The following is a 110,867-nucleotide window of genomic DNA, read 5'->3' as shown; positions in this document are numbered from 1 at the left end:
GCAGCCGCCTGCTGGCGCTGCTGGGCGATGGCGCTGGCGAATATGACTGCGTTCCGATGCAGGGCTCCGGCAGCTTCGCGGTGGAGGCAATGCTGGCCTCCTTTGTGCCGCGGGACGGCAAGGCGCTGGTGCTTGCCAATGGCGCCTACGGGCTGCGCTCGGCGCAGACGCTGCAATACCTGGGCCGCGACTATCAGCTGCTGGACAAGGGCGACTACCTGCCGCCGCGCGGTGATGAGGTGGCGCAGATACTGGCGGAAGATCCGTCAATCACCCATGTGGTGGCAATCCACTGCGAGACCTCCTCCGGCATTCTGAACCCGGTGGAGGAGATTTCCGAGGCTGTTTACGCCGCGGGCCGCAAATTGCTGATCGACTCGATGTCGGCCTTTGGCGCGATTGAACTGCAGCCGTCGCAGATCCGCTATGAGGCGATGGTCTCCTCTGCCAACAAATGCATCGAAGGGGTGCCGGGCTTTGGCTTTGTCATTGCCCGCAAAGAGGAACTTGAGGCGGCCAAGGGCAACAGCCATTCGCTGTCCCTGGATGTGCATGCGCAATGGGCGCATATGGAAAAGACCGGCCAGTGGCGGTTCACCCCGCCGACCCATGTGGTTGCGGCCTTCCTGGAAGCGCTCAAGGCGCATGAGGCTGAAGGCGGCGTCGCGGGGCGCGGCGGCCGCTACACCCGAAACCGCGATGTAATGGTTGCCGGAATGCGCGAGCTGGGGTTCGAGACCCTGCTGCAGAACCGCTGGCTGTCGCCCATCATCGTCACATTCTTTTGCCCTGCGGATGCGAATTTCGTCTTCGGCCGCTTCTACGATCTGATGAAGGAGAAGGGCTTTATCATCTATCCGGGCAAGCTGACCGTTGTGGACAGTTTCCGCGTCGGCTGCATCGGGCAGATGGATGAAAACGTGATGCGGCAGGTTGTGACTGCCGCCAAGGAAACGCTTGCCGAAATGGGCGTCGCCAGCGCGGCCCCGCCCGCCGCGGCGCTGGAAGAACGCGCCAAACTGGCCGCCTGAGACATAGAGGACTTTAAGATATGACCATTCAATCCCCCGTCGTGGCAAACGGCCGCGCCTATGATGTGCCCAAGACCTGCGCGATTGCCATTTGCCTGGACGGCTGCGAGCCGGAGTATCTGGACAAGGCAATTGCCGACGGTCTGATGCCCACGCTCAAGCGGATGCGCGCGGAAGGCACCGACCGGCTGGCGCATTCGGTGGTGCCGAGCTTCACCAACCCCAACAACCTTTCGATTGCGACCGGCCGCCCGCCGGTGGTGCACGGGATCTGCGGAAACTACCTGATCGACCCGGACACCGGCGAAGAAGTGATGATGAACGACGTGCGCTTCCTGCGGGCGCCGACGGTGTTCAAGGCCTTTTATGACGCCGGCGCGCGGGTGGCCGTGGTTACCGCCAAGGACAAGCTGCGGGCGCTGCTTGGCGCAGGCCTGGAGTTCGGCGACGACCGCGCCAAGTGCTTCTCGGCTGAAAAATCCGACACCTCTACCGCGGCTGAGCATGGCCAGGAGAAAGCCAGCGCGTGGCTCGGCATGGCGCAGCCTGAAGTCTATTCGGCAGAGCTGAGCGAGTTTGTCTTTGCCGCCGGTGTGAAGCTGTTGAAGGAATGGGCGCCGGATGTGATGTATCTGACCACCACCGACTATGTGCAGCACAAGTACAGCCCTGACCAGGCGGAGGCCAAGGCCTTCTATGAGATGTTCGACAAGTACCTGACAGAGCTGGACGCGCTGGGCGCCGCCATCGTGGTGACCGCCGACCACGGCATGAAACCCAAGCATCACGCCGACGGTTCCCCCAGCGTGATCTATGTGCAGGACCTGATGGATGAATGGCTGGGTGAGGGCCAGGCGCGGGTGATCCTGCCGATCACCGATCCCTATGTGGTACACCACGGCGCGCTCGGTTCCTTTGCCACCTGCTATCTGCCTGAAGGCGCGAACCGTTCGGAAATTATGGAACGGCTGGCCGGTTATGACGCGATCACCGATGTGCTGACCCGCGAGGAGGCGGTGGCCCGGTTCGAACTGCCCGCCGACCGGATTGGCGATATCATCCTGGTTTCGGGCGAGAATATTTGCATCGGCACGTCTGAGCACCGTCATGATCTGGCGGCGCTTAAAGAGCCGCTGCGCAGCCATGGCGGGCTGACCGAACAGGAGGTACCCTTCATCTGCAACCGCGTCCTGCCGCTGCCCGAGCGCCCGGTGCTGCGCAACTTTGATGCGTTTTTCTATGCCGCGCAGGCGGCGGCGCTGTAACCATGAAGGATCAGGCGATGAGCGATATCGAAATCCGAAACGAGGGCATGCGGATCGGGGGCGAGGTGGTCTTTACCGAGGAAACCGTGCCGGTTCTCTACCCCTATACCAACGAGGTGGTGGGCCATGTGCCGGCGGGGCAGGCTGAGCACGCCCGCAAGGCGTTTGAGATTGCCGCGAACTACACGCCCAAGCTGACCCGCTATGAGCGCAGCCAGATCCTGCAGCGGGCAGGGGAGCTGATCGGGGAAAAGCGCGAGTGGCTGGCCAAATGGCTGACGCTGGAGCTGGGCATCTGCCATCAGCATGCGATCTATGAGACCAAGCGTGCGCAGGACGTCTATCAGTTTGCCGCTGCCGAAGCGCTGAAGGACGATGGCGAGATCTTCTCCTGCGATCTGACCCACAACGGCAAGGCGCGCAAGATCTTCACCAAGCGCGAACCGGTGAAGGCAATCTCGGCGATCACCCCGTTCAACCACCCTTTGAACATGGTCAGCCACAAGATCGCGCCTGCGATTGCCACTAACAACTGCATGGTTTGCAAGCCGACGGAACTGACGCCGCTGACCTGCATCGCGCTGGCTGATATCCTGTACGAAGCAGGCCTGCCGCCGGAGATGTTTCAGGTGGTCACGGGCTGGCCCAAGGACATTGGTGACGAGATGATCACCAATGAAAACATCGACATCATCACCTTCACCGGCGGCGTGCCAGTGGGCAAGATGATTGCCGAAAAGGGCGTCTACAAGCGCCAGGCGCTGGAGTTGGGCGGCAACGACCCGCTGATTGTCTGCAACGACCTGAGCGATGCCGATCTCGAGAAAGCCGCAACCATTGCCGTGGCGGGCGCCACCGGCAACTCCGGCCAGCGCTGCACCGCGATCAAGCGCATCCTGGTACAGGAAAGCGTTGCCGACCGCTTTGTGCCGCTGGTGCTGGAGAAGGCGCAGAAGATCAAGTTCGGCGACCCCCAGGACCCGGAAACCGAACTGGGGTGCGTCATCCACGACAAGGCAGCGGAGCTGTTCGAGAAACGCGTCTACATGGCCGAGGCCGAGGGCGCGGAGATCCTCTACCACCCTGGCCGCCAGGGGGCGCTGCTGCCGCCCATCGTGGTCGACAAGGTGCCGCACAACAGCGAGTTGGTGATGGAAGAGACCTTTGGCCCCATCGTGCCCATCGTCCGGGTGCCGGATGACGACGCTGAGGTGATGCGGATCTCCAACTCCACCGAGTTCGGGCTGTCGTCGGGTGTCTGCACCAATGATCTGAACCGGGCGATTGCTTATATCAACGGTCTGGACGTGGGCACCTGCAACATCTGGGAGCAGCCCGGCTACCGGATCGAGATGTCCCCTTTCGGCGGCATCAAGGATTCCGGCAACGGGGTCAAGGAAGGCGTTATTGAGGCGATGAAATTCTTCACCAACGTGAAGACCTACTCACTCCCCTGGCCGGAATAACACCGGCCCGCCGGGGCTGGCTCCACCTGGCCCCGGCCTTTTTAGCTTTCTCTTTTGACCCCCTGCACAGAGGCACCACATGCTCGTCCATACGGAAGGTGAATCCAACACGTCCGAGGCCCGCAAGGCCTGGCTGAAAACATCCATCGGCCCCAATTCCGCACCGCTGCTGGAGCGGGATGCGGATGCCTTCCTGCACCAGAGCCTATCCAGCCCCTGCGTCAGCACCATCGCCAAGGCCGAGGGTATCTGGATCGAGGACATGGACGGCCGCCGCTACATGGATTTCCACGGCAACTCTGTGCACCATCTGGGCTATGGCCACCCCAAGCTGGTCGCCGCGATCAAGCAGCAGCTGGACGACCTGCCCTTTGCACCGCGCCGCTTCACCAATGAACCCGCAGTGGAATTGGCGGAGAAACTGACGGCAATCACCCCTGGCGATCTTGGCAAGACCCTGTTCACGACCGGCGGATCCGACGCCAACGAGGTGGCGCTGAAAATCGCCCGCGCCGCCACCGGCCGGTTCAAGACTCTCAGCTTCTGGGATGCGTTCCATGGCGCGGGGTTTGGCGCCGCCTCGGTCGGGGGAGAGGCCACCTTCCGCAGCCATATCGCAGGCCCCTTGCTGCCGGGAACGGAGCATGTGGCACCGTTCAGCCCGTCGAACTGCGCCTACGGCCACAAGTCGCTGGAGGCCAGCGCCGAGGCCTGCGCGCGGATGATCGACTATGTGCTGGGCCGCGACGGCGACTATTGCGCCTTCATCGCCGAAGCGATGCGTGCGGTCCCGAATGTGCCGCCGCAGGGGTTCTGGAAATCGGTTCGCGAGATCTGCGACAAGCACGGGGTGCTGCTGATCCTGGATGAGATCCCCACCGGACTGGGTAAGACCGGGCAGATGTTCTCTTTCCAGCACGACGGGATCGTGCCGGACATCGTGACGCTCGGCAAATCGCTGGGCGGCGGTATCCTGCCCATCGCCGCCTGCGTGGCGCGGCGCGAACTGGATGTCTGCGGCGATTTTGCCATCGGTCATTACACGCATGAGAAAAACCCGGTCACTGCCCGCGCCGCCCTGACGACGCTGCAGATCCTTGAGGAGGAGGGGCTGGTGGAACGCTCCGCCGAGCTGGGCCGCCACGCGCTGGAGCGGTTACGCGATGCGCTGGGCCAGGTGTCTATCGTCGGTGACATCCGAGGCCGCGGGCTGATGTTCGGGGTAGAGATCGTCGAGGACCGCCAGACCATGGCGCCCGGCATCGCCAAGGCAGAACAGATCTACTACGCCTGTCTTGAGGCTGGGCTCAGCTACAAGATCAGCCAGGGCAGCGTGCTGACTCTGTCGCCGCCGCTTACCATCTCCCGCGAGGATCTGGATCGGGCGCTTGATATCGTTATAGCAGCGGTGAAGGCGTCAGACTGACGCCTCGTTAGTCAGCGCATGACAAAGCCCCGGCTGTCGCCGGGGCTTTTCTTTTTCTCAGCCCGGCAACCGGCTCCGGCTGTCGGGGCAGCGGGAATTAATACATCCCTGACGTGTGTTTCTGGCCTTTCGGGCTGATGCGCCGATCTTCCGGCCGCCGGTAGGGTCAATGCAGGCCGGTGCCAATCGGTGCCGCAGCCACATGAACCGCCGGCCTGCCGGCGTCTATCTGATGGGAGACTGAAATGACTGCATATCTGAAAACGATGCTGTCCAAGCTGCGCGGCGACGAACGCGGAGTGACACTGGTGGAATACGGCATTGCCATCGCGCTGGCAGTGGCTCTGGGCACTGCTGCCTTGGACAACCTGGCGGATGACGTCGGCGACTCGATGGATGCGGCCGGGGCCTGCATGCCGAACTCGGACGGATCCGCACCGACTTGCTAACTTGTTGCTTTGGCTTCCCGATCCCGATCGGGGAGCCTGGCGGATGCGGGGCTTCGGGGGGAATGCCCCGCATCCGCCAGAAAACTGCCGCTGGCGTTTACCGGCGGCAAGCACGGCAGGAAGCAGAAGCCTGCGGCCACATTTTCCGACGAACAGCCGGGGCCGCCCTTCTGCTGCGCCAGCCAGCGACGAAAGGAAACTTGGCATGAATATTTCATCACTTCTCAGCATGATTTCCGGACTGGCCCTGGCGGGCGGCTCTGCCTATGTGGCCAAGGATTACATTGACGGGCAGGCCGTGACCGGCGGTCCCGAAGGGCCAGCGCTGGTCGAAGTTGTGGTCGCCTCTCAGGATATCGCTTTCGGGACGGCATTGACCGCGCAATCCCTGACCACCATTGCCTGGCCGGCTGAAGCCAGGCCCGCAGGCACCTTCACCAGTTTTGACGCCTTGCTTCCGGATACCGGAAAACCGCCGCGCCGCGCCCGCCGCGCGATTGCGCAAGGAGAGCTGATCCGGGCGTCCAGGGTCTCTAATTTCGGTGAAAAGGTGACGATCGTGCAGACGCTCAGCCCGGATCACCGTGCGATGGCCATCAAGGTCAGCGCGGAAACCGCAGTAGGCGGTTTCGTGACGCCGGGCGACAGCGTTGATGTGCTGCTGACCCAGGGCAGGGGAGCGGATCTGAAGACCGTGACCATCCTGCAGAACGCCCGGGTTATCGGGGTGGACCAGGATGCCAACCAGGAAACTGATAAGCCGGGTGTCGCCCGCACGGTGACGGTTGAGGTGACTCCGGACGAGGGCCAGCGCCTGGCATTGGCCCAGCGGGCGGGCACACTGAGCCTCACTTTGCGCAACCAGGACGCGGCCGCCGAGGAAGTGCCGTTGGACTCGATCAGCCTGAATGACGTGCTGCGCAACCTTCAGCCGCAGCCGCAGGAGCCGGCCGCAGAGCCTGCGCGCAGGACCGTCCTGATACGCCGCGGCACCGAAGTGTCGGAAACTGAACTCCGCTGATCAAAACCGGGAGCTTTGCCTGACCATGCGCCTGAATATCCGCATCAGACAGTTTGCACAGGATGAGCACGGCACCATGCTGGTCATCTGGGGGCTGACCTTTGTGGTGCTGCTTGGGATTGCGGCGATGTCGTTCGACCTGGGCCGCACCGGTATCACCCGCAGCGAGCTGCAGGCCTACACTGACAACGTGGCACTGGCTGCAGCAGGCGAGCTGGACGGTAAGGATGATGCCATCACCCGCGCCCGGGCCGCGGCCGCCAATCTGATCAGCGACCGCAAGACATTCGGCACCGGCGGCAGTGTGCTGAGCGGCGATACCGACTACACGCTCACCTTCTATTCGGAACTGCCGGACGATGACACCGCGGCCTTGACCGCTGTCACCACCGACCCGGCAGAGGCGGTCTATGTCCGTGCCGTGGCTACGCCCAGTACAGTGGCGGCCACTTATGGCGCCGCTTTTGCGGCACTGACCGGAAACGCCCGCCCGAATGACCAGGCGCGCGCCGCGTCCGTGGCCGGTTTCACCCAATATGCCTGTGATATAACCCCGCTGATGTTCTGCATCCCGCCGGGGTTTTCGGCGGACGCCAGCGTTGGCGATATGATCCTGCTGCGCTCCGGCGGCAGCGGCTCCGCTTGGGGTCCGGGGGATTTCGGCTTTCTCGATCCGGCCAAGGTTCTGGTCGATGACGAGGGGCCCTGCGCCGGTCTCAATGGCGCGCAGCTGGACGCCTGCCTGCTGGGGGCCGAAGGCAGTATCACTCAGTGTTTCAATCAGCGCGGCGTCGACATTGAGCCGGGCCAGAAGGTCGGCATCCGCGATGCCATCTTCAATGTGCGCTTTGATATCTACAAGGCGATCATGAACGGCAAGCGCAACGACCCCGATTATCCGCCCGCGCCCAATGTCATCAAGGGCATCGTGCCCAGCAGCGGCGGCAAAGGTAAAGGCGGCGGCAGCTGCATCGGCAATAACGAGGACCCGTCGCCCGATACCGTTGGACTGCCGCGCGACGGATGTTTTGCCTCCGGCGGCTGCACACGATTTGGCGACGGCAACTGGTCGGCCGGACGGACGGATTATGTCGGCACTAACTATGGCGGGGTTGACCCGCACCCCGGTGCCACCACCCGCTATGAGTATTACCTGGAAGAGATTGATGCCGCTGGCGGTCCCGGAGGCGCAGGCAGCATCCTGTCCGGTCTGGCCGAGACCGGCCGCCCGGTGTGTTCACCAAATCAAAGCTCCAATCCGCAGCGCCGGGTGGTGATTGCGGCGGGAATCGACTGCTCCGCAAACCCGATCAACGGCGCAACTTCTGACGTGCCGGTGCAGGAATTCGTGAAGATCTTCCTGACTGAGCCGGTGGGGGACGACGGCGCCTCGCCGCCGACCCTGGATATCTGGGGCGAGGTTGTGGGCAGCGCAGGCGGCGGCGCCGGGGGCACCGGCGACGTCGGCATCTTCCGCGACGTTGTTCAACTGTACAGGTGACCGGGATGGCTGACAGAACACATGCCGCAGGCGGCTGGGCCGCCTTTCGCAAGGGGGAAGAAGGCGCGGTGCTGGTGGAATTCGCACTGATGCTGCCGGTGATGCTGCTGGTTTTTGCGGTGATCATCGAGGGCGGGCGGATGATGTGGTCTTACCAGGCAGCAATCTCCGGCGTGCGGGATGCAGCCCGTTACCTGGCGCGGGTGGCGCCGCAGAACATCTGCTCCGCCGGCGGCACTGTGGACGCGCACCAGCCGCAACTGCTGGCGATCGTGCGCGAAAGCATTTCGGGTGATGCGCTGTTTCCGGCCAGCCTTGCGGTGACCTCTGTCACCCCCGGCCTGACCTGCCAGGCAGGCAGTTACCGGATATCGCCTGCGCCGGTTGTGACGGTGCGGGCCAGCTTGACCATGACCTTTCCTTTTGCGGGTGTCTTTGAACTGAACGGCGGCAGCCGTGCCACCATCAATACGGTCATCACCGACCAGAGCCGGGTGTTCGGAACATGACGGCGCTGTTGAAAGCATATGCAGCCCTGCGCCGGTTCCGCCGGGATCAGGAGGGCGCAGCACTGGTTGAACTGGGCGTGGCCATCCCGCTGTTCCTGCTGTTGTTCATGGGCATCATCGACTTCGGCCGCATGGCGTTTCACTATGCGGTCGCAGAACGGGCAATGAATGTGGCCGCCCGGGTGGCCGCGGTGCGGCCGCCGGCCTGCGCCGGGGTGCCGGAGTTCCACCGGCGCGACCCGTCGGCGACCGGCACGCCGCCGGAGTTCGGCACTTCCTGCCGGGCGGGGGCAGACATCTGCCTCAATGCGGGAACGGTGACCTGCGCGGGCAGTGCAGCCAATGCCACGGCAAATGAAATCTGGAGCCTGGTGCGCGGCGCCATGCCGCCGGATGCCACCATTGCCGCGCTTTCATTCAGCTACAGCTACGACGGCAGCCTCGGCTTTCTGGGCGGACCCTATGTGCCCGTGGTCACGGTGGAGCTGCAGAACCAGACATTCCAATTCGTGTCACCGCTGGGGCGGCTGGCGGCGCTGGCCGGTGCGGCGGGGGGATCCGGCCTTGGTGCTGCGGTGCCGTTCCCGCCGATGAGCGTCTCGTTGCCGGGCGAGGACCTGGCACTGGGCCAGAGCGGCTGAAGCGATAGAGAAAGGAGAGGCCGATGCAGGCTGAAACACAATCCATCGTGGTCATCTCAAAGGATCCGGCTGTCTGTGCCCTGGTGGCCAGCGTGGCGCAGTTCCAGCCCGGAACCGGGGTGAAGAAATGCGCGTCTGCGCTCAGCGAAATCAACGGCACCGCGCTGCAGCTGGCCAAGGATAACGACCTGATCATCTTTCGCGCCGGGGCGGAAGCGGCCACTGATGCCGCAGCGGTGAAGGAGATGCTGCGTCACACCGGCGGCACGGCGCGGATCTTGGCCCTGGCGGATACCAGCATGCCGTTTGCAGATCTGCGGCTGCTGACAGAGGCCGGGGTACAGGATGTCCTGCCGGAAACCGCTTCTGCCGATGAGATGTCCGCCGCGATCCGTAAGTGCCTGAAAGCTGAGGAACCGCAGCCCTTAGCCGGCGTCAGCACCCGCGGCAGCCGCGAGGGAATGGTGGTTGCGGTCAGCCAGTCCTGCGGCGGCGCGGGAGCTACGACGCTGGCAGTGAACCTGGCGGACTGCCTGACCCGGCGCCGCGGCCTGAGGCGGCAGGAGGCGGAGTTCAAGGTTGCCCTCCTGGACCTGGATCTGCAGTTCGGTGCCGTCGGCAGCTTCCTCGACCTGCCGCCGAACCGCTGCCTGTACGAACTGGCAAGCGAGGGGTTCGTTCCCGACGATGTCTTTGCCGAGCAATCGATGAGCGAGGCGGCCCTCGGCCTGTGGGTGCTGGCTGCCCCGGCGGAGATCGCCCCGCTTCATGCGCTGAAGCCGGAACAGGTGCAGGCGCTGGTTGCGCATCTGCGCCAGCAGTTCGATTTCGTGGTGATCGGCCTGCCGCGGGCGTTGGCGGAGTGGCTGACGCCGGTTCTGGAAGCCAGCGAGCGGCTGCTGATGGTGACTGGCAGTTCAGTGCCTGCCATCACCCAGGCGCGGCGGCTTCTGGATTTCTACGCCGAGGCCAGCATGAGCCTGCAGACCGACATCGTGATCAGCCGCGAACGCAAGCCGATTGTCGCTGCGAGCCATCACAAGGAAGCCTCCAAGCTGCTGCAAAAGCCGTTCAAATACTGGCTGCCCAACGATCCCTCGGCAGCTTCTGCGGCGGTTGACCGGGGGGTGCCGCTATCGGCAGCGGCGGGGCGTTCCAGCCTTGCCAAGGCGATCCGGCGGCTGTCCCGGGACTTGATCGAAACAAGAAAGGCCCGTGCCGCCGCGGCGCAGCCTCAGCACGGAAAGGCGGTTTGATATGTTCAGGAATTTTGGCAAGCGAACAGAAGATGCCGCCCCGGACACGGTGGTGCCGCTGTGGCCGGAGGCGGGCGCGCAGCCGCCTGCAGCAGAGGCGGACACCAGCGGGGAAATCCGCAAGCTGGCGGCCTTTCTGGAGCTGAAAAGCCGGATGCACGAGGCGGTGATCGACCGGCTGAACCTGGCAGTGATCGATAAGGTCGAGCCGGAGGAGCTGCGCCGCGAGGTGGCGGCGCTGGTGAGCGATGTGCTGGCCGAGGAGAATAATCCGCTGCGCGCCGATGAATTCCGCCGCCTGGTGGATGAGCTGATCGACGAGGTGCTGGGGCTTGGCCCGTTGGAGCCCCTGCTGGCGGATCCCGGCATCAATGACATTCTGGTCAATGGCCATCAGACGGTCTTTGTTGAACGCAGCGGTGTGCTGGAGCAGACCGGCGTGCGGTTCCGGGACGAAAAACACTTGTTACGGATTATCGACAAGGTGGTCTCGCGCGTCGGGCGCCGGGTGGATGAGAGCAACCCCTGGGTGGATGCGCGGCTGGAGGATGGCAGCCGGGTCAATGCTATCATCCGGCCCTGTGCCATCGACGGTCCTTCGCTGTCGATCCGCAAGTTCGCCCGCGACCCGCTGACGATGGAGAAACTGGTGGCCGGTAACGCGCTGAATGGTCGCGCGGCGGCCTTTCTGCAGGCGCTGGTTGAGGCGCGCGTCAACATCCTGATCTCCGGCGGCACCGGTTCCGGCAAGACCACGATGCTGAATGCGATTTCCGCTGGTATCGACCCGCGCTCGCGGATTGTCACCATTGAGGACGCGGCGGAGCTGCAGCTTCAGCAGGCCCATGTGGTGCGGCTCGAAACCCGCCCGCCCAACCCGTCGGGCGGCGGTGCTGTCAGCCAGCGCGATCTTGTGCGCAACGCCCTGCGGATGCGGCCCGACCGGATCATCGTTGGCGAGGTGCGCGGCGCCGAGACCTTCGACATGCTGCAGGCGATGAACACCGGCCACGACGGTTCGATGACCACGGTGCACGCCAATTCCGCCCGCGACGCGCTGGGCCGGATTGAGCAGATGGTCTCGATGATGGGAATGGAGCTGCCGCTGGCGGCAATCCGGGCGCAGATCGCCTCGGGCCTGCAGATCATCGTGCAGCTGGCCCGCCTGTCGGACGGGCAGCGCAGGGTTATCAGCATCTCCGAGCTCACTGGCCTGGAGGGTGAAGTGATCACCATGCAGGACATCTTTGTGTTCCGCCGGATGGGGAAGACCGCCGATGGCGGCATCGCAGGCGAGTTCATCCCGACCGGCATCCGGCCGCAGTGCGCAGCCCTGCTGGAAGCTGCGGGTGTGGGCTTTGACGGCAATATGTTCCAGCCGGAGGGCGCCTGATGCTGAAGGATCTCATGAACGAAATGCACAGCTGGAACGGCCAACTGGGGGGCTACGCGGTCTATTGCGGCATTGCAGTCGGCCTGCTGCTGCTTATGTCCGGGCTGCGCCAGGTGCTGGGCCGCAAGGGCCGTTCGGCGGCCACCCGCAGCCGCCGCATGCGGATGATCGCGCAGGGGCGCAATGGCACTGAACGTCTCGCCATCCTCAAGCCGACGCAGCAGCGGACCGGCTGGCAGCGCATTCCCGTTGCAGGGGAACTGCCGCAGATCCTGCGCCAGGCGGATGTGCCGCTGAGTCCGGGCCTGTTCTGGCTTGGCTGCTGCGTGCTGACGGTGCTTATGTCGGTGGCGGCGGCGGGATATGCGGGATTGCGTCAGGGAATTGTGATCGGGGTCATTGGCGGTTTTGGCGTGCCGTTTGCGCTGCTGCTCAGCCAGCAGCGCAAGAAAATGGATAAGCTGATGCACCAGTTGCCGGACGCGCTGGAGATGCTGGCACGCGGTCTCAAAGTGGGCCATCCGCTGAACAACTCGATCGGCATCGCTGCCCGCGAAATGCCGGACCCGGCAGGCACCGAGCTGGGCATCATCTATGACCAGGTGACCTATGGTGACGATTTGCCGGATGCGGTGCAGGAATTCGCGGACCGGACCGGGCTGGAAGACGCTCAGTACCTGGCCGCCAGCATCAGCATCCAGCACGGCACCGGCAGCGACCTGTCGGTGATGCTGGAAACCCTGTCGCGGGTCATTCGCGGCCGGATTGCCCTGCGCCGCAAGGTGCATGCGCTGGCCTCCGAGGGGCGGCTGACCGCCTGGATGCTGTCGGCGCTGCCGCTGGTGATTTTTGCCACCGTTTCGGTGCTGACGCCGGACTATTACGCGGGCGTGGCGGAAGATCCGCTGTTCCGGCCGATGATGGGGGGAATTGCCGTGCTGACTGTGCTGAACGCGCTGATGCTGCGCAAACTTGTCAACTTCAGGATCTGACCGGGGAGATCTGCCATGGATACGTTCGTAACAGGATTCTTGACGCAAACCGGGCTGGCCCCCGGCGCATTGGCTGCCGCCGCTGTGGCTGCGGCGGTGCTGCTGCTCTATTTCGGTGCTGCCGCCAGCCTGGCCCGGAAATCGCCCGCTGCGGCGCGGCTGTCGTCACTGGGCGAAACCCGCCGCCGCCAGTCCCGCGATCTGGCATTGCTGAAGGCGCCTGCTGACCAGCCTGGCGGGCTGATGAAAGCCTTTGTTCCTGCCAGCCTGACGGAACGCTCAGAACTGGAGAATAAGCTCTCACAGGCCGGGTTCTCGCAAGCCGGTGCGCTGCGCACTTTCACTCTGATCCGGGTATTGCTGGGGCTGGCGCTGCCGGGTGTGCTGTTGCTGGTCATCGCCGCCGTTAAGACACCGGGCCTGCTGCCGCCCAATCCGGTCACCGCGCAGGTGGCGGGGTGGACCAACATTCAGGTGTTTCAGGTGCTGAGCGGGCTGGTGGGGGCGGGTTTCTTCGGCCCGGTTTACGTGCTGAACGCCCGCGCTGCTGCCCGCCGCCGCCGGATTGAGGACGCTTTTCCCAACGCGCTGGACCTGATGCGCATTTCGGTGGATTCCGGGCTGGGCTTCGACGCCGCCATGACCCGGGTCGGCAACGAGCTGGCCCAGGTTTCGCCGGATCTGGCTTTTGAGCTGCTCAGCGTGCAGCGGCAGATCCAGGCGGGCCGTGCGCGGCAGGATGCGCTGCTCGATATGGCCGGGCGCACCGGTGTCGAGACGGTCCGGTCGTTTGCCAATGTGGCCCTGCAGTCAATGCAGTTCGGCACCAGCATGGCGTCGGCGCTGGCCACATATTCCGAAGATCTGCGCAACCAGCGGGAAATGCGTGCGCAGGAAATGGCCAGCAAGCTGCCGGTCAAGATGTCGGCGGTTTTGGCCTCCCTGATGCTGCCTGCGCTGATCATGATCACCATTGGCCCGGTCGTAATCCGTTATGTCCGTTTCATTGCAAACTGATTCGAAATCAGCTTGGACAATTGCTGTTTTTGGCTGCAATTGGTTCAGTAAAACACGTTCAAAAGACTGAATGAATCGCCTCTAAATTGTAAATTTGCGCAGCTGCCCGCAATTTTCGTCAAATTCTTGACGCAATTGAGTGAACCGGCCAGCATGAGGGGACACAATAGGGAGTTGATTGGTGCGGGCGCTTGCTAAGTTACTAAAAGCGCTATGTTAAAAGTTAATATTGCTGTGGGGGACGCGCGTTATGGGGACCAATGCGCTTTTTGACACCCACACCATTCGGGCTGCTGAGGCCGGAATGATAGCGCCAATTGCGCGCTGGTGTGAGTGTTTGCACGGCTGTGCGCCTTTCAGGGACGCGTTGAGCGGACTGGCGGCGGCCATGAAGGGGGAAGCAGCTGCAATTTGCAGGGTATCGACCGGCCAGGGCCGGGCTTCCGGATCAGTTTTCTTTGACAGGGCTGCGGGCGGCGGAAACGGATTGCCATTGGAGCGCTCCTTTGCCCGCTCGGTTCTGGGTAGTTATCTGGACAAGGCCAAACCAGGCGCGATCTGGTATAAATCCATGAGTGATGAAGCGGCGGATCCGGCTCTGGACCGGTTCCATACGTCCCGCAAGCTGGTGGAGCTGGCGGTGATCCCGCTGTCGTCCGGCAAGCAGCACACCGATTTCCTGGAGATTCATTTCTCAACCCGGCCCGGTGCGGTGCAGCAGGCGCTGCTGAACATCATTTCCGGCACTTTGGTGCGGACATGGACCAACCGATCGCCAGGGCTCTACGCCGAGGCTTGCCTGACAGAGCGGCGCGCGGCCCGCGGAGCCGGTGTCCAGGCGCATCTGTTGAGCATGGACAACCCGGCGCAGCTGAGCCGCGCCGAGTACCGCGTTTGTGTTCTGTTGAGCAAAGGGCAGACAGCCAAGCGGGTGCAAACGGACCTTGGGATCTCGAAATCGACGCTGCGCACACATCTGCGCAACATCTACGCCAAGACGCAGACCGGCAACATGAGCGAGCTGGTTTACCGGCTGGTTTCGGTCGATAGCTTCTCAGGGCAGGTGCCGCGGCGCAATTCGGCCGCATGACGGGAGGGGTAGATCTCCTGCCGCTGGCTGCGGCCACGCCGGTTCTGGTTCTGGCCGCCGCTGGGGATCTGCGGCACCTTCGGATACCCAACCGGCTGATGCTGGGATTGGCTGCGGTTTTTCTGCTGTCCGCGCCGCTGCTGCCGCTGGCGGAAACCGGGTTGCGCCTGCTAGCAGCCAGCATCGTTTTTGTCCTGTGCTTTGCGTTGTTCTGCGGGCGGGCGTTGGCGGGGGGGGACGTCAAGATGATGGCGCTGGCGATACTGTTTGTGCCGTCCTCCGCGCTGGTGGTCTTTGGGTGGAGCTTCAGCGCCGCAATGCTCACCGTGCCCCTTGCATTGACTGTGCTGGGCCGGATTGAGGCCGCTGCCGCTTGGCGGTATTGGGCCTCGCTTCAGACGCCAGGGAAAATGCCGATGGGGGCGGCCATTTCCCTGGCGCTGATGCTTTTGCTGGTTGTTCAGGCCGCCAAGGTGTGACCCCGCAGAAAGAAAAGAAACCTCAGCGGGCAGGCGGAAACACCGCCGTCCGCTTGACCGTTCCATAAACAAAACTAGTGTCGATGGAGGCAATGCCGCCAACCGGGTGGATGCGGGTGCGGATAAATTCCTCATAGGCCTCCAGATCCGGCACCAGCACCCGTAGCTGGTAATCCATCGCTCCGGTCAGGACGTGGCACTCCAGCACCTCATCGATCAGCTGCATCTTGCGTTCGAAATTCTTCACGTCCGCCTCGCCGTGCCGCTCCAGCTTGATGCGGACAAAGACGGTGATCGGCAACCCATAGGATTTGGCATCCACCACCGCGCTGTAGCCCTGGATCACTCCCTGCGACTCCAAATTACGCACCCTCCGCAGACAGGGGGAGGGGGAGAGGTTCACCGCTTCCGCCAGATCCTGGTTGGTCATCCGCCCGTCGCGCTGCAGGGCGCGGATGATCTGGCGGTCCTTGCTGTCCATTTTGCACTCCTGATTGGCAGAATCTGCCAATATCAATACCTGCCTAGACATATTTCGCAATCCATTACCGGTGAAACAGGCGGATGATGCTTGTAACAACAGACAGGAGCATCCCATGAAAACCTCCGGCGGCTTTGCCACCCGTGCCATCCACCACGCCTATGACCCGCAGGAAAACGAAGGTGCGCTGACGCCGCCGCTGCACCTGACTTCGACCTTCACCTTTGAGACCGCAGAGGCCGGCGGCGAGATGTTCGCGGGCGAGCGGCAGGGCCATATCTACAGCCGGATTTCCAACCCGACCTGCGACCTGCTAGAGCAACGGATCGCCACGCTGGAAGGCGCCGAGGCGGGCCTGGCGCTCAGCAGCGGCATGGGCGCCATCACCGCAGTGTTGTGGACGCTTCTCAGCCCCGGTGACGAGGTGATCGTGGACAAGACGCTTTATGGTTGCACCTTCGCCTTCATGCGCCACGGTCTGGAGAAATGGGGCGTCACCATCACCCATGTGGACATGACCGACATGGAGAACCTGCGGGCGGCCGTGTCGGACAAGACCCGCGTGGTGTATTTCGAGACCCCGGCCAACCCGAACATGCGGCTGGTGGACATTGCTGCGGCATCTGAAATCGCCCATGCCGCAGGCGCGCAGGTGGTGGTCGACAACACCTATGCCACCCCCTACCTGACCCGCCCGATTGAGCTGGGCGCCGACATCGTGCTGCATTCCGCCACCAAATACCTGGGCGGCCACGGCGATGTGGTGGCAGGCCTGGTCGTGGGCACCGCAGAACAGATTGGTGAAATCCGCCTGGTCGGCATGAAGGACATGACCGGCGCAGTGATGGCGCCCTTCAACGCCATGCTGATCCTGCGCGGCCTCAAGACCCTGGCGCTGCGGATGGACCGCCACTGTGCTTCTGCCGTCACCGTGGCGGATTATCTGGCCGCCCACCCGGCAGTGAAATCGGTTTCCTTCCCGGGGCACGAGAGCTTTGCCCAGGCTGATGTCGCCAAGCGTCAGATGGTGCAGCCCGGCGCCATGATCGCCTTTGAGGTCGAGGGCGGCCTGCAGGGCGGTATCGCCTTCATGAACGGTTTGCAGATGATCCAGCGGGCGGTGTCGCTGGGTGATGCGGAAACCCTGATCCAGCACCCTGCCTCGATGACCCATTCGACCTACACCCCGGAAGAACGCGCTGAGCATGGCATCAGCGACGGGCTGATCCGCCTGTCGGTGGGGCTGGAGGATGTGGCCGACATCCTGGCCGACCTGGAACAGGCCTTGCCCGCCCCCGTGCAGCACGCCGCCGAATAAGGAGAGAGCTATGCGCCCCGATCTGACCCACTTGAAGACCATCGAACAGCGGCTGTTGTGGCTGTCGCATTGGATGATTCACAACGCGAACCACATCCGCCCCAAGGCGGACGGGATCAAGATCGGGGGGCATCAGGCCTCGTCGGCCTCCATGGTGTCGATCATGACGGCGCTGTATTTTTCTGCATTGAAGCCCGGCGACCGGGTGGCGGTGAAACCGCATGCCTCGCCCGTCTTCCACGCGATGCAGTACCTGATGGGCAACCAGACGCGCGAGAAGATGGAGAATTTCCGCGGCTTCGGCGGGGTGCAAAGCTATCCCAGCCGCACCAAGGACGTGGATGACGTGGATTTCTCCACCGGCTCGGTTGGCCTGGGCGTCGGAATCACCGCGCTGGCCTCGATGGTGCAGGATTTCATCACTGCCAAGGACTGGGGCAAGGACGCTTGCACCGGCCGCATGGTGGCGCTGGCGGGTGACGCTGAGCTGGACGAGGGCAACATCTACGAGGTGCTGCAGGAGGGCTGGAAAAACGATCTGCGCAACACCTGGTGGATCATCGACTACAACCGCCAGTCTTTGGACGGCATCGTCCGCGAAGGCCTGTTCGAGCGGATCGAGAAGATCTTTGACGCCTTCGGCTGGGACGTGGTGCGGGTGAAATACGGCGCCTTGCAGCGGGCTGCCTTCGAGGAGCCGGGCGGCGAAGCCCTGCGCGGCTGGATAGACGCCTGCCCGAACCAGCAGTATTCCGCGCTCACCTATATGGGCGGCGCGGTCTGGCGGCAGCACCTGATGGATGATCTGGGCGATCAGGGCGATGTCAGCGCGCTGATTGAGAAGCGCAGCGATGATGAGCTGGCTCAGCTGATGGAAAACCTCGGCGGCAACTGCGTCGAGACAATGGCGGACACTTTCGCATCCATCGACCACGACCGCCCGGTCTGCTTCCTGGCCTATACGGTCAAGGGCTGGGGTACGCCGATTGCCGGCCACAAGGACAACCACGGCGGCCTGATGACCAAGGCGCAGATGGCAGAATGGCAGGCCCATATGGGCGTCGCCGCAGGGGAGGAGTGGGAGCCCTTCGCCACCGTTTCCAACCCCGCCGCGCTGCAAGGCTTTCTGCGTCAGGTGCCGTTCTTTGCCGAAGGGCCGCGCCGCCATTTCGACGTGCCGCTGCCGGTGCCCGCGATTGCCATCGACACCTCCCGCGAAATCTCCACCCAGATGGCCTTTAGCAAGATCCTTGATGATCTGTCCAAGGGGGACAGCAAACTGGCGGCACGGATCCTGACCACCTCGCCCGATGTGACTGGCACTACCGGGCTGGGGCCGTGGGTCAACCGGCGCAAGCTGTTTGCCCGCGAGGTGCAAAAGGATGCCTTTATCGAGCACCGCATCCCGTCGACGGCGAAATGGAACTTTGCCCCCGAAGGCCAGCATCTGGAGCTGGGCATTGCGGAGATGAACCTGTTCCTGCTCTTGGGCGCTGCGGGCCTGTCGCATTCGCTGTTCGGCAAGCGGGTGATCCCCATCGGCACCGTCTACGACCCCTTTGTCTGCCGCGGCCTCGATGCGCTGAACTATGCCTGCTATCAGGATGCGCGCTTCATGATCGTCGGCACCCCCTCTGGCGTCACTCTGGCGCCCGAAGGCGGCGCGCATCAATCAATCGGCACGCCGCTCATCGGCATGTCGCAGGACGGGCTGGCTGCGTTTGAGCCTGCTTTTGCCGATGAACTGGCGGTGATCATGGAATGGGCCTTTGACTACCTGCAGCGCGACGGCGAGGGCGACCCGGATGAGCGCACCTGGCTGCGCGATGAGACCGGCGGCTCGGTCTATCTGCGCCTCACCACCAGCCCGATGGAGCAGCCCGGCAAGCGCGCCGATGAGGACTTCCGCCAGGGTGCTATCGACGGCGGCTATTGGCTACGCAAGCCGGGGCCGAATTGCGATGTGGTGATCGCCTACCAAGGGGCGGTCGCGCCCGAGGCGATCAAGGCCGCGGGCATCATCGGCGAAAGCCGCCGCGACGTGGGCGTGCTGGCCGTCACCTCTGCCGACCGGCTGAACGCGGGCTGGACTGCGGCGCAGCGGGCGCGCTCGCGCGGCAATGCCGCCGCCAGGTCCCATATCGAAACGCTGATGGGCGGCCTGCCGCCGCACTGCAAGGTGATCACCGTGATCGATGGCCACCCGGCGACGCTGGCCTGGCTGGGCGGGGTTGCGGGCCACCAGACCGTGCCCCTTGGCGTCGAGCATTTCGGCCAGACCGGCAACATCGGTGATCTCTACCGCCACCACGGGCTGGATGCTGCCGCTATCGTGGCCAAGGTGAACGGCCTGACCGCCGGCAAACGGGTCAGCAATGCGGTGACAGCCGGCTGATCCCCGCCGGAGCATCGCGGGCAACGTTGATTTCAGGGGCGGCCGCGCGGACACCCTTCCTGAGTCACTCCGCCACGCAATCCGCGAAGTAATGGGTCAGCCCATCAGGGCCGGTCTCCTGCACCAGCCCGTGAATGTCGGTTTCAAACCCCGGGCATTCCCGTCCGAAGGCGCGGTTGAACTTCAGGTATTCCACGATCTTCTTGTTGAACACCTCGCCCGGGATCAGCAGCGGAATACCAGGCGGGTAGGGGGTCACCAGGCTGGTGGTGATGCGCCCCTCCAGATCATCAATCGGCACCCGCTGGGTAGTACGCCGGGCGATATGGCTGAAGGCATCGCTCGGCTTCATCGCCGGGGTCAGGTCGCTCAGGTACATCTCTGTCGACAGCCGCGCCACGTTGTTCTTGGAATACAGCGCATGCACATGCTGGCACAGGTCGCGCAGGCCCATCTGCTCATACCGCGGCTGGCTGGCGCTAAACTCCGGCATCGCGCGCGGCACGGCCAGGTTTCGGGCAAAGTCGTCCTTGAACTGCTGAAGCGCGCTCAGCAGTGAATTCCAGCGGCCCTTGGTGATGCCGATGGTGAACATGATGAAGAAGGAATAGAGCCCGGTCTTCTCTACCACCACGCCATGTTCGGCCAGGTATTTGGTCACGATCGAGGCCGGGATGCCCCAGTCCTCAAACCGGCCGTCCAGATTGAGGCCGGGTGTGATGATGGTGGCCTTGATCGGATCCAGCATGTTGAACCCCGGCGCCATGTCGCCAAAGCCGTGCCAGCTGTCCTCGCCGCCCGCCTGCACGCCGTCGGCATCGGTTTTCCTCAGCACCCAATCGTTGGTGCTGCCGATGCCGTCCTCGGACAGATCTTCCGGCCCCCAGACCTGGAACCACCAGTCATCGGCGCCGTATTCCTCATCGACTTTGCGCATGGCGCGGCGGAAATCCAGCGCTTCCATAATGCTTTCTTCGACCAGCGCCGTGCCGCCCGGCGGCTCCATCATCGCCGCCGCCACATCGCAGCTGGCGATGATCGAATACTGCGGGCTGGTAGAGGTGTGCATCAGGTAGGCCTCGTTGAACAGATGCCGGTCCAGCTTGGTCTCCTCGCTGTCCTGCACCAGCACATGGCTTGCCTGGCTGATGCCCGCCAGCAGCTTGTGGATCGACTGGGTGGCATAGGTCACCGAATGCTTGGTGCGCGCCCGCTTGCGGCCCATCGCGTGATAGCTGCCGTAGAATGGGTGAAACGCCGCATGCGGCAGCCAGGCCTCGTCGAAATGCAGGTTTTCGGTATAGCCATCCAACTGCCCTTTGATCACCTCGGTGTTATAGAGCACCCCGTCATAGGTCGATTGGGTCAGCGTCAGGATCCGCGGCTTCACTGTATCGGCGTCCACGTCCTTCAGCAGCGGGTTGGCGCGGATCTTGTCCTTTATGCTGTCAATCTCGAACTCTGAATGCGGGATCGGGCCGATGATGCCCCAGTGGTTTCGGGTCGGCTTCAGGAACACCGGGATGGCGCCGGTCATGATGATCGAATGCAGGATCGACTTGTGGCAGTTGCGGTCAACCACCACCACGTCGCCTGGTGCCACCGTGTGATGCCAGACCATTTTGTTGGAGGTCGAGGTGCCATTGGTCACGAAATAGCAGTGATCGGCGTTGAAGATCCGCGCGGCATTGCGCTCTGACGCTCCGATCGCGCCGTTGTGGTCCAGCAGCTGCCCTAACTCCTCCACCGCGTTGCAGACATCTGCGCGCAGCATGTTTTCGCCGTAGAACTGGTGGTACATCTGCCCGACCGGGCTTTTCAGGAAGGCCACGCCGCCGGAATGCCCCGGGCAGTGCCAGGAGTAGGAGCCGTCCTCGGCGTAATCCAAGAGCTTCCTGAAAAACGGCGGCTGGATGCTCTCCAGATAGCCCTTTGCCTCGCGGATGATGTGGCGGGCGACAAATTCCGGCGTGTCCTCAAACATATGGATGAAGCCATGCAGCTCGCGCAGGATGTCGTTGGGCAGGTGGCGGCTGGTCTTGGTTTCGCCGTAGATATAGATCGGCACGTCGGCGTTCTTCCAGCGCACTTCCTCGATAAACGTGCGCAGCGCCACCACTGCCGGATCCAGATCGGGGCCGGGAGTGAACTCCTCGTCGTCAATCGATAGCACAAAGGCGCTGGCGCGGGACTGCTGCTGCGCATATTGCGACAGGTCGCCGTAGCCGGTGACGCCTTGCACCTCAAAACCTTCGTCCTCGATGGCCTGCGCCAAGGCGCGGATGCCGGAGCCTGAGGAGTTCTCTGAACGGAAATCTTCGTCAATGATGACAATGGGAAAGCGGAATTTCATGCTGTTCTCCTGGGAGCATGCCTGATTTGACGATACAGGCTGCCTGCGATGATGCAACGCCCGCGCAAGGGCGCAGATCGCGTTACGTCCGTCCGAAGCTGCCGCCAAGAGGGCATGTGCAGAATTCGCTGGCTTTCGGCGGACATATAGTTGACACTGTCAATTATCATGACTCAGCATCGCTTTCACCTGCACCAATCCCTTGGCTACCAGATCACCATGCTGGCGCGTGTGATCGAACGCCGTTTTGAACAGCGTATTGCCGAACACGGCCTGACTCGCGTGACTTGGTGCGTGCTGCTGGCTGCAGGGGAGGAGGGGCTTGCGACCCCCTCGGAGATCGCTGACTTCATCGGTATCGACCGCACCGCCACATCCCGCGCTTTGCGGCAGATGGAGGCCAGCGGGCTGATCACCCGCGGCAGCGGTGAGGGCGACGGGCGCTCGATCCGTGTGACGCTGACCGCAGCAGGCCAGTCGGCGTTGCAGGCGGTGCTGCCCATCGCGCAGGAGAATGCTGCGTATTTTGAGGCCAAACTGACTGCGGGAGAACTGGAGGCGCTGCGTCAGTCCGCCGCCAGGCTGCTGCAGGACGAGCCGCGCATCGTAGCCAAGCTGTAACCCAAAGGGGCCATCCATGGGCAAACTGTTTTCCTACCGCAACCGGCCTGTGCATCTGGGGCCGTACCCGATGGAGATCCTTGCACGGCAGGCGGCCCCTGAGGGGCTGAACGCGCTACCGCCGCTGGCGCAGGTCAGCTTCCGGCGCCCCGATGCACCGCTCTCCATCGTCAACGCCATGCGCGACTACCAGGCGATGCTGGACGCCACCCGCGAGGGGCTGGTGAAAAGGGAACGCGCTGAAATCCCTGTCGACCCGCAGGAGCGCACGGATCATCTGAAGGCCTTCGGCTACTTCTGCGACGCTTCTCTGGCAGGTGCCTGCGCGGTACCCTCTGACGCCTGGCTGGACGCGCCGCTGGTGAACCCGGATGTTGCATCGCTGGCTGAGACGCTGCGCAGCAAGCAGACCAATACCTTTGCCTCCGGCATCGACGTGGTGATGGCGAACCTGCGCGAGGCGATGCAGGCCCCGCCCGCGGACTGCCGGCATCACACGCACGCTCTGGTCTTTATTTACGAGTTCCCCCGTGATCCCGAGGCTGAGGAAGATGGCGCCGATTGGCTGGCGGATGCTCAGGACCAGCGCGCCTGCCTGCGCGCGGCGGAAACCGTGGTGACACTTGCCAACTACATCCGCCTGCTGGGGTGGGAGGCGCGCGCGCATACCGGTGCCGCCAGTGATGTGCATCTGGGCCAGCTGGCGGTGCAGGCGGGGCTTGCCACCTGCGAGGATGGCGTGCTGACAAACCCGTTCCTTGGCAATCGCTTCGGCATCGCCGCCGTCACCACCACCCTGGAACTGGCCGCCGATCTGCCGCTGGTGCCGGGGCAGGCGCCGGGCCTTAAACACCGGCTGGGCCTTGGTAGCCACGCCAAAAGCGCTGCCAGCCGCGACCCCTATGCCAAGCGCCGCTTCATGGACGGCCCGCACCCGTTTGAAACGCTCAAGCGCGTGGCAGATCCAACGACCTATATCGACGAGGCAAACGTCGCCCGCGTGCCCAAGCGCACCGACATGTTCGCCCGTGCGCTGTTCGGCGACATGGGCAAGGGCCCGCAAGAGGCTGCCAAGAATGGCAACTACGTCCGCAAGTCTTCTTCAGCCTTTGCCTTCCGCTCGTCGCTGGCGGCCTTTGTCCTGCTGCAGGACGGGCAGGCCGCGCCGCAGATCGACCCTTCCGCTGCGGACGCCGCCCGCAATGCTGCCAGCATCAAGGCCGCCGCCTATTTCCTCGGCAGCGATGCGGTGGGCATCTCGCGCTGCCCGGACTGGGCCTATTACTCGCACGACGCAGCGGGTGCGCCGCTGGCTCCGTACCACGAAAACGCCATCAGCATGATCATCGACCAGGGTCACGAAACCATGGACGGTGCCTCGGGCGACGACTGGATCGCCTGCGCCCAGTCGATGCGTGCCTACCTGCGGTTCTCGCTGCTGGGCGGGGTCATCGCGCAGCAGATCCGCAATCTCGGCTATACCGCCCGGGTGCATTCAGTGATGGATGGCGAGGTGCTGCAGCCGCCTTTGCTGCTGCTCTCGGGCCTGGGCGAGGTCTCCCGCATCGGCGAGGTGATCCTGAACCCCTTCCTAGGCCCCCGGCTGAAGTCCGGTGCGGTGACGACAAACCTGCCGATGACGCATGACAAGCCGGTCGACTTCGGCCTGCAGCGGTTCTGCGAGGCTTGCAACAAATGTGCCCGCGAATGCCCCTCCGGCGCCATCACTGCAGGCCCCAAGCTGATGTTCAACGGCTACGAGATCTGGAAGTCCGACAGCCAGAAATGCACCACCTACAGGGTCACCGTGCCTGGCGGTGCCATGTGCGGCCGCTGCATGAAAACCTGCCCCTGGAACCTGGAGGGGCTGTTTGCAGAGGCGCCGTTCCGCTGGGCCGCGATGAATGTGCCGGGCAGCGCGCCTCTGCTGGCGAAACTCGATGACGCGCTGGGCCATGGCGAGGTCAACACCGCCAAGAAATGGTGGTGGGATCTGGAGATGGTGGAGGAAGGGCCCTATGCGCCCCCACAGCATCCGGTAAACGCCCGTAAGCTGTCCAAGGACCTGGACCTGAAGTTCGAGGATCAGACCCTGGCGGTCTACCCCGCACCGCTGGCGCCGCCGCCCTATGCCTGGCCTGCGCCGATGGACCGCGAGGCCGGTATCGCTGCCTATCAGGCGATGATCCCGGCAGCGGAGCACAAGCGCCGCCGCGCGCAGGGCCTGCCGCCGGAGCATGTCTATACCGCAGATCAGGGCGACGCCCCAGTGATGCGCGTGCGTCTGTCGAAGGTCGAGCACATGACGAAGGCCGTCACCAAGTATGAGTTCTCTCTGCCGGACGGTTCCCCTCTGCCGCCGGCAACAGCGGGTGCCCATATCGACGTGGTCGTTGCGCCGGAGTTCTTTCGCCAGTACTCACTGTCAGGAGACCCGGCGGACCGCTCAAAATACCAGATCGCGGTGCTGCGCGAGGACACGGGCCGCGGCGGCTCAAGGCTGATGCACCGGATCTTCGAGGAAGGCCGCATGGTGTTCATCTCCAAGCCGATCAATCACTTCCCGCTGGTGGAGGATGCCGCCAAATCCTATTTGATGGGCGGCGGCATCGGGGTGACTCCGATGATCGCCATGGCCCACCATCTGCACGCCTTGGGCCGGGACTTCGAATTCCGTTACTCATGTTCGGAAAAGACAGGCGCGGGGTTCATTGGCGATCTGGAAACGGTTGCCTGGGTCGATAAAGTGCAACTGCATTTCTCCGACCAAGGCACCCGTGCGGACTTTCGGGAGGTTCTGAAGTACACCCCCGGCAGCCATGTCTATACCTGCGGACCGGAGGCATATATGCAAGCGGTGCTGGGTGCGGCCGAAGCAAATGGCTTCCCCGAAGACGCCCGCCACATGGAGTATTTCACGGTTCCCGAACAGCCCGAATACGAGAACCATCCCTTCATCCTGAAGCTTGCGAAATCGGGCCGCGAGATCCTGGTGCCAGGCGAAAAAACCGCGGCCGAGGCGCTGACCGAAAGCGGCATCCACGTGGATGTGAAATGCTCCGACGGGATTTGCGGCGTCTGCAAATGCGGGCTGATCGCGGGGGAGGCGGAACACCGCGATTTCGTGCTGTCGAACAAGCAGCGCGAGGGCGCCATCATTCTTTGCCAGTCCCGCGCGCAGGCGCCGGATGGGGTTCTGGAAATCGATCTCTGAACCGCTGGCCGGAAGGCGCGGCACAATTTTCTTGTTAAAGAAAATTGCCAAGAGTTTTGTTGAAAACTTTGTTCGCGGGGCGGTGGCGGGTCAGAACGGCTGCCGCTCCCCCAGCAGGTAGCGGGCGACGTCCAGGTAATCAAACGCCAGCGAAACCGCGATCACCGCGCAGATCAGCAGGATGATCCGCTGCGGCCAGACCGGCATATCCACCCGCATCCGCTGCCGCCATAGCCAGACCACCAGCGGCGTCCACAGGAACACATGGGGCAGCCCCAAGAGACGCACATATCCCAGCTGCCCGTAGAGCCAGTAGACCCCGCCTGCCGCCAGCACGCTCGCAGCCACTGTCACCAGTCCCGCCAGGCGGCTGGGCTTCCAGATCAGCAACGCCAGCGGCAGCACAAAGGCGCCCAGAAACAGAATGTTGACCCAGATCTGCACCCATACCGGCTGGGTTGCAATTGCCTCTTCCAATGTCATGGCACGGCGCTCCCACCTGCGACCCTAGGCAAGGGCAGGACAGCCGGCAAGAGCTACAGCGGTGAACCTTCGCGCATCCTGTCCTGCTCGTCCGGCGTCGGTGTGTGGTTGAACACATAGGCCGTGCGGCAGGCCTCCTCGCCGCCAAGCTCCGCGATCCTGCGGCGCTGATCAGCAAAGGCGCGGGCGTTCACCTCCTCCGGGTCGCAAATTGCCCGCAGCCGCCGCTCGCCCTCGGCCAGAGCGGCCTTGATCTCCGGATCATTCACCCCGTCCTTCGCCCGGTTCACCTGCTCATTCGGATCTGCTTCCAGATCAAACAGCTGCGGCTGCATCCCGGCATAGTGGACGTACTTCCACTTGCCCCATCGCACCATGAAGGCGCCGGTTTTTGACCCGCCGTCATGGTATTCGCTGAACCCGGTGCGGGCCTCGTCATAAGGCGCATTCGCAACCGCGCGAAGCGACACGCCTGGCAATTCCGGGGCTTCCCCCGCGGCGCAGACCTCACGCGCAGTGGCGGCGATGTCAGTCAGGCTGGTGCAGGTCGCCACCTGCTGCCCCGCTGGAATGCCTGGCCCGGCGGCGATCATCGGCACCCCTGCGGATTGCTCGTACATCACCTGCTTGGTCCAGAATCCTTGATCCCCCATCATGTCGCCGTGATCCGACACATACAGGATCACCGTGTTTTCCAATTGGCTGCTGGCCTCCAGTGCCTTGAATACCCGGCCCACGCAATCATCCATGAACGACGTCAGCCCATAATAGGCCGCCTTTGCCTCGCGCATCGTCTGTTCGTCGAAATAGTCATCGTAGTTGAAGAAGGCCGCGATGTTGCGCAGTTCCTCGTGCTCCGGCAGCCCCTCGCCATAGCCCACAGGCAAGTCCATTTCTGCGGGATCGTACAGGCTGTACCATTCGTCAGGGCAGGTCAGCGGGTAATGTGGGCTGACCAGCGACACAAAGGCCGCCCAAGGCTGCTGCTGGCGCTTGGGGTCGGCCAGCCAGGCTTCGGCTGCCTTGGTGATCGCCAGGTCATAGTCGGTATAGGTGCTGCTGCCCGCCCCAACGTCGCCGGCCAGTTCTGCTGCAGAGTCATAAGGCGGCGGGTTTTCCCGCAGCAGGCCGATGGCCCAGCCGACGCCTCCGACCACATGCATCGGCAGGATTTCCTCGGTAAACCCGTTGTCATCCCCGGCGGAACGGAAATGCAGTTTGCCGATCGACACGACCTCGCGGCCCGCGTCCCGCAGGGCGTGCATCCAGCTGCGCGGGCTGCCGCTGTAGGGTGTGGCACTGTCCCAGTGGCCGGTCTTGTGCACCCAATCGCCGGTGGCCAGCGCCGCCCGGGTCGGCACGCACATGGGCGACGGCGTATAGGCCGCGGTGAACATCGTGCCGCGCGCCGCCAGCGCGTCCAGGTTTGGCGTTTTCACAATCGGATGCCCGGCACAGCCCATCGCATCCTTGCGGTGCTCGTCGGAAATAATGACCAGGAAATTCGGCTGTTTGCTCATCAGGACCTCCCATCCAGCCGCCACAGCCGCAATGGCCAGGCGGGCAGGCCGCAGTGTTCTGGAAATCCGCGCGGCAATCCAATAGATAAAATTGCAATGAAGTCATAAGAAAATTTATGGATTGCCATGTCGACCCCTCTGAAGTGGCTGCACAACTTCGAAGCCGTGGCCCGGCTCGGCAATATGACACTGGCCGCCCAGGAGGCCGGGCTGACTCAGGCCGCCCTCAGCCAGCAGATGCAAGCGCTGGAAACCCACCTGAAACTGCAGCTGTTCATCCGCGAGCCGCGCGGGATGTCGCTCACCGCTTCCGGTGCGCAGCTTTACAGCGACGTCTTTCCGGGGCTGGAGCAGATCTCCAACGCGCTGAAACGCTACCGGCAGCCGCAGGGCAGCCGCCTGCGGATCCTTTGCAACGCCAGTTTCGCCCTGCGCTGGCTGATCCCCAATCTGCCGGGGTTTCATGCCCGTCATCCCGGGATCCAAGTGGAAACCCGCACCGCCCTCTGGCGGCCGGAGCGGCACGGGTACGACCCGGATGCGGAGATCTACCTCGGCGGCCCGGTTCAGCCGGCACCTGCCAGGGCACTCGTGAAGTGCAGCCTTATCGCGGTTCGTGCACCGGGCTGCGCCGAAGAAGCGCCGCTTCCCGTAATCCGTATCAGCGGCCAGGAAAGCTTGTTCGAGGAGTGGCTGAAGTCACCGCGTTTCGCTGCCTGCACGATCCGCCAACCCCTTGAAGTCGACAGCGTGCACGCCGCAGTCAGCCTGGCCGCAGATGGTCTCGGCTGGACCCTGTGCCCTTCCTTTCTTGTCCGCGCAGAGCTGCAGACCGGACGGCTTCTCGCCGCTGATGCCGATGTGGCAGCACCCAAACGGGCCTATTGGTTGCAGCTGAAGGACCGCCCGAGCGCAGCCGCAGAGGCTTTTCGCGATTGGATCACAGCTGAATTGCCCGCCGGATTGGATTGAGTGCCCCCAGGCGCGACGGGTTCAGCGAAGACTTATGGGAAAATAATCGGCTGTTCCGTTTCATCTTTCCAGAAATACTCAAAGCTCCACGGCCTGCGGCAGACGGCCAAGCTTAGGGGAGGGGCAGCCGGTTTCAGCCTTGCGGCCGGACAGACCAGCTGCTATCCACATAAATTAGTTGTTATGATATAACATATGGACTCGCGTATGATGGATAATAGGCTGCCAGTAACTGTGCTCTCGGGCTTCCTCGGGGCGGGCAAGACCACGCTTTTGAATCACGTTCTGAACAACCGCGCTGGCCGCCGGGTGGCGGTAATCGTCAACGACATGAGCGAGGTGAACATCGACGCGGACCTGGTGCGCGGCGGAACGGAACTGTCGCGCCAGGACGAGAAGCTGGTGGAAATGACCAATGGCTGCATCTGCTGCACGCTGCGAGACGACCTGCTGCAGGAGGTGCGCCGCCTCGCCGGCGAGAGGCGCTTTGACTATCTGCTGATCGAAAGCACCGGCATTGCGGAACCGCTGCCGGTCGCCGCGACCTTTGATTTCCGGGATGAGCAGGGCGCCAGCCTCTCGGATGTGGCGCGGCTGGACACTATGGTCACGGTGGTTGATGCCGTGAACCTGCTGCGGGATTTCGCCAGCCATGATTTCCTCAGCGACCGCGGCGAAAGCCTGGGCGCGGAGGACGACCGCACCCTGGTCAACTTGCTGACCGACCAGATCGAATTCGCTGATGTCATCATCCTGAACAAGGTAACAGACGCAGGACCGGACCAGACTTCCGCGGCAATGGCGGTCATCAAAGCGCTGAACCCGGATGGCGAGGTGATCCACGCCGATTACTCCGAAGTTGACGGAGACCGCATCTTCGACACTGGCCGTTTCGATTTTGACAAGGCTCATGAGCATCCCCTTTGGGCCAAAGAGCTTTATGGCTTCGACCACCATGTGCCGGAAACCGAGGAATACGGGATTTCCTCTTTCGTCTACCGGGCCAAGCGCCCCTTTGACCCCGCCAAGATCCACGCAGTTCTGAATGGCGATCTGCCCGGAGTGATCCGGGCCAAAGGGCATTTCTGGCTGGCCACCCGCCCCGAATTGGCTGCGGAGTTCTCGCTGGCCGGGGCGATTTCCTCCGTCCGCCCGTTGGGTCTCTGGTGGGCGGCGGTGCCAACGGAGCGCTGGCCGTCTCACTCTGAGGCCCGGCGCGAATTCCTGCAGAACTGGGACGAAACCTGGGGTGACCGGCGGCAGGAGCTGGTGTTCATTGGTACAGGCCTCGACAAGGCAGCAGTCACCGCACGGTTGGACGCCTGCCTGATGCCGGAAACGGTGAATGGCTTCGACCCGGCCTGGGCCGCCCTGGACGACCCCTTCCCAAGCTGGCGCCGCAATGGCTGACCGCCGCGCGCGCCGCAATCTGAACTCCCGCCTGAAACGGCGGCGCAGGGCAGGGGATCCGATGCAGGCCTACGATGCCTTGCCGCCGACCCTGCGGCAGTGGCTGGCGGACGCGTGCCTGCCCTGGAGTCCGGCGTCAGCGCTCAGGCTCTGGACCAAGGCGGGCGGCAGGCGCGATCCCGCTGCAGCCGTGGCACGGTTGGATGCCGCTGAACAGGCAATGCTGAAACGGGACGCCCGCGTCTGGGCCTTTCGGAACTAGAGAAGACGACCGCAGCTTCAGGCGGTCTTTTTCTCCGCTTCAGCTGCAGCGTCGAACTCTGCCCGCGCCGCGTCGATCACCGGCAGATGCTCCAGCGCCCAAAGCCCCAGCGCCCTGACCGGCTCGCGGAACGACTCGCCCAAGGGTGTCAGCGCATATTCCACCTTGGGCGGGATCGTCGGGTAATAGGTCCGGCTCACCAGCCCGTCGCGCTCCAGTTCGCGCAAGGTCAGGCTCAGCATCCGCTGGGAAATCCCCAGGTGCCTCTTTAGCTCATTGAACCGCAGCACGCCGTATTGCGCCAAGGAGATCACGATCAGCACGCTCCAGCGGTCGCCGACCCGCGACAGCACTTCGTTGATGCGCCCGCACTCCGGGCATTGACCTTCCGCCATGGCGGTTCCTTCCGTGTTACCGGGGCTCAGGAATGTGCCTTCTTGTGCCCTATCCGGTTCCGCTTATATATCCAGTTACAAATTTATACCATCCTTCCTGAAAGGACCGGAAACATGAGCAAGAGCACCCTGATCGAGAAACTGAACTGGCGTTACGCCACCAAAAAAATGGACCCTGCCAAGGCGGTTCCGCAGGAAAAGGTCGACCAGATCATCGAGGCCATCCGCATGGCGCCGACCTCTTCAGGCACCCAGCCGTTTGAGGTGTTTGTCATCACCAACCCGGAGATCCGCGCGCAGATCCGTCCGCATGCCTGGGACCAGGCACAGATCACCGACGGTTCGCATCTGATCGTCTTTGCCGCCTGGGACAACTACTCCGAGGACCGTATCGACGCCGTCACCCGCCAGATGACCGAAGAGCGGGGCGAGATCCCGATGCTGAACCAGTATTACGATAACCTCAAAGCAACCTACCTGCCGCGTGAGGAGCGCACCAACCACGACCACGCCGCCCGCCAGGCCTATATCGCGCTGGGCTTTGCGCTGGCCGCCGCGGCGGAACTGGAGGTCGACAGCACCCCGATGGAGGGGTTCACGCCGGAGAAGATCGACGAAATCCTGGACCTCAAGGACAAAGGCCTGCGCTCCGTTCTCTTGCTGCCGCTCGGCTACCGGCAGGAAGACGGCGATTGGCTGCTGCCGATGAAGAAGGTGCGCAAATCCCGTGAAACCATCGTGACAGAGATCGCCTGAGTAATTCCCGCATGAAGGCAGGCAGGCGGCATTTCCGGCCGCCTGCCTGCCTCTCTTTGCCGGGCGCCTACAGCAATCAAATCGAATTGAATCCTTTAATACGCTGATTTCAGGCTACATTAACAGCTGTGTGTTATTTTTTAGGCACGGCTCTTGCCGCTTCCAAGGAGCCGCAGTGTGGTGTGTTTGTGCCGGGGACAGCCAAACGTGTTTACTTTTGATTTCTCTGCAGGCGAATTGCAGCCGGAACTGAAGCAGGTCTTCTTCCACTGGCGGAACGCTGCTGAAGACGGAAATTTCCCGCGGCTCACCCAATTCGAACTGCCGAATGCCCGCCCGGCACCGAACATCCTGTCCGTCTTTGAAATTGAGCGGACGCAATCCGGTGAACCTGCCGACTTCAAGGCGCTGTATATCCGCAACAAGATCATCAACACGCTAAGCCGCAAGTATGTCGGCACCCGGCTATCCGAGCATCCCGGCTTTGGACCCGGATCGATGATATGGAGCTGTTTCCACGAAGTCGCCTCCAGCTCCCGGCCATTGCTGGCCGCGCTGCCCTATGTCGGCCCGCTGCCGGAATACCGCAGCACCTCCGAGCTTTACATGCCTCTGCTGGGAGAGGGGGTGTCGGTTGACTATGTGTTTGTGGGTGTCGTCCTGCTGGAACAGGAATACAGCCACAAGGCGCCCTGACCTGGACAGCGCAGGGTGCGGCGGGCAATTTGCAGCGCCGCAGATTGCTTACATGCTTGCTGAAAATCCCTTTGCACCTTGCCATGCAGGGCTTTTCCCTTGCGCGCACCCGGGAATCCGCCTATATCGCGCGCTGTCAGAACATGGGCGGCAAACGTCCGGGCGGCATATCTGAGCAGGGCTGGGGAATACCTCGGCCCTTTGTGTTTGTTTGATCAGATGTGCTCCGGGTCACGTACTGGACTGGCTTAACCAAGACCGGCGGAGACAACCGCCCGGCCAGAAACACTAGTAAAGGAAACCTGAGACCTCATGGCTCAAAACGCATCGATGGAGGAATTCGAAGCCCTCCTGAACGAAAGCTTCGAAATGGACACCCCGGACGAAGGTTCGGTTGTCAAAGGCAAAGTGCTGGCAATCGAAGCCGGCCAGGCCATCATCGACGTCGGCTACAAAATGGAAGGCCGCGTTGATCTGAAAGAATTCGCAAACCCCGGCGAAGCGGCTGAAATCGCAGTCGGCGACGAAGTGGAAGTGTTCCTGCGCGCCGCTGAAAACGCCCGTGGCGAAGCCGTCATCTCCCGCGAGATGGCCCGCCGCGAGGAAGCCTGGGACCGCCTGGAAAAAGCCTACGCAGACGATCAGCGCGTCGAAGGCGCGATCTTCGGCCGCGTCAAAGGCGGCTTCACCGTCGACCTGGGCGGCGCTGTTGCCTTCCTGCCCGGCTCGCAGGTTGACGTGCGCCCCGTGCGCGACGCAGGCCCGCTGATGGGTCTGAAGCAGCCGTTCCAGATCCTGAAGATGGACCGCCGCCGCGGCAACATCGTTGTCTCCCGCCGCGCGATCCTCGAAGAGTCCCGCGCCGAACAGCGCGCCGAAGTCATCGGCAACCTGTCCGAAGGCCAGGCAGTGGATGGTGTCGTCAAGAACATCACCGAATACGGTGCGTTTGTTGACCTGGGCGGCGTTGACGGCCTGCTGCACGTCACCGACATGGCATGGCGCCGTGTGAACCACCCTTCCGAGATCCTGTCGATCGGCGAAACCGTCAAGGTTCAGGTCATCAAGATCAACAAAGAGACCCACCGCATCAGCCTCGGCATGAAGCAGCTGCAGGAAGACCCGTGGGATCTGGTTGGCGCCAAGTACCCGCTGTCCTCCGTGCACAAGGGCCGCGTCACCAACATCACCGATTACGGTGCATTTGTTGAGCTGGAGCCGGGCGTCGAAGGTCTGGTCCACGTCTCCGAGATGTCCTGGACCAAGAAAAACGTCCACCCGGGCAAAATCGTCTCCACTTCCCAGGAAGTCGACGTCATGGTTCTGGAAATCGACGGTGCCAAGCGCCGCGTGTCCCTGGGCCTCAAGCAGACCATGCGCAACCCGTGGGAAGTGTTCTCCGAGAACAACCCCGAGGGTACTCAGGTCGAAGGCGAAGTCAAGAACATCACCGAATTTGGTCTGTTCATCGGCCTCGACGGCGACATCGACGGCATGGTTCACCTGTCCGACCTGTCCTGGGACGAGCGCGGCGAAGACGCGATCCAGAACTACCGCAAAGGCGACATGGTTTCGGCCGTTGTCTCCGAAGTGGACGTTGAGAAAGAGCGTATCTCGCTGTCGATCAAAGCCCTGGGCGGTGACAAGTTCGCCGAAGCCGTGGGCGGCGTGAAGCGCGGCTCGATTGTGACCGTTGAAGTGACCGCAATCGAAGACGGCGGCATCGAAGTGGAATACGAAGGCATGAAGTCCTTCATCCGCCGCTCCGACCTGTCCCGCGACCGTGCCGACCAGCGCCCCGAGCGTTTCTCGGTTGGCGACAAGGTCGACGTGCGCGTCACCAACGTCGACTCCAAGACCCGCCGCCTGGGCCTGTCCATCAAGGCGCGCGAGATCGCGGAAGAGAAAGAAGCAGTGGAACAGTATGGCTCCTCGGATTCCGGCGCATCGCTGGGCGACATCCTGGGCGCCGCACTGAAGTCGGGCGACTAATCTCCCCGGCTTCACGGCTGACAAAACGGAAAGCCCCGCAGATTTCTGCGGGGCTTTTTGTTTGCGGTTCGCTAGACCAAGCGAAGCTTAGTTGCCGGCTTTGCTGCTGGCGGTTCCCAGGAACCTCTTTCGAGTTCCGGTTTCGGCATGCTGCTACTGAATTGGGGCTGTTATCCTTGCAGCCAGCGGACGGCGTCCGCAATGTTGCGCGCACGGCCGCGCAGCACGGCGGGTCTGCGCACAGCATGCACATAACTCGTCTGAAGCATAAACTCCGCGAGGTCTGTATCCTCCGCATAGTTCGTTATCAGGAAGTCGAGCGGTACGCGGTTGTTGTTGTATCGCCTTTTCTCAAAATATCCGTGGATGACGCCGGCCAAGACCTTTGCCTGCTTCAAAGGATCGTCCGCGATCCCCGGGTAGCGGAAGGCCCCCATATGATAGCGATGGTTTCCCCGTGTCGCGACGAGCTTGTTTTTTACGTTTCCCAGGTATCTCAGGAACTGCCGGAGGTTCACTTCAATCGACATAGGTTTGTTCCAGTCCGGTGCGTCCTCTCCGTTCCAGAAACGGATGTTGTCGGGTAACGGCAGCACGCCAAACTCCCCTTCGTTGTGGGGGTAGCGTTCCCAAAGCGTGCCATCGGATTTGAGACCGGCTTCACAGTTGAACAATATCCAGGCATCAGCCTCGCTTACGGGTATAAAGTCACTAGCGTATTTTTCCGAAAGCTCCGCATTGATGCCGGAGATGTCCGATTGAAAGCTTTCGCGGTATTCGGTCAGGAAGGCGAACTTTGTTTTTCCCTCGATGTGGTACTGCATTTCTGAAAATCACCCATGGTTGAATTTTGGTCAAAGAACTCATTCTAATGGTTCATAATTGACTCGCTGTTGCGCTGGGTCAATGCTGGGACGGATCATCCGAAGGCAGGTGCAGCCCATTCTTTGTCTGGCACATTTGTATCTCCGGTTCTGAGCCTCGCTGCGCTGTTCAAATGCGATGATTGTGCGCAAAACCGGCCGCTGCCACGGGCGAGGGCTTGTTAGTTGCTCATGCGAATGAACTGATCCACTCCGGGAATTGCCGTGCCCCATGCAATTGCTATCTCCGTTTACCTCCTGCACACGCTTCGTTTGACCGGGTTGAACCGCAACGCTAAGCATCATCCGGTCAGCGGCACAGGTATCTTGTCTTGCAGCACGCAGGTTCTAAACGGAAAAGCGAAGCGGCGACCCTGCGGTCGCGGCCGGATCTCTATGGCATTGAGACCCTCTCCGCGCGCTATCTGAAACAGACCTTCAAACCCCACGCCCATGACGAGTACCTTTTTGGCGTGATCGACGGCGGTGTCCATGCTGTCTGGTGCCGCGGAGAAATGAACCAGGTGCCGCAGGGGTCGGTGGTCACCATGCGGCCCGGCGATGTCCACCACGGCGGTTCGGGGAGCGAGGCTGGCTGGCGGCAGCGGATGATCTACATCCCTGAGGCCGGGATGCGGGCGCTTCTGGAAGACATCACCGGCCGCGCGCCAGCCGGAACGCTGGATTTCGGCGCTGCCTTCCATGCCCGGCCTGACCTTGCGAGGCGCTTTGCCGTCCTGCACGAGGCTCTGCACACATCGGATCAGACCCTGTCGCGCGATGTGGCTCTCGATACGCTGGTGGGCGGGCTGCTGCGGGAACTTGCGCCGGAGGTCTCGCAGCCGCAGCCCCGCGGCAGCGGGCGCATTGCCGACGCCATCGAATATCTGCACAGCCGGGTCGAGGACGACGTGCCGCTGGAGGACCTCTGCCGCATTACCGGGCTGCGGCGGCGTCAGACGATTGACGCCTTCCGGCGCGTCACCGGCCTGCCGCCCCATGCCTGGCATCTGCAGCGCAAGGTTCAGCATGTGAAACACCTGCTGCGCGCGGGATTCTCTCCGGCAGAGGCTGCGGCTCAGGCGGGTTTTGCAGACCAGAGCCACATGGGCCGCCACTTCCGCGCCATCACAGGTATCACCCCCGCTGCTTACGCACGGGGCTGACACCGCGTTTTTGTTCTATATCGCGAGACCCCCGGAAGCCTATCCCGCCTGTGATTGCGAAACAGACGGGGGCGGGCATGACCGTTTCAGAACACTTCATCACCAAGCGAATCGCACTCTGGGCTGATCTGGCGGTACTAGGTGTGGCGCTCGTCTGGGGCGCAAGCTACCCGGTCGCCAAGGGCGCGCTGGCGCATATGCCGGTGCTGCTCCTGATTTTCTTCCGCTTTGCTCTGACAGCGCTGGTGATGGGGATGGTGGCCTGCCGCGACCTGCGCGCGGCCTGCCGGCGGGAAATCCTGTCCGGGGCGCTGCTCGGAAGCATCCTTTGCGCCATCTTCCTTGCGGAGACCTGGGGCGTGTCGATGACCACGGCCACGAACACCGCGCTGATCATCTCGCTCTGCACCATCTTCACCCCGTTCCTGGAGTTCGGCCTGCAGCGGCGCCTGCCGCCCGCTGGTGTGATCGCAGGAGCAGCTGTGGCAGTGGCGGGTGTCCTGGTGTTGTCGGGTGGCATGGGAGCTTTCGGCGCCGGTGACCTTCTGGTCCTTTGCGCCGCGGGCCTGCGCGCGGTCATGGTGGTCTCGACCAAGCGCCTGATGGAAGGCAGCCGCCTGTCCTCCGCCGCACTGACCGCAGTGCAGGCTTTCACCGTTGCGGGGCTGGTGCTGGCGATCATTCTCTCCCAGTCAGGTCCGGCCGGGCTGCTGGTTCATGCTGGGGCCAAGGGCTGGGCTGCCGTCGTCTTCCTGTCACTCTTCTGTACTGTCGGGGCCTTCTACGTTCAGAACGCCGCAGTCCGGCGCACCAGCCCGACCCGCGTCAGCTTCCTGATGGGAACCGAGCCGCTGTTCGGTTTTGCACTGGCCTGGATGCTGCTGTCCGAACCCGCCACTGCAACCGCGATGATCGGCGCCGGGCTGATTGTCGGCGGCACCTTCTTTGGCATAGCGGCAGAGGGGAGGCGCTGACGCCCCATGCCGCCAGCGTCCCCTAGCCGTGGCATCTGTTAGTTCGGTCGCACCGCCACCAGCACGACACCCAGTTCCTCTTCCAGCTCCTGCAGCTTTTTCAGCTTCTCGTCAGGCAGGGCTGCGGTGGTTGTTTCAACACCTGCCAGCGCCACCACCGGGCTTCCGATGTCCTTTTCGAGGCTCTTGATCGCGTCCAGTTTGTCAGCCTCAAGCGAGGCAAGCGGGTACAGCATCGTCGTCTCCTCCGTGTTGATGACGTTGACTATAGCCGATTCTTGGCGGTGCCGACCTGAACAGCACAAAAAAGGCCCCGGCGTTTGCCGGGGCCTTATGCGGCTCAAGATGGATCAGGCGTGCTGTGCGCTGTCCGCGTGGGTGACAACATCCGGCTCCAGGTCCCAGTTCTTGCCGTCCAGCCCGTCGATCTGATCGTCCTCAGACACTTTCAAGCCAACCGTCCGCTCCAGGACAAAGGCCAGGATCAGCGCCGTGACAACGCCGGTGCCGATGCAGACGGCAGTCCCCACCAGCTGCATCACCAGCGAAATCTCACCGTGCTGGAACGCATAGGCGCCTTCCTCGATGCCGAAGTAGCCGCCGCGCGGAGTGCCCGCCTTGAACAGGCCCAGCAAAACCATGCCCAGGGTGCCGCAGCCCAGGAACAGCGGGAACAGCTTGTGCTCGTCGATGCCGCGCTTCAGCGTGAACTCATAAACGGCATAGGCCGCGAAAGGCGCCACCAGGCCGACGATGAAGGCCTGCCAGGGCAGGTAGACATCAAAGCCGGATGCGCCGGCGACATAGCCCGCCAGCGGCCCCAGCAGGGTATAGGCGTATTTGCCGGTGGCATAGGCGATCAGCAGCCCGGTAATGGCGCCGCCGGCCCAGACCATGGCGTAGTTGTTGATGGCGATGCCGACACTGGTGTCGGCCATGGTGACGCTGACCGCCAGCGCTTCGGGATCAAAAAAGAACAGGCAGGACAGGATCACCATCGGCAGGCCGGCAAAGATCAGCAGCAGGCCCGGCGCGCACAGGCCGATGCTGGGGGCCAGATAGGCCGAGATCCGCGGGTGCGGTGCCATCATGCCGGGGCGCGCACCCAGTTTCGGAGTGAATACCAGCGCCATGCCGGCCGGGAACAGGTAAACAAAACCAACACCGAAGAAGTCGTGGAATCCCGCATTGGTCAGCGGCCCGACAGAGCCCCAGGTCGCCCAGCTGAGAGCCGAGGAGACCACCGCAGCGACGATGCAGGTGATGAAATAGGCCGAGGCCTTCATCCGCTCAGATACCGCGAAATGCAGCAGGATGTTGATGATGCCTGCAAACACCGCCAGGAAGAAAATGAAGATCTGGAAGGTGTTCAGCCCCGGGAATGTTGCCGGGTCGGTGTGATGCGCCAGCGCATTGGTCATGGCGCCGCCCAGCCACCAGTCTTTGATCGAATCCATCATGGTCGCGCCTTCCATGATGTAATACTGCCCGGCCCACAGGCCGAAACCGATGACGTAATAGGTGGCAAAGCCGAGGAAGAACCCCAGCGTCTTTTCAATGGTCGAGTTGAACAGGTTCCTGCGCCGCGCGGTGCCCGCGTCGATCAGCAGCAGGCCGACAACGACCAGGATGGCCCCGACGATGCCCGATGCGTACAGAATATTCTGCACCAGGGAGTTCAGGGTAACTTGCTGCACATGTATCGTGCTCATGTCCAAAGGCATTTCCAGTTTTCTCCAAGTTGGTTTGGCTGCCTGCCGGTTGTTCGCCACCAGCTTCGGCAGGCCGGCACCCGTTGCCGCCATGGGGCGGCTGTGCCGGTTCGTTTGGCACCAGATCTGGTCAGTTTGTGACGCGCCTGGTTAGGAAAAGGATGAGCGATGCGGGGCGCTTTACAATGAAAAATTTTACTTTGCGGAAATATAGTTTCATATGCGGCACGAAGGCCGGGCTGATGCCGCATCCCGCGCGGCCAGACCGGCGTTGTGCCGGATTCCGGGCACTGAAGGCAGTTGTTGGCAGTGCCCCGAATCAAACCGGCCTCCGCCTTCTAAACTGGCGCCGATGCCGCGCTGCGGCGGCGCTTTGCCGCCCTGGATTGGGGGTTTGCAGGCTGAAAAGGTGGTGAAGAGCCGCCGATTTGCCCGTGAAAGCTGCGGCATTTTGTTCCCCCGCGCGCGAAATTTTCCTATACTCTCAGAATAATAGCCAAAACATACCGGCACCCTGGGAGGAAAAAGAACATGATCCGCTCTGAGTTGATTCAGAAGATTGCAGACGAAAACCCGCACCTGTATCAGCGGGATGTGGAGAGGATCGTGAACACGGTGTTCGAGGAAGTGACCGATGCCATGGCCCGCGGCGACCGGGTTGAACTGCGCGGCTTTGGCGCCTTTTCGGTCAAGAAGCGGGACGCGCGCACCGGCCGCAACCCGCGCACCGGCGAGACGGTCGAAGTCGAAGAGAAACATGTGCCGTTCTTCAAGACGGGTAAACTCTTGAGGGACCGCCTGAACGGGAAAGCCTGATGCGTTACATTCGCTACGCGGTTCTTGGGGCACTGGCCGTTGTGCTGGTGTCTGTCTGTCTGGCCAACAGCACGGTGGTTGAGCTGAAACTGATGCCGGCGGCCTTTGCCGAACTGGCCGGCTTCAACTACAGCATCGCGCTGCCGCTTTTCGTGGTGGTGCTGGGCGGCGTTGGTGCAGGGCTGGTGATCGGCTTCCTGTGGGAATGGATCCGCGAGCACAAGCACCGCAGCGAAGCAGCCCAGAAGGCCCGCGAAGCACGCAAGCTGAACCGTGAAGTGACCCGGCTCAAGAAGCAGAAGAACGAAGGCAAGGACGAAGTCCTGGCGCTTCTCGAAGACGCGAACTGAGTCGGCAATGACGGACATCCGGGTTAAGATCTGCGGGCTCAGCACCCCGCAGGATGTGGCTGCCGTTGCCGCGGCCGGGGCGGCTTATGCGGGCTTTGTGTTCTTTCCGAAATCGCCGCGCAACGTCTCCATCGCCCAGGCCGCCGCGCTGGCCATCGAAGCCCCGATTGGTCTTTGCAAGGTGGCGCTGACGGTGAACGCCTTTGATGACGAACTGGATGCCATCACCGGCACAGTGCCGCTCGACATGCTGCAGCTTCACGGCAAAGAATCCCCGGAAAGGGTAGCCGAGGTGCGCGCCCGCTATGGCCTGCCGGTGATGAAGGCGGTGGGCATTGCCGATGCCGCCGACATTCCCCAGATCGCGCTTTATGAACAGGTGGCAGATCAGCTCTTGATCGACGCCAAGCCGCCGAAAGAGGCAGAGCTGCCCGGGGGCAACGGCCTCGCCTTTGACTGGCGGCTGCTGGCGGGGCGCAAATACTGGCAGAAACCCTGGATGCTGGCCGGCGGGCTGACACCTGAAAACGTGGCAGAAGCCATCCGCATGACCGGCGCACGCCAGGTTGATGTCTCCTCCGGCGTCGAAAGCGCACCGGGCGAAAAAGATGCGGCTCTGATTGACGCCTTCACCAAGGCGGCCCGCGCCGCCCGCGGCTGACGCCCTGCATTTCCCATTGGCAGCGATGGCGGCTCCGCCGGGATTTGAGTATTTGGGGAAAGATGAAAACACCGGGCCTGCACCTTCATCTTTCCAAAAATACTCACTGCGCGGCATCAGCGGCACACGCGGCGCCCAGGGAGTTGCGCACCCTGCGTACGCTGGTCTCACGGGATCTTAAGCGGCGTGCGGCAAAGTCCCAATTGATCGCGGTCACTGCCGGGCCTGACACCCCCGGCACATTGGAACAGGGCCCTTTGGCAGGGGCACGCACAGACGACGTTTCGCGTGGGGGAGCAACCCTCCCGTCCCGCCTCCGCCGCTTGGCGGCGCCGCCATCCTTAACCTTCCGGCCTTTTGACAGGCAGATCACAGCAGAAACCAGCAGCATACCGGCAGGGCAGGGGCCCTGGCCGGATGCAGCCGCTTGCGCAATCTCCCTTTACCAAGGCGCTGGCGCGCTATAGTCATGGCGGGCGCTGCGAAAGTGAGGGAAGAACCATGGCCGACGATCTTTTCAACAGCTTCATGAACGGTCCGGACGAACAGGGCCGCTTTGGCATCTTTGGCGGGCGTTTCGTATCTGAAACCCTGATGCCGCTGATCCTGAGCCTTGAGGAAGAATATAACAAAGCCAAGGACGACCCCTCCTTCTGGGCCGAGATGGAAGACCTGTGGAAACACTATGTCGGCCGGCCCAGCCCGCTCTATTTTGCGGAGCGCCTGACGGCGGAACTGGGCGGCGCCAAGATCTATATGAAGCGCGACGAGCTTAATCACACCGGCGCGCATAAGGTGAACAACGTGCTGGGCCAGATCCTGCTGGCGCGGCGCATGGGCAAGACCCGCATCATCGCCGAAACCGGCGCCGGGCAGCACGGGGTGGCCACCGCCACCGTCTGCGCCAAGTTCGGGCTCAAGTGCATCGTCTACATGGGCGCGCACGACGTGAAGCGGCAGGCGCCCAACGTGTTCCGCATGCGCCTCCTGGGTGCTGAGGTGATCCCGGTGACATCGGGCCGCGGCACCCTGAAGGACGCAATGAACGACGCGCTGCGCGACTGGGTGACCAACGTGCGCGACACCTTCTATTGCATCGGCACCGCGGCCGGTCCGCACCCCTATCCGGCAATGGTGCGCGATTTCCAGTCGGTCATCGGCAAGGAAGTCCGCTGGCAGCTGGCTGAGCAAGAAGGCGAAGGCCGCCTGCCGGACACCGTGATTGCCGCAATCGGCGGCGGCTCCAACGCCATCGGGTTGTTCTACCCGTTCCTGGATGATGCTTCCGTCAGCATCATCGGCGTCGAGGCCGGCGGCAAGGGTGTTGATGACCGGATGCAGCATTGCGCGTCGCTGACCGGCGGCCGCCCCGGCGTGCTGCACGGCAACCGCACATACCTGCTGCAGGATGAGGATGGCCAGATCCAGGAAGGCTTCTCGATCTCAGCTGGTCTCGACTATCCCGGCATCGGGCCGGAGCATTCCTGGCTGCACGACACGGGGCGCGCCCAGTATGTGTCGATCACCGACAAGGAAGCGCTGGAAGCCTTCCAGGTCAGCTGCCGCACCGAGGGCATCATCCCGGCGCTGGAGCCTTCCCACGCGCTGGCCCATGTGATGAAGATCGCGCCGGAGCTGCCCAAGGGCCACATCATCGTGATGAACATGTGCGGCCGCGGCGACAAGGACGTGTTTACGGTCGCCAAGCACCTGGGCTTTGACATGTCCGACACCGAAGAGGGCCGCACCTTCGAGGAGTAAGTTCGGACAATGCTGCAACAGAACAGGCGCCCCGCGGGGCGCCTTTTTCATTTCTTCATGCGCATCGCGGCTGATTAGGCCGGGTCGGCGGCATAGCTTTGCAGCACGCTCAGCGGCACGATGTCCAGTGCCCGCATGTGGGTCGCCTCCAGCAGGACCTTGGGCGCGCAGCCTTCATCCGCGGCTTGCAGAAAGCGGGCGGCGCACAGGCACCAGCGGTCGCCGGGCTGAAGGCCCGTAAAGCTGAACTCGGGGCGCGGTGTCGACAGGTCGTTGCCAACGTATTTTGAGAACGCCAGGAACTCTGCCGTGGTGACCACGCAGACAGTGTGGCTGCCCTGATCCTCGGCGCAGGTGTTGCAATGGCCGTCGCGGAAGAACCCGGTCACCGGGCCATTGGAGCAGAGCGCAAGCGGGCCGCCCAATACGTTGATGCTGTCGTCTTTGTCCATCGAAGGCCTGCCCTTCCTGCGTGCCCCTGTAAGAGTAGTGCGATTGCACGGTGCGTCCCGGTATTTCCGGTGCCAGGGGCGGAGATGTCAAACGCAAACCGCCCGCCAGCGGGGCTGGCGGGCGGCTGAAAACTCACCTGAAAAACGGATCAGGTGTTGAACAGGAAATGCAGCACGTCGCCGTCCTTGACGACATAGCTCTTGCCTTCGGCCCGCATCTTGCCGGCTTCCTTGGCACCCTGTTCGCCATTGCAGGCGATAAAATCGTCATAGGCGATGGTTTCGGCCCGGATGAAGCCCTTCTCAAAGTCGCCGTGGATGACGCCCGCCGCCTGCGGTGCCGCGGTGCCGGTGCGGATTGTCCAGGCGCGTGCTTCTTTGGGGCCGACGGTAAAGTATGTTTCTAGGTGCAGCAGTTCGTAGCCCGCGCGGATCAGACGGTCGAGCCCGGCTTCTTCCAGACCCATTTCCTCCAGGAACATCTGGGCTTCTTCGGCTTCCAGCTGGCTGATCTCTTCCTCGATCTGGGCAGAGATGATCACATGGGAGTTGCCTTGTGCAGCAGCCATTTCGGCGACCTTGGCGGAGTGGGCGTTGCCCTCGACCGATTCCGACTCACCCACGTTGCAAACGTAAAGCACCGGCTTGGTTGTCAGCAGCTGCAGCATCTTCCAGGCCTTGGCGTCTTCGGCATCAACCTCGACCAGGCGGGCAGGCTTGCCGTCTTCCAGCATCGCCTGCGCAGCGGCCAGAAGGCGGTCCTGCTGCTGGGCTTCCTTGTCGTTGCCCTTCAGCTTGCGCACCAGGTTGGCACGGCGCTTCTCGATGCTTTCGAGGTCGGCCAGCATCAGCTCGGTCTCGATCACCTCGGCGTCGGTCACCGGATCGACGCGGCCGTCCACATGGGTCACGTCGCCGTCTTCAAAGCAGCGCAGCACATGGGCAATCGCATCGGTTTCGCGGATGTTGGCCAGGAACTGGTTGCCCAGACCTTCGCCCTTGGAGGCGCCCTTAACCAGGCCTGCGATGTCGACGAAGGTCATCCGTGTCGGGATGATCTGCTTGGAGCCGGCAATCGCCGCCAGCTTGTCCAGCCGTGCGTCCGGCACACCGACTTCACCCACGTTGGGTTCGATGGTGCAGAACGGAAAGTTGGCCGCCTGCGCCGAGGCGGTTTTGGTCAGTGCGTTGAACAGCGTCGATTTACCCACGTTGGGCAGGCCGACGATTCCCATTTTAAAGCCCATTGCGGCCTCCTGATGCCATTTGGGAGCTGCTTCTAGGCAGCATTGCACGCCCGCGCAAGCCAAGTCTGTCTGGCAGAACTGCCACAGTTGCGAACTGTGTGCCGCTTCACAGACAGTATGCACACTGATTTTCCATAAGCCCCTTGGCAAATGTTTAGGGAGTTTTAGAAGACTCCTGAAAAAGCTTGGCCAAAAGTCATTATTTTCCGAGGGGCTGGAAATGAAAAAGACAACTCTGCTGGCGGCTGCGGTTTCGGCAGCCATGGCGGCACCCGCTGCGGCGCAGGAAGTGACACTGGGGCTGGGGTATTCCGATTACCACCGGGAGACCGCGGAAAACGGCGCCCTTTTTGCTGCCGAATACCTGCACACGCCGTTTTACGAAAAGGGGCGTATGTCGGCGCGCTTTGGCGGCACTTTGCAGGTGGTGGAGACCGGTGATGTTTTTGCCGGTATCGGCATCAGCGGCCTGATCGACCTGAACAACAACTGGTTCATCGAAACCAGCGTCATGCCCGGCGCCTATCACGAAAGCTCGCCGGAGAACGATCTGGGGTCCGCCTTCGAGATCCGCAGCCTGCTGGCGGTGGGCAAGCGGTTCCAGAACGGCAAGGCCGTGTCGCTGGCCATCAGCCACAAGTCCAACGCCTCCACCGCGGATGAAAACCCAGGCGTGAACTCGCTGACCCTGCGCTGGCATATTCCGCTGGGCAGCTGAGCCGGGCCGCCGGACCTCGCGCGGGATTGATTTCCCTCGCAACATTCGGCACACCGGGGCGGACAGATTTCAAAAGGCCCGCCCATGACCCGTATCGATGCCAAATTCGCCGAACTGAATGCCGTCGGCAAGAAAGCCTTTGTCACCTATGTGATGGCGGGCGACCCTGATTACGACACCTCGCTGGAGGTGGTGAAGGGGCTGCCGGGCGCCGGTGTCGACATTATCGAGCTGGGCCTGCCGTTCACCGATCCGATGGCGGACGGACCGACCATCCAGCTGGCGGGCCAGCGGGCGCTCGACGGCGGCATGACGCTGGAAAAGACGCTGCAGCTGGCAGCCGATTTCCGCAAAGACGACGACACCACCCCGATCGTGCTGATGGGCTACTACAACCCGATCTACAACCGCGGCGTGGAGAAATTCCTGGAGGATGCCAAGGCTGCCGGCATCGACGGGCTGATCGTGGTGGACCTGCCGCCGGAAGAAGATGACGAGCTGTGCATCCCCGCGCAAAAGGCGGGGCTGAATTTCATCCGCCTGGCGACCCCCACCACCGACGACGCGCGCCTGCCCAAGGTGCTGCAGAACACGTCGGGCTTTGTCTATTATGTCTCGATCACCGGCATCACCGGCGCGGCTGAGGCCGAGGCCGGCGATGTGGGCCCCGAGGTTGCCCGCATCAAGGCCGCGACCGATCTGCCAATCATCGTGGGCTTTGGCATCAACACGCCGGAAAAGGCGCAGAACATCGCCTCGATCTCTGATGGCGCGGTGGTGGGCAGTGCCATCGTTAGCCAGATCGGCGCAGGCAAGTCCCCGGCAGAGGTGCTGGCGTTTGTGAAGTCCCTGGCGGACGGCGCCCACAAGGGCTGAGGCTCGTTCCCAAATCAGGTTTGAAAACCGCGCCTTCGGGCGCGGTTTTTGCGTTTCAAAGGGTGCGGCAAACGGGGCGTTGCTTTTGCTGGCTTGAATTGGTAAAGAAACTTTACCAAATGAGATCGGGAGAGAATCCAGTGCCGGTGATCACCAATATCAACGACCTGAAGCGCATCTATGAACGCCGTGTGCCGCGGATGTTCTATGACTACGCCGAAAGCGGCAGCTGGACTGAGCAGACCTTCCGCGAGAACACCTCAGACTTTGAGCAGATTCGCCTGCGCCAGCGGGTGGCGGTGGATATGACCGGACGCACCACGGCAACCCGGATGATCGGCCAGGACGTGGCGATGCCGGTGGCACTGGCACCGGTGGGGCTGACGGGCATGCAGCACGCCGATGGCGAGATCAAAGCGGCGCGCGCAGCGGAAGAGTTCGGGGTGGCGTTCACGCTCTCCACCATGTCGATCAACTCGATCGAGGAGGTGGCGGAGGCGACTACCAAACCTTTCTGGTTCCAGCTTTATACCATGAAGGACGAGGACTATATCCGCCGCCTGATCCAACGCGCCAAGGATGCCAAGTGCTCGGCACTTGTGATTACGCTGGACCTGCAGATCCTGGGCCAGCGCCACAAGGATCTGAAGAACGGGTTGTCCGCCCCGCCGAAACTGACACCGGCCACCATCGCCAACCTGATGACCAAATGGACCTGGGGCCTACAGATGCTGGGCGCCAAGCGGCGCAACTTCGGCAACATCGTAGGTCATGTGCACGGTGTCTCCGACACCTCGCAGTTGGGCGCCTGGACGGCGGAGCAGTTCGACCCTGCTCTGGACTGGGGCAAGGTTGAAAAGCTGATGGAGATGTGGGGCGGCAAGGTGATCCTGAAGGGGATCCTGGACGCCGAGGACGCGAAAATGGCTGCAAAACTGGGCGCTGATGCCATCGTGGTTTCCAACCACGGCGGGCGGCAGCTGGATGGCGCGCTGAGTTCCATCCGGATGCTGCCGGAAATCATGGATGCCGTCGGCAGTGATGTCGAAGTGCATCTGGACAGCGGCATCCGCTCCGGCCAGGACGTGCTGAAGGCGCTGGCGCTGGGGGCCAAGGGCACTATGATTGGGCGCGCCTTTGTCTATGGTCTGGGTGCCATGGGGCAGAAGGGCGTGACTGCAGCGCTGGAAGTGATCCAAAAGGAACTGGACACCACCATGGCGCTGTGCGGCGAACGCTCAGTCGAGGGACTGGGGCGCCATAACCTGCTGATCCCGGAGGACTTCGGCGGCCGCTGGCAAGCGTGAAGCCAGCGCAATAACGACAATCGAACGGAGTTTTTGCTGTCCAAGCCTCCCGTATGCGCGCAGCTTTGAGTTGTTTGATTTGGCATCGGGAGGTTTTGATGCGGACGTTTTTAGCAACCTGCGCAATTGGTGCGGCAGCGATGGCGGCGCCGGCGGCGGCGCAGACGGTTTATGTCAATCAGGGCAGCGACTGGACACCCAGCCTACGCCAGCAGTTCTACACTCAGGATCAGGGCGCGCGGATCATGCCGATTGCCTGGATGCGGGCGCTGACCCTGCCGGATGGCGAGGCGTTTCTGCATGATGCGCTGGCGCGTTATGGCTATTTGCCAATGGCCGGGCGGCAGGAGGCGGATCTGCCTGCGGGTTTCACCACCAATGGCAGCGGCGCGGATATGGCGGTGGGGATGACCTGTTCCGCCTGCCACACCCGCCAGATTGAGGTCAGCGGCACCGCCTACAGGATCGACGGCGGCCCCGGCATTGTCGATTTTCAGAGCTTCCTGAAGGATCTGGACGATGCGGTGCTGGCGGTTCTGGCGGATGCTGATGCTTTTGACGGTTTTGCGGACAAGGTGCTGGGAAGCAGCGCTTCGGTGTCTGAACGCAGCGCGTTGAAGGCAGAGGTGGAGGTCTGGAGCAACCGTTTCCACACACTGATCGACCGTTCGCTGCCGGACCCGGCCTGGGGACCAGCGCGGCTGGACGCGGTGTCGATGATCTTCAACCGTCTGGCGGGGCTGGATATCGGCGAAGCCTCCGATGATTATCTGATTCCGGAAAATATTGCCGTGGCCGATGCCCCCACCCGCTACCCGTTCCTGTGGAACGCGGCGCGGCAGGACTTCACCCAATGGCCGGGGTTCTCGGCCAATGGCAACGACCTGCTGGGGCTGTCGCGCAACCTGGGCGAGGTTTATGGCGTCTTTGCCGACTTCCGCCCGCAGCCGCAGTCCGGGCTGCTGTTCAACCGCGACTACGTCTCGCAGAACTCCGCCAATTGGGACGGGCTGAAAGAGCTGGAGGAATGGATCTGGGATATTGGCGCGCCGCAATGGCCGTGGGAGCTGGACCAAGGCCTGGCGGTGCAGGGCGAGGCGGTGTTCAACCGAACCGCGGCAGAGGGCGGCTGTGTGTCCTGTCACGGCAAGAAGAAGGGCAAGTTCCGCTCGATCTTCCACACCACATGGGAAACGCCGATCCTGGATGCGGGCACCGACACGCGGGAATGCGGGGTGCTGACCCGTATGGTCAAGACCGGCGTGCTGGACGGTGCGTCGATCCCGCTGACCGGCACCACATTGGGCGCGGAGGCAAAGGCGTTCGATGTGCTGGCTGTGTCGGTGATCGGCGCCATCGTGCAGCATTCGCTGGGAGCCGTTGGCGAGGATTTCGTCAAGACCGCCAAGGCAGCAGAGGCAACGCCGGGCAACGCCGACGACCGCCAGGCGCTGTCGCAGTTTGACGATCTGCGCAAGGCCTTCCCGACGGGCGACAACGCGGGGTTGCTGAAATCCGCGGCGGAGCCAGGCTGCAAATACGAGGCCCGGGTGCTGGACGGGATCTGGGCTGCTGCGCCTTATCTGCACAACGGCTCGGTACCGACGCTGCGCGACCTGCTGACCGCGCCTGCTGACAGGCCGGCGTCGTTCAAGCCCGGCCCGAACTACGATATCGAGGCAGTGGGTATGGCGGCAGAACAGACCGCCTTTGGCCACGTGATCGAGACCACGGGCTGCGATCAGCTTGATTCGGGCAACAGCCGCTGCGGCCACGACTACGGCACCAGCCTGCCTGAGGCGGACAAAAAGGCGCTGCTGGAGTACCTGAAGTCGATCTAAGTCCGGAAAATGCCGCTGCAGCCCTGCCTGCAAGGGCTGCGGCGGTATGAAACCCCTTTCCAAACTGGCTGAACGGGGCTATAGGCACGGCTTCACGCGGGGTGACAGCCTTGGAGGCACCCCGCCCCAGACATATTGGAGAATAGACATGGCAAAAGAGATTCCTGATCTCGTAGCCGAAGTACGTGCGGGGACGGGCAAGGGCGCCGCTCGCGCTGCGCGCCGCGCAGGCATGGTACCGGGCGTTGTTTACGGTGGCGATGCGGATCCCGTTGCGATCCAGATCCCGTTCAACGTTCTGCTGAAAAAACTGAAAGCCGGCCAGTTCAAGTCCACCCTGTGGAACCTGAAAGTGGAAGGCCAGGAAGACGTGCGCGTGATTTGCCGCGACGTTCAGCGCGACGTGGTGAAGGACCTGCCGACCCACCTCGACCTGATGCGCCTGCGCCGCACCTCGAAAGTCAACCTGTTTATCCCGGTTGAGTTCGTCAACGAAGACCAGGCCCCCGGCATCAAGAAGGGCGGCATGCTGAACGTGACCCGTCCTGAGGTTGAGCTGGTTGTGACCGCCGGCGACATCCCCGAGAAGCTGGTTGTCGACATGGCAGGCCTGAACATTGGCGACGTTGTCACCATTTCGTCGATCGAGCTGCCGTCCGGCGCCAAGCCGACCATCGACCGCGACTTCGTGATCGCCAACATTGCATCCCCGGGCGGCCTGACCTCCTCGGATGACGAAGACGGCGAAGGCGAAGAAGGCGAAGCAGTGGAAGCAGCTGCCGAAGAATAAGACCTGCGCCCATCGGGCAACGGTTTTGCGGGCTCCCGATCGGGGGCCCGTTTTCTTTTGTGCGGCGGGCCCTTTGCAGGTGATTGACTTTTGCCCGCGCGGCTGTCCCATTTCGGTCTGAGGACGGGAGGAGACGGGCATGGCGGACTACGATATCGCCGTTGCGGGCGCGGGCATAGTGGGGATGAGCTGCGCGCTCTGGGCGCAAATGCGCGGCCACAAGGTATTGCTGATCGACCCGGAGGATCCGGGATCGGGTACCAGCTATGGCAACGCCTGCACGCTGGCGACCTATGCCTGCCTGCCGGTGAATGATCCCTCGGTGCTGTCCTCGCTGCCCAGCCTGATGTTCTCCAAGGACAGCCCGTTGTCGCTGTCCTATGCCCATGCGCTGCGTAATCCGCGCTGGATGCTGTCTTTCCTTGCAAACTGCCGTGCCGCGCCCGCACGCCGGATCGCGGGCCATCTTGCGGATTTGCTCTCGCATGCCGATGCCGGGATCAATCCGCTGATCGAGGCCGCGAGCGCGCAGGATCTGGTGGTGGAGCGCGGCCAGCTGTCGGTCTGGTCAACAGAGAAGGCCGCCAAGGCTGCCAGCGATGGGCTGGAGCGTCGCCGCGCTCTGGGTGTGCCCTGGCGCGAGGTGGACCCTGAGGCAGCGCTGGAGATGGAACCGGGGCTGCACCTGCCCATCAGGCGCGCGGTGCATTTCCATGCAGCCCGCAGTTTGCGCGATCCGCAGGAGTTCATCACCCGGATGCACCGGGCCTTTGCCTCCCTGGGCGGCGCAACCCTGCGTGCCAAGGCAGAGGCGGTCAGTGCCTCGGGCACTGGCGTGGAGCTGCTGGCAGGCGGGCAGGGCATTACCGCCAATCATGCGGTGATTGCCAGCGGTGCGTTCTCCAACCGGATCGAGGGGGCAGGCACGCGGAAGCTGCCGCTTGGCACCGAGCGCGGCTACCACGTGATGTTTGAGGACGAGGCGCACCGGGTGACGCGGCCCGTGGGCTGGGGAGAGGCCGGGTTTTATGCGGTGCCCCATGCGCAAGGCCTGCGGCTCACGGGCACGGTGGAGATCGCGGCGCTGGATGCGCCGATGAACACGCGCCGGCTGGCCTATATCGCCCGCAAGGGGGCTGAGATGCTGGGGCCGCTGCCCGCGCCCAGCAGCGAATGGCTGGGTTACCGCCCGACACTGCCGGATTCGCTGCCGGTCATTGGGCGCAGCCCGCAGTCGGACCGGGTGCTTTATGCCTTTGGCCACCAGCATATCGGGCTGACCCTGGGCGGCATTACCGGGCGGCTGATCACGGACCTGGCGGAAGGCCGCCAGCCCAACGTGGATCTGGCGCCTTTTGCAGCGGACCGCAGCTTTGCCTGACGCCGCGCGGGTCTGGATTCCGCGGCCCAAATAGGGCATCACTCGGTTTCCTTGAAACGCAGATCGGGCAGGTCCCCCATGAAACTCTTTGTCGGTCTTGGCAATCCCGGCCCGAAGTATGAGCGCAACCGCCATAACATTGGCTTCATGGCGCTGGACCGGATTGCTGGCGATCACGGGTTTTCACCATGGAAATCCAAGTTCCAGGCGCTGATCTGCGAAGGTAATCTTGGCGGCGAGAAAGTGCTGCTCTTGAAGCCGCAGACCTTCATGAACCTGTCCGGCCAGTCGGTTGGGGAGGCGATGCGGTTCTACAAACTGATACCCGCCGATGTGGTGGTGCTGCATGACGAGCTGGACCTGGCGCCGGGCAAAGCGCGTATGAAGCAGGGCGGCGGCCATGCCGGCCACAACGGGCTGCGCTCGATCCATTCGCACATCGGCGCGGACTATGGCCGTGTGCGGCTGGGGATCGGCCATCCGGGCCACAAGGACGCGGTGGCGGGCTATGTGCTGCGCGACTTCCCCAAGGCCGACGAGGGCTGGCTGGATGACCTGATGCGCGGGATTTCGGACGGCGCGGCCGAGCTGGCCAAGGGCGATGGCGGCAAGTTCATGAATGCGGTGGCCCTGCGGGTGGCGCCGCCGCGCAGCTCCACCACCAAGCCCAAGGCGGAGGCGAAGCAGCCCGCCCAGAAGGAACTAGCGCCGGATACACGCTCGCCGCTGGAAAAACTGATGGACAAGTTCAAGTAAGCCCAGGCTGAAGACAGAAAGAGACAGGCAGATGGTGAAACTGATTATCGACACCGATCCGGGCATCGACGATGCCATGGCGATCTTCTATGCCGCGGCGGCCCCTGACATCGACCTGCTGGGGCTGACCACGATCTTCGGCAATGTGACCACTGCGACCGCCACCCGGAACGCGCTGCGCCTGCTGGAAGCGGCAGAGCTTGACGTGCCGGTGGCGGCTGGTGCCGCCACTCCCCTGGTGCTGCCGCCGTTCAAGCCTTCGGCCTATGTACATGGTGAGGAAGGGTTTGGCGACATCCCGGCGGCAGATCCCAAGGGCAAGGCGCTGGAGGAAGACGCCGCGGCTTTCCTCTGCCGGATGGCACGCGAACACAAGGGCGAGCTGGTGATTTGCCCGATCGGCCCGCTGACCAATATCGCGCTGGCGATGCAGCGTGATGCGGAGTTCATCAAGAACGTGAAATCCATCGTGGTGATGGGCGGCTCGCTGGAGGAGGGCGGCAATATCACGCCCCACGCCGAGGCCAACATCTACCATGACCCGCACGCGGCGGATGTGGTTTGCCAGGGTGGTTCCAAGGTGGTGTTTGTCGGGCTGGACGTCACTCACCGCATCCTGTGCCTGGCGGAGGATTTCGAGGCAATCGCCGCCAAGTCGCCGGAACTGGGCGGCATGCTGCAGGAGATGTCCTATTTCTACCTGAAGTTCTATCTGGAGGTTGCGGGCAAGAACGGCTGCTCGCTGCATGACCCGGCGGCGGTGATTGCCTGCACCAATCCGGAACTGTTCGGGATGCGTGATGTGGCGCTTGAGGTGTCCTGCGAGGGTGAAAACTCCGGTGCCACGCTGGCTGCACCGGCCAGCGGGCGGGAGCCGGTCAAGGTCTGCATGACGGTCGAGGCAGATGCGGTGAAGGCGCTGTTCCTCAAGCGCCTGGCGCTGCTGCCGTAACCAGCCTGACGGCCTGCGGGCCGTCACGCATACCGCTTGGCCCCGGCCACGCAGAGCACCACAAACGCGGTGGCGCCCAGCATGGCGGGAGCCACCGGCTCTGACAGCAGCCAGCCTGCCAGGATCAGGCCAAGGAACGGCTGCAAGAGCTGCAGCTGCCCCACGCCCGCGGTGCCGCCAAGCGCCAGTCCGCGGTACCAGAACACAAACCCGATCAGCATCGAGAACATCGAGACATAACCGAGGCTGATCCAGACCGGCAGGCTGAGCCCTGCCAAGGTTTCGGGCCGGGCGGCCAGCGCAGTCAGCGCCATTACCGGCAGCGCCAGCGCCAGCGCCCAGGAAATCACCTGCCAGCCGCCCAGCCGCCGCGACAGCTGTGCACCCTCGGCATAACCCAGACCGCATAAGGTAATGGCGGCCAGCATCAGCGCATCGCCAGCCAGCGACACCTCCGCATTCTGCGACAGGGCAAAACCTGCTACAGCCAGGCTGCCGAGGATGGAAAACAGCCAGAACAGCGGGCCGGGCCGTTCTCCGCCGCGCAGAACGCCGAAGATGGCGGTCGCCAGCGGCAGCAGGCCGATGAAGACGGTCGAATGCGCGGCTGTGATATGCTGCAACGCCATCGCGGTCAGCAGCGGAAAGCCGATCACCACTCCGCCCGCGACCAGTGCCAGTGGCAGCAGGTCCTGACGGCGCGGCACCGGCTGGCGCAGCAGCAGGAGCAGCGCGGCACCGGCCACCGCGGCTATGACTGCCCGGGCTGACGTCAGGAACACCGGGTCCAGCATCCCCACCGCAACACGGGTTGCAGGCAGCGATCCGCTGAAGATCACAACGCCCAACATCCCGCTGCCCCAGCCCGAAAATGACGCCTGCATTGCATGTCTCCCTTGTCTTTTGGGCTTTCTAAGACTGCAGGCGTGCCATAGACAGATACGGAGCCATACAGTTTTACAAAACTGTATTGGCGCATGGAGCAATACAGTGAGGTCTCACATGGCACAGCCCTCCCGCCGCGCGCTGGTCATCAATGACATCCGGCGGCGCATCACATCGCGGGCGCTGGTGGCCGGCGACAAGCTGCCGTCAGTCCGCGGCTGTGCGGCCAAGCTGGGCGTTTCGCCTTCCACCGTGGCAGAGGCCTATGATGTTCTGACCGCTGAGGGAGTGATCCGGGCCAGGCGCGGGGCGGGGTTTTATGTCGCCGCCAAGCCGCAGCCCTTTGCGGTGTCTGAGACCGGGCCGCAGCTGGCGCGCGAGGTGGATCCCCTGTGGGTGGCGCGGCAGTCGCTGGACGCCGGCACGGAGGCGCCCAAGCCCGGCTGCGGCTGGCTGCCGGAGGACTGGATGCCGGTGGCCTCACTGCGCCGTGCGATGCGGGCGCTGGCAGCGGCACCGGAGGCGGTGCTGACGGACTATGGCAGTTCCAAGGGCGCAGCCGGGCTGCGGCGCCATATCAGCCGCCAGCTATTCGATCAGGGGCTGGCCTGCCCGCCGGACCAGGTGCTGCTGACCGGCTCCGGTTCGCAGGCGCTGGATCTGGTCTGCCGTATGCTGCTGCGCCCGGGCGACACGGTGCTGGTCGATGATCCCTGCTACTTCAATTTCCAGGCGCTGCTGCGGGCGCACCAGATCCGCATTGTCGGGGTGCCTTACACGCCGGACGGCCCGGATCTGGATCGTTTCGAGGCGGCGCTGGGCGAACATCATCCGCGGCTTTACCTGACCAATTCGGCGCTGCACAACCCAACCGGGACCACGATTACTGCGCCGGTGGCGCACCGGGTGCTGGCGCTGGCCGCGCAGCATGATCTGATCATTGTCGAGGATGACATCTTTGCTGTCTTCGAACCGGAGGTATCCCCGCGGCTGGCTACGCTGGACGGGCTGGAGCGGGTGGTGCGGACCGGCAGTTTTTCAAAGACGCTTTCGGCCTCGCTGCGCTGCGGCTATATCGCGGCCCGCGGCAGCTGGATCGAGGCGCTGACCGATCTGCAGGTTGCAGTGAATTTCAGCGGCCCCAGCCCGATGGTGGCGGAACTGCTGCACACGGTGCTGTCGGATGGCAGTTACCGCAGGCATCTGGAGGCCCTGCGCCACCGGCTGAGCCGCTGCCGGACTGAGGCTCAGGTGCAGCTTGCGGAGCTCGGGATCCGGCCTTGGGTGCAGCCGCGCGGCGGTTTCTACTTGTGGTGCGAGCTGCCGGGCGGGATGGATGCGGCGATGCTGGCGCGCGCGGCGCTGGAGGAGGGGGTGGTTCTGGCACCCGGCAATGTGTTCAGCGTGTCCCAGGGCAGGGCGCCGTTCATGCGGTTCAATGTGAGCCAAATGCAGGACGGCGCCTGCTGGCAGACCCTGGCGCGGCTGCTGGGAGCCGGGGCCGCTGCTGCCGCTGACAGGAAAGGCGCCGGCTGATTGCTTGCCCGCAGTGCGGCCGGCGCTGGGCCTGTTATCCGTAGTCGAGTTTGGACTGCGCAATCAGCGCCTGTGCCGATGCGCGGGTTTCGTAGTTTTCGAGGAAGACGAGATCATGCACCTTACTGGCCTCCTCGATCCGTCTCAAATCCTCTGTCAAGGCGCGGTCATAGAGTTCGGCCGGCGTGCTGCTGCGCCCCTTGACCTCGAACTGGGATCCGAGCACGGCCACCTGCCGGCCGCTGCGCATCAGCTTTGCCATGAAGATCAGATTGAGAAACCTGCTGCCGTCCTTGCGGTGGTTCGCCAGCAGGAAACGCGCTTGTCCGGCTGCCGGGTCCATAAGGAAGTTGCGCATCCGCTCGCGCACGGGGCCGGCACCGTCTTGGGGCTGGAGAAAGCGGCAATTGCGCCCCAGAACCTCATCCGCGCCATAGCCGATAAGCGTGCAGAAGGCGCTGTTGACCCCGGCAAGCGGGCTGTCCGGCAGGGTGGAATCCGCCAGCGAAAGCGCAACACTGCTACGATCGAACGTGTTGAAGAGGGCGGCGAAGCCGCTGTGATCGTTGAAGAATGCTGCCATTGCATCATAGTGATCCGAGCAGCAGCGAGTCGCAACAATAAGTTGCATTTATGACGGCAAAGAACGTTCACGCAATGCGGCTTCCGGCAGGCCGTTTTGACACAGGCAGGGTGCGGCGGTGCGGCCCGTCAGCCCTGGGTGAGCAGCTGGTAGCCCGGATGAGCAACCGCACTGAGACTGGTGATCGGAGCTTCGCCGATCCAGGTGGTGCGCTCCATCACAAACAGCGCGTCTCCGGGCTTGCTCTGAAGTATCTCGCTGTCGCTGGCGGAGCCGGGGCGGGCATAGAGGCGCAGGTCGCAGCGGCTGTAGGGACGGTTGCGGACCAGCCATTCGTTTGCGCTTTCGCGGGTCAGGTCAACGGATGTGATCTCCGGCACAGTTTCCAGGCAGATCCAGCGGTCTTCGAAAATATAGGGGCGGCTGTCGGCCAGGTGCAGCGCCTCGACGCGCAGCATCGGCCGGGCCTCCGGAAGGGCGAAGTTGGCCATGATGGCCGGGCTGGACGGCTGCACGGATTGCCGGATCAGCTGGTAGCCGTAGGTGCTGCCTTTCTGTTCAACCTCAAGCCGGGTGATCGGAATGTTGAGCGTTGCGCGCGTCACCGGGTCGCGCCGCACCGTGGTGCCGCCCTTGCGGCGCCGTTCCACCAGCCCGCTCTGGGCCAGGTCGCGCATCGCCCGGTGAACCGTGGAGCGGGCGCAGCCGAATTGGGCAGCAAACTCTTCGTCACGCGGCAGCTTGTCCCCCGGCCCGTAGGTGGAGTTCAGGATCATCTCCCGGATGCTGTCCCGGATGCTCACCCAGGAATGCCGCTGCTTGTCCGTCATCGTCCTCCCCGGGCCAAACGGGAAAATTCGCTCCGCCGCTCCATATTGCATTCTGCGCGGAAAGGCGAATTGAACCCGCGCAACCGTGATTGACATTATTATGTAGCTACATATTAATGTAAAGCGCGTACAAAAAATCAATATCTGCGCTGCCGTGCGCGGCCCGCCGCAGATGCACCGACAGACGGAGGACTGGAGACATGGAAAGACGCGCATTCTTGAAAGCCGGCGCAATGGGCGCTGCTGCGGCCACGCTGGCCAGCCCGGCCATCGCCCAGGGCAAGATGCAGTGGAAGATGGTCACGGCCTGGCCCAAGAACCTGCCGGGGCCGGGTGTGGCGGCGCAGATGCTGGCCGACCGGATCACCACCCTGTCGGGCGGCCGGATCGAGGTGAAACTGTTTGCCGCGGGCGAACTGGTGCCGGGCCGGGGCGTGTTCGACGCTGTGTCCGAAGGCACGGCTGAGCTGTATCATGCAGTGCCGGCCTATTGGGGCTCCAAGTCCAAGGGCATCCTGCTGTTCGGCTCGCAGCCGTTCGGCCTGCGCGCGGATGAGCAGTTCGGCTGGCTGTACCACGGCGGCGGCCAGGCATTGTATGACGAGATGTACGGCCGTTTCGGCATCAAGCCGTTTCTGTGCGGCAACTCCGGCCCGCAGTGGGGCGGCTGGTTTAAGACAGAGATCAACTCTGCCGAGGACCTGAAGGGGCTGAAGTTCCGCACCACTGGCCTGGCGTCGGAAATGGCTTCGAAGCTGGGGATGGCCGCGGAGGCCACCAGCGGCCCGGCGATGTTCCAGGGCCTGCAGACCGGTGCGCTGGACGCGGGTGAGTTCATCGGCCCCTGGACCGACAGCGCGCTTGGCTATTACCAGGTGGCCAAGAACTATTACTGGCCCGGCGTGGGTGAGCCGTCCTCGGCTGAGGAATGCGGCGTTAATGCCAATGTCTTCGCCGAGCTGCCCGATGACCTGAAACAGGTTGTGTCGCTGGCCTGCGAGAGCCTCTACAACCCGGTCTGGACCGAATACACCACCAAACATGCGCTGGCGCTCAAGAAGATGGTCGACGAGGACGGCGTGCAGGTGAAGATGTTCCCAGAAGACGTGATCGCCGCAATGGGCGCTGCCGCCAAGGAGGTGATTGCTGAACTGCAGGAGGACGAGGATGAGCTGGTGCGCCGCATCACCGAAAGCTTCCTGGCCTACCGTGACAGTGTTGGCGGCTACATGAGCTATGCCGATAATGGTCAGATGAATGCCCGCGCCTCGGTGATGGGTTACTGAAAACGGCAAGACAGCCGGCGCCCGCCGCAGCGGGCGCCGGTTTTTTGATGGGGAGAGAGCAGAATGCAACGGGTTGCAGATGCGCTGGACGGTGTGAACCGGGGGCTGGCGCAGGTGGTGCGCTGGCTGGCGCTTGTCATGGTGCTGGCGCAGTTCACCATCGTAGTCGGGCGCTATGTGTTCGGGGTGAACTCGATCGCCGCGCAGGAGAGCGTTCTCTATATGCATGCCACCCTGTTCATGCTGGCCGCAGGCTATACGCTGCTGGTCGACAAGCATGTGCGGGTGGACGTGTTTTATGCGGGCCTCAGCCGCCAGGCGCAGCGCCGCATCGACATCTTCGGCCATCTGTTTCTGCTGCTGCCCTCAATGGCGGCACTGCTTTACTGGTCCTGGCCGTCGGTGCGTAATTCCTGGTCCATTCTCGAAGGCCCGCTGGCTGTTGGCGGTATTGAGGCCGTGTTCCTGCTGAAATCGCTGATCCCGGCCTTTTGCGTGCTGGTGATGCTGCAGTCGCTTGCGCTGCTGATCCGCCTGCTTTCCGAAGGTGACGCCTGATGACCGCCTATCTTGACCTGATCATGTTCGCCGCATTGATGGCGGCGATCCTCATGGGGTTCCCGGTCGCGTTCTCCATTGCCGGTGTGGCGGTGATCTTTGCCTATCTCGGCTGGGTGCTGGGGGTGATGGACATCTCGCTGCTGGGGGCGCTGGGCCAGCGGGCCTTTGGCCTCCTCAGCAACGAGGTGCTGATCGCCATTCCGCTGTTCGTGCTGATGGGGGCGATCCTGGAGAAAAGCCGCATCGCGGAAGAGCTGCTGGATACCATGGGACGGCTGTTCGGCCAGCTGAAGGGGGGCTTGGGCATTTCCGTGGTACTGGTGGGGGCGCTGCTGGCGGCCTCAACCGGGATTGTCGGCGCGACGGTGGTGGCGATGGGAATGATCGCCCTGCCAGCCATGCTGCGTGCAGGCTATGATCCGCGAGTGGCCTCAGGCATTGTTTGCACGGCGGGTACGCTGGGGCAGATCATCCCGCCCTCGACGCTGTTGATCATCTTGGCTGATGTGATGTCGAACGCCTATCAGCAGGCCCAGTACGAGCAGGGCAAATTCTCGGTCGAGGCGCTGTCGGTGGGCCAGTTCTTTGCCGCGGCGCTGGTGCCGGGGCTGGTGCTGGTTGTGCTTTATCTTCTGTATATCCTGGTCCGCGGCCTGCTGCGGCCGCAGGATATGCCGTCAGCCCCGGCCGGAGTGGCCCGTCCGACCGGCGGCGACGTTGTGCGCGCGGTGGTGCCGCCGGTCCTGCTGATCTTTGCCGTGCTTGGTGCCATTCTGGGCGGTGTTGCCACCCCGACAGAGGCGGCATCGGTGGGCGGCATCGGTGCCCTGCTGATGGCGGGCGCAAGGGCAGGCGGCCCGGCGCGGCTGATACTGTTCGGCGCGGCGGCCTTGATCCTGCTGGGAATCCTGTCTGGTGTGCATCCGGTGCGGCTGCAGCGCAGCGACCTGGGCGCCGGCGATCTGGCGGCGGGCGTTTTCTATGCGCTGCTGGCGGGTGCAGGGGGTGTTGCCATCCTGGCTGCCCTGCGCAGCGGGTTGCAGAAGCGCATCCTGCATGAGGCTGTGACCTCAACCGCCACGATGACGGCGATGATCTTTGCCACCATCCTGGCGGCGGGCATGTTCTCCCTTGTGTTCATCGGGCTGGGCGGCGAGGAGCGGGTGGCGCACTTCCTGGGCAGCATGCCCGGCGGCCCTACCGGCGCGCTTCTGTTCTGCATGCTGTTCATCTTTGTGCTGGGCTTCTTTCTCGACTTTGTCGAAATTTCGGTGATCGTGCTGCCGCTGGTGACGCCGGCCCTGATCCTGATGGGCCATGATCCGGTCTGGCTGGGCATTCTGATTGCGATCAACCTGCAAACCAGTTTCCTGACGCCGCCCTTTGGCTTTTCGCTGTTTTACCTGCGCGGCGCCGCGCCGAAAGAGGTCACCACCCGCCAGATTTACCAGGGGGTGGTGCCGTTCATCGGGCTGCAGGCGCTGGGCGTTCTGCTGGTCTGGCTGGTTCCCGGTCTTGCCACCTGGTTGCCAGCAGCAATTTTCTGACTACGGAAACGGATTGAAGGCAGAGCGGTTGTGCGGAGAATATCCCGCGCGCCGTCCGCCGCAATCGCGCTGCAATACTACGCCTGGCGGCTAAGGCAGGTTTCCATTTCCGCCTGCATGTTCTCGATGGCGTTGCACAGCTGCTCTGTGAATGCCTTGGATGTCAGCGACTGGGTGGCGTAGCCCGGCGTCAGGATCGATACGCCGGTTCCGATTCGCGGGTGGAACCGGCGAAACACCAGATCCTCAGTGGTCTGGCGCTGCTGCAGGCAGCTGTAGGCGGTTATCATGTCGCAGATCATGTAACAGATGCCTGCCGCAACAAATTGCAGGCCGGGTGCCCAGGTGCGAAGTTCCAGCCGCTTGCGGAACCGGCAGCCGCTCCGGTGGAATGCGGTCTCAGTCTGGACCGTCAGCGGATGCTGATCGAACAAAACCGCCATCGGTTTGCCGTCCAGATCCTGCGGGGTGATCTCTGCGGCTGCCGCAAGCGGGTCGCTGGCTGGAACGACGCAGACGCATTCCAGATCGAAATCCATCTGCCGGACAGAGGGGCGCGGGGCAGGGGTCTCGGCAAAGCCGATGTCGAATTGCTGCGACGCGATCAGGTCCTCGATCACGTCGGAAGACCGCATGATCAATGCCGCCTCAAGCTCATCCTTGCCCTGCAGAAAATCCGTTAGAATCCGCGGCATGAACAGCCCGGCCGCCGCCGGATGGCAGGCAATGCGCAGCTTGCCCGCCTCGTGACTGCGGATCTTGCTGACCGTGCGTTCGATCCGCTCGATGCGCTCCAGAACGGTTTCGCACTCCTCGAGGAAAAACTGCGCTTCCGGCGTCGGGATCAGCTTGCCCTGATCGCGCACAAACAGGCTGAAGCCCAGTTCCCCCTCCAGCGTCGCGATCATCGTGCTGACTGCCGGCTGGGTGCGCCCGACGGTGCGTGCGGCCTGGGAGATGGAGCCGCTGCGCATGACCTCGCGGAAGGTGAAGATCTGGCGGATCGAGAAGTTCATGGTTGGGGTATCAAGTTTGTTTATGGAGTCACAGATATTTTGAAATTGATCTTATGCCCCTTGTCCAGCCAAATCCACCAGACCCGGTGAGGGGACACCGGAAGGAGGACAGATGGACACATTTTCGAAATATCTGCTGACCGGGCTGATCTGCCTGGTGGCCCTTGGCCAGTTCGTCCAGGTGGTCACCCGCTACCTGCTGCAGATCCCGGTGATGGGGCTGGAGGAGACCATGCTCTACCCGACCATCTGGCTGTACATCCTGGGTGCCGTGAACGCCTCGCGCGAGGACACCCATATCCGCGCCAACGTGCTGGAGATCGCCATCAAGACAGAGCGCGGCCACACCGTGCTGGCAATCATCGGTGAAATCATCAGCCTGACCGTCGGCCTGTGGCTGCTGAGCTGGGCCTGGGAATACACCCAGTACGCCTGGCGGGTCTGGAAGGAGAGCCCGACGCTCTACCTGCCGACATTCTATTCCGAAGTGGCGCTTGTGGCCGGTCTGGCCCTGATGATGCTCTACACCGCGGTGCACCTGTTCCGCCATATCAACGCCCTGCGCGCCGGAGCCGCAAAATGATTGAAATCGCACTCCTTGCCATCGCCGTTCTGGTTCTGACGCTGACCCTGGGCGTGCCGCTGCCCTACTGCTTTGGCGCCGCCCTGATGATCATGTATTTCCTGGGCGATGTGACCATGAAGGGCATGATGCTGTGGGGCTCCCAGCAATTGGGCAACCCGGTGCTGCTGGCCATTCCGCTGTTTGTTCTGGCCGGCACCATCATGTCGGCCAGCGGCATCGCCGCCTCGCTTTTGAACTTCGTCAACGCCTTCATCGGCCATGTGCGCGGCGGCCTGGGCGTTGTGGCCGCGGTCAGCTGCGCCATCATCGGTGCGATCTCCGGCTCCGGCCTGACCGGCATTGCCGCCATCGGCCCGCTGCTGATCCCGGAGATGGAGAAGCGCGGCTACCCGCGTGAATACGCCACCGCGCTGATTGCCAACTCGTCGATCCTTGGGCTGCTGATCCCGCCGTCGGTCACCATGATCGTCTATGGCTGGGTGACCGATACCTCGATCCTTGCCTGTTTCCTGGCGACCCTGGGGCCGGGCCTGCTGATCATGTTCAACTTCTCGGCCATGAACCTGTGGATGAGCCGCAAGTTCGACCTGGTGCTGGATGATGCGCCCACCTTCTCCCAGCTGGCAGGCGATGTGGCCAAGAAAGGCTTTAATGCGACCCCGGCACTGCTGATGCCGGTGATCATCCTGGGCGGCATCTACGGCGGCATCATGACCCCGACCGAAGCCGCCGCGCTGTCGGTGATCTATGCGCTGCCGGTTGGGTTCTTCATCTACAAGGGCCTGAAATGGGACAGCTTCCTGGAGGCCGGCAAGGAAGCCGCTACGGCGGTGGGCGCGATCATGGTGATGATCCTGTTCTCGATGATCCTGAGCCAGATGTTCGTCTATGAGGCGATCCCGCAGAAGATGGTCAGCGCGATTTTCGAGATCACCGACAACAAGGTGCTGCTGCTGATCTTCATCAACATCCTGCTGTTCCTGGTCGGCATGGTCGTGAACGACGTCACCGCCATCATCCTGATTGCGCCGCTGCTGCTGCCGCTGATGCAGGCGATCGGGGTCACCCCGGTGCAGTTTGCCGCGATCATGGGCGTCAATACCGCGATGGGCGGCGTCACCCCGCCCTATGCCTCGATCCTCTACCTTGGCGCGCGGATCGGCAATGTGAAGGTCACCAAGGTGATCCCGCCCGCAATGATCCTGATCCTGACAGGCTATGTGCCGGTGGTCTTCCTGACCTCGCTGTGGCCCGACCTGTCGCTCTTCTTGCCGCGTTTCTTCGGCTACTGACCCCACCCCTGACAAACACCAGACACCCTACGGAGGAGACTACCCATGAAACACTTTCTGACCGGCACCGCTGCTGCTGCCCTGATGTCGCTGGCGGGCCTCGCCTCGGCCGCCGACCTCAAGATGAGCCACGTGCGTCCCCAGGACACCACCATCGACAAGGAACTGCGCGCCTTTGCAGCGCAGGTGGACGAGGCCACCGGCGGCGATGTGTCTATCAACATCTTCCCGGCCTCTGCCCTGGGGGATTACACCACTGTGCAGGAGCGCATCAGCGTTGGCGCCATCGACATGGCGACCCAGCCCGCAGCTGCCGCGGCGGACCGCCGGATGCAGATCAGCTCGTTCCCCTATCTGGCCAATAACTGGGATGAAGCGCGCAAGATCTACGGCCCCGGCGGTGCGGTGCGCGACGTGATGGCAGAGCTTTATGCCAAGCAGGACATCACTATGCTGGCGGCCTACCCGGTGTATTTCGGCGGCATTGCGCTGAATACCGATGCGGTCAGCCCCGGCGACCCGTCGCAATCCAATGGCATTAAGGTGCGGGTGCCCGGCATCAAGAGCTTCCAGCTGACCGGCGAAGCTCTGGGCTACATCCCGTCGCCGATCCCGTTTTCCGAGGCGTTCACCGCGATCCAGACCGGCGTGGTTGACGGCGTCATCGGTTCCGGCGCCGAGGGTTATTACGCTTCGTTCCGCGACGTGACCAAGGCCTATGTGCCTGCCAATACCCACTTTGAGGTCTGGTACATGATCATCTCCAACGGTTCGCTGGCTGAGCTGGACGCCGAAGACCAGGAGGCGCTGAAAGCCGCCGCGGCGGAGTTTGAAGCGCAGCGCTGGACCGTCGCCGAAGCGGATCAGGGCAAATGGGAGCAGCGCTTGGCCGATGAGCTGGGGGCCAAGGTAGTCGATCTGAGCGGCGACGAACTGGCCGCGATGGCCGCCAAGGTGCGCCAAGACGTCTGGCCGGTGGTTCTGGAAGACGTTGGCGCCGACTGGGGCCAGGGTATTCTTGACCAGATCGGCAAGTAATCCCGTATCAAGGACAGGGGCGGCCGTGCGCCGCCCCGTAACCGCAGCCAACCCCGGAGAAGCGGCAGGATGGAAGCAGACTATGCAGTGATCGGCGGCGGCGTTGTCGGCCTGTCGGTGGCCTGGGGGCTGCTCCGGCGCGGCAAGCGCGTCACGGTGCTGGACGGCGATGACGGCGCGTTCCGGGCCAGCCGCGGAAACTTCGGCCTGGTCTGGGTTCAGTCCAAGGGCATGAAGCAGCCGCGCTATGCCAGCTGGAGCCAGCAGTCCGCTGCAGCTTGGGCCGGGTTTGCGGCAGAACTGGAAGACGGCACCGGCCGCTCTGTCGGGTTGCAGCAGAACGGCGGCTATGACCTGCATTTCTCCGAGGAAACGCTTTATGCCACCGTGGCGCAGTACGATGCGCTGAAGGACAAGCTGGGCGGCAACTACCCTTACGAAGTGCTGGGCCGCAACGCGCTGAGCCGCGAGGAGCCGCATATCGGTCCCAAGGTGGCAGGCGCGATCCTGCATCACCAGGATGGCCACGCAAACCCGCTGCGGCTGCTGGTTTCGCTGGCAGAGGATGTGCGCCGGCTGGGCGGCACGGTTCTGAACGGCAAGACCGTGACCGCAGTCTCCAAGCCGGATGCCTTCAAGGTCCAGTGCAGCGATGGCACCGTGGTTACGGCGGGCAAGGTTGTGCTCTCCGCCGGGCTCGGCGCGATGGAGCTGGGCCCCAAGCTGGGTTTCAAGGCACCGGTGCGGCCGCAGCGCGGCCAGGTGCTGATTACCGAGAAGATGCCGAAACTGATCAACCGCCCCTCGCTGATTGCCCGCCAGGTGGATGAGGGCGGCATTCAGATCGGTGCCACCAACGAGGAGGTGGGGCTGGACGACGGGGTGACGCAGCCGGGTCTGTCGGGCCTCGCCGCAGAGGCGATCGCGGCCTACCCGGCGCTGGCCCGCGCGCAGCTGGTGCGCAGCTGGGGCGCCCTGCGTATCCTGTCGCCCGATGGCTTGCCGATCTACCAGGAAAGCCCCGGGATGCCGGGCGCTTACCTTGTCACCTGCCACAGCGGCATCACCCTGGCCGCGGCCCATGCGCTGTTCCTGCCTGACTGGCTGGAAGGCACCGCAGCCGCCCCTGATCTGGAGGTGTTCAGTGAAGACCGATTCCCCGTTTCTTGAGCTGGCAGATGATGCCCCCCGCGTGCGGGTCTGGTTTGACGGTTTGCCGCTGGACCTGCCCGCAGGCGCCAACCTGGCTGCCGCGCTGCTGGCGGCTGGCGTGCAGGTGTTTCGCCACACGCCTGTGTCGGGCGCGCCGCGGGCGCCGTTTTGCATGATGGGCGCCTGTTTCGAATGCCTGGTGGAAACCGGCGGCCGGGTGCAGCAGGCCTGTATGCTGGAAGTCGAGGAGGACATGAAAATTGCCCGCCCGCATGAAGCGGAGGCTGGCAATGAAACGCTGTGACCTGGCAATCATCGGCGCAGGCCCGGCAGGCATGGCCGCCGCTGCCGAAGCAGCTAAACAGGGCCTGAGCGTCACCCTGCTGGACGAACAAAACCGCCCCGGCGGGCAGATCTACCGCGACGTGGACCGCGCGGGCGGGCTGCGCGGCGCTATTCTGGGGCAGGAGTATCTGCACGGGGCGACCCTGACGGCGGGTCTTGGCGGGGCCGGGATCACGCATCTGTCCGGTGCCGTTGTCTGGGCCATCGAGGACGGGTTCCGCATCTCCTTTACCCGGCACGGCCGGGCAGGGCAGGTGGACGCGGACCGGATAGTTCTGGCAACCGGCGCGCTGGAGCGCCCGATGCCGGTCCCTGGATGGACCCTGCCGGGTGTGATGACTGCAGGTGCTGCGCAGATCCTGCTGAAGCAATCCGGCGTGCTGCCGCGCCGCGCGGTGCTCGCCGGGAGCGGGCCGCTGCTGTACCTGATCGCGGCGCAGATGGTGCGGGCGGGCACGCCGCCGCTGGCACTGGTGGAGACCCAGACTGCGGCCAGCCCGCTGGCAGCAGCCCGCCACCTGCCCGGCGCGCTGCGCGGCTGGCGCTATCTGGCCAAGGGCCTGAAGATGCTGGCGGAAATCAAGCGCGCCGGTGTGCCACGCTATACAGGTGCCACGGAGATCGCGGTGGCGGGCACCACCGGGGCCGAGGCGGTGACTTTCCGCAGCAAGGGGCAGGCGCACAGCATCGCCTGCGATACCGTCCTGCTGCATCACGGCGTGGTGCCGAACACCCAGGCCGCGCGCTCGATCAACGTGCCGCATGTCTGGTCCGAAGCGCAGCAGTGCTTTGTGCCGGAGACTGGAAAATGGGGCGAGACTGGCAGGGACGGAGTTCTGATCGCCGGCGACGGCGCGGGCATCAGCGGTGCAATGGCCGCCGAATATGCGGGCCGGATTGCAGCGCTGAAAACGGCAGAGGAGTTGGGCCGGATCACCGCGCAGGAGCGCGACCGCCTGGCCGCGCCGCTGTTCAGCCATCGCAGCAGGGAAACCGCTGTGCGGCCGTTCCTGGATGCCGCCTATCCGCCCTATGCGGGTGCTGTGCGGCCCGCCGACAGCACCATCGTCTGCCGCTGCGAGGAAGTCACCGCGGGTGACATCCGCAGCTATGCCAGGCTTGGCTGCCTGGGGCCGAACCAGGCCAAGGCCTTTGGCCGCGCGGGCATGGGGCCGTGCCAGGGCCGCTATTGCGGGCTGACCGTGACCGCGCTGCTGGCCGAGGCCAGCGGGCAGACCCCTGACGCGACCGGCTATTACCGCATCCGGCCGCCGATAAAACCCGTGACACTGGGCGAACTGGCAGCGATGGACGACCCTGCTGCCACTGCCGCGGAATAGGAGAGAAAGATGATCGAACGGATCGAAACCGGCCCCCGCATGAGCAAGATCGTGAAGCACAACGGCGTGGCCTATCTCTGTGGCCAGGTCGGCGACGGCGCCGATGTGGCCGAGCAGACCCGCGACTGCCTGTCCCGCGTCGAGGCGCTGCTGGAGAAGGCCGGTTCCTCGCCGCAGCAGATGCTGCAAGCGATTGTCTGGCTGGCCGACATGAAGGACTTTGCGGAGATGAACGCGGTCTGGGATGCTTGGGTGCCGGAAGGCCACGCCCCGGCCCGGGCCTGCGGTGAGGCCAGGCTGGCGCGGCCGGAACTGAAGGTGGAGATCATCGTGACCGCGGCCTGCTGACAGGCACGCCGGAAGATTCCAGCTGGGCGGTCTAAAGGGATTTTGAGACCTGGCGGGCCAGCTCTGCCAGCGCTAGTGCCAGGGCATCGGCGGTGGCAGCCGGGCCGGTGCCGTTGACGGGCGTGGTGATGTCAAACCGCTTCACGAATTCGCGCACTGTGCCCTCGGGCGAGGAGACCGCGAACTGGCCGGACAGCTCAAACTGGCCATCGGCGCGGGCATAGACCTGATCCACCCGCACATCCAGACGCGCGTCCGGGCCGCTGTTCAGCGGCCAGGGTTCGATGGCTGCGGCAGCGCCGGTGCGCTGGTTCAAGCCGCGGGCCAGGGCGGCGGTCATGCCGCGGGCCGGGTCGTCTGCCCATTGCGCGCCACCCAGCGCATAAAGCGCGCCGCCTTCGCCCTCCGCAACGATGTCCGAGGCCGCGGCATAGGACGGCAGCGACACCAGCCGCACCTCAATCGAACGGGAGCGCAGGTTGGCGACGGTTTCACCCGGTGCAGAGGAAATCAGATAGCGTGGATCGTTGCTCCCGGCGCAGGCCGCCAGCAGGGTTATGGGAAGCAGAAATTTCAGGGTGTTAATCATCTTATCTTCCAAACAGCAGGGAATTCGGGTCGCGTTCGATCTTGCGTGCCAGCTGGGACACCGCACGGGCGGCGGTCTTGATCTCGCGCAGCGCGTCCAGGGTTTCGGAGTTGAAGCTGGAGTGGCCGCCATAGGAGGCGATCAGCGCCTCGGATTGGGCCACGAGGCGCTCCAGCCGGGCTGAAAGCGCTGGCAGCCCCTTGGCAGCGGCCGCCACAGCGTCCGCTGCACCGCGGGCAGAGGCCATGGTGGCATTGGCATTCTCCACCAGCCCGCCCCGACGCAGTTCCTCCAGCGTTGCACGCATTTCGTCCAAGGCGCCGGTTAGGGCCGGGGGCAGGGCGCGGGCGCCTTCGGTGCCGATCAGCGCGTCGGCGCTGTTCATCAGCTGTCGGGCGGAGCTGATCAGCTCTTCGGTTTCCAGAGAATTGGCCTTGGCCGCCAGTGCGTTGAAGGCGGAGATCAGAGCAGGCAGATCTTCTGCAGCATCGGCAATACCGGCAGCGGCCGCGCTGCCCTTTTCCAGCGCGGCTGCGAGATTGGCTGCAGCCTGGCCCTGCTGCAGCTCTGCCAGCAGGGCACGCACGTCCGCTACAGCCGCCTGCAGCTCTCCCGGCAGGGCGCGGGTGCCCGGATCGGTAAGCAGTGCGCGGGTGTCCTCCAGCAGTGCCACCGCAGCGGCGGGTGCCTGACGGGTGCTGTCGGCAGCGGCCAGGTTTTCAATGCTGGCTAGGGTGGCAATGGCCTGCGCCATAAGCTCTTCCACCGGAAGTTCGCTGATGCGCTCCAGCGCGCCTTCGGCGGTGGCAGTGAAATCGGGCAGGTCGGAGGGGGCGCTTGGCAGCTCTGGGAATGGTTCTGCTTCGCGGTTGAAGGCTGCGGGGCCCGCGTCCTCCAGCGTCACCAGATCGACGAGCAGTTCCGAGCTGAACAGACCGGCAGAGGCCAGTCGCGCGCGCAAGCCGCCGGCCACCGCCTGTTCAAGGAAATCAAGAGCTTCTGCCTCGCCCGCACCGCGCGGCAAGCCCATCAGGGCAGGCTCCAGCAGCAGTTTGGCGATCAGCCGCACCTCGGCCTCATCGCTGCCGCTTTGAATGGTGGCGTTGAGGCTGCTGACCTCGCCCACCTTGACTCCGCGCAGCTGCACTTCCGCGCCGCTGGCCAGGCCCGCAACCGACTCGTCAAAGGCGACGGCGACGGCAACCCCGCCGGACAGGGTGCGCGCAAAGGCGGTACGGCGGGCCGCGGCCTCGTCGGTGTGGATGTCGAAGACGGTGCCGGGGCCAACAGCCTGGCCACCGTCAAAGACTGAGTCGAATTCGATGCCGCCAGCCACCAGGGAGGCGATACTGTCGACGTCCAGCGACAGGCCGCTGGGGCCGATCGAGACCGAGAAGCCGGAGCTGTCCCAGAACCGGGTGGCAGAATTGATGCGCCGGTCATGCGGCGCCTCGATGAAGGCATCGACGACGATGCTGTCGCCGCTGACGGTCAGGCGCGGGGTTTCCAGGCGCCCGACCTCGATGCCGCGGAACAGCACCGGCGCGCCCTCAGAGATCATCCGCCCGTCATCGGTGCGCAAGGTGATCCGCCGCCCGCCGCGGCCCGGCTGTTCCAGCGGCGGGCCGTCAGCGCCTTGGAATGCGGTCTGCGCTGTGCCCAGCTCCTGGTCCCAGCTGCCTTCGATATAGACGCCGGACAGTACAGTGCTGAGCCCTGATATGCCGCGCGCTGAAACCTCCGGCCGGACCACCCAGAAGTTGGCATCCGCGTCCAGATAGGGGGCGATGTCCTTGTCGATGCGGGCCTGGACGGAGACCTTGCTCAGATCATCGGCAAAGCCGACCTTCTCCACCCGGCCGATCACCACGTCGCGGTAGCGCACCGTTGTTTCATTGGCCGCAACGCCAGAGGCGTTTTCAAAGGTTATGGTGATCAGCACGCCGCGCTCTGAATAGGCTTGCCAGGCCACGCCAAGCGACACAGCCAGCGCTGTCAGCGGCACCAGCCAGACAAATGACAGGTTGCGCCAGGGTGAAGGGCGCCGGGCCTTGATGTTCATCTGGGCGGGATCAGGCGTGGTCATTCAAATTCTCGCTTTCCGCGTTCCAGATCAGTCGCGGATCAAAACTCTGGGCAGCCAGCATGGTGAAGGCAACCGATATTGCAAAACTGACCGCCGCCATGCCGGGGGCGATGGCAGCGGCGAAATCAAGCTGGACGAGGGCGGTCAGGATTGCCACCACAAAGACATCAATCATCGACCACCGTCCGATAAATTCGACGACCTCATAAAGCACCAGCCGGCCATGGCTGCCAAGGGCTGCCAGTTTGCGGACGGACACCGCCAGATAGGCGATGGCCAGGAACTTGGCCACCGGGATCACGATGCTGGCGAAAAAAACGATCAGGGCCACACCGTAGGAGCCGTGGCTGAACAGTTCGGCAATGCCGCCGATCAGGGTATTTTCGGAACTGCGGCCAAAGGTGGTGGTGCGCAGCATGGGGTAGACATTGGCGGGCACATAGGCGATCAGCCCCGCCGCCAGCCAGGCCCAGACGCGCTGCAGGCTGGCGGGGTCGGCAGCTGCCAGCGGGCTGCCGCAGCACGTGCAGGCCCGGGCACCGCCCGGGTTGGCGGTCCCGCAGACGCGGCAGCCGGCCAGCCCGGCGGCTGCCGCGGTCAGGAAGCGCTGCGGGTTTTCAGGGTTTTCCATACGGTCAGTCTGCAAATTGCGTTATCGGTCAGAATGGTTACCACCAGGAGCGCGGCAAAGGCCCAAAAAGCCGGCCCCAACCCGACCCGCGCCAGGCCAGAGACTTTGACCAGGGCCACTGCCACGCCGATGATGAAGATCTCAGCCATTGCCCAGGGTTTCAGCCGCTCCGCCCAGCGGTAGGCCGCGGCGGCATGCGGCGCCGGGCGCCAGCCCAGTGCCATCGGCGCCAGAGTGTAGATCAGCGCGCAATAACGTGCCGCGGGCAAGAGCACGATCAGCAGAGCGGTCGCCAGCGACAGGGGCGCCATCGGCCCGCTGGAAAAGGCGAGCACGGCGTCCAGCACCGACGCCTGATGCGACAGGCCCTGTGCCCTTAACTCCAGGAACGGGAAACCGGCTGCGGCGGCCAGCAGAACCAGCGCGGTCAGCGACAGCATCGCGATCCGTGTCATGGCGCCCGACTTGGGCGCCGCCAGCACCGTGCCGCAGCGGGCGCAGCGGGCAACCGTATGGGGCTTCACGTCCTCATCGCGGTTCAGCACGTCGCAGGTCGGGCAGGCAATGAGCTGATCTGTATGCATGTCTTCAGTGTCCGTTCCCGCCATCTGCCCAGATGCTGTGTGTTCAAGCGGCAGCTGGCGCTCATGATCACGAAAATGAGGGCGATATCAATCCGGATATGACGCGTTTCGCGGTCGCGCCGGGCCCGAACTGCGGCGGCAAAGCGGCGGCCTTCCCCTTTGCGAGCACTCAGGCCCGCAGGTGCTGGTGCCAGGCTGCCAGAGAGAATTTGCAAGGGAGTTGCAAGGTTTGCAACACCTTCAGCCATTGTTCGCCGCTACAATCAATTGCGCCCTAAGGAGAGCAGGTATGGAAATAGAATGGCTGGAGGATTTCCTGGCCCTTGCCTCGGCGGGAATCTTTGCCAAGGCCGCCAGCGCCCGAAACATCAGCCAGTCTGCATTCACACGCAGGATTAAGAATCTGGAGCACTGGGCGGGGGCGGTCCTGTTTGACAGAAGCGTGCATCCGGTGGTTCTTACAGCAGCCGGAGAGGCTTTCCGGCCAACAGCCTATGAGACCATGAATGCGCTTCGCCTGGCACGGCAGGATCTGAAGCAACTCGCGCGGCGCGAGGGGGATGTCATCAGTATTTCCGCTCTGCACACTCTCGCGATTTCCTTCATCCCAGCGTGGATAAAAAACGTCTCCGCTGCCATTGGCCCGGTCAACACCAAGTTTGCGGTCGAGAATTTCTCGGACTGTGTTGAAACTCTTATGGCCGGAGCAACCGATTTCATGCTGTGTTATGATCATCCGTCCATTGCCACAATGTCCAAGGATGACCGCTACCCGTCAATCAGGATCGCGGACGACAGACTTGTGGCCGTGTCCGGCACCGACACTTCCGGCAACGCGCTCTACCGCTTCGATCAGGACGGTAAACTGCCGTTCCTGGCCTATTCCCCGGAGAGCTTTCTGGGGCGGATGAGCGAGATCTCCATCAAGCGGGCAGGGTTGGCAGAAAAACTGGAGATCCGCAGCGAAAACTCGGTGGCTGAAGCGCAGAAAGCAGCCTGTGCGGAGGGGCTGGGAGTGGCTTGGCTGCCCCGGATGACAATTCTGCCAATGCTTGATCAGGGCAAGCTTGTGCGCATCAGTGACGATCTTTCTGAACGCCGGATGTCCATCAAGCTGTACCGCTCAATTGAGAGAAGCCGCCCTTCCGTGGAGAGGTTTTGGACGCTGGCAAAAAGTGCTGCTTCTTCAGCGCGGTAAACTCTGCTGTAGCCCTCAGAGGTTTTGAGCCAGCATCCAGAAGCGTTCCAGTTCCGCTCTGGAACGTTCGATTGAACGGTAAAGCTTTATGTCAATGACGAGTTCGAATTCCGGCCGACTGATTTTGTGCAGTGTTCCGACTTTCAGCTCCCGCTCCGCGGCTCCTTCGGGCAGGAAAGCAATTCCCAGCCCGGCGAGACAAGCGGATTTTAGCGCTTCAGCAACCGAGTTTTCATAGATGGGGTCCACTTTGCTGCTTAAGTTCCCCCGTTCCAGGCAAACCTGGGACACCCGGCCCAGAAAGGTGTCGGGGGAATAGGATAGTAGCGGCACCGGGTCATCGCCCTCCAAGCTGAACTTGGCGCGCCCGTCAGCACCGGCACTGCTGACGGCTATGATCCGGTCTTTGGCAATCGTCGAGGACGGGTACCGGTTTTCATCAGAAATCGTGGGGACGGCAGGATGGTGGTAGCACAGCATGAAGTCTGCGCTTCCGCACAGTATTGCCTCCGCGCAGCCAGAGAAGTTTTCCGCAACCAGCCTGGACTTGATGGGACCAAGGTGGCTGGACATGCGCATGAGCCACGCCGGAAAGAAGGAAATGGCCAGGGTATGAAGCGCGACGAAGTCCAGCACTGATGCTTCCTGGCGGGACAGGCCGCGTATATCGCTTTTGGATTGCTTCAGCGCCGCAACTGTGTCGATGGCGGTTTGCTTGAAAGCCCTGCCTGCCGCGGTGAGCTCAACAGGGTGCACGCTCCTGTCAAACAACGGAGTCCCTGTCCAGTTTTCCAGGTTTTTGATCCGTCGTGTAAAGGCTGACTGGCTTATGTTCCGCGCATCCGCGGCGCGGGCAAACACACCCGCGGCCGAAAGGGCCAAAAAGTCTTCCAGCCAGTCGATCTCCACCTGTCTTCTCCATCTGAAAGGGGTCCCCGAACGGTAGGATCGGGTTGCAAAGTTTGCAACATTCTTGCGCAGGTTGTCATGGGTGCATGGGGCGGGCAGCAGTAAGTTCCGGCCTGCACGATAACGGTCTCCCGGCTCCGCGTTTCCTGATGCCGGCTGCGAGACCGCAGAAAAAGGTCACAGATGATGAGCAACTACCGAACAGAGTCCGACAGTCTTGGCCCGGTGAAGATCCCGCTGGCCGCCGCGTGGGGCAGTCAGACCCAGCGGGCGCTGGAGAACTTCCCGATTACTGGAGTGTCAATCAGCCATTATCCGGAATTGATCGTTGGCCTGGCTTCCGTCAAAAAGGCTTGTGCGCTGGCGAACCGGGATCTCGGCGCTTTGCCCGCCGGGAAGGCGGTGGCCATTGCCGGCATCTGCGATGAGATCATCGGCGGCCGCCATCACGATCAGTTTGTTATCGATGTCATGCAGGGCGGAGCCGGCACATCGACCAATATGAATGCCAACGAGGTCATCGCGAATCTCGGGCTGAAGAAGCTCGGTGCGGATTTTGGCGCCTACGGCCGGCTTCACCCGAATGACGACGTGAACCGCTCGCAGTCCACAAACGATGTCTATCCCACCGCAATCCGGCTTGCCGTCCTCTCGCGGATCACCCCTCTTATTGAGGCAATGCACCGGCTGACCAATTCATTCGGCAATAAGGCAACGGAGTTTCAGCAAATCATGAAAGTCGGGCGCACGCAGCTTCAGGATGCTGTGCCGATGCCGCTTGGCGCCGAGTTCCGGGGTTACGCCACGACGATAAACGAGGACGCAGACCGCCTCTGCGACCTGTCCCGTCTTCTGACGGAAGTGAACCTTGGGGGTACAGCTATTGGCACCGGCATCAATGCTCCTGCGAATTTCGGCGAAGCAGCTGTTGCGCACCTGCGCGAAATAACGGGCGAACCGCTTCAACTGGCCCCGGACCTGATTGAGGCCTCCTCTGATCTGGGCGCCTTTGTGATGTTTTCAAGCACGCTCAAGCGGGTGGCCATCAAACTATCCAAGATTTGCAACGACCTGCGCCTCATGTCCTCCGGGCCACGGGCTGGAATTGGCGAGATCATTCTGCCGCCGGTTCAGGCGGGGTCCTCCATCATGCCCGGGAAGGTGAACCCGGTCATTCCGGAAGTGGTCAATCAAGTTTGCTATCAGGCGATTGGTAATGATCTGACTGTCACCATGGCCGCCGAGGCAGGCCAGTTTCAGCTCAACGCGATGGAGCCTGTCATCATCCATAAGGTGCTGGAAACAATGGGGTCACTGACCAGTGCAATGAACGTGCTGCGGACCCGGTGCGTGGACGGCATCATAGCAGATGAGGAAAGATGCCAGTTTCTGCTGAGCAATAGTCTTGTGCAAGTAACTGCGCTCGCCCCCGTAATCGGCTATGAAGCTGCGACCAAACTTGCAAAATATGCGCAAGCAAACGGTCTGAGTCTGCAGTCCGCTGCACTGCCGGCATTGCCGGAAGAATTGGCCGAGACAGCCCTGAAACATCTTCAGGGCAGGATACCGGAGAACGCCTGATGAACAGAAACCAGTCTCTCCGCCTGGGAATCGTTGGAGGCCTGGGCGCCCTCGCCGGAGCCGATCTGCTGAACAGAATTGTGCAGATGACCCCGGTCAGGTCGGAAGAGGATCACCGGGAGCTGATTTTCCATCAGAAGCCACTGCGCGAACCCGTGTCCCCCAAGGAGCCGGCCTACATTCCCACAAACCGGAAGCTTTACGTATTTGATACGCTGTCCCGCATGCAGCGGGATGGATGCGATGCGGCTCTTCTCCCTTGTTTTGTAACGCATAGTTTCCTGCATGAGCTGGAAGAGGAGCTGGAGCTGAAGCTCATCAGCATGACCGGCGCAATCAGAACTGCCGTTGCGAAGCTGAAACCACAACCGGAGAAGATTGGCGTGATCGCAACGCCTTTTGTCAGGGAGAACGGCCTGTTCGAGAACCTGTTCGGCGACGATGTGCAGGTTGTCTATCCTGCCACTGATTTGGAAAGCGCCGTGATGGAGGCAGTCTATGGCGGCAACGGCTTCAAAACCGGCAACCGCAGGGATGAGGTGTTGCAACCTATCAACGCAGCCCTTGCCAGCCTTTCGGAGCAGGGGGCGGCGGTTTTTGTGCCCGGGCTTTCCGAATTGCCCCTGCTGCTTGATCAGCTTGACTTGCCGGAGGGGATGACAGCCATCGACACCGCAGCGGTTTATGCGGAACACGCGCTGAAGGAGACGCATCCAGGCCGCCGCCGCCGGTTCAAGGTCGGTGTGGTTGGCGGTGTCGGACCTGCCGCGACGGTGGATTTCCTTTCCAAACTGGTCAAGGGGACAGAGGCTGCCTGCGATCAGGATCACATCAAGGTGCTGGTCGAACAAAACCCGCAAATCCCTGACCGGACTGAAAACCTGGTGGGATCAGGAACCGATCCGACAGTCGCACTCTATTCCACCTGCAAGAAGCTGGAACGCGGCGGGGCCGATATTCTGGTCATCCCCTGCAACACCGCCCACGCCTATGTCGATCGCATCCAGCGCCATCTCGACGTTCCGATCATTAGCATTTTGTCAGCGGCCACGGACCACATCAGGGAGAATTCTCCCGGGACGCGCACGGTCGGGATACTCGGCACCGATGGCACAATACGAAGCGGCCTGTATCAGCAGGCGCTTGAGGAGGCTGGCCTTTGCCACATCGTTCCCGATGAGCAGCATCAAAATTTGATCATGGAAGCCATCTACGGCCCGGCCGGCGTCAAGGCGGGGCACATTGAGGGCCTCTGCAAGGAGCAGGTAACCCGGGCTTTTTCCCACCTGGTCACGCGCGGCGCCGAAGCGGTCATTCTCGGCTGCACGGAACTTCCTCTGCTTGTAACAGCGGGCGCTGGCGAACTGGGAGCGCTGGCCGTTGACCCAACCGATGTGCTGGCCCGTAAATGTGTGCACCTGGCAAAACCCTAGAGGAACCGGTTTCCTCTTGGAGGCTGAAAGGGCGTTGCAAAGTTTGCAACGCCCTTTCCATGTTTGCGCGACGCTGCCCGTCACCGAACTGGTACCATGCTGCGACTGCCGGCAGCTTGATCCGTTCGGCTGCCATGGAAAGGGAGGTCCTCATGGCGAATACCAGTCAAAAAACAGGGTTTTTGGCACCTTGGAGAAACATGCTTCTGTGGAAGCAAATCGTAATCGCACTTGTACTTGGAGTGATTACAGGCGTTCTGCTGAACGCGACCGGCAACCAGGCAATTGCCGGCATGATCAAGAACATCGGGACCTTGTTCCTGTCACTTATCAAAATGCTGATTGTCCCGCTGATCTTCGTGTCGCTCGTATGCGGCATGACATCCGTCAGCGACATGGCGCGCATGGGGCGCATTGGCTTGAAATCGATCGTTTTCTATCTGGGCACCACCGCATTTGCGATTACGATCGGCCTGACTTTGGGGTTGCTGATGCAACCCGGTGCGGGCATCGATTTGAGCGCCGCCGCCGCCATGGAACCCAAAACCTCACCGCCCTTCATTCAGCAGCTCATCGGGATTGTCCCGAAGAATCCGGTTGCCGCCGCCGCAGACGGAAACGTTCTGCAGATCATCTTTTTCGCAATCATGTTCGGTCTAGCCATCAACCTGGTTGGCGAAGCAGGCAAGCCGGTGCGGGAGTTCTTTGAAGCCCTGAATTCAGTTGTTCTAAAGCTGACGGAGATTGTGATCAGTTTCGCCCCCTACGGCGTGTTTGCGCTGATGGCCTGGGTCGCCGGAACCTACGGGCTTGATCTTCTGCTGCCTCTGGGCACCGTCATCGCTGCGCTCTATATCGGCTGCTTCCTGCACGCGCTGATCGTTTACGGCGGTCTCGTTTCGGTCTTTGCGCGCTTGAACCCGGTCCGCTTCTTCCAGGGCATCATTGAACCGCAGATCGTGGCCTTCACCAGCACATCCTCCTCGGGAACACTTCCTGTTACAATGACTGCCGTGCAGCAGAACCTTGGTGTTAACCGGTCAGTTGCAAGCTTCACGCTGCCGCTTGGCGCGACGATCAACATGGACGGCACCGCAATGTACCAGGGTGTTGCTGCTCTTTTTGTGGCGCAGGCCTTTGGAATGGAACTGGGCATGGCGGAATACGCCACAATCATTCTGACATCGACGCTTGCCTCCATCGGCACCGCAGGTGTTCCCGGAGCCGGGCTGGTCATGCTGTCGCTGGTTCTGACCTCCGTCGGTCTGCCTCTGGAAGGTGTTGCCATCATTGCAGGCATTGATCGCATTCTCGACATGGCGCGCACCGCGCTCAATGTCACGGGCGACGCAGCCTGCACGGTGCTGATTGCGAAGTCTGAAGATCAAATTGATCTGGAGGCGTATGACACTCCCCATGTGCTGAAAACCCCCGGCGTTTCACGGGCGTAACATTTCAAGCACATCACTGCGGCCGCACCGGTAGGTGCGGCCGGTATGCGGGCAGGGTGCCGCCCCTTACTCCGTCCCTCGCAGCACCCGCCTGTTCTGGCTTAGGCGGAAATTGGAACGAGTTCAGCAGCAAGCTCCAGTACAAGGCCGCTGACAGCCTCTCGCGCTTGGTCCTGAGATTTCTTTCCGCGCAATTTTCGGGCAAGCGCAGAACCACGGGCAGAGGTTTCCTGCGCCAGCAGCAGCACGGCCATTTCCCGCAGCTGATGCATGGCCAGGTCAGCCTCGTCCTGCCCCAGCAGCACTGCAAGCTCAGCCGGAGCCGTGCAGCCGGCCAGCAGGCGCTTCAGCGCAGGCCCATTCTTTGATGCCTCGGCCCAGGCAATGCAGATGTCGGTCATGCCTGCCATCTCAGAGAGAAAAACCTCAACCGGAATGCATGCTATCTGCCTGGAATAACCGGCCTGCCGCTCGACTTGGAGCTTCCGCTGCGCCGGGTCATAGGACATCTCAAGCCCATCGAGCGACACGTTCGATGCAATGGGATTTCCGAAGCGCTTGCGCAGGCTGAGCGCTTCCGCAAAGAGGACCAGTTGCAATAGGCCGGCTTGCGGCAGATCGCAGGAAATACGCTGGATGCCGCTGCGGTCGGCGTGCTTGTAGTTGAGCGTAAGCCGGGCACCGCCGGTCTCCCGCGCCTCCATTGAAAATATTTTTGCAGCCATGGCGCGGGTTATATGGAAGACCGCCGGACCTTCAAGCGGCGGCCGGTGAGGTTCTGTGAGGTTAGGCGGTCATGCGCCTAGGGTAAGGCAATACTTGGAAGGGTCGTACCTGCAGTGTGAGCACCCCTGGCCAAACCGAATTCTTTCAGGCCCCGCGGATAAGCGATGTCCGGTGAAGGGAAGGGCGTTGCAGAAGATGACTCGGAAGAAGAAGGCAGCTGGTGTTCACGGCGAACCTCTCTAATGGGTTTGCCATGATCCCAAGTAAACAATTGATAAGGTAGAGTAAAAATTTGTGATGGCGGAGACGATGGGATTCGAACCCACGAGACGGTTTCCCGCCTACTCCCTTAGCAGGGGAGCGCCTTCGACCACTCGGCCACGTCTCCGCTGACCCGTATATGTGCCGCAACCTAGAGAGACAAGGCGTTTTTTCAATTTTCTTCCTGCTCCTGCAAAACATGGAATTTCGGCCTGCTTCCCGGAGCTTTTGCAGAACTGCACGCGATTTGCGTGCTAAACCGGAGCAGTCATGCTTCCTGCTTGATCGTAACTTTGCGCCAGTGAATTCACCCGCCGCAAATCCAGTTCGTGTTCAGGCTGCAAGCCAGGCCGACGGTGGGGCGGGCATGCTGTTCTGGATCGTGCGGCACCGTCAAGACAACCGAATGCGCCGGGCAGCGGAGAAAAACCCTCCGCGGGTCAAGCGCTGAATTTATCCGCCCAAACGCACGCATGCGAATGCGGACGGCAATCTTCAGCGAAACGGAGCACTGCGCCTCTGATCTCATACGGCCTCAAAAATGCGCCTTGCCAAGTGTCTACAAACCGCATTGCACTGGAACCTGGTGTCAGGATGCATTGATTTCCGATCTGCCGTAGGATTCAGAGCTATTTTCTGGCTGAGCGATGCGCAGATGGCGCGTCTTGAACCCTTCTTCCCCAGGTCCCACGGCAAACCTCGCGTCGATGACCGGCGCGTTCTGAGCGGGATTATCTTTATCAATCGCAATGGCTTGCGCTGGCGCGATGCGCCTTCTGAATACGGTCCGCACAAGACGCTTTACAGCCGGTGGAAGCGCTGTAGCGAGAAAGGCATCTTTGCTCGAATGATGGTCGGGCTGGCCTCCAGTCACAGCGAAGAGAAGACTGTGATGATCCCCTCTCATTGATTGCTGCGCAATCAACTGCCGGGCAGTGGACGCAACTTTTCTGAAGGCCCATCGAACAGCGACAAGCATGGGCGTGAAAAAAAGGGGCGTGGACGCCTTATCGGTCGGACCAAAGGGGGCATGAACACGAAGTTGCATGCCATATGCGACAGGCAGAGGCGTCCATTGAACCTGTTCGTGACCGCCGGGCAGGTCAGCGATTACATCGCCACGCGGGCGCTGCCAAGCAGCTTGCCAAAAGTCGGTTGGCTTCTCGGGGATCGCGGGTGAGATGCGGATTGGTTCAGAGAAACGTTGAACGACAAAGGGATACGCGCCTGCATCCCCGGTCGAAAGCAGCGCAAGAAAGCTATCAGAAACGACAAGCGCCGATATTAGCGGCGCAACCGTATCGAGATCATGTTTGGCAGGCTCAAGGACTGAAGGCGTGTCGCAACTTGCTACGACTGGTGCCCGAAAGTCTTCCTGTCAGCAATCGCCCTCGCGGCGTTAGTAATTTTCTGGTTATGAATCCTGAACCTAGACCGCCAGAAGCAGGGTTTTTCTGGCTCTTCCACGATGACGGGCAGCTGGCGCCATCGGCATATTGAAACGGGCAGGGAGGCAGCGCGAAAGCTTCACCTGCCCCAGCTTGCTTGAGAAGGCGGGCTGCACCTCCAAGAAGAAAACGCTGAGGACAGCTATTGCAAAGATGCAGACAATGTGCGGACGCTCGGTGCATTCAGGCATCATTACCTCCGCCAGTGAACGTTCCGAAATGAACCAGGTGAATGCCCGGAATCAAAAAACCCGGCATCACAGCCGGGTTTTCTGATCTTCTTGGATACTGGCGCTTATGCCGCCAGCCCTTTGGAACCGATATCCAGAAACTTCTGACGCCGGTCCTTGACCAGCGCAGCGGCGTCCATGTCCTTCAGTTCGTCCAGCATCTCTTGGATGGCGCCGCTGACGGACTTGATCGCAGCCTTCGGATCGCGGTGGGCGCCGCCCAGCGGTTCCGGGATGATCCGGTCGTTGACGCCCAGCTTGTTCAGGTCCTGCGCAGTCAGGCGCAGCGCTTCAGCGGCTTCGCGCATCTTCTCGGCATCCTTCCACAGGATCGAGGCACAGCCCTCGGGGGAAATCACCGAATAGATCGAATGCTCCAGCATCGCCACGCGGTTCGCCGTGGCAAAGGCCACTGCGCCGCCAGAACCGCCTTCGCCGATGATCACCGAAATCAGCGGCACGCCGATCTTCAGGCACATCTCGGTCGAGCGCGCAATCGCCTCGGACTGGCCGCGTTCCTCGGCACCTTTACCGGGGTAGGCGCCGGCAGTGTCGACGAGGGTGATCACTGGCAGTTTGAAACGGCTGGCCATTTCCATCAGCCGGATCGCCTTGCGGTAGCCTTCGGGGCGCGCCATGCCGAAGTTGCGCTCGATGCGCGATTTGGTGTCGCTGCCCTTCTCGTGGCCGATCACCACCACCGGCTGGTCGTTGAAGCGCGCCAACCCGCCCATCACCGCCAGGTCATCGGCAAAGTTCCGGTCGCCGGCCAGCGGCGTGTACTCGGTGAACAGCGCCTCGATGTAATCCTTGCAGTGCGGACGTTCCGGATGGCGCGCCACCTGGCATTTCCGCCAGGGCGTCAGATTCTTGTAGAGGTCCTTCAGCAGCTGCTCCGCCTTGGCGTCCAGCGCCTTGGCCTCATCCGCCACGTCCATTTCCTCATTCGCGCGCGCCAGCGCCCGCAGTTCCTCCGCCTTGCCTTCGATTTCAGCCAGCGGTTTTTCGAATTCCAGATACTGGGTCATGTTGCCTCTGCTCTGCAGGTTTGCAGCTATATGGCCTTAGCGGCGCCAAGATGCAACTCAGCAAGATTTGTGATCTAGGCTTATGCCATCACCTGAGGGCAGAGAGACACGAAGGAGACGCCGCCAATGGCTGCCAGCTACGAAGACCGGATCCTGCGCGTTCTGGCCTACATCCACGATAACACCGATGGCGACCTGTCGCTGGACCGGCTCGCGGATGTGGCGGCGATGTCGCGGTTCCACTGGCACCGGGTGTTTCGCGCCCTGACCGGTGAGACCTGCGCCCAGGCCGTGCGCCGGATCCGGCTGCACCGCGCCGCGGTCTGGCTGGTGATGGACAAGATGCCCATCGCACAGGTGGCCGCCCGCGCTGGCTATCCGAACCAGAACAGCTTCTCCCGCGCGTTCTCTGAGTCCTATGGCAGCAGCCCGGCGGCCTTCCGCCGAGACGGCCAGGTGCGGCTGCCCAACCCAGCCCTCAGAACAGGAAGCTATCCCATGTATGACGTGATCACCCGAACCGACCCCGCCCGCCGCCTTGCCGGCCTGCCGCACAAGGGCGCCTACCACGAGATCGGCAAGAGCTTTGAAGCCCTCGGGGCGATCTGCGAGAGCCGCCAGCTGTGGCCGCAGCTGGGCGCGGTGCTTGGCGTCTATTTCGACAGCCCGGATGAAGTGGCAGAAGCCGACCTGCGCAGCTTCGCCGGCGCAGAGTTCAACGGCGATGCACTGCCTGACGGCATGGAGGAGGTGAGCCTGCCCGGCGGCCGGGCCGCGGTGCTGACCTACAAGGGCCCGTATTCCGGCATCCACGCCGCCTATCACAGCCTGTTCGGCAACTGGCTGCCCGCATCGGGGGAGGAGCCTGCGGATCAGCCCTGCTATGAGGTCTATCTCAACAATCCCCGCGACACCGCGCCGGAGGATCTTCTGACTGAGATCTGCCTGCCCCTGAAATGATGTACCGCCCGGCCGGAAGGCCGGGCAGCGCCCGCCCTCTCGCGCGGGGGCGGGCGCTCCGCCCCTTCGGGCAGGAAGAGGCACCTGCGTTATTGCGGCCAGATCACCGGATAGAGTGAAGCCACCAGCAGCGCCGCCATGGTCCAGTTGAACAGCACCAGCCGCCGCGGGCTGGTCAGGAACCGCGCCATCTGCTGGCCCAGCACCGTCCAGGATCCGACAGAGGGCAGGTTGATCGCTCCGAAAATCACCCCCACAAGCAGGATGGCCGCCAGCGTCTGATCCGGCGTGTAGGCGCTGATTGCGGTTAGGGCCATCGCCCAGGCCTTGGGGTTCACCCACTGAAATGCTGCCGCCTGCAGAAACGTCATTGGGCGCCCCTCAGTCCCCTTGGCTTGCACCGGCGCGGCATTGGCGATCTTCCACGCCAGCCACAGCAGATAGAGAACCGACACTGCTTTCAGCACCGTGTAGCTGACCGGGAAGGCATCAAACACCTGCACCAGCCCGGCGCCGACCAAGAGCACCATGAACACGAACCCTAGCGCCACCCCCAGCATATGCGGAATGGTGCGGCGGAAGCCGAAATTGGCGCCTGAGGCCATGAGCATCAGGTTGTTCGGCCCCGGTGTGATCGAGGAGACGAAGGCGAAAAGCGCAAGCGCGGTGAGGAGTTCGTAGGTCATGCGCAAAATCATTGCGCCGAACGCACTAAATGAAATTGCGTTCTGCCGTGTCTTGCACGTATTTTCGCAACTAATGGCGAAGAATGACAAGATAAACCAGCAGATATTGCAAGAACTCAGCCGGGACGGCCGGATCAGCAATCTGGAACTGGCAGAGCGGGTGGGCCTGTCGCCCTCCGCCTGCCTGCGCCGGGTGCAGGAACTGGAGCGCACAGGTGTTATCACTGGCTACCGCGCGGTGCTGGACCGGCAAAAACTGGGCGTGGGCTTTGCCACCTACATCGGCGTCGGCCTGGGCGAGCATACCAAGGAGGCGCAGGAGGCGTTTGAGCGCGCCATGCAGGCGGCGCCGGAAGTGGTGGAGTGCCACAATATCACTGGCACAATCGAATATCTGCTGCGGGTCGAATGCGCCGATCTGCCCAGCTACAAGAAGTTCCACACCGATATCCTCGGCACTTCACCTTATGTCACTGCGATCACCACCTATGTGGTGATGGGCTCGCCCAAGGACCTGCGGGCGTGAACTCCGGCTGAGGCTGGATTTTGAGTATTTGGGGAAAGATGAAAGACAGATGCGCTTCATCTTTCCTTAAATACTCACTGCGCTGCGTTGGATTCAGGCGCGCCTGCGGGTGTTGCGCACCCTGCGTACGCTGCTCTCACCGGATCTTAAGCCACCGGTGGCAGTCTTGTTCCCGGTCGCGATCACCCGCCGGGGCTTGGCTCCCCGGCACCCTTGGAACCGGACTCCCGCCTGGCAGCGGGGCCGTGCAGAGACAACGTTTAGCACGCGGGCGGATACGCCCGTCCATCTCCGCCATTTTGGCGGGGCCGTCAATCCATAACACTTCCGTTGAACCGGAACATGGAAACAGGCAGATACGGACCAGACACACCGGCAAGGCAGGGGCCTTGGCTGGGAAAAACTCATGCCGTGCCGCAAGGTCAGGCGCCCCCCTCATGTTCCGCGAGCAAGGCCCGCACGGCAATCTCCGGCGAGGCCAGCACCGGCACCCTCGTCCGCTCCCGCAGCAGCTCAGCCGCCCCGGCCATCGAGGCCTGCGCCAGCACCACGCAGGCAAAATCCATCGCCGCCAGCGCCTCCGCCACATCCTCTGCAACTGCAGCTGCAAAGCCCGCGCTGTCCCCAGCCTCGAACAGCGGCCAGTGCTGGCCCAATTCCAGGCAAGTAAGCTCCGGGTCACGCGCCCCGAAGGCATGGCGCAGTAGCGCTTCTGAAGGCTCAGCGGTGCTCTCCAGGCAATAGGCCATCAGCACCGGCCCGCCGGTGCGCGCCGCTTCCTGCATCATCGGCCAGTCGATGCGGGTAGCCCCCGCCTTTTCCGCCGCCGGGCCAAGCGTGGTGCAGGTACACAAGACCGGCCCGTCCGCCCTTGCAATGGCCGCAGCAATCTCTGCCTCAAGGCGCACATCAATCCCGCCCTGAGCCCGCTCCAGCCAATCGGTGCGCACCTGCTGGTTCAGATCCGCCCGCGGCGCCAGCGCGCGAAAGGTTTCCACATGCACCTCAGCCGTATGCAGCAAGGTCAAATCCGGCATCTTTCTCTCCAATCAAAAAGGGCGCCCCCTGGGGACGCCCTTGAAACCTTAAGCCGCGGACCGGCGTCAGCTGCCCGCAATCAGTTCGGCCTGCGCCACAATCACCTCTGCCTGCTTGATCGAGGCGATGTCGACCAGACGGCCTTTGTATACTGTTGCGCCGGCGCCGGAGGCCTTGGCCTCTTCCATCGCCGCCAGGATCTCGCGGGCTTCTGCGACCGCCTCATCAGACGGGGTGAAAACCTCGTTGGCCAGCTTGATCTGGCTGGGGTGGATCGCCCATTTGCCGACCATGCCCAGCGTCGCGGAGCGTTTCGCCTGCGCGATATAGCCGTCCTCGTCGGAGAAGTCGCCGAACGGGCCGTCGACCGGCAGAATGCCGTGGGTGCGGCAGGCCGCGACAATCGCCGCCTGTGCCCAGTGCCACGGGTCGGACCAGTGCTTCTGGCCTTCGCGGATCATGTAGTAGTTTTCCTGGGTGCCGCCGATGCCGGTGGTCTGCATCCCCATCGACGCGGCGAAGTCTGCAGCGCCCAGCGACATCGCCTGCAGCCGGGGAGAGGACTTGGCGATCTCCTCCGCATGGGCGATGCCTGCCGCGGATTCGATGATCACCTCGAATGAAACCGGCTTGGCGCGGCCTTTGGCGCGCTCGATAGCGGTGACCAGCGCGTCCACCGCGTAGACGTCCTCAGCGCAGCCCACCTTGGGGATCATGATCTGATCCAGCCGGTCGCCGGCCTGTTCCAGAATGTCCACCACGTCGCGGTACCAGTAGGGCGTGTCGAGACCGTTGATCCGCACCGAAAGGTATTTATTGCCCCAGTCCACGCTATTGATCGCCTCGATCACATTGGCGCGGGCTTGGTCCTTGTCATCCGGCGCCACCGAATCCTCCAGATCGAGGTTGATGACATCCGCTGCCGAGGCCGCCATCTTCTCGAACAGCTTCACTTTGGAGCCGGGACCGAACAGCTGGCAACGGTTGGGGCGTGCCGGGGCGGCGGGCTGGATGCGGAAGCTCATGGGGCAATCCTCCGGGTAATGACGTTTCAATTCTGCTGGGTTGAAGTGTTAGAAAGTTGCGCGAACATGTGCAAGGGAATTTTGCACACGCAGAAATTGCCGCTGCAATGCGGCGCCGGAAACATTGCCGCAAACAGGCGCGAACCGGCAGGGAGCCTGTGCGAGCACCCGGGCATGAGACGTGCATTCATTGAAAACTGGGCCCTGTTTCTGGGCATGCTGATGCTGATGGTGGCCAACGGCCTCTTGGTCACCCTGCTGACAATCCGGGGCGCGGGGCTTGGCTTCTCCGACCTCACCATTTCGATCATGCAGGCGGCCTATCCGGCCGGTGCCCTGCTGGGCACGGTGATGGCGCCGGGGATGGTGGCCAAGGTGGGCCATATCCGGGCGTTTTCGGCGCTTGCCTCGCTGGTGTCGATCTCGGCGATCCTGCATCTGCTGACCTCCGACCCCTATTCCTGGTCGGCGATGCGGTTCCTGGCCGGGGTTTGTTATCCCGGCATGTATGTGATCACCGAAAGCTGGCTGCAGGCGAAATCGGAAAACAGCAACCGGGCGCAGATCCTGTCGATCTATTTCATGATCTGGATGGCAGGCCCCGCTATTGGCACTGCACTGGTGGCACTGCCTGATCCCAGCGGCAACCTCTTGTTCGGGGCAGTGTCGATCCTGATTTCCCTGTCGATCGTGCCGCTGCTGCTGTCCGGCAACAAGGCGCCGGAATACGAGGTGCCGGACCGGATGCCGGTGCGCAAACTGTACCGCGTGTCCCCGATGGCGGTGCTTGGCAATCTGGTGAGCGCAACCGCCGTGGCCGGCTGGTTCATTGCACTGCCCCTTTATGCGCTGTCGCGCGGCATGAGCCCGGCAGAGGCCTCAGGCGTTCTGGTGGTGGCAATGGTGGTTGGCGCCGTGGTGCAGTACCCGGTCGGCTGGATCAGCGACAAGACCGACCGGCGGCTGGTGCTGATGGGGCTGGGCGTCATTGGTGCCGCGGCCTGCCTGTGGATGCTGGCCACCCCCACGCCGCAGGCGCTGGTGATCGGCTTTGCAGTGCTCGCAGGCGCAAGCCTGCCGATGTATGCGGTCTGCTCCGCCCATGCCAATGACCAGCTGAAACCGGCGCAGATTGTGCCAGCTAGCGGCGCGATGGTGTTCCTTTTGAACGTCGGCCAGTTCGGAGGCACGCTGGCGGCCCCAAATATGGTCAGCATTGCTGACGGAAATGGATTGCTGATCCTGCTTGCAGCCCTGTGTTTTATGGTTGCGGGCGTTGCCGCGCTGCGGCGGACGCAGGCCGATGCGCCGGAGGAAACCGGCTCCCAGCAGGCGATTGCGGTGCTTGGCGCGCCTCAAACCGGGGTGCTTCAGGCCGAATCCTGGCTGGAAGAGGAAAATAATGTCAGCAATAGTGACTTAACGCAGAAATCTACGCCAAAATAACTAAATTGCAGGAGAAACTTGCGCCCCAGGCGCGCCGTGCAGCGGAATAGGTATGAACTTGTGCGGGAATCTCCGCAAACTCACCGGCAAGAGTGAAGAGGAAACCCGCCATGATCGAAACCCCTTATCTGCTGTTCCTGGGCGATGCGCCCGACATGCTGGCCGCCAAAGTTGCCATCGGCATCCGTGACTGGCGCCCCGACCACGCCGTCGGCCAGATCCGCCTGCCGGGCTGCGGCGCCGACCTGGGCCTGAAAGACCTGACCCTGGCCGAAGCAAAGGAAGCCGGCGCCAAGACGCTGGTGATCGGTGTTGCCAACCGCGGCGGCGTGATTTCCCAAGCCTGGAAGGAAGTGCTGATCGAAGCGCTGGAAATGGGCTATGATCTGGCCTCCGGCCTGCACAACCTGCTGCGCGACGAAGGCGACCTGGTGGCCGCGGCCCAGACCCACGGCGGCACCCTGCACGACGTGCGCGTGCCCACCGTCGGCTACCCGATTGCCAACGGCAAGCCCCGCACCGGCAAGCGCTGCCTGGCGGTTGGCACCGACTGCTCGGTCGGCAAGATGTACACCGCCATGGCGATGGACAACGAAATGCGCGAGCGCGGCATGAAGTCGACCTTCCGCGCCACCGGCCAGACCGGCATTCTGATCACCGGCCACGGCGTGCCGCTGGACGCGGTCATTGCGGACTTCATGGCAGGCTCCATCGAGTACTTGACCCCGGACAACGACGAAGATCACTGGGACCTGATCGAGGGCCAGGGCTCGCTGTTCCACGTCTCGTACTCGGGCGTCACCATGGCGCTTGTGCACGGCGGCCAGCCGGACGCGCTGATCCTGTGCCACGAGCCGACCCGCACCCATATGCGCGGCCTGCCGGAATATGACGTGCCGACCCTGGAAGAGCTGCGCGACGTGGCCCTGCCGCTGGCACAGCGTGCCAACCCGGCCTGTCAGATCGTCGGCATCTCGGTGAATACCCAGCACCTCAGCGAAGACGAAGCCGTGAAATACCTGGCCGAAGTCGAAGAGCGTATGGGCCTGCCCGCCGTCGACCCGTACCGCCACGGCGCCGGCCGCCTGGTGGACGCGCTGGCAGCGGTCTGATCTAACAGCCCCGCCGGAGGTGCTCAGGCGCAGCCTGGGATGCCTCCGGCGGGAGTATTTTTGGAAAGATGAAAGAGCGGGTGCCCCGGATGAAGGGCATCATGCCAAGGCCCGCCGCGGCGCGCGCAGGGCCGCAGGAAAGGGCAGTTTCATGAACATCACCGTCACCCCGGACGTCTTCAAACTGGCGCAGGTCTTCACAATCTCGCGCGGCTCGCGCACCGAGGCAAAGGTGCTGACCGTGCGGGTGGAAAAGGACGGCGTCACCGGCTGGGGCGAATGCGTGCCTTATGCCCGTTATAATGAAACACTGGAAAGCGTGACCGCTGAAATCGAAGGCCTGCCTGCCGATTTCACCCGCGAAGAGCTGCAGTCGCTGCTGCCCGCCGGCGCCGCCCGCAACGCGGTTGACTGCGCGCTGTGGGATCTGGAGGCAAAACAGGCAGGCAAACGCGTCTGGGAACTGGCAGGCCTGCCGGAGCCTAAGGCGGAGATCACGGCCTATACGCTGTCGCTCGACACGCCTGAGAACATGCAGAAGCAAGCGGCGGAAAACGCCTACCGGCCGCTGTTGAAGATCAAGCTCGGCACCCCCGATGACATGCCCCGTCTGGAAGCAGTGCGCGCGGGTGCGCCCGATGCCAAAATCATCATCGACGCCAACGAGGGCTGGTCGGCAGCGGTTTACGCTGAGTTGGCGCCGCATCTGGTGCGCCTGGGCGTGGAACTGGTGGAGCAGCCCTTGCCCGCAGGCGAGGATGAGGCCCTGATCGGAATGGAACGCCCGGTGCCAGTCTGCGCCGACGAGAGCTGCCATGACCGCGAGAGCCTGCCCAAGCTCAAGGGCAAATATGACGTGGTCAACATCAAGCTGGACAAGACCGGCGGCCTGACCGAGGCGCTGAAACTGCGTGAGGCAGCGCTGGCCGAGGGCTATCAGGTGATGGTCGGCTGCATGGTCGGCTCATCGCTGGCGATGGCGCCCGCGACGCTTGTGGCGCAGGGTGCGGCGGTTACGGATCTTGACGGGCCGCTGCTTCTGGCCGAAGACCGCGAGGAACCTTTGACATTTGATGCCGATGGCGTGCACCCGCCCAAGGCTGCCCTGTGGGGTTGAGGAGACAACAATGACCCGTACTGTTTATGTGAATGGCGAATACCTGCCCGAGACTGAGGCCAAGGTTTCGATCTTTGACCGCGGCTTCCTGTTTGCCGATGCGGTTTATGAGGTGACCTCGGTTTTGGATGGCAAGCTGATCGATTTCGAAGGCCACGCCGTGCGCCTGGACCGCTCGCTGAAGGAGCTGGACATGGCGTCGCCCTGCTCCAAGGAGGAGCTTCTGGAAATCCACCGCAAGCTGGTGGAGCTGAACGGCATCGAAGAGGGTCTTGTCTATCTGCAGGTCTCCCGCGGCTCTGACGGCGACCGGGATTTCGTGTTTCCCTCTGCTGACACCCCGCCGAGCCTGGTGCTGTTCACCCAGAACAAGCCCGGCCTGGCCGATAGCCCCGCTGCGCAGAAGGGTGCCAAGATCATCTCGATCGAGGACATCCGCTGGGGCCGCCGCGACATCAAGACCGTGCAGCTGCTCTATCCGTCGATGGGCAAGATGATGGCCAAGAAGGCAGGCTGCGATGATGCCTGGCTGATCGAAGACGGCTATGTGACCGAAGGCACCTCCAACAACGCCTATTACGTCAAGAGTGGCAAGATCGTGACCCGGCCGCTCAGCAATGACATCCTGCACGGCATCACCCGTGCCGCAGTGCTGCGTCTGGCGGCGGAAGCGCAGATGGAGATCGAGGAGCGCTTGTTCACTATCGAGGAAGCCAAGGAAGCGGATGAGGCCTTCACCACCTCTGCCAGCGCTTTTGTAATGCCGGTGGTAGAGATCGACGGCGCGCAACTGGGCGACGGCACCCCGGGTCCGATCGCCAAGCGCCTGCGCGAGATCTACCTGGAAGAAAGCCGCAAGAAAGCCGTCTGAGGCCGCTTGCCGGATCAGATTGGAAGGCCGCCCTTCTGGGCGGTCTTTTTAATTGATAGAGAATCGATTCCGTAGTTTCAGGCCCGCCGATCGGGGAGTGGCAGCCCGGTTGCAAGGGGGCTGAAAAGGCGCATTCTCCCGGCCCTGGAAACAATGCGCCCCACGTCTGGTGGACTGTTCCGCAAAACCCCTGTTTCGGCTCTGGATTTTAACTAATTTTACACAAAATGCGCCCTTAGGCGGCGGCTTGCGGTATTCTGGTTTCAGGCGATGGGAACCGGCCAGGGGGGCCGCGAGCCAGAGCCGCAAACCGTGGAGGTGCCAGTATGCAACAGTGTTATCAGCCGGAGATGGGGGAAGCCATGAACAGCCAGGCCACAGAGCCGAGCGACGTGGAAATCCTGGCTGCTGTGCGTCAGGTGCTGACCGCGGAAGAGGTCGTGCATCCCGACTATGCCAAGGCGCCTGCCAGCCAGGGGTGGCTCGCTGGCAAGCTCCTGGCGCGGGAGCGTCCGGCCTCTGGCGCGCTGGCTGCGCGCCTTCTGGGCCGCTTGCGCGGTTAGGGCGCGCCTTCGGGGGTGCGCGCCCGGCCGCGAACTTGCGGTCCAGGGATTTTCCAAAAAAGACATTTTGCAGCGGCCGCCCAGAACGGGCGGCCTTTTTTCATGGCCGCAGCGGCGCTGGCGGTGTGTGCTAGGGTAGATCGCGTACCGGACTGAGGAGGGGCTGATGCTGAAACAGGGCCTGATGCTGCTGGCCGCAGCTCTGCTGGGCATGCCGGCAGTTGCGGCGGCGCAGGACGCGCAGTGCGGCGGGGAAGTGCCGTGCAGGATTGACGGCGGCGTATACCACCTGGCCCTGCCGGACGGTTGGCAGGGCGGGCCGGCAGTGATGTTCCTGCATGGCTATGGCAGCAGCGGCGCCAAGGTGGTTGCCAATACCGGGCTGGTGACCGCGTTTAATCAGCGCGGTTATGCGGTAATTTCCCCCAGCGGCCTGCCCTGGGCAGACGGCAAACCTGCAGACTGGTCGGTGCGAGACGGCTGGAACACTTATCCCCGCAACGACACGGAATTCCTGCGCGCGGTGCTGGCGGATGCTGCGCAACGGGCTGGTGTGGATCCGGAGCGACTGCTGCTGAGCGGCTTTTCCCGTGGCGGCTCGATGGTCTGGGATATGGCCTGCCAGGTGCCGGAGTTTGCGGCCGGGTATGCAGGGGTCTCCGGCGGTTTCTGGCTGCCAATGACGCGGGACTGCAAGGGGCCGGTCGCTCTGCTGCACATTCACGGATTCGCCGACACCGTCGTGCCGCTGGAAGGCCGGGCCATCCCCGGCGCCAGTGTGGTTCAGGCCGACGTCTGGGAGGGGTTGCAGCTGTGGCGGCGCGAAAACGGCTGCCCCAGCAACGCCGCCGCGCATGAGGCCGAAGATGGCATCTGGCGTAAGCGCTGGGACTGCGACGCCGGCGGGCTTGAGGTGATCCTGCATAAGGGCGGCCATGGTCTGCCCAGGGGATGGAGCACCATGGCGCTGGACTGGTTTGAAAGACTGGAGCGCTGAATCGGCGCGCGCCCTGCCGCTCCTTGTCAGTGGCAATGCACCTCGCCGGTCGCTTTTTTCATGTGGCAGCACTGGCCCGGAGGTGAGCTTTTGCGGCAGCCGCCGCCGTGCATCACAACGTCAGGCCCGAAGGCAGGTGCCAGCGCTGCAGCCGGGGTTGCGTGAAGGCTGGCCGGGGCCAGCAAGGTTGCAATGCAAAGCGTGGTCTTCAGGAGTTTCATTGGGGTCTTCCACTTGAAATGCGCTGCGGGTCTATTCTCCTTTTGATGGTGCAGCACAAGGAGAGTTTCTCCGCTGGCGGGTGCGGCATATCGCCAGCGTCCCGCCAGAAACGGATGTAGCATCAGGCAGACGCCGCAGGTATCAGCTGCTTTCCGTCAGCCGCTGCCTGAAGAACCCCAGGATCTCATCCCGCGCTGCCAAAGTCGGGCTGCCGGCCTCATCCACCAGATGCGCGGTGACCACGCTGTGCGGTGTGGGGACGTGTTTGGAAAAGAATGGCGGCACCTCCGCGGCGGCGGCGCTGTCAGGCAGGGTACGGGTGTCAAATCTTTCCCCCAAAGCCTCAGAGTAAGCCGCAAAGCGCTGCGCCTGGCAGAAGGCGTCGCCCTGGAACCGGTAGGCAAGCACCGTGAGGTCCTCGCGCTCCAGCCGTTCGCGCACGGCAGCCAGTTCCTCGGGCGGGCTTTCAACTCCTGCAGGATTGTCCAACGGCAGCGAGGGCTGCGCCAGCACCGGCGCCAGCATGGCGGGTTCCAGCATCATCGACAGCGCAAAGTTGCCGGTGAAGCACATGCCGATGGCGCCCGTGCCGGGGCCGCCGCACTCCTGATGCGCGAGGCGCGCCAGCGCCCGCAGCCACTGGGTGACTGGACTGGAACCACCGCCTGCAAAGGCGCGGAACTCGGCGCTGACGCAGGCACGGCGGAACACGTCTGCGCCATCCTCTGCCGTGGCCACGGCACCGTCGCGGCCGAAAAGCGAGGGCATGTAGACGGTGAAGCCTGCATCACGCACCCAGCGGGCAAAGCGCGCCACATGCGGGCTGATCCCCGGCATTTCTGCCATCACGATCACCGCCGGGCCCTGGCCGGACACATGCACGGTTTTCTCCACATCGTTGAGGGTGATCCGGCGCGGCTTGAAATCTTCGAGCGTGTCATCCTGGTCCATCGGGCGATTGGTCATCGGGTCTGTCCTTTCTGCTGGCGAATCTGAGTCTCAATTTTGAACTTAGATAGAAATCCCCTATCTGAGTCCGCATGTCAAACTCAGCTTCTGATTCCCGTGAAACCCTGCCCGCTGTCCGCCGCCGCGCCCTGGTGCCCAAGGAACAGTGCCCGATGGCGCTGGCCGCAGAAATCCTTGGCGACCGCTGGACGCTCCTGATCCTGCGCGAGGCCTTCTATGGCGTTTGCCGGTATGACGACATGCGCGAAGACCTGAAGGCGCCACGCTCGACGCTGACGGACCGGCTGAACAGTCTGGTGGCGCGGGGGGTACTGGAGAAACAGCCCTATCAGGAGGCTGGCGACCGGGTGCGCCAGGCCTATGTGCTGTCCGAGGCCGGGCGCGGACTGGCGCTGACTTTCCTGGCGCTGGCGCAATGGGGGGAGGCGCATGTCACCGAAGGTGCTGCGCCGGTCGGGGTCGTGGACCGGGAGACCGGCGCACCGCTGCAGGTGGCATTGGTGGATGCGGATGGCGCACCGGCTGATCTTGCGCGGGCTGCGTTGCGGCTGAGGGGCTGAGACGGCCTCCAGCCAGCCCTTTCACCTTTGGGCAAATACTCCGGGGTGAATTGGCCGTAAGGCCAAGAGGGGCAACGCCCCTCTGTCCCGGATCAGCAGAGCAGCTGGTTACTGCTTGTCGGTCACGTTTTCCTTGAAGGCGACTTCAAAGGCCGCCTGTTTCTCGGCGCTGGCCTCGGTCTGGTAATTGGCTTTCCACTCTTCCATGGTCATGCCGTAGTAGATTTCGCGGGCTTCATTCTTGTCCATCTCGATGCCGCGCTCGTTGGCGGCTTCTTGGTACCAGCGGGCCAGGCAGTTGCGGCAGAAGCCGGCCATGTTCATCAGATCGATGTTCTGCACGTCGGTGCGGTCTTCCATCAGGTGCCTTTGCAGGCGGCGGAAGGCGGCGGCCTGGATTTCGATCTCGGTTTGTTTGTCCATGGCGGTGGCTCCGGAATTGTCTTGCGTCCCCGCAGGCCTAGCAGCCGGGGCAGGGGCGGGCAATGGGCGCGGCCTCAGACCAGCTGCAGCGCCAGCCACGGTCCAAGCGCGGTGGCGAAGATAACGATCTTGTAGGTGCCGAGCCAGCGGTAAACTGTCAGGCTGACATCCGCAGGCGCCAGGCCGAACATGCGCGCGTGCAGCCCCGCCACCCAATCCCGCATCAGCATCAGAAGCACGGCTGAAAGGGTGAAAAGGCCGATGTGCAAAACGGTCAGCCAGCCGAAAAAGGCAGAAAGGGTTTCCTGGGTCATGACTGCTCCTTTCCCCGAAAATCCCGCGTTTCCGTTACAGATATGGGGGCGAGACGCCGGTTCTGCAACGCGGGCCACCGTTTTCCGCGCCGGAAGACAGCACGGTGAATACGTGCTTTCCGAGCCGGAATCCGCGCCGAATTCCGGGTCAGAGACCGGAAGCCTCCAGTGCCTTGGGCAGTACTTCGGCCAAGCGTTCGGCCCAGGCGTGCTGGCCCTTGTGCTCAGCAATCAGGTCATTCCGCAGTTCGATCAGCGTGTTGGGGCGGCCCGGTTTGGTGGCGTGAGTTTCGATTGCGTCGCCGGGCAGATAGCCGGTGTAGGGCTCGTTGACGCCCACGCACAGGCCGTCCTCGCGGTTCAACTCGTCAACGACGAAGGGAGAGAAACGCTCGCCTTCGGGGAACAGAATGCCAATTTCCCAGGGGCGCGGGCTGCGGCCGCGCAGCTGGCGGGTGAAGCTGTGGACGGAGATGATGACGGTGCGGGGGCGCTCCGCCAGCTGCGCCAGTGCCCGGTGGTAGGGACGGTAGCAGCCTTCCAGCCGTTCCTTCAGCTCTGCCTCGCCCGCGTGGCGGTTGGCGGGGATGATGGTGCCGTCATAGAGCTTCATCAGCAGAGTAGGATCGTCCTCGCCGCGGTTTGGGTCGATCACCAGGCGGGAGAAATTCGACGCCACCACCGGCGCATTCAGCATTTCGCCGAGCAGTTTAGAAACCTCATAGGCGCCGACGTCATAGGCGATGTGGCGTTCCATGTCCTCGCGCGGGAGGCCGAGGTCGCCGCCGCCGGCAAACTCCGGCACATGGTTGGTTGCGTGGTCGCAGGTGATCAGCCAGCGGGCGGGGCGGTCTGCGCCGTGAACAAAAAACGGTGTGTATGTCATGAGCCTGATATGTTTTGCCGCAATCTCTTTACGGGAGTTGCGCGGAAATGGGAATTGGGGGATAAGCACCCCGAGCTGTTTGCGGTAACATGAAGTCAAGACCCGAAGGAGAGGACCCCAATGAAACGATCGCGCAATGTGAAGATTGTCGCCACTTTGGGGCCGGCCTCGGAGACCTACGAGACCATTCGAGCGCTGCATGAAGCAGGCGCTGATGTGTTCCGCCTGAACATGTCGCACGGCAGCCATCCAGAGATTGCCGAGAAGCACAAGATCATTCGCCAGGTGGAGCAGGATCTGGACAGCCCGATTGCGATTTTGGCCGATCTTCAAGGCCCCAAGCTGCGCGTCGGGGTGTTTGCCAATGGCGCCGAGGAGTTGGAGGAGGGGGCGAAGTTCCGCCTTGATCTGGATGAAGCTGAGGGCGACGTGAGCCGCGTCTGCCTGCCGCATCCGGAGATCTTCCAGGCACTGGAACCGGGCGCGCATCTCTTGGTGAACGACGGCAAGATCCGCCTGGTGGTGGATGATTGCGGGCCGGATTTTGCCGATTGCACGGTGGAGACCGGCGGCACGATTTCCAACCGCAAGGGGGTGAATGTGCCCGACGTGGTGCTGCCGCTGGCCGCTTTGTCAGAGAAGGACCGGGCGGACCTGGAATTTGTCTGCGCCCTTGGTGTGGACTGGCTAGCGCTGTCCTTTGTGCAGCGGGCCAAGGATGTCTACGAGGCGCGCGCGCTGGCCGATGGCCGCGCTGCGGTGCTGTCCAAGATCGAGAAGCCGCAGGCGGTGGAGGATTTCGAAGCCATCCTGGATGCGTCCGACGGCATCATGGTTGCGCGCGGCGATCTCGGCGTCGAGTTGCCGGTGGCAGCTGTGCCGCCGATCCAGAAGCGGCTGGTGCGCAAGTGCCGGGCCGCGGCCAAGCCGGTGATCGTGGCAACCCAGATGCTGGAAAGTATGATCGAAAGCCCGATGCCGACCCGGGCCGAAGTCTCCGATGTGGCCACCGCGATTTATGAGGGCGCCGATGCGGTAATGCTGAGCGCCGAAAGCGCGGCCGGCCAGTATCCGGTGCAGGCTGTGCGGACCATGGACAAGGTGGCCATCGAGGTCGAGGCCGACCCGACCTATACCCAGATCATCGCCGCCTCGCGTTCGGCCAAGGGCACCACCGTGGCCGATGGCATCGTCGCCGCAGCGCGGGAGATTGCAGAGAAGACCGAGATCAAGGCGATCTGCTGCTTCACCCAGTCCGGCACCACCGCACTGCTGACAGCGCGGGAACGCCCCGGTGTGCCGATCATCGCGATGACGCCGGTCAGCACCACCGCGCGGCGGCTGTGCCTCAGCTGGGGCTGCAAATGCGTGATGACGCCGGAACTGGACCGCTTCAAGGGCGCAGTGGTCAATGCGGCGCGGGCAGCGCGGGCAGGCGGCTATGCCGCTGAGGGCGACCAGATTGTGGTGACCGCAGGCGTGCCCTTCAACGTGCCGGGAACCACCAACATCCTGCGCATCGCCCCCTGCGACGAGCGGCTGATCTACAGCACAGACCCGGAGTAATTGCAGGCCGGTCTGCCGCAGGGCAGGGGCGTGATTGAAATGCCGCTGCCTGCCCCTACCATCATCCCGTGTTGCTGTTCTGATGGGGGTGGGTCATGCAGACGGATCTGGCGCTGGTTCTGGGGCTTGTGATAGGGGCCTTTACGGTACCGGGGATCCTGACCGCGCTCAGCGAGCGCCGCGCGCCGCGCGCGTCGGTTCTGACCATCCTGATTGCCATCGGGCTGGTGACCTATGCGGTGATGGTGAACCCGGGCGGCTACAGTGTTGAGGAGATCCCGGACGTGTTTTCCCGGGTTGCGGCGCAGCTTTTCTAGAGAATCCGCTTGCCCATCCGGCCTGCATTGCTTAAAGGGCAGCTCTGTTCCGCGCGGCCGGCCGTCGAGGCATGCCGAGTCGCGCGTCTAGCGAACCCGCATTGAAGGAGACGGAAATGCCCAAGATGAAGACAAAGTCGAGCGCCAAGAAGCGCTTCAAGATTACCGCCACCGGCAAGGTGAAAGCAGGTCAGGCCGGCAAGCGCCACGGCATGATCAAGCGGACCACCAAGTTCATCCGCGACGCCCGCGGCACCACCACCCTGTCCGCACCGGACGCAAAGATCGTCAAGGGCTTCATGCCCTACGACCGCTAAGAGGAGATCTGAGATATGTCCCGCGTTAAAGGTGGTACCACAACTCACGCCCGTCACAAGAAGGTCATCAAGGCAGCCAAAGGTTACTACGGCCGCCGCAAGAACACCTTCAAGGTTGCCCGTCAGGCCGTCGACAAGGCCAACCAGTACGCAACCCGCGACCGTAAGAACCGCAAGCGCAACTTCCGCGCGCTGTGGATCCAGCGTATCAACGCTGCTGTCCGTTCGCACGACGAAGCGCTGACCTACTCCCGCTTCATTAACGGCCTGACCCTGGCCGGCATCGAAGTGGACCGCAAGGTTCTGGCCGACCTGGCCGTGCACGAGCCCGAAGCCTTCGGTGCGATCGTCCGTCAGGCACAGGACGCGCTGGCGGCCTAAGGCGCCAGAGAGTTCGAATTCAGAAAAGGCCGCCCAATCGGGCGGCCTTTTTTGTTGGCGCTACTCGGGCAGCCCTGCTTCCCTCAGTGCATCCAGATATGGGTCCAGCCCGCCGGGATGCTTGGTGGGGAGGCTGCGGGCCAGATAGCTGAGGGATAGTTTCGGCAGTTCGCCAATCGCTGCCTGCACTGAGACTCTGGCTTCGTCCAGGCGCCCGGCCTGCACCAGAGCCGCGGCCTTGACCGCATGGGGCCAATATCCGGTGGCCCGGGGCAGCTGCATTGTCCTGTCCACCCAGGCCAGCGCGGCCTCTGTGTCGCCTGCCAGCACATCTGCCAGTGCGTGGGTGATCGTTGTTGCCCAGAGGATGGGATCGCGCGGGCTCAGGGGCTCGACACGTTCTTCGCTAGCGCGCGCCTCGTCCAGGCGGCCTGCCAGGGTCAGCACCATGCCCAGCCCGTGATGCGCCTGGCTGAAGCTGGGGTTGAGCTGTATCGCGCGCTCCAGAGCCGCGATAGACAGGTCGTGGCTGCCCTGCATCATGTGGATCCGGCCGATCGCGAAATAGCCCACTGGATCGGTGTCGTCGATCTGCAAGGCGCGGCGTGCTGACGCCATGCCCAGTTCCAGATGGCTCTCCGGGTCGTCCGGCCAGCCCATCACCACGCCTTCGTAGTAAGCATAGCAAAGGTAGGCGTGCGCGGTGGAGAAATCCGGATCAAGCTCTGTTGCCTGTCTGAGGAGATCCAGCGACGTCTGGTGGTCTTCGCGGCTGTAATCCCACATGTGCCAGAGGCCGCGCTGGTAGCAAGCCCAGGCGTCCAGGCTTTCGGTTCTGCGGCTGATCGCCTTCTCGCGTTCGGCAGCGGCCATTTCCGGCTCCACCCGGCCGACGATTGTCAGTGTGATCTCGTCCTGCAGATCGAAGATATCCTGCAGCTCGCGGTCATAGTGTTCGGCCCAGACATGCAGGCCGGTTGAGGCATCGATCAGCTGCGCGGTAACACGGACGCGGTTGCCGGCCCGCCGCACGCTGCCCTCAAGTACGTAGCGAACGCCAAGTTCGGCGGCGACGCGTTTGATGTCGACGGCCTGGCCCTTGTAGGTGAAGGTGGAGTTGCGGGCGATCACCAGGAACCAGCGGATTTTCGACAGTCCGGTGATGATGTCCTCGCTCAGCCCGTCGGCGAGGAACTCCTGCTCCGGGTCGGCGGACATGTTGGTGAACGGCAGCACAGCGATGGACAGTTTTTCCCGTTTCCGGGCTGCGGGTTTGGCTGTGGCCGTGCCGCCGTCCCAGCGCCAGACCCGGAACGGCCCGTCAATGTTCTTGAGGCTGATCCGGCCTGCGTCGATGAAGGTCACACCGACCTTGCCGCGGACTTGGCTGTGCACGTGGTCCGAGGTCAGCACGCCGCCTGAAGGCGCTGCCGCTTCGAGCCGTGCTGCGACGTTGACGCCTTCGCCCAGCACATCGTCGCCCTCTGCCACGATGTCACCTAGGTTGATGCCGATCCGGAACTCGATCGGTGCTTCGTCTTTGGTTTCTGCATTTCTGGCACGCAGGGCATTCTGCAGCGCCACCGCGCATTCGACCGCGTCCACGGCGCTGGCGAATTCGGCCAGCGCACCATCGCCCATGGTCTTGAAGATGCGGCCCCTGTTTCCGTTCACCAGCGGGATGAAGATTTCGTCCCAAATTTCCTTCATCCGTTTGAGCGTTGCCGCCTCGTCCGCTTGGACGAGTCTTGAATACCCCACGACATCGGCTGCCAGAATTGCAGCCAGGCGGCGCTCCATCAGCTGGCCCTCCCCACTGTCGAAGGGTAGCGGGCACAGCGCTGAAAAACCAGATTCTATTGCTGCAGCGCGTCCTGATGCAGGCCTGAGGCGCAATTCTATGCGCGCGCGGTTCAGCCCTGACGGGGCATCCGCAGGGTGAAGACAGTCTGCTGGCTGTCCGACGCAGCCGAAAGGTGGCCGCGGTGCGCCTTGGCGATTTGCTGGGCAATGTAGAGGCCGAGGCCCAGCCCGTTCTGCGACTCGCGGGTTTCGGCGCGGGTGAAAGGTTCGAACAGCAGAGTCATGGTTGCCTCGGGGATCGGTTCCCCCTGGTTGGCAACGGACAAGACGAAATCACCGCCGTCATCGGCTGCGGTCAGGGTCACCGGTTTTCCCGGGGCGCCGTGCGTTACCGCGTTGGACAACAGATTGGAGACCAGCTGCGCAATGCGGTCCGTGTCGCAGTTCAGCGGGTCAGTGAAACTGTAGCTTTCAGTGATCGGCGTATCCGGGTTTGCCAGCCGGATTTCCTCCACCGTTTGCGCCAGAACCGGGCGGATTTCTGTGCTGGCCGTGCGCGCCACCTCGATCCCATCCCCCAGCCGTGAGCGGGCAAAATCGAGGATGTCGTTGATCAGCGCAGACATACGGGTGACTGACTGGCGCCCAAGGGCTAGGATCTCAAGCGCCTTGGCCGATTGCGGTTCATTCTCCAGAAGCCGCAGTGCGGCGCCGACCGCGGACAGCGGGTTGCGCAGGTCGTGGCCCAGCACGGCGATGAACTGCTCGCGGAAACGGGCCTCCTGCTCGCGGTCCGCCAGATGGGCCGCGTTCATCTTGGCTTCGGTCACATCCCGGGCGTTGCAATAGAAACGGTCGCCCTCCGGCACCGCGTTCCAGGACAGCCAGCGGTAACTGCCGTCCTTGTGGCGGTAGCGGTTTTCGAACTGCAGCACTGGCTGCCCGTGTTTGACACGCTCAAATGCTGCCTCTGTCCGGGACATGTCATCCGGGTGCAGGAAGTCAAAGAATTGGCGGCTTTCGATTTCCTCCGGCAGCAGGCCGAGGGTTCGGAACCAGGCGGGATTGGTATCCATGAAGACGCCCGAGGTATCGACCACGCCCAAAAGGTCGGGCGTGACTTTCCAGGTCAGGCTGGTGCGGTCCATATGGGAGGGCACGGCGGGATTTCCATGAGGAGCAGAACAGCATCCAGCATGCGCATGCCGCAAACCTTCTGGCAAGTCCTAAGTTAATGTTGTCGCGCGGAAAATCTGCTTGTCCGCAGGGCCGTGGCCGGGCGCGCCGCAGAGGTCACCACATCCGGCTTTTGGCATATTCCGCATAGCCTGCGTCATAAGCCTCTGCTTCGAACGCCGCTTCCTGTTCCTTCAGGAACTGGCCTGCGGTGGGCACGGCGGGGCGGTCAGCCTCTGCATCCCACAGGCGGGAGCGCATCAGTGCCTTGGCACATTGGAAGTACAGCTCTTCGATGGTGATCACCGCGACAGTGGCGGGCAGCAGGGTCTTGCGGGCGAAATGGCTGCGCAGGCCTGCGTCTGCGGTCAGCACGGCGGTGCCGTTCACCCGAACCACGTTGTTGCAGCCGGGCACCATGAACATCAGGCTGACGCGCGGGTCGCGGACGATGTTGCGCAGGCTGTCGATGCGGTTGTTGCCGCGCCAATCGGGCAGCCAGAGGGTGCGGTTGTCCGCTATATGGACCACCGGGCCGTCATCGCCGCGCGGACTGGCGTCGGTGCCTTCAGGGCCGATGGTGGACAGGATCATGAACTTCGAGGTCCCGATCCAGTCGCGGTAAAGCGGCGTCAGGCGGGGGGTGACTTTGGTAAGCGACTGCGGTACCGGGGCGCCGTAGATCTCTTCAAGCTCATCAATGCTGGTGAGGGTTTGCATGGGTCCGGCCTCCTTTTGGTTGCGTTTTAGCTTGCCCTTTTGCCGCCATGGGGCCAGTTTTCGCGCAAATGGGCCAGAATGCGGATATCCGGCGGCGGGGATCGTCCTCGTCCGATGCGGTGCAGTTGCTGCCGCATGGGGTGGCTTCCTACGCGCGCACATACGCGGACGGCTATCTCTCAACCTGGCATGATCACCCGCGCCATCAGCTGGTCTATGCCGTGGCCGGGCTGATGACCGCGGAGGCTGGCGGCACCAGTTGGGCGGTGCCTGCGGGGTCTGGGCTGATCGTGCCGGCTGGGATGCTGCACGAAATCCGCATGGCGGGGGAGGTGCAGCTGCAATCGCTGTATATCGACCCGGCGGAGCCGGAAGCGGAAGCCATGGCGGAGTGCCGGGCGGTGCTGGTAGGGCCGCTGCTGGCTAGGCTGATCGCGGCGCTGTGCGAAATGAACAATCCCTGGCCGCTGCCGCCGCGGGCGCACCATCTGAGCCGGCTTATCCTGATCGAGCTGGGCGCGGCGCCGAAATCGCCGCTGTCGCTGCCCTATCCGGGTGACGCCCGGCTGCGGCGGGTCTGCGATGCGCTGATGGACAGCCCGGGCAGTGGTCAGACGATTGACCATTGGGCGGCGCTGGCGGGGATGAGCCGCCGCAGTTTCACCCGCCGGTTCCAGCAGGAAACCGGCCTTAGCTTCGGGCACTGGCGCGACCGGCTGCGCTGCCAGATCGCGCTGCGGGCCGAGGCGCGCGGTGAAAAGATGGAGCAGGTGGCGCAAAGGCTGGGCTACGCCAGCCGCCAGTCCTTGCAGGGCATGATGAAGCGGGTGGTTTGAACAGTCGCCGGGCCCGTTGCTTTACCGCCACGTGTAAGCGCCGCGCCTGCGGTTGTGTCGTCCGGCACTTGTATTGCGGGAAAGTGCGGGATTACTGCCCGTTGCGGGCCTGTTTTCAAGACGGGCCAATCAGCATGTTACCGCGGAGAAAATAATGAAGAAAACTATCCTTGTACTGCCGCTGCTGGCACTGGCGGCATGCGCCGATGAATTCAGCTATCCGGCGCAGTTGGACAAGCAGACGCAAGAGGCCGCACAGACCTCGGTGACACCGGTGGGCCAGATTGCCCTTGAGCGCGGCGCGACTGTCAATGGCGGCAATTTCCAAGTGCTCGGGGCGGTTAAAACGTCGGTGGGCAAACCAACCGCCTTCCACCCTGCTCCCACAGTTGCTCAGGCAGAGCAAAAGCTGCGGATTGAGGCGGCGAAACTCGGTGCCGATGCAGTCATCAATACGGAAATTGGTGAAATTGGTGTCTGCCCGTTCAGCTGGGGCTGCCGGAATGCCAGCGGTACCGCGGTGAAGCTGATTTATTGATTGCCGCCCCGGTAATAGCCGCACAGCCGCTGTCCTGCCGTATGGCGGCTGTGCTATTGAATTCCATAATCGAAGGCCGTTGCCGGTTGTGAGAGACTGCCCGGAGGTTCGGAGGAGAGAGGCCAGCATGAAGTTCATCCGGGATGTGATCGCGCAACTGGAAACCCCGCGCGAGGCGCGCCCGCTGGGCAGCGGCTGGCTGTCGGGATCCATGGCGCTGCTGGCAGCCGTCACAGGCCTGCTGCTGGTACTGCTGCGCTGGTACCCTGAGACGTTCTCTTATCCGCAGATCGCGTTCGTGCATTCCAGCGGCTATGTCACCGCCTTTCTGCGGTTTGTGCTGCTGGCGGGCTATGCGCTGTCGCTGCTGAGCCTGATCCTGAGCCGCCAGAAAAGCCTAGGCTGGGCGGCGCTGGGGCTGTCGGTTGTTGCCTCGCTGATGGCCACGGCGCAGCCGCAGCAGGCAGGCGAGGCGCCGCAGAGCTTGTATTTCGGGCTCGACTACTTCGTCGTGAACGTGCTGCTGGTCGGGTTCCTGTTTGTGCCGCTGGAGCGGTTCTTTCCGGCGCGGCGGGAGCAGACCGTGTTCCGCACTGAATGGCGCGAGGACATGTTCTATTACCTGGTCAGCTCCATGCTGGTACAGGTGCTGACCTTCCTGACCATGGCGCCGGCCAACTATGTGAACACCGAGTTTGATCTGGAGGGGATCCGCGCCCATATCACCAATCTGCCCTTTGCGGTGCAGGTGCTGATCATCATGGCGGCAACCGATTTCGTGCAGTACTGGGTGCACCGCGCATTCCACACCTTCCCGGCATTGTGGCATTTCCATGCGATCCACCACTCGGCCAAGAAGATGGATTGGCTGGCCGGCGCGCGGATGCATTTCATCGAGATCGCGGTGCTGCGCGGGCTGACCGCAGTGCCGATGTTCACGCTCGGCTTCAAGCCGGAGGCGATCCAGGGCTATCTTCTGATCGTTTATTTCTACTCCAGCTTCATCCACGCCAACATCGGCTGGAAGCTGGGTTTTATGGAGCGGTTCCTAGTGACGCCGCGCTATCACCATTGGCATCACGGCAGCGAGCGGGCGGCGATCGACATCAACTATGCCTCGCATTTCCCGCTCTATGACTGGCTGTTCGGCACCCACCACCTGCCGGAGGAGGACTGGCCGGCGAAATACGGCGTGGCCGGCGACACCGTGCCAAACGGCTATTGGCGGCAGTTCCTGTACCCGTTCAACCAGAAGCGCTGGAAGAAGCGGCCGGAAAGCAAGCCCGGGGACTAGGCCGCGATCCCGTGCGGGCCGTGGCGGATGATGGCCCATTGGCCATAGCTGTCGTCCAGGTCCAGCTTGATCGCCGCATCGGATTTGGTGGAGGCGCTGCCTATCTCGGCCAGGGTGAACTCAATGCCGCCGGGGATGCCGATCTGGACCCGGTGCTCGCCGCCGCCGTGAGGTGCCTGGATCGGGCGGCCGGTGGATGTGACCAGCCCTTCGATATCCAGTTTGGCGGTGCGGCTATCGATGTCCACCTCATAGTCGATCCGCTTGGTCAGCGTCTCGTGCACGGTGTCGCACATGGCGCGGAACACCCACCAGTGGGTGGCTTCTTCATCGGTTTCTCCTCCAAGGAGCACGGTTTCCAGCGCTGCGCGCTGGGCATCAGAGGCGCGGTCGTCGATTATTGCCTGCAGCACACCCTTGCCTTCGAAGATCGGGCCGGGCCAGGCGTAGAGCAGGGCGGACCTTGTGCCAGTCAGGTCTGTTTCACCGAAATGGCCCTTGTCGATGTGAAGCACCTCGAACCCGGTGCAATTGCCGTGGGTCGGCAGGTCCTCGAACTGGCAGGGGCAGCCGTAGTTGCAGTTGCAGTTCCCGAAGCTGCGGCCTTCGATATACCAATCCACATGTGCCATGGCTGTCTCCTCCGGTTGCTGCTGACTGGGATGCGCGTTGGCCTGCGCACCGCAAGTATAGCATAAAACAGGAAGCTTTGCCGGGCGGTGGCCAAGGGTGGTCCTGTGCCCCCTGCAACCTGCGCAGGCGGCCTGTGCCTGGCAGTGATGGCTAGGATGAAAGAAACTGCCATTCCAAACTCAGATTTGGGTGTCTGAACCGTGAATGATCATTTTGAAAACTTCCGGCCGCGCTGTGCCGCTATGGGCGCTTGCGGGATTCGCGATACTGCCAAAGTATGTGCTGCCGTTAGAGATGAGAACATTGGTTAATTGAGCTGTACCGTCATCCGGAATCCACTCCTTGGTCAGGGGGTAGCCGATCAGATCGTTCGGGTCACTGTAAACAACCACTGAAATCGGCTCGCTGATGGCCCGGGATGTGTTTCTGCTGGAGAGTTGCCGAACAAGAGTTCTGAAGTCATTAGCGCCCGGTTCGCCGCCTTGACCGGTGGAATTTCTGACTGTGTTTTCGCTGGCTTGAGCCTGAGACAGCAGGGGAATTTGATTGGTCGCCAAATGGATTGCCCTTACGGATCCTAGCGCCCCTTCTTTATTGCCTCCCTTGATGGAAAGGATTGCATCCATCATGATTTTTGAGCCGAGCGATTCCGGGACCAGAATTGCCGGTACCTGTGATCCTGAGGCCATACCGCTGCAGGTTACCTTTTCATTTGGTCGGCCTGTATTGGCTCCTGAAATTTTTCCGCCCATGAGGTCGCACATGGCTTCTCTGTATGCGGAACGCAAACTATCTCCCCGCGAACCGCCATAGGCAACTGCATCGACCAGACAGTTATCCATAAGTTCCGTTTTCAAACTGTGGTTCAGTGAGGCGCGCGTGATAGGCGGTTTCTGGATTTCAGCTTCAAGAATATCCAGGGCGTTGAAGGCTGGCCAGAAGCTTTGGCCCCATTTCAGCATTTTTAACTCGTAGGTTGTGCCGTCGGCAGCATGAATATTGAGATCGTAACGGGACACCGCGGGAGACCGTGATGTTCCCTTGTACTCTTTAACGGGCTTGTATTGCTGCTGGCGGGTGTAGCCAGTGTCGCCAACCAGGCCGGCGATAGTTTCGGAACGGTCTGCAACCCAGTTCTGGCCCGGCCCTCCGAAAGCCTGATGAGATTGAGAGCACATACCATGGGTCATGATAACTCTAACGCGTTTGGAGTCCGCTGCCAGATCTGAAGCGCCGGCAAAAGACATCGCACCGCGGATCTCTGGCGGGGAATAGGGGCGGGAGCAAGCTGCCAAGGAAACCAACAACATAGCAATGAGAGGGACTTTGAACTGCACAAACTGCATCAGCAATTTCCTCTGATAAGGGGCGGACCTGCTATGACTTTATTGCTATCGTTAAAGGTGTAAAGGGGGCGAACCCTGTCCTGGTGCCGCATAGCCTTTGGAAGGCGGGAATTTGATGGTGCGCTTGCGGACATGTGTTTGCAGGCGGTAGAGGTTCGGCGGGGTTCTTTCTCGCCATAAAGGGAAACGCTCCTCAGGCAGTTTTATGCGATCTCAGATTGTGCAAAAAGCGAAGCCAGGGCATGGAAAGGGAATCCGAAAGGCGCCCGGCAACACAGCCGCCCACGCATCCGTCCCCGCCCTCTTGCTTTCGCGCGCCCTTGTGGTAGCAGGGCACAAGCAGAATTCGAGGGGCCGTGATGGACGATCTTAAAGCCAAATACCTGGGTCAGATTGCAGAGGCCGCTGACGAGGCCGCACTGGAGGCGATCCGCCTTGCCGCCGTCGGCAAGAAGGGCGAGGTGGCGCTGAAGATGCGCGAGCTGGGCAAGATGACCCCGGAAGAGCGCCAGGTCGCAGGTCCCGCGCTGAACGCGCTGAAGGATGAGATCAACTCAGCCCTGGCGGCCAAGAAGGCCGGTCTCGAAGATGCCGCTCTGGACGAGCGCTTGCGCACCGAGTGGCTGGACGTGACCCTGCCGTCGCGCCCGCAGCGACAGGGCAGCCTGCATCCGATCAGCCAGGTGCAGGAAGAGATCACCGCGATCTTTGCCGAACTGGGCTTCTCCGTCGCCGAAGGGCCGCGGATCGACACCGACTGGTACAACTTCGATGCGCTGAACATCCCCGGCCACCACCCGGCCCGCGCCGAGATGGACACCTTCTATATGCACCGCGCCGAGGGCGACGACCGCCCGCCGCATGTGCTGCGCACCCATACCTCGCCGGTGCAGATCCGCTCGATGGAGAAGATGGGCGCGCCGTTGCGCATCATCTGCCCGGGCGGCGTGTACCGCGCCGATTACGACCAGACCCACACGCCTATGTTCCACCAGGTCGAAGGCCTGGCGCTGGATAAGGACATCTCGATGGCGAACCTGAAGTGGGTGCTGGAGGAATTCGTCAAATCCTTCTTTGAGGTGGACGACGTCGAGCTGCGCTTCCGCGCCTCGCATTTCCCCTTCACCGAGCCGTCGGCAGAGGTGGATATCCGCTGCTCCTGGGAGGGCGGCACGCTGAAAATCGGCGAGGGCGACGACTGGATGGAGATCCTCGGCTCCGGCATGGTGCACCCCAAGGTGATCGCGGCCGGCGGCATCGACCCGGAAATCTATCAGGGCTTTGCCTTCGGCATCGGCATCGACCGCCTGGCGATGCTGAAATACGGCATCCCCGACCTGCGCGCCTTCTTCGACAGCGACCTGCGCTGGCTGCGCCACTATGGCTTCCAGAGCCTGGACATGCCGGCGCTGCATGGCGGTTTGAGCCGGTAAATGGAGGTTGTGAACGTAGTCTGGGCTTTTATAACGTCGCTGGGTGACCAATTCGTTGCTCTGGCATTCACGCTTGTTGCTGCGCTCGTTTTCTATGTTTTTCGTCTAAGGCCAATTTTGGTCTTTGGGCGGGCGCATTCTAGCCTGCACAACCTTAATCTCTCTAAAGATCAACATGGACCGCCGGAAGAGCATCATTTCCTAGAAATCTTCAATGAGCAGTTTTTTGTTCAGAACAAAGGTAGGAAGCCTGCCGCTGATGTAAGTCTCGAATTAAGCCATTTTCCTCGTAATATTTCAATAAACCCGGGCCAAAAGGTGAGCTATGAGGCCATCGAAAATGGCCAGTGCTTGATCAAAGTGCCCTTTATCGCCGCAGGCGAACTTATCACTTTGGATTGTATCTACCTAAATCAAAGGGCTGCCTACTTCGCCTCAGTAAGGTGCTCTGAGAGTGTCGGCAAAGAGGTGGATTTCTTTACGGTTCAAAGATTCTCATCTCTCGCTTACGCTATTCTTTGGCTGCTCATACTTTTCGGCATGGCTTTTGTCGTTCAGTTTGTCTCTGGCATTTTTTAACAGCGATTTTCGGCTATGCGCGGAACAGGGCCGAGGGGCCGCCGCGCCATCGCATTCCTCTCGGCGATTGCCAGCAATCGCCTGTCGGCAGTGCATTGCTGTGCAATGCACGAGAGACCGCCCGCAGGGGCAGGCGATTTGGAGCCGCAAGCACACAGGTTTAGACGCCGTACAGATTGGGCCGGGATAAACTGCCGCACACTGCCTTTGGATTGCCTCCCCGCGGTCAGGCGGTGGCGCGGCTTGAGCGTGACACCTCAGGCAGGTTCTGCCGCTGATGCACTTCCCAGCCGTTTCCCCAGCGCCTTGATCCTGGCGACCCGGTTTTCCTTGTCCGGCACGATAAAGCCGCGGAGCTTGCGGTTGACCATTCCGGCCATCAGCTTGCCCATCAGCTTAGGCGAGCGTGTCTTGGCATAGCGCAGCTTGACCAGGGTGCCACCGCCGACCTCTTCCATCTCGATGGTCTCATACATCATCAGCCCCATAGGCAGGTTGTAGCGGCCGGTGACATATTCGCCGGGGTTCCAGTCCAGCACTTCATAGGGAAACAGCGCGTCGCCGTGGTAGCAGTGGTACATCGTGCCGGGTTCGATCTTGCCCTTGTTGGTGTTCAACAGGTCCATCTTGTCGGCGCCCAGCCATTCGGTGCGCAAGTCAGGGCGGGTGCAGATGGTAAAGGCGACCTCTGGCGAAACAGCCAGCGGGATGATCCATTCGTCAAACAGCAGGTCATCGCCGGCACCGACAAAACTGCGCTCGGTCGCACGGCGGCGCTGCCAGGCAACGCGCATGTCGCGGACCACATATTCGACCTGGCCGATATGTTCGATGTCCTCGCTGTGGAACTCGCTTTCATCAAAGAAATCAACCAGGTCCATCGCCCTCAGCGCATCGCAGGACAGCAGTGTATAAGCGGTGAGACCGGTGCGTTCGGTGACGGAGTTTTTTAGAAGCCTGAACGCGGTGATCACGTCGGGACCGGCCAGTTCATGGGTGCCGCGGCTGTGCTGCTGGATGCATTCGCCGTGATGCACCACCAGCTTCAGTTCCAGATCGCCGATCTTGCTGCAGGCGTCGCAGGTGCAGCCGGTGTTGAGGATCATCTTCTCCTTCTCACGGGCGAAGACGCAGTAGAGGCTTTCGGCAAAATCGAGGATGAATTGCTTGGTCATCACCTCGGTTTCAAAGGCATAGGCAAAGACCGCATCGCCTTGCAGGCCTGAAACTTGTAGCGGCGCCCGGATGGCAGGGAGCAGTACGCCGAACAGCGCGTCCAGGATTCCCTTGGAATGCTCCAGCGGGGTGCCGGCCATGAATTTGGTGTAGCCCGACAGGTCGGCAATGACGAAGAAGGCGTTTTGAACCCCGGAATGCTGATCCGTCATCGGTGTCTCCCTGGCAGTGAGGAGATCAGTATGCGCGAAACCGGGGGAATCTCAAAACATCGCGTCCGGGGAATGTTTGCAGGGCAGGCGGCGGCCCCCACAAACTTGTGACGTGACAGCTGCCGCGGGTTGGCTAGGCTCTGCCATATGATCCGAGCAGCCATATCCATTTCCGCCGTCCTGTTGTGGGCTTCTGCCGCGGTCGCCATGGGGCCTTCGAAACCTGCTGAATGCCTTGGCGCTACGCCCTGTGAACTGGGCGGCCGCTTTTATCATGTGATGGAGCCGGAGGGCTGGGACGGGGTCTCGCCCCTGCCGGTGCTCTTGCATTTCCATGGCTGGTCCCGCACCGGCCGCCATGCGCAGAAGAGCGAGCGGGTGGGGGCCTCTGCCATGCGCCGCGGGGTGCTGCTGGTGACCCCGAACGGGCGCAACAAGACCTGGGATTTCTGGTCCGCGGAAACAGAAGACGTTGCCTTTGCCGACCGGGTGCTGGAGGACGTCGCCAAACGCTATCCGGTTGACCCCGAACGCATTTTCGTCTCGGGCTATTCCTACGGTTCGGCCATGGCCTGGCGGTATGTCTGCAACAGCGGCAATGATGTGGCGGCGCTTCTGGCGGTGGCCGGCACCATCCTGCAAACCGAGACCTGCGCTGAGGCCCCGCGCGAGGTGCGCCATGTGCACGGCCTGAAGGACACTGTGATGGATTTCCCCTATGGCCCGGGCGGCGAGCGGACCTATCCGGTAGCGCTGTGGCGGGCGCGGCTGGGCTGCGGCGCGGCGCGGGCGCTGGGGCAGTGGCAGGTGGTCGACTTCCTCAAACTGGAGCGCACGGTCTGGGCCGGCTGCACGCGCGGCCAAGTGGTGCTGGACACCCATCCCGGCGGCCATTTCATCCCGCATGGCTGGATCGGGCGGCAATTGGATGAGCTTTTGAACCTCACTCCCAGCTATCCTTGAGGGCAGTCGCGCAGAACCCTTGAACCTTGGCGCATTCTTTGCCATTGCCTCAGGTCAAACACGCATGTCTGCCAAGGGGTCCCCGACCGATGAAATTCACGCTTTCCTGGCTGAAAGACCACCTCGACACCGACGCTTCGGTGGAAGAGATCACTGACGCCCTGACCGATCTGGGCCTTGAGGTCGAAGGGGTCGTCAATCCGGCGGATGCGCTGAAGGATTTCAAGCTCGGCTATGTGAAGCACGCCGAGAAACACCCGGATGCTGACAAGCTGCGGGTCTGTAAGGTGGACACCGACGAGGGGGAACTGCAGATCATCTGCGGCGCGCCGAAC

Annotated in this window: 109 protein-coding genes, 1 tRNA gene and 1 pseudogene (2 of these 111 cut by a window edge); 75 read left to right on the top strand and 36 right to left on the bottom strand. The window is 62.8% G+C overall.

Annotation, left to right across the window (positions count from 1 at the left end):
- The 15 genes from RA26_RS11365 to RA26_RS22085 form a co-directional block, all read left to right on the top strand.
- Positions 1–1,031, top strand: partial view of a 2-aminoethylphosphonate--pyruvate transaminase gene (locus RA26_RS11365; RefSeq protein ID WP_039183793.1) — the 3' portion only. The gene continues 157 nt to the left of window position 1, outside the view; the window shows 1,031 of its 1,188 coding nt (coding positions 158–1,188); the start codon falls outside the window, past its left edge; it ends in the stop codon at positions 1,029–1,031.
- 20 nt (positions 1,032–1,051) lie between these two features.
- Positions 1,052–2,296, top strand: a complete 1,245-nt coding sequence (phnA, locus tag RA26_RS11360; RefSeq protein ID WP_039183792.1) for a phosphonoacetate hydrolase — start codon at positions 1,052–1,054, stop codon at positions 2,294–2,296.
- A gap of 17 nt (positions 2,297–2,313) precedes the next feature.
- Positions 2,314–3,762 carry a phosphonoacetaldehyde dehydrogenase gene (gene phnY, locus RA26_RS11355; RefSeq protein WP_039183982.1) on the top strand — a complete coding sequence of 483 codons (1,449 nt, stop codon included), beginning with the start codon at positions 2,314–2,316 and terminating at the stop codon, positions 3,760–3,762.
- Between the two features lie 79 nt (positions 3,763–3,841).
- Complete coding sequence (pbfA, locus tag RA26_RS11350; protein WP_039183791.1) at positions 3,842–5,188, top strand: (R)-1-hydroxy-2-aminoethylphosphonate ammonia-lyase; 1,347 nt, start codon at positions 3,842–3,844, stop codon at positions 5,186–5,188.
- Between the two features lie 245 nt (positions 5,189–5,433).
- Positions 5,434–5,637, top strand: coding sequence for a Flp family type IVb pilin (locus RA26_RS22960; RefSeq protein ID WP_039183790.1), 204 nt, complete (start codon positions 5,434–5,436; stop codon positions 5,635–5,637).
- Between the two features lie 205 nt (positions 5,638–5,842).
- A complete protein-coding gene (cpaB, locus tag RA26_RS11340; RefSeq protein WP_039183789.1) occupies positions 5,843–6,658 on the top strand; it encodes a Flp pilus assembly protein CpaB in 816 nt (271 codons plus the stop codon).
- A 25-nt stretch (positions 6,659–6,683) separates the two neighbouring features.
- Complete coding sequence (locus RA26_RS11335) at positions 6,684–8,159, top strand: TadE/TadG family type IV pilus assembly protein (RefSeq protein ID WP_039183787.1); 1,476 nt, start codon at positions 6,684–6,686, stop codon at positions 8,157–8,159.
- A gap of 5 nt (positions 8,160–8,164) precedes the next feature.
- Positions 8,165–8,668 carry a TadE/TadG family type IV pilus assembly protein gene (locus tag RA26_RS11330; protein ID WP_039183786.1) on the top strand — a complete coding sequence of 168 codons (504 nt, stop codon included), beginning with the start codon at positions 8,165–8,167 and terminating at the stop codon, positions 8,666–8,668.
- An 8-nt stretch (positions 8,669–8,676) separates the two neighbouring features.
- Positions 8,677–9,309: a TadE/TadG family type IV pilus assembly protein gene (locus RA26_RS11325; protein WP_241482634.1), complete on the top strand. Its 633-nt coding sequence runs from the start codon at positions 8,677–8,679 to the stop codon at positions 9,307–9,309.
- A gap of 23 nt (positions 9,310–9,332) precedes the next feature.
- The gene (locus RA26_RS11320) at positions 9,333–10,565 is read left to right on the top strand and encodes an AAA family ATPase (RefSeq protein ID WP_039183779.1); all 1,233 of its coding nucleotides are present in this window, start codon (positions 9,333–9,335) and stop codon (positions 10,563–10,565) included.
- Position 10,566: 1 nt separating this feature from the next.
- Positions 10,567–11,958, top strand: a complete 1,392-nt coding sequence (locus tag RA26_RS11315) for a CpaF family protein (RefSeq protein WP_052272389.1) — start codon at positions 10,567–10,569, stop codon at positions 11,956–11,958.
- Positions 11,958–12,950 (top strand): type II secretion system F family protein, encoded by a 993-nt coding sequence (locus RA26_RS11310; protein WP_039183776.1) that lies wholly within the window; start codon positions 11,958–11,960, stop codon positions 12,948–12,950. The genes RA26_RS11315 and RA26_RS11310 overlap by 1 nt, the downstream gene beginning before the upstream one ends.
- Positions 12,951–12,965: 15 nt before the next feature.
- Complete coding sequence (locus RA26_RS11305; protein WP_039183775.1) at positions 12,966–13,967, top strand: type II secretion system F family protein; 1,002 nt, start codon at positions 12,966–12,968, stop codon at positions 13,965–13,967.
- Between the two features lie 493 nt (positions 13,968–14,460).
- Entirely contained in the window at positions 14,461–15,057 is a 597-nt protein-coding gene (locus tag RA26_RS11300; protein ID WP_039183773.1) for a helix-turn-helix transcriptional regulator, read from the top strand.
- On the top strand, positions 15,054–15,536 hold the full coding sequence (locus RA26_RS22085) for a prepilin peptidase (protein WP_052272388.1): 483 nt from the start codon (positions 15,054–15,056) through the stop codon (positions 15,534–15,536). Before RA26_RS11300 ends, RA26_RS22085 begins: the two co-directional genes overlap by 4 nt.
- Before the next feature lie 22 nt (positions 15,537–15,558).
- Here the strand turns inward: RA26_RS22085 and RA26_RS11290 are convergent, their stop codons facing one another.
- Positions 15,559–16,017 (bottom strand): Lrp/AsnC family transcriptional regulator, encoded by a 459-nt coding sequence (locus RA26_RS11290; RefSeq protein ID WP_039183771.1) that lies wholly within the window; start codon positions 16,015–16,017, stop codon positions 15,559–15,561.
- A 115-nt stretch (positions 16,018–16,132) separates the two neighbouring features.
- Here RA26_RS11290 and RA26_RS11285 point away from each other — a divergent pair, with 115 nt between their 5' ends.
- On the top strand, positions 16,133–17,335 hold the full coding sequence (locus RA26_RS11285; RefSeq protein WP_039183769.1) for a methionine gamma-lyase: 1,203 nt from the start codon (positions 16,133–16,135) through the stop codon (positions 17,333–17,335).
- A 10-nt stretch (positions 17,336–17,345) separates the two neighbouring features.
- Positions 17,346–19,730 (top strand): transketolase, encoded by a 2,385-nt coding sequence (locus tag RA26_RS11280; protein WP_039183768.1) that lies wholly within the window; start codon positions 17,346–17,348, stop codon positions 19,728–19,730.
- Positions 19,731–19,794: 64 nt separating this feature from the next.
- Here RA26_RS11280 and RA26_RS11275 read toward each other — a convergent pair whose 3' ends face one another.
- The gene (locus RA26_RS11275; RefSeq protein WP_039183766.1) at positions 19,795–22,083 is read right to left on the bottom strand and encodes an arginine/lysine/ornithine decarboxylase; all 2,289 of its coding nucleotides are present in this window, start codon (positions 22,081–22,083) and stop codon (positions 19,795–19,797) included.
- Positions 22,084–22,251: 168 nt separating this feature from the next.
- Between RA26_RS11275 and RA26_RS11270 the strand changes: the two genes are divergently transcribed.
- Both RA26_RS11270 and RA26_RS11265 read left to right on the top strand, forming a co-directional pair.
- Positions 22,252–22,704, top strand: a complete 453-nt coding sequence (locus tag RA26_RS11270) for a MarR family winged helix-turn-helix transcriptional regulator (protein WP_039183764.1) — start codon at positions 22,252–22,254, stop codon at positions 22,702–22,704.
- A gap of 16 nt (positions 22,705–22,720) precedes the next feature.
- Positions 22,721–25,918 carry a 2Fe-2S iron-sulfur cluster-binding protein gene (locus RA26_RS11265; protein ID WP_039183762.1) on the top strand — a complete coding sequence of 1,066 codons (3,198 nt, stop codon included), beginning with the start codon at positions 22,721–22,723 and terminating at the stop codon, positions 25,916–25,918.
- Positions 25,919–26,008: 90 nt separating this feature from the next.
- On the opposite strand, the gene RA26_RS11260 is transcribed toward RA26_RS11265, so the two are convergent.
- Both RA26_RS11260 and RA26_RS11255 read right to left on the bottom strand, forming a co-directional pair.
- The gene (locus tag RA26_RS11260) at positions 26,009–26,401 is read right to left on the bottom strand and encodes a hypothetical protein (protein ID WP_039183761.1); all 393 of its coding nucleotides are present in this window, start codon (positions 26,399–26,401) and stop codon (positions 26,009–26,011) included.
- Between the two features lie 53 nt (positions 26,402–26,454).
- Positions 26,455–27,921 (bottom strand): sulfatase-like hydrolase/transferase, encoded by a 1,467-nt coding sequence (locus tag RA26_RS11255; protein WP_039183759.1) that lies wholly within the window; start codon positions 27,919–27,921, stop codon positions 26,455–26,457.
- A gap of 126 nt (positions 27,922–28,047) precedes the next feature.
- Here RA26_RS11255 and RA26_RS11250 point away from each other — a divergent pair, with 126 nt between their 5' ends.
- From RA26_RS11250 to RA26_RS11240, 3 genes are all read left to right on the top strand, one after another.
- Entirely contained in the window at positions 28,048–28,893 is an 846-nt protein-coding gene (locus RA26_RS11250; protein WP_039183757.1) for a LysR family transcriptional regulator, read from the top strand.
- Positions 28,894–29,100: 207 nt separating this feature from the next.
- Positions 29,101–30,303, top strand: coding sequence for a GTP-binding protein (locus tag RA26_RS11245; protein ID WP_206540432.1), 1,203 nt, complete (start codon positions 29,101–29,103; stop codon positions 30,301–30,303).
- Positions 30,296–30,565: a DUF6525 family protein gene (locus RA26_RS11240; RefSeq protein WP_039183753.1), complete on the top strand. Its 270-nt coding sequence runs from the start codon at positions 30,296–30,298 to the stop codon at positions 30,563–30,565. The genes RA26_RS11245 and RA26_RS11240 overlap by 8 nt, the downstream gene beginning before the upstream one ends.
- 17 nt (positions 30,566–30,582) lie before the next feature.
- Here RA26_RS11240 and RA26_RS11235 read toward each other — a convergent pair whose 3' ends face one another.
- Positions 30,583–30,960: a winged helix-turn-helix transcriptional regulator gene (locus RA26_RS11235; protein ID WP_039183751.1), complete on the bottom strand. Its 378-nt coding sequence runs from the start codon at positions 30,958–30,960 to the stop codon at positions 30,583–30,585.
- Positions 30,961–31,074: 114 nt separating this feature from the next.
- Here RA26_RS11235 and RA26_RS11230 point away from each other — a divergent pair, with 114 nt between their 5' ends.
- From RA26_RS11230 to rpsA, 3 genes are all read left to right on the top strand, one after another.
- Complete coding sequence (locus RA26_RS11230; protein WP_039183750.1) at positions 31,075–31,716, top strand: NAD(P)H-dependent oxidoreductase; 642 nt, start codon at positions 31,075–31,077, stop codon at positions 31,714–31,716.
- A gap of 207 nt (positions 31,717–31,923) precedes the next feature.
- Positions 31,924–32,412, top strand: coding sequence for a hypothetical protein (locus RA26_RS11225; protein ID WP_039183749.1), 489 nt, complete (start codon positions 31,924–31,926; stop codon positions 32,410–32,412).
- A gap of 312 nt (positions 32,413–32,724) precedes the next feature.
- Positions 32,725–34,404, top strand: a complete 1,680-nt coding sequence (gene rpsA, locus RA26_RS11220; RefSeq protein ID WP_039183748.1) for a 30S ribosomal protein S1 — start codon at positions 32,725–32,727, stop codon at positions 34,402–34,404.
- Between the two features lie 170 nt (positions 34,405–34,574).
- On the opposite strand, the gene RA26_RS11215 is transcribed toward rpsA, so the two are convergent.
- On the bottom strand, positions 34,575–35,228 hold the full coding sequence (locus RA26_RS11215) for a hypothetical protein (protein WP_039183747.1): 654 nt from the start codon (positions 35,226–35,228) through the stop codon (positions 34,575–34,577).
- A gap of 371 nt (positions 35,229–35,599) precedes the next feature.
- Between RA26_RS11215 and RA26_RS11210 the strand changes: the two genes are divergently transcribed.
- Both RA26_RS11210 and RA26_RS11205 read left to right on the top strand, forming a co-directional pair.
- On the top strand, positions 35,600–36,433 hold the full coding sequence (locus tag RA26_RS11210) for an AraC family transcriptional regulator (RefSeq protein ID WP_039183746.1): 834 nt from the start codon (positions 35,600–35,602) through the stop codon (positions 36,431–36,433).
- Between the two features lie 77 nt (positions 36,434–36,510).
- Complete coding sequence (locus RA26_RS11205; protein WP_052272387.1) at positions 36,511–37,407, top strand: DMT family transporter; 897 nt, start codon at positions 36,511–36,513, stop codon at positions 37,405–37,407.
- Positions 37,408–37,445: 38 nt separating this feature from the next.
- Here the strand turns inward: RA26_RS11205 and RA26_RS11200 are convergent, their stop codons facing one another.
- Both RA26_RS11200 and RA26_RS11195 read right to left on the bottom strand, forming a co-directional pair.
- Positions 37,446–37,643 carry a hypothetical protein gene (locus RA26_RS11200; protein WP_019298082.1) on the bottom strand — a complete coding sequence of 66 codons (198 nt, stop codon included), beginning with the start codon at positions 37,641–37,643 and terminating at the stop codon, positions 37,446–37,448.
- Positions 37,644–37,757: 114 nt separating this feature from the next.
- Positions 37,758–39,119 (bottom strand): ammonium transporter, encoded by a 1,362-nt coding sequence (locus RA26_RS11195; protein WP_241482633.1) that lies wholly within the window; start codon positions 39,117–39,119, stop codon positions 37,758–37,760.
- A 492-nt stretch (positions 39,120–39,611) separates the two neighbouring features.
- Between RA26_RS11195 and ihfB the strand changes: the two genes are divergently transcribed.
- The 4 genes from ihfB (at position 39,612) to trpB (ending at position 42,707) form a co-directional block, all read left to right on the top strand.
- On the top strand, positions 39,612–39,935 hold the full coding sequence (gene ihfB / locus RA26_RS11190) for an integration host factor subunit beta (RefSeq protein WP_271906704.1): 324 nt from the start codon (positions 39,612–39,614) through the stop codon (positions 39,933–39,935).
- Positions 39,935–40,285 carry a lipopolysaccharide assembly protein LapA domain-containing protein gene (locus tag RA26_RS11185; protein WP_039183745.1) on the top strand — a complete coding sequence of 117 codons (351 nt, stop codon included), beginning with the start codon at positions 39,935–39,937 and terminating at the stop codon, positions 40,283–40,285. Before ihfB ends, RA26_RS11185 begins: the two co-directional genes overlap by 1 nt.
- A 7-nt stretch (positions 40,286–40,292) precedes the next feature.
- Complete coding sequence (locus RA26_RS11180; protein ID WP_039183744.1) at positions 40,293–40,946, top strand: phosphoribosylanthranilate isomerase; 654 nt, start codon at positions 40,293–40,295, stop codon at positions 40,944–40,946.
- Between the two features lie 501 nt (positions 40,947–41,447).
- Complete coding sequence (gene trpB, locus RA26_RS11175; RefSeq protein ID WP_039183743.1) at positions 41,448–42,707, top strand: tryptophan synthase subunit beta; 1,260 nt, start codon at positions 41,448–41,450, stop codon at positions 42,705–42,707.
- A gap of 74 nt (positions 42,708–42,781) precedes the next feature.
- Here trpB and RA26_RS11170 read toward each other — a convergent pair whose 3' ends face one another.
- Both RA26_RS11170 and ychF read right to left on the bottom strand, forming a co-directional pair.
- Positions 42,782–43,159: a DUF2237 family protein gene (locus RA26_RS11170; RefSeq protein ID WP_039183742.1), complete on the bottom strand. Its 378-nt coding sequence runs from the start codon at positions 43,157–43,159 to the stop codon at positions 42,782–42,784.
- Positions 43,160–43,308: 149 nt separating this feature from the next.
- On the bottom strand, positions 43,309–44,406 hold the full coding sequence (gene ychF / locus RA26_RS11165; protein WP_039183741.1) for a redox-regulated ATPase YchF: 1,098 nt from the start codon (positions 44,404–44,406) through the stop codon (positions 43,309–43,311).
- Positions 44,407–44,626: 220 nt separating this feature from the next.
- On the opposite strand from ychF, the gene RA26_RS11160 reads away from it, so the two are divergent.
- The 8 genes from RA26_RS11160 (at position 44,627) to RA26_RS11125 (ending at position 53,027) form a co-directional block, all read left to right on the top strand.
- Positions 44,627–45,124: an acyloxyacyl hydrolase gene (locus RA26_RS11160; protein ID WP_039183740.1), complete on the top strand. Its 498-nt coding sequence runs from the start codon at positions 44,627–44,629 to the stop codon at positions 45,122–45,124.
- A gap of 84 nt (positions 45,125–45,208) precedes the next feature.
- The gene (trpA, locus tag RA26_RS11155) at positions 45,209–46,000 is read left to right on the top strand and encodes a tryptophan synthase subunit alpha (RefSeq protein WP_039183739.1); all 792 of its coding nucleotides are present in this window, start codon (positions 45,209–45,211) and stop codon (positions 45,998–46,000) included.
- 140 nt (positions 46,001–46,140) lie between these two features.
- The gene (locus RA26_RS11150) at positions 46,141–47,307 is read left to right on the top strand and encodes an alpha-hydroxy acid oxidase (RefSeq protein ID WP_039183738.1); all 1,167 of its coding nucleotides are present in this window, start codon (positions 46,141–46,143) and stop codon (positions 47,305–47,307) included.
- A gap of 98 nt (positions 47,308–47,405) precedes the next feature.
- Positions 47,406–49,148 (top strand): di-heme-cytochrome C peroxidase, encoded by a 1,743-nt coding sequence (locus RA26_RS11145; RefSeq protein WP_039183737.1) that lies wholly within the window; start codon positions 47,406–47,408, stop codon positions 49,146–49,148.
- A 148-nt stretch (positions 49,149–49,296) separates the two neighbouring features.
- Positions 49,297–49,938, top strand: coding sequence for a 50S ribosomal protein L25/general stress protein Ctc (locus tag RA26_RS11140; protein ID WP_039183736.1), 642 nt, complete (start codon positions 49,297–49,299; stop codon positions 49,936–49,938).
- A gap of 139 nt (positions 49,939–50,077) precedes the next feature.
- Positions 50,078–51,319, top strand: a complete 1,242-nt coding sequence (locus tag RA26_RS11135; protein WP_039183735.1) for an NAD(P)/FAD-dependent oxidoreductase — start codon at positions 50,078–50,080, stop codon at positions 51,317–51,319.
- Between the two features lie 78 nt (positions 51,320–51,397).
- A complete protein-coding gene (gene pth, locus RA26_RS11130) occupies positions 51,398–52,075 on the top strand; it encodes an aminoacyl-tRNA hydrolase (protein ID WP_039183734.1) in 678 nt (225 codons plus the stop codon).
- 31 nt (positions 52,076–52,106) lie between these two features.
- Positions 52,107–53,027, top strand: coding sequence for a nucleoside hydrolase (locus tag RA26_RS11125; protein ID WP_039183733.1), 921 nt, complete (start codon positions 52,107–52,109; stop codon positions 53,025–53,027).
- 23 nt (positions 53,028–53,050) lie between these two features.
- Here the strand turns inward: RA26_RS11125 and RA26_RS11120 are convergent, their stop codons facing one another.
- Positions 53,051–53,911: a DMT family transporter gene (locus RA26_RS11120; RefSeq protein ID WP_039183732.1), complete on the bottom strand. Its 861-nt coding sequence runs from the start codon at positions 53,909–53,911 to the stop codon at positions 53,051–53,053.
- Positions 53,912–54,029: 118 nt separating this feature from the next.
- On the opposite strand from RA26_RS11120, the gene RA26_RS11115 reads away from it, so the two are divergent.
- On the top strand, positions 54,030–55,448 hold the full coding sequence (locus RA26_RS11115) for an aminotransferase-like domain-containing protein (RefSeq protein WP_039183731.1): 1,419 nt from the start codon (positions 54,030–54,032) through the stop codon (positions 55,446–55,448).
- A gap of 34 nt (positions 55,449–55,482) precedes the next feature.
- Here RA26_RS11115 and RA26_RS11110 read toward each other — a convergent pair whose 3' ends face one another.
- Both RA26_RS11110 and RA26_RS11105 read right to left on the bottom strand, forming a co-directional pair.
- Positions 55,483–56,031 carry a PAS domain-containing protein gene (locus tag RA26_RS11110; RefSeq protein ID WP_052272386.1) on the bottom strand — a complete coding sequence of 183 codons (549 nt, stop codon included), beginning with the start codon at positions 56,029–56,031 and terminating at the stop codon, positions 55,483–55,485.
- 128 nt (positions 56,032–56,159) lie between these two features.
- Positions 56,160–56,861, bottom strand: a complete 702-nt coding sequence (locus RA26_RS11105) for a GntR family transcriptional regulator (RefSeq protein ID WP_039183730.1) — start codon at positions 56,859–56,861, stop codon at positions 56,160–56,162.
- Between the two features lie 200 nt (positions 56,862–57,061).
- Here RA26_RS11105 and RA26_RS11100 point away from each other — a divergent pair, with 200 nt between their 5' ends.
- The 3 genes from RA26_RS11100 to RA26_RS11090 all read left to right on the top strand — a co-directional run bounded on the left by RA26_RS11100 (position 57,062) and on the right by RA26_RS11090 (position 60,255).
- A complete protein-coding gene (locus RA26_RS11100; RefSeq protein ID WP_039183729.1) occupies positions 57,062–58,147 on the top strand; it encodes a TRAP transporter substrate-binding protein in 1,086 nt (361 codons plus the stop codon).
- Between the two features lie 63 nt (positions 58,148–58,210).
- Positions 58,211–58,705, top strand: coding sequence for a TRAP transporter small permease subunit (locus RA26_RS11095; RefSeq protein WP_039183728.1), 495 nt, complete (start codon positions 58,211–58,213; stop codon positions 58,703–58,705).
- Positions 58,705–60,255, top strand: coding sequence for a TRAP transporter large permease (locus RA26_RS11090; RefSeq protein WP_039183727.1), 1,551 nt, complete (start codon positions 58,705–58,707; stop codon positions 60,253–60,255). Before RA26_RS11095 ends, RA26_RS11090 begins: the two co-directional genes overlap by 1 nt.
- 77 nt (positions 60,256–60,332) lie before the next feature.
- On the opposite strand, the gene RA26_RS11085 is transcribed toward RA26_RS11090, so the two are convergent.
- Positions 60,333–61,271 (bottom strand): LysR family transcriptional regulator, encoded by a 939-nt coding sequence (locus tag RA26_RS11085; protein WP_039183726.1) that lies wholly within the window; start codon positions 61,269–61,271, stop codon positions 60,333–60,335.
- A 112-nt stretch (positions 61,272–61,383) separates the two neighbouring features.
- Here RA26_RS11085 and RA26_RS11080 point away from each other — a divergent pair, with 112 nt between their 5' ends.
- The 7 genes from RA26_RS11080 to RA26_RS11050 all read left to right on the top strand — a co-directional run bounded on the left by RA26_RS11080 (position 61,384) and on the right by RA26_RS11050 (position 67,372).
- Positions 61,384–61,854, top strand: coding sequence for a TRAP transporter small permease (locus tag RA26_RS11080; RefSeq protein WP_039183725.1), 471 nt, complete (start codon positions 61,384–61,386; stop codon positions 61,852–61,854).
- Positions 61,851–63,149: a TRAP transporter large permease gene (locus RA26_RS11075; RefSeq protein WP_039183724.1), complete on the top strand. Its 1,299-nt coding sequence runs from the start codon at positions 61,851–61,853 to the stop codon at positions 63,147–63,149. Before RA26_RS11080 ends, RA26_RS11075 begins: the two co-directional genes overlap by 4 nt.
- A 45-nt stretch (positions 63,150–63,194) precedes the next feature.
- Positions 63,195–64,187, top strand: a complete 993-nt coding sequence (gene dctP / locus RA26_RS11070; RefSeq protein ID WP_052272385.1) for a TRAP transporter substrate-binding protein DctP — start codon at positions 63,195–63,197, stop codon at positions 64,185–64,187.
- Between the two features lie 69 nt (positions 64,188–64,256).
- Positions 64,257–65,357, top strand: a complete 1,101-nt coding sequence (locus RA26_RS11065) for an NAD(P)/FAD-dependent oxidoreductase (protein WP_039183723.1) — start codon at positions 64,257–64,259, stop codon at positions 65,355–65,357.
- Positions 65,332–65,643, top strand: coding sequence for a 2Fe-2S iron-sulfur cluster-binding protein (locus tag RA26_RS11060; protein WP_039183722.1), 312 nt, complete (start codon positions 65,332–65,334; stop codon positions 65,641–65,643). Before RA26_RS11065 ends, RA26_RS11060 begins: the two co-directional genes overlap by 26 nt.
- Entirely contained in the window at positions 65,630–67,024 is a 1,395-nt protein-coding gene (locus RA26_RS11055; RefSeq protein ID WP_039183721.1) for an FAD/NAD(P)-dependent oxidoreductase, read from the top strand. The genes RA26_RS11060 and RA26_RS11055 overlap by 14 nt, the downstream gene beginning before the upstream one ends.
- Positions 67,025–67,033: 9 nt before the next feature.
- A complete protein-coding gene (locus RA26_RS11050) occupies positions 67,034–67,372 on the top strand; it encodes a RidA family protein (protein ID WP_039183720.1) in 339 nt (112 codons plus the stop codon).
- A 31-nt stretch (positions 67,373–67,403) separates the two neighbouring features.
- Here the strand turns inward: RA26_RS11050 and RA26_RS11045 are convergent, their stop codons facing one another.
- Genes RA26_RS11045 through RA26_RS11030 form a run of 4 tightly spaced genes read right to left on the bottom strand, consistent with a single transcriptional unit; the run spans position 67,404 to position 71,262 of the window.
- Positions 67,404–67,961, bottom strand: a complete 558-nt coding sequence (locus RA26_RS11045) for a PqiC family protein (RefSeq protein ID WP_039183719.1) — start codon at positions 67,959–67,961, stop codon at positions 67,404–67,406.
- 1 nt (position 67,962) lies between these two features.
- The gene (locus tag RA26_RS11040; RefSeq protein ID WP_052272384.1) at positions 67,963–70,047 is read right to left on the bottom strand and encodes an MlaD family protein; all 2,085 of its coding nucleotides are present in this window, start codon (positions 70,045–70,047) and stop codon (positions 67,963–67,965) included.
- A complete protein-coding gene (locus RA26_RS11035) occupies positions 70,034–70,678 on the bottom strand; it encodes a paraquat-inducible protein A (RefSeq protein ID WP_193747606.1) in 645 nt (214 codons plus the stop codon). The genes RA26_RS11040 and RA26_RS11035 overlap by 14 nt, the downstream gene beginning before the upstream one ends.
- Positions 70,645–71,262, bottom strand: coding sequence for a paraquat-inducible protein A (locus RA26_RS11030; RefSeq protein ID WP_039183973.1), 618 nt, complete (start codon positions 71,260–71,262; stop codon positions 70,645–70,647). The genes RA26_RS11035 and RA26_RS11030 overlap by 34 nt, the downstream gene beginning before the upstream one ends.
- Before the next feature lie 229 nt (positions 71,263–71,491).
- Here RA26_RS11030 and RA26_RS11025 point away from each other — a divergent pair, with 229 nt between their 5' ends.
- Positions 71,492–72,460 carry a LysR family transcriptional regulator gene (locus RA26_RS11025; RefSeq protein ID WP_152612584.1) on the top strand — a complete coding sequence of 323 codons (969 nt, stop codon included), beginning with the start codon at positions 71,492–71,494 and terminating at the stop codon, positions 72,458–72,460.
- A gap of 15 nt (positions 72,461–72,475) precedes the next feature.
- Here the strand turns inward: RA26_RS11025 and RA26_RS11020 are convergent, their stop codons facing one another.
- A complete protein-coding gene (locus tag RA26_RS11020; protein ID WP_039183717.1) occupies positions 72,476–73,369 on the bottom strand; it encodes a LysR family transcriptional regulator in 894 nt (297 codons plus the stop codon).
- A 186-nt stretch (positions 73,370–73,555) separates the two neighbouring features.
- Here RA26_RS11020 and RA26_RS11015 point away from each other — a divergent pair, with 186 nt between their 5' ends.
- Genes RA26_RS11015 through RA26_RS11005 form a run of 3 tightly spaced genes read left to right on the top strand, consistent with a single transcriptional unit; the run spans position 73,556 to position 77,834 of the window.
- On the top strand, positions 73,556–74,950 hold the full coding sequence (locus RA26_RS11015; RefSeq protein ID WP_039183972.1) for an aspartate ammonia-lyase: 1,395 nt from the start codon (positions 73,556–73,558) through the stop codon (positions 74,948–74,950).
- Complete coding sequence (locus RA26_RS11010; protein WP_039183716.1) at positions 74,950–76,383, top strand: amino acid racemase; 1,434 nt, start codon at positions 74,950–74,952, stop codon at positions 76,381–76,383. Before RA26_RS11015 ends, RA26_RS11010 begins: the two co-directional genes overlap by 1 nt.
- Before the next feature lie 59 nt (positions 76,384–76,442).
- Positions 76,443–77,834, top strand: coding sequence for a dicarboxylate/amino acid:cation symporter (locus RA26_RS11005; protein ID WP_206540431.1), 1,392 nt, complete (start codon positions 76,443–76,445; stop codon positions 77,832–77,834).
- A gap of 101 nt (positions 77,835–77,935) precedes the next feature.
- On the opposite strand, the gene RA26_RS11000 is transcribed toward RA26_RS11005, so the two are convergent.
- Positions 77,936–78,559: a hypothetical protein gene (locus RA26_RS11000; protein ID WP_039183714.1), complete on the bottom strand. Its 624-nt coding sequence runs from the start codon at positions 78,557–78,559 to the stop codon at positions 77,936–77,938.
- A gap of 299 nt (positions 78,560–78,858) precedes the next feature.
- A tRNA-Ser gene (locus RA26_RS10995) sits at positions 78,859–78,948 on the bottom strand.
- Between the two features lie 528 nt (positions 78,949–79,476).
- Between RA26_RS10995 and RA26_RS22395 the strand changes: the two are divergent.
- Positions 79,477–80,241, top strand: a pseudogene (locus RA26_RS22395) (IS5 family transposase).
- Between the two features lie 323 nt (positions 80,242–80,564).
- Here RA26_RS22395 and RA26_RS10980 read toward each other — a convergent pair.
- Positions 80,565–81,527 (bottom strand): acetyl-CoA carboxylase carboxyltransferase subunit alpha, encoded by a 963-nt coding sequence (locus RA26_RS10980; RefSeq protein WP_039183712.1) that lies wholly within the window; start codon positions 81,525–81,527, stop codon positions 80,565–80,567.
- Between the two features lie 126 nt (positions 81,528–81,653).
- On the opposite strand from RA26_RS10980, the gene RA26_RS10975 reads away from it, so the two are divergent.
- Positions 81,654–82,487 (top strand): AraC family transcriptional regulator, encoded by an 834-nt coding sequence (locus RA26_RS10975; protein ID WP_039183711.1) that lies wholly within the window; start codon positions 81,654–81,656, stop codon positions 82,485–82,487.
- An 89-nt stretch (positions 82,488–82,576) separates the two neighbouring features.
- Here the strand turns inward: RA26_RS10975 and RA26_RS10970 are convergent, their stop codons facing one another.
- Positions 82,577–83,173: a LysE family translocator gene (locus tag RA26_RS10970; protein WP_039183970.1), complete on the bottom strand. Its 597-nt coding sequence runs from the start codon at positions 83,171–83,173 to the stop codon at positions 82,577–82,579.
- Positions 83,174–83,246: 73 nt separating this feature from the next.
- Between RA26_RS10970 and RA26_RS10965 the strand changes: the two genes are divergently transcribed.
- Entirely contained in the window at positions 83,247–83,699 is a 453-nt protein-coding gene (locus tag RA26_RS10965) for an Lrp/AsnC family transcriptional regulator (RefSeq protein ID WP_039183969.1), read from the top strand.
- A gap of 422 nt (positions 83,700–84,121) precedes the next feature.
- On the opposite strand, the gene RA26_RS10960 is transcribed toward RA26_RS10965, so the two are convergent.
- Both RA26_RS10960 and RA26_RS10955 read right to left on the bottom strand, forming a co-directional pair.
- Complete coding sequence (locus RA26_RS10960; protein WP_039183710.1) at positions 84,122–84,736, bottom strand: hypothetical protein; 615 nt, start codon at positions 84,734–84,736, stop codon at positions 84,122–84,124.
- 66 nt (positions 84,737–84,802) lie between these two features.
- Positions 84,803–85,762 carry an L-malyl-CoA/beta-methylmalyl-CoA lyase gene (locus RA26_RS10955; protein WP_039183709.1) on the bottom strand — a complete coding sequence of 320 codons (960 nt, stop codon included), beginning with the start codon at positions 85,760–85,762 and terminating at the stop codon, positions 84,803–84,805.
- Positions 85,763–85,936: 174 nt separating this feature from the next.
- Here RA26_RS10955 and RA26_RS10950 point away from each other — a divergent pair, with 174 nt between their 5' ends.
- From RA26_RS10950 to RA26_RS10925, 6 genes are all read left to right on the top strand, one after another.
- The gene (locus RA26_RS10950; protein WP_039183968.1) at positions 85,937–87,208 is read left to right on the top strand and encodes an MFS transporter; all 1,272 of its coding nucleotides are present in this window, start codon (positions 85,937–85,939) and stop codon (positions 87,206–87,208) included.
- 110 nt (positions 87,209–87,318) lie between these two features.
- A complete protein-coding gene (gene dgcN / locus RA26_RS10945) occupies positions 87,319–88,320 on the top strand; it encodes an N-acetyltransferase DgcN (RefSeq protein ID WP_039183708.1) in 1,002 nt (333 codons plus the stop codon).
- A 151-nt stretch (positions 88,321–88,471) separates the two neighbouring features.
- Positions 88,472–89,437 (top strand): N-acetyl-D-Glu racemase DgcA, encoded by a 966-nt coding sequence (gene dgcA, locus RA26_RS10940; RefSeq protein ID WP_039183707.1) that lies wholly within the window; start codon positions 88,472–88,474, stop codon positions 89,435–89,437.
- 10 nt (positions 89,438–89,447) lie between these two features.
- On the top strand, positions 89,448–90,308 hold the full coding sequence (locus tag RA26_RS10935) for a D-amino-acid transaminase (protein ID WP_039183706.1): 861 nt from the start codon (positions 89,448–89,450) through the stop codon (positions 90,306–90,308).
- A gap of 326 nt (positions 90,309–90,634) precedes the next feature.
- The gene (locus RA26_RS10930) at positions 90,635–90,871 is read left to right on the top strand and encodes a hypothetical protein (RefSeq protein ID WP_039183703.1); all 237 of its coding nucleotides are present in this window, start codon (positions 90,635–90,637) and stop codon (positions 90,869–90,871) included.
- Positions 90,872–91,037: 166 nt separating this feature from the next.
- Positions 91,038–91,868 carry an alpha/beta hydrolase family esterase gene (locus tag RA26_RS10925; RefSeq protein WP_082015806.1) on the top strand — a complete coding sequence of 277 codons (831 nt, stop codon included), beginning with the start codon at positions 91,038–91,040 and terminating at the stop codon, positions 91,866–91,868.
- Between the two features lie 26 nt (positions 91,869–91,894).
- Here RA26_RS10925 and RA26_RS10920 read toward each other — a convergent pair whose 3' ends face one another.
- Both RA26_RS10920 and RA26_RS10915 read right to left on the bottom strand, forming a co-directional pair.
- Positions 91,895–92,089, bottom strand: a complete 195-nt coding sequence (locus tag RA26_RS10920) for a hypothetical protein (RefSeq protein WP_039183702.1) — start codon at positions 92,087–92,089, stop codon at positions 91,895–91,897.
- Positions 92,090–92,231: 142 nt separating this feature from the next.
- Positions 92,232–93,056: a dienelactone hydrolase family protein gene (locus tag RA26_RS10915; protein ID WP_039183700.1), complete on the bottom strand. Its 825-nt coding sequence runs from the start codon at positions 93,054–93,056 to the stop codon at positions 92,232–92,234.
- A 74-nt stretch (positions 93,057–93,130) separates the two neighbouring features.
- Here RA26_RS10915 and RA26_RS10910 point away from each other — a divergent pair, with 74 nt between their 5' ends.
- Positions 93,131–93,619 (top strand): winged helix-turn-helix transcriptional regulator, encoded by a 489-nt coding sequence (locus RA26_RS10910; protein ID WP_241482632.1) that lies wholly within the window; start codon positions 93,131–93,133, stop codon positions 93,617–93,619.
- A 108-nt stretch (positions 93,620–93,727) separates the two neighbouring features.
- On the opposite strand, the gene RA26_RS10905 is transcribed toward RA26_RS10910, so the two are convergent.
- The 3 genes from RA26_RS10905 to RA26_RS10895 all read right to left on the bottom strand — a co-directional run bounded on the left by RA26_RS10905 (position 93,728) and on the right by RA26_RS10895 (position 95,242).
- The gene (locus RA26_RS10905; protein WP_039183699.1) at positions 93,728–94,042 is read right to left on the bottom strand and encodes a DUF1244 domain-containing protein; all 315 of its coding nucleotides are present in this window, start codon (positions 94,040–94,042) and stop codon (positions 93,728–93,730) included.
- A 74-nt stretch (positions 94,043–94,116) separates the two neighbouring features.
- Positions 94,117–94,356 carry a DUF6868 family protein gene (locus tag RA26_RS10900; RefSeq protein ID WP_039183697.1) on the bottom strand — a complete coding sequence of 80 codons (240 nt, stop codon included), beginning with the start codon at positions 94,354–94,356 and terminating at the stop codon, positions 94,117–94,119.
- Positions 94,357–94,504: 148 nt separating this feature from the next.
- Positions 94,505–95,242: an N-formylglutamate amidohydrolase gene (locus RA26_RS10895; protein WP_039183695.1), complete on the bottom strand. Its 738-nt coding sequence runs from the start codon at positions 95,240–95,242 to the stop codon at positions 94,505–94,507.
- A gap of 120 nt (positions 95,243–95,362) precedes the next feature.
- On the opposite strand from RA26_RS10895, the gene pyk reads away from it, so the two are divergent.
- The 4 genes from pyk to rplT all read left to right on the top strand — a co-directional run bounded on the left by pyk (position 95,363) and on the right by rplT (position 97,823).
- Positions 95,363–96,808, top strand: a complete 1,446-nt coding sequence (gene pyk / locus RA26_RS10890; RefSeq protein ID WP_039183693.1) for a pyruvate kinase — start codon at positions 95,363–95,365, stop codon at positions 96,806–96,808.
- Between the two features lie 95 nt (positions 96,809–96,903).
- Complete coding sequence (locus RA26_RS10885; protein ID WP_039183691.1) at positions 96,904–97,125, top strand: hypothetical protein; 222 nt, start codon at positions 96,904–96,906, stop codon at positions 97,123–97,125.
- 116 nt (positions 97,126–97,241) lie between these two features.
- Positions 97,242–97,442, top strand: a complete 201-nt coding sequence (gene rpmI / locus RA26_RS10880) for a 50S ribosomal protein L35 (RefSeq protein WP_019298273.1) — start codon at positions 97,242–97,244, stop codon at positions 97,440–97,442.
- A gap of 15 nt (positions 97,443–97,457) precedes the next feature.
- Entirely contained in the window at positions 97,458–97,823 is a 366-nt protein-coding gene (rplT, locus tag RA26_RS10875; RefSeq protein WP_008557989.1) for a 50S ribosomal protein L20, read from the top strand.
- 60 nt (positions 97,824–97,883) lie between these two features.
- On the opposite strand, the gene RA26_RS10870 is transcribed toward rplT, so the two are convergent.
- From RA26_RS10870 to RA26_RS10860, 3 genes are all read right to left on the bottom strand, one after another.
- Positions 97,884–99,623 carry a tetratricopeptide repeat protein gene (locus RA26_RS10870; protein WP_039183689.1) on the bottom strand — a complete coding sequence of 580 codons (1,740 nt, stop codon included), beginning with the start codon at positions 99,621–99,623 and terminating at the stop codon, positions 97,884–97,886.
- Positions 99,624–99,736: 113 nt separating this feature from the next.
- The gene (locus tag RA26_RS10865; RefSeq protein ID WP_039183687.1) at positions 99,737–100,774 is read right to left on the bottom strand and encodes a PAS domain-containing sensor histidine kinase; all 1,038 of its coding nucleotides are present in this window, start codon (positions 100,772–100,774) and stop codon (positions 99,737–99,739) included.
- Positions 100,775–100,919: 145 nt separating this feature from the next.
- Positions 100,920–101,522: a pyridoxamine 5'-phosphate oxidase family protein gene (locus RA26_RS10860; protein WP_039183685.1), complete on the bottom strand. Its 603-nt coding sequence runs from the start codon at positions 101,520–101,522 to the stop codon at positions 100,920–100,922.
- A 47-nt stretch (positions 101,523–101,569) separates the two neighbouring features.
- Here RA26_RS10860 and RA26_RS10855 point away from each other — a divergent pair, with 47 nt between their 5' ends.
- The 3 genes from RA26_RS10855 (at position 101,570) to RA26_RS10845 (ending at position 104,190) form a co-directional block, all read left to right on the top strand.
- On the top strand, positions 101,570–102,358 hold the full coding sequence (locus tag RA26_RS10855) for an AraC family transcriptional regulator (protein ID WP_241482631.1): 789 nt from the start codon (positions 101,570–101,572) through the stop codon (positions 102,356–102,358).
- Positions 102,359–102,512: 154 nt separating this feature from the next.
- A complete protein-coding gene (locus RA26_RS10850; protein WP_052272381.1) occupies positions 102,513–102,896 on the top strand; it encodes a hypothetical protein in 384 nt (127 codons plus the stop codon).
- A gap of 127 nt (positions 102,897–103,023) precedes the next feature.
- Positions 103,024–104,190: a sterol desaturase family protein gene (locus RA26_RS10845; protein ID WP_039183680.1), complete on the top strand. Its 1,167-nt coding sequence runs from the start codon at positions 103,024–103,026 to the stop codon at positions 104,188–104,190.
- Here RA26_RS10845 and RA26_RS10840 read toward each other — a convergent pair.
- Positions 104,187–104,822, bottom strand: coding sequence for a DUF1326 domain-containing protein (locus RA26_RS10840; protein ID WP_039183678.1), 636 nt, complete (start codon positions 104,820–104,822; stop codon positions 104,187–104,189). The two genes, RA26_RS10845 and RA26_RS10840, sit on opposite strands and share 4 nt — an antisense overlap.
- Positions 104,823–105,002: 180 nt before the next feature.
- Positions 105,003–106,169 carry a hypothetical protein gene (locus RA26_RS10835; RefSeq protein WP_039183676.1) on the bottom strand — a complete coding sequence of 389 codons (1,167 nt, stop codon included), beginning with the start codon at positions 106,167–106,169 and terminating at the stop codon, positions 105,003–105,005.
- 359 nt (positions 106,170–106,528) lie between these two features.
- Between RA26_RS10835 and pheS the strand changes: the two genes are divergently transcribed.
- Both pheS and RA26_RS10825 read left to right on the top strand, forming a co-directional pair.
- Positions 106,529–107,602 (top strand): phenylalanine--tRNA ligase subunit alpha, encoded by a 1,074-nt coding sequence (pheS, locus tag RA26_RS10830; protein ID WP_039183674.1) that lies wholly within the window; start codon positions 106,529–106,531, stop codon positions 107,600–107,602.
- A complete protein-coding gene (locus RA26_RS10825) occupies positions 107,603–108,181 on the top strand; it encodes a hypothetical protein (RefSeq protein WP_039183673.1) in 579 nt (192 codons plus the stop codon). It abuts the gene before it with no gap.
- Between the two features lie 257 nt (positions 108,182–108,438).
- Here RA26_RS10825 and RA26_RS10820 read toward each other — a convergent pair whose 3' ends face one another.
- Positions 108,439–109,569 (bottom strand): DUF2652 domain-containing protein, encoded by a 1,131-nt coding sequence (locus RA26_RS10820; RefSeq protein ID WP_039183672.1) that lies wholly within the window; start codon positions 109,567–109,569, stop codon positions 108,439–108,441.
- A 147-nt stretch (positions 109,570–109,716) separates the two neighbouring features.
- Here RA26_RS10820 and RA26_RS10815 point away from each other — a divergent pair, with 147 nt between their 5' ends.
- Together RA26_RS10815 and pheT are read left to right on the top strand one after the other, a co-directional pair.
- Positions 109,717–110,532: an alpha/beta hydrolase family esterase gene (locus RA26_RS10815; RefSeq protein WP_039183671.1), complete on the top strand. Its 816-nt coding sequence runs from the start codon at positions 109,717–109,719 to the stop codon at positions 110,530–110,532.
- Between the two features lie 89 nt (positions 110,533–110,621).
- Positions 110,622–110,867: the 5' portion of a phenylalanine--tRNA ligase subunit beta gene (gene pheT / locus RA26_RS10810; RefSeq protein ID WP_039183670.1), read on the top strand. 2,151 nt of this gene lie beyond the right edge of the window; only the first 246 of its 2,397 coding nucleotides appear in the window; its start codon is at positions 110,622–110,624; its stop codon lies off the right edge, out of view.

It is taken from the genome of Leisingera sp. ANG-M7, from assembly GCF_000813965.1.
GTDB lineage: Bacteria > Pseudomonadota > Alphaproteobacteria > Rhodobacterales > Rhodobacteraceae > Leisingera.
This window is presented reverse-complemented; position numbering and strand designations above follow the sequence as displayed.

Excerpts from the sequence above, each read along its gene's own strand:
- phnA (WP_039183792.1), top strand. The coding sequence starts at position 1,052 with ATGACCATTCAATCCCCCGTCGTGGCAAACGGCCGCGCCTATGATGTG.
- phnY (WP_039183982.1), top strand. The coding sequence starts at position 2,314 with ATGAGCGATATCGAAATCCGAAACGAGGGCATGCGGATCGGGGGCGAG.
- pbfA (WP_039183791.1), top strand. The coding sequence starts at position 3,842 with ATGCTCGTCCATACGGAAGGTGAATCCAACACGTCCGAGGCCCGCAAG.
- RA26_RS22960 (WP_039183790.1), top strand. The coding sequence starts at position 5,434 with ATGACTGCATATCTGAAAACGATGCTGTCCAAGCTGCGCGGCGACGAA.
- cpaB (WP_039183789.1), top strand. The coding sequence starts at position 5,843 with ATGAATATTTCATCACTTCTCAGCATGATTTCCGGACTGGCCCTGGCG.
- RA26_RS11335 (WP_039183787.1), top strand. The coding sequence starts at position 6,684 with ATGCGCCTGAATATCCGCATCAGACAGTTTGCACAGGATGAGCACGGC.
- RA26_RS11330 (WP_039183786.1), top strand. The coding sequence starts at position 8,165 with ATGGCTGACAGAACACATGCCGCAGGCGGCTGGGCCGCCTTTCGCAAG.
- RA26_RS11320 (WP_039183779.1), top strand. The coding sequence starts at position 9,333 with ATGCAGGCTGAAACACAATCCATCGTGGTCATCTCAAAGGATCCGGCT.
- RA26_RS11315 (WP_052272389.1), top strand. The coding sequence starts at position 10,567 with ATGTTCAGGAATTTTGGCAAGCGAACAGAAGATGCCGCCCCGGACACG.
- RA26_RS11310 (WP_039183776.1), top strand. The coding sequence starts at position 11,958 with ATGCTGAAGGATCTCATGAACGAAATGCACAGCTGGAACGGCCAACTG.
- RA26_RS11305 (WP_039183775.1), top strand. The coding sequence starts at position 12,966 with ATGGATACGTTCGTAACAGGATTCTTGACGCAAACCGGGCTGGCCCCC.
- RA26_RS22085 (WP_052272388.1), top strand. The coding sequence starts at position 15,054 with ATGACGGGAGGGGTAGATCTCCTGCCGCTGGCTGCGGCCACGCCGGTT.
- RA26_RS11290 (WP_039183771.1), bottom strand. The coding sequence starts at position 16,017 with ATGGACAGCAAGGACCGCCAGATCATCCGCGCCCTGCAGCGCGACGGG.
- RA26_RS11285 (WP_039183769.1), top strand. The coding sequence starts at position 16,133 with ATGAAAACCTCCGGCGGCTTTGCCACCCGTGCCATCCACCACGCCTAT.
- RA26_RS11280 (WP_039183768.1), top strand. The coding sequence starts at position 17,346 with ATGCGCCCCGATCTGACCCACTTGAAGACCATCGAACAGCGGCTGTTG.
- RA26_RS11275 (WP_039183766.1), bottom strand. The coding sequence starts at position 22,083 with ATGAAATTCCGCTTTCCCATTGTCATCATTGACGAAGATTTCCGTTCA.
- RA26_RS11270 (WP_039183764.1), top strand. The coding sequence starts at position 22,252 with ATGACTCAGCATCGCTTTCACCTGCACCAATCCCTTGGCTACCAGATC.
- RA26_RS11265 (WP_039183762.1), top strand. The coding sequence starts at position 22,721 with ATGGGCAAACTGTTTTCCTACCGCAACCGGCCTGTGCATCTGGGGCCG.
- RA26_RS11260 (WP_039183761.1), bottom strand. The coding sequence starts at position 26,401 with ATGACATTGGAAGAGGCAATTGCAACCCAGCCGGTATGGGTGCAGATC.
- RA26_RS11255 (WP_039183759.1), bottom strand. The coding sequence starts at position 27,921 with ATGAGCAAACAGCCGAATTTCCTGGTCATTATTTCCGACGAGCACCGC.
- RA26_RS11250 (WP_039183757.1), top strand. The coding sequence starts at position 28,048 with ATGTCGACCCCTCTGAAGTGGCTGCACAACTTCGAAGCCGTGGCCCGG.
- RA26_RS11245 (WP_206540432.1), top strand. The coding sequence starts at position 29,101 with ATGATGGATAATAGGCTGCCAGTAACTGTGCTCTCGGGCTTCCTCGGG.
- RA26_RS11240 (WP_039183753.1), top strand. The coding sequence starts at position 30,296 with ATGGCTGACCGCCGCGCGCGCCGCAATCTGAACTCCCGCCTGAAACGG.
- RA26_RS11235 (WP_039183751.1), bottom strand. The coding sequence starts at position 30,960 with ATGGCGGAAGGTCAATGCCCGGAGTGCGGGCGCATCAACGAAGTGCTG.
- RA26_RS11230 (WP_039183750.1), top strand. The coding sequence starts at position 31,075 with ATGAGCAAGAGCACCCTGATCGAGAAACTGAACTGGCGTTACGCCACC.
- rpsA (WP_039183748.1), top strand. The coding sequence starts at position 32,725 with ATGGCTCAAAACGCATCGATGGAGGAATTCGAAGCCCTCCTGAACGAA.
- RA26_RS11215 (WP_039183747.1), bottom strand. The coding sequence starts at position 35,228 with ATGCAGTACCACATCGAGGGAAAAACAAAGTTCGCCTTCCTGACCGAA.
- RA26_RS11205 (WP_052272387.1), top strand. The coding sequence starts at position 36,511 with ATGACCGTTTCAGAACACTTCATCACCAAGCGAATCGCACTCTGGGCT.
- RA26_RS11200 (WP_019298082.1), bottom strand. The coding sequence starts at position 37,643 with ATGCTGTACCCGCTTGCCTCGCTTGAGGCTGACAAACTGGACGCGATC.
- RA26_RS11195 (WP_241482633.1), bottom strand. The coding sequence starts at position 39,119 with ATGAGCACGATACATGTGCAGCAAGTTACCCTGAACTCCCTGGTGCAG.
- RA26_RS11185 (WP_039183745.1), top strand. The coding sequence starts at position 39,935 with ATGCGTTACATTCGCTACGCGGTTCTTGGGGCACTGGCCGTTGTGCTG.
- RA26_RS11180 (WP_039183744.1), top strand. The coding sequence starts at position 40,293 with ATGACGGACATCCGGGTTAAGATCTGCGGGCTCAGCACCCCGCAGGAT.
- trpB (WP_039183743.1), top strand. The coding sequence starts at position 41,448 with ATGGCCGACGATCTTTTCAACAGCTTCATGAACGGTCCGGACGAACAG.
- RA26_RS11170 (WP_039183742.1), bottom strand. The coding sequence starts at position 43,159 with ATGGACAAAGACGACAGCATCAACGTATTGGGCGGCCCGCTTGCGCTC.
- ychF (WP_039183741.1), bottom strand. The coding sequence starts at position 44,406 with ATGGGCTTTAAAATGGGAATCGTCGGCCTGCCCAACGTGGGTAAATCG.
- RA26_RS11160 (WP_039183740.1), top strand. The coding sequence starts at position 44,627 with ATGAAAAAGACAACTCTGCTGGCGGCTGCGGTTTCGGCAGCCATGGCG.
- trpA (WP_039183739.1), top strand. The coding sequence starts at position 45,209 with ATGACCCGTATCGATGCCAAATTCGCCGAACTGAATGCCGTCGGCAAG.
- RA26_RS11145 (WP_039183737.1), top strand. The coding sequence starts at position 47,406 with ATGCGGACGTTTTTAGCAACCTGCGCAATTGGTGCGGCAGCGATGGCG.
- RA26_RS11140 (WP_039183736.1), top strand. The coding sequence starts at position 49,297 with ATGGCAAAAGAGATTCCTGATCTCGTAGCCGAAGTACGTGCGGGGACG.
- RA26_RS11135 (WP_039183735.1), top strand. The coding sequence starts at position 50,078 with ATGGCGGACTACGATATCGCCGTTGCGGGCGCGGGCATAGTGGGGATG.
- pth (WP_039183734.1), top strand. The coding sequence starts at position 51,398 with ATGAAACTCTTTGTCGGTCTTGGCAATCCCGGCCCGAAGTATGAGCGC.
- RA26_RS11125 (WP_039183733.1), top strand. The coding sequence starts at position 52,107 with ATGGTGAAACTGATTATCGACACCGATCCGGGCATCGACGATGCCATG.
- RA26_RS11120 (WP_039183732.1), bottom strand. The coding sequence starts at position 53,911 with ATGCAGGCGTCATTTTCGGGCTGGGGCAGCGGGATGTTGGGCGTTGTG.
- RA26_RS11115 (WP_039183731.1), top strand. The coding sequence starts at position 54,030 with ATGGCACAGCCCTCCCGCCGCGCGCTGGTCATCAATGACATCCGGCGG.
- RA26_RS11110 (WP_052272386.1), bottom strand. The coding sequence starts at position 56,031 with ATGGCAGCATTCTTCAACGATCACAGCGGCTTCGCCGCCCTCTTCAAC.
- RA26_RS11105 (WP_039183730.1), bottom strand. The coding sequence starts at position 56,861 with ATGACGGACAAGCAGCGGCATTCCTGGGTGAGCATCCGGGACAGCATC.
- RA26_RS11100 (WP_039183729.1), top strand. The coding sequence starts at position 57,062 with ATGGAAAGACGCGCATTCTTGAAAGCCGGCGCAATGGGCGCTGCTGCG.
- RA26_RS11095 (WP_039183728.1), top strand. The coding sequence starts at position 58,211 with ATGCAACGGGTTGCAGATGCGCTGGACGGTGTGAACCGGGGGCTGGCG.
- RA26_RS11090 (WP_039183727.1), top strand. The coding sequence starts at position 58,705 with ATGACCGCCTATCTTGACCTGATCATGTTCGCCGCATTGATGGCGGCG.
- RA26_RS11085 (WP_039183726.1), bottom strand. The coding sequence starts at position 61,271 with ATGAACTTCTCGATCCGCCAGATCTTCACCTTCCGCGAGGTCATGCGC.
- RA26_RS11080 (WP_039183725.1), top strand. The coding sequence starts at position 61,384 with ATGGACACATTTTCGAAATATCTGCTGACCGGGCTGATCTGCCTGGTG.
- RA26_RS11075 (WP_039183724.1), top strand. The coding sequence starts at position 61,851 with ATGATTGAAATCGCACTCCTTGCCATCGCCGTTCTGGTTCTGACGCTG.
- dctP (WP_052272385.1), top strand. The coding sequence starts at position 63,195 with ATGAAACACTTTCTGACCGGCACCGCTGCTGCTGCCCTGATGTCGCTG.
- RA26_RS11065 (WP_039183723.1), top strand. The coding sequence starts at position 64,257 with ATGGAAGCAGACTATGCAGTGATCGGCGGCGGCGTTGTCGGCCTGTCG.
- RA26_RS11055 (WP_039183721.1), top strand. The coding sequence starts at position 65,630 with ATGAAACGCTGTGACCTGGCAATCATCGGCGCAGGCCCGGCAGGCATG.
- RA26_RS11050 (WP_039183720.1), top strand. The coding sequence starts at position 67,034 with ATGATCGAACGGATCGAAACCGGCCCCCGCATGAGCAAGATCGTGAAG.
- RA26_RS11045 (WP_039183719.1), bottom strand. The coding sequence starts at position 67,961 with ATGATTAACACCCTGAAATTTCTGCTTCCCATAACCCTGCTGGCGGCC.
- RA26_RS11040 (WP_052272384.1), bottom strand. The coding sequence starts at position 70,047 with ATGACCACGCCTGATCCCGCCCAGATGAACATCAAGGCCCGGCGCCCT.
- RA26_RS11035 (WP_193747606.1), bottom strand. The coding sequence starts at position 70,678 with ATGGAAAACCCTGAAAACCCGCAGCGCTTCCTGACCGCGGCAGCCGCC.
- RA26_RS11030 (WP_039183973.1), bottom strand. The coding sequence starts at position 71,262 with ATGCATACAGATCAGCTCATTGCCTGCCCGACCTGCGACGTGCTGAAC.
- RA26_RS11015 (WP_039183972.1), top strand. The coding sequence starts at position 73,556 with ATGAGCAACTACCGAACAGAGTCCGACAGTCTTGGCCCGGTGAAGATC.
- RA26_RS11010 (WP_039183716.1), top strand. The coding sequence starts at position 74,950 with ATGAACAGAAACCAGTCTCTCCGCCTGGGAATCGTTGGAGGCCTGGGC.
- RA26_RS11005 (WP_206540431.1), top strand. The coding sequence starts at position 76,443 with ATGTTTGCGCGACGCTGCCCGTCACCGAACTGGTACCATGCTGCGACT.
- RA26_RS11000 (WP_039183714.1), bottom strand. The coding sequence starts at position 78,559 with ATGGCTGCAAAAATATTTTCAATGGAGGCGCGGGAGACCGGCGGTGCC.
- RA26_RS10980 (WP_039183712.1), bottom strand. The coding sequence starts at position 81,527 with ATGACCCAGTATCTGGAATTCGAAAAACCGCTGGCTGAAATCGAAGGC.
- RA26_RS10975 (WP_039183711.1), top strand. The coding sequence starts at position 81,654 with ATGGCTGCCAGCTACGAAGACCGGATCCTGCGCGTTCTGGCCTACATC.
- RA26_RS10970 (WP_039183970.1), bottom strand. The coding sequence starts at position 83,173 with ATGACCTACGAACTCCTCACCGCGCTTGCGCTTTTCGCCTTCGTCTCC.
- RA26_RS10965 (WP_039183969.1), top strand. The coding sequence starts at position 83,247 with ATGGCGAAGAATGACAAGATAAACCAGCAGATATTGCAAGAACTCAGC.
- RA26_RS10960 (WP_039183710.1), bottom strand. The coding sequence starts at position 84,736 with ATGCCGGATTTGACCTTGCTGCATACGGCTGAGGTGCATGTGGAAACC.
- RA26_RS10955 (WP_039183709.1), bottom strand. The coding sequence starts at position 85,762 with ATGAGCTTCCGCATCCAGCCCGCCGCCCCGGCACGCCCCAACCGTTGC.
- RA26_RS10950 (WP_039183968.1), top strand. The coding sequence starts at position 85,937 with ATGAGACGTGCATTCATTGAAAACTGGGCCCTGTTTCTGGGCATGCTG.
- dgcN (WP_039183708.1), top strand. The coding sequence starts at position 87,319 with ATGATCGAAACCCCTTATCTGCTGTTCCTGGGCGATGCGCCCGACATG.
- dgcA (WP_039183707.1), top strand. The coding sequence starts at position 88,472 with ATGAACATCACCGTCACCCCGGACGTCTTCAAACTGGCGCAGGTCTTC.
- RA26_RS10935 (WP_039183706.1), top strand. The coding sequence starts at position 89,448 with ATGACCCGTACTGTTTATGTGAATGGCGAATACCTGCCCGAGACTGAG.
- RA26_RS10930 (WP_039183703.1), top strand. The coding sequence starts at position 90,635 with ATGCAACAGTGTTATCAGCCGGAGATGGGGGAAGCCATGAACAGCCAG.
- RA26_RS10925 (WP_082015806.1), top strand. The coding sequence starts at position 91,038 with ATGCTGAAACAGGGCCTGATGCTGCTGGCCGCAGCTCTGCTGGGCATG.
- RA26_RS10920 (WP_039183702.1), bottom strand. The coding sequence starts at position 92,089 with ATGAAACTCCTGAAGACCACGCTTTGCATTGCAACCTTGCTGGCCCCG.
- RA26_RS10915 (WP_039183700.1), bottom strand. The coding sequence starts at position 93,056 with ATGACCAATCGCCCGATGGACCAGGATGACACGCTCGAAGATTTCAAG.
- RA26_RS10910 (WP_241482632.1), top strand. The coding sequence starts at position 93,131 with ATGTCAAACTCAGCTTCTGATTCCCGTGAAACCCTGCCCGCTGTCCGC.
- RA26_RS10905 (WP_039183699.1), bottom strand. The coding sequence starts at position 94,042 with ATGGACAAACAAACCGAGATCGAAATCCAGGCCGCCGCCTTCCGCCGC.
- RA26_RS10900 (WP_039183697.1), bottom strand. The coding sequence starts at position 94,356 with ATGACCCAGGAAACCCTTTCTGCCTTTTTCGGCTGGCTGACCGTTTTG.
- RA26_RS10895 (WP_039183695.1), bottom strand. The coding sequence starts at position 95,242 with ATGACATACACACCGTTTTTTGTTCACGGCGCAGACCGCCCCGCCCGC.
- pyk (WP_039183693.1), top strand. The coding sequence starts at position 95,363 with ATGAAACGATCGCGCAATGTGAAGATTGTCGCCACTTTGGGGCCGGCC.
- RA26_RS10885 (WP_039183691.1), top strand. The coding sequence starts at position 96,904 with ATGCAGACGGATCTGGCGCTGGTTCTGGGGCTTGTGATAGGGGCCTTT.
- rpmI (WP_019298273.1), top strand. The coding sequence starts at position 97,242 with ATGCCCAAGATGAAGACAAAGTCGAGCGCCAAGAAGCGCTTCAAGATT.
- rplT (WP_008557989.1), top strand. The coding sequence starts at position 97,458 with ATGTCCCGCGTTAAAGGTGGTACCACAACTCACGCCCGTCACAAGAAG.
- RA26_RS10870 (WP_039183689.1), bottom strand. The coding sequence starts at position 99,623 with ATGGAGCGCCGCCTGGCTGCAATTCTGGCAGCCGATGTCGTGGGGTAT.
- RA26_RS10865 (WP_039183687.1), bottom strand. The coding sequence starts at position 100,774 with ATGGACCGCACCAGCCTGACCTGGAAAGTCACGCCCGACCTTTTGGGC.
- RA26_RS10860 (WP_039183685.1), bottom strand. The coding sequence starts at position 101,522 with ATGCAAACCCTCACCAGCATTGATGAGCTTGAAGAGATCTACGGCGCC.
- RA26_RS10855 (WP_241482631.1), top strand. The coding sequence starts at position 101,570 with ATGGGGCCAGTTTTCGCGCAAATGGGCCAGAATGCGGATATCCGGCGG.
- RA26_RS10850 (WP_052272381.1), top strand. The coding sequence starts at position 102,513 with ATGAAGAAAACTATCCTTGTACTGCCGCTGCTGGCACTGGCGGCATGC.
- RA26_RS10845 (WP_039183680.1), top strand. The coding sequence starts at position 103,024 with ATGAAGTTCATCCGGGATGTGATCGCGCAACTGGAAACCCCGCGCGAG.
- RA26_RS10840 (WP_039183678.1), bottom strand. The coding sequence starts at position 104,822 with ATGGCACATGTGGATTGGTATATCGAAGGCCGCAGCTTCGGGAACTGC.
- RA26_RS10835 (WP_039183676.1), bottom strand. The coding sequence starts at position 106,169 with ATGCAGTTTGTGCAGTTCAAAGTCCCTCTCATTGCTATGTTGTTGGTT.
- pheS (WP_039183674.1), top strand. The coding sequence starts at position 106,529 with ATGGACGATCTTAAAGCCAAATACCTGGGTCAGATTGCAGAGGCCGCT.
- RA26_RS10825 (WP_039183673.1), top strand. The coding sequence starts at position 107,603 with ATGGAGGTTGTGAACGTAGTCTGGGCTTTTATAACGTCGCTGGGTGAC.
- RA26_RS10820 (WP_039183672.1), bottom strand. The coding sequence starts at position 109,569 with ATGACGGATCAGCATTCCGGGGTTCAAAACGCCTTCTTCGTCATTGCC.
- RA26_RS10815 (WP_039183671.1), top strand. The coding sequence starts at position 109,717 with ATGATCCGAGCAGCCATATCCATTTCCGCCGTCCTGTTGTGGGCTTCT.